This window comes from Paenibacillus sp. LT-B23, from assembly GCF_059417685.1.
This window is the reverse complement of record NZ_JBSQBM010000005.1, coordinates 115,343-230,685: the sequence shown is the minus strand read 5'-3', so window position 1 is coordinate 230,685 and position 115,343 is coordinate 115,343. Positions and strand designations below refer to the sequence as shown.

Genomic DNA, 115,343 nt, shown 5'->3' with positions numbered 1-115,343 from the left:
GTCAACCAGCCGTTTGCCGACCTTTTTCCCTTTGGGTGTCAAAATTAATCCCCGATATTTTTCATATACGAGATAATCGTCCTTATCCAGCTTCTGGATCATCTTGGTAACGGACGAAGGATGGACCTCCAGACCTTCTGCGATATCCGAGACACGGGCGTATCCCTTCTCATCAATCAGTTGGTAAATGCGCTCCAAATAATCTTCCATGCTTGGCGTTGGCACTTGTTTCCCTCTTTTCTGTTATTGAACGGGCGCTACCGCCTTCATTTCCTGCGTTGAACCTACATATGTAATGATACATGTTATCATTGCCTATTGGCAAGTCTCATCCCCCCGCTCACAGCTATTGCCACGATTTGTTCAATTTAAGCAGGGCACACTAATAGCGTCCCTGTATCGTTTACCCTACGGCATGAGTAAAGTTGGACAACTGAGCTACTACTGGAGATTTTATTCCTGAAAGGAGCGTTACCTATGTCCACGCTTGAGCGTACTCCTGTCAAAATCAAAGGAACCAAACCGTTCGTGCCTGATCTGGTATTCTTTGAACCGGACGCACTGAATTATCCCAAGGGTCAGCGTATTATGGATTGGGTAAAAGTCAAAGACATTCCGTATCGTATGACCACATCCCATAACCGGATTACCAATTTACCGGGCGAAACCGAAGTTGAAAAGTATCGAATGGCGAAAAAGACGTTGGTCGTCGGTATTCGCAAAACGCTAACTTTCGACCAGTCGAAGCCCTCTGCTGAATACGCCATTCCCATTTCGACCGGATGTATGGGACACTGCCACTATTGTTATTTGCAAACGACATTAGGGGCAAAGCCGTATATACGCGTCTATGTCAATACCGATGATATCTTATCGGCAGCTAAAGGCTATATCGAGGAACGTGCGCCTGAAATTACTCGTTTTGAAGCAGCCTGTACCTCCGACCCGGTCGGTTTGGAGCATATCACCGGATCGCTCGGAGAATTGATTCGTTTTATGGCAGATGAAGAATTTGGTCGCCTGCGTTTTGTTACCAAATATCATCATGTCGATCCGCTACTGGATATTAAGCATAATGGTCATACCCGCATCCGGTTTAGCATTAATTCCGATTATGTTATTAAACAGTTTGAGCCTGCGACTTCGCGCTTCGAGGAACGCATTGAAGCGGCAGGTAAAATCGCCCGAGCCGGTTATCCGCTAGGTTTTATTATTGCGCCAATCATCTGGTATGACGGCTGGGAAGAAGGATATGGCGAACTGCTGCGCAAATTGAGTGAAACCTTGCCTCAGGATGCCACAAATGATCTGACGTTCGAATTGATCCAGCACCGTTTTACCAAAACGTCCAAGGCTGTGATCGAGAAGCGTTATCCAAAAACCAAGCTGGAAATGGACATGGAGAAACGTAAGAAAAAATGGGGACGTTGGGGACAGAACAAATACGTTTATCCCGATGAACAGCAAAACGCACTGCGAGAATTTATCACAGAGCGCATTTTTGAACATTTTCCATTAAGTCGTATTGAATATTTCACATAACCAGCATCCAATCCGGCGCTATCCGCTGTAAATACAGCGTTACATCCGTCATATGATCTGTTACTAGTAAAACCCCGGTAATGATCAGCAGTATACCTCCTGTTTTGACGATAATTGACGTGTAACGTGAGGATAGACGAACAGAGCCAGCCAGTAAAGCCAATGCAAAAAATGGAATCGCAAAACCAAGCGCGTAGCCTGTGACCAGCTTGAACCAGGTATGATGCTCTACTGCCGCCAAGGCAATAATAGCTGTCAGCATGGGACCGATACAGGGAGACCAGCCTGCCGCAAACCCGATTCCGATCACAAAGGAACCGGCGTAACCGGCAGGCTTCCATGTCCAGCGAAACTTATGCTCCCTCATCAAAATCAAAGGCTGCACTACGCCAAGTGATACCAGCCCCATCACCAAGATCAATAGCCCCGCAACTACCCTTAGCGTATCCTTATAATTGCCAAACCATTCTCCAAGCCACCCTACACTTGCACCCAAGGAATAGAACACTACGGAAAAGCCCAGCACAAAAGCTAGGGTATGTCCCATCGTACGATAACGTACCTCAGCCTTATGCCGCCCTTCGGCCAGTTCACGTGCCGACATACCCGTCATATAAGATAAATAAGAGGGGTACAGTGGCAAACAGCAAGGTGAGAAAAAAGAAACCAGTCCCGCTATGATCGCCAGCCCGGCGTTAACATCCGTCATCATGACGTCCTCCCGTCTGTCTTAAGTAAACACGAGCATACAAGCCCTATTACTAAAACATACGTGAGGAAGCAGCCAAATATGTTGCAACCCAAAAAGCGTATGCCCCGGCATACAAGCCGAAAGACATACGCTCATGACGAGCTTTATTTATTTTACAATCGCGCCGTTAGGCATACTTTCCGGTACTGTAGCTAGCGTAAGCTGATCTCCGTGCGATGCTGCCAAAATCATTCCTTGAGAAAGTTCCCCGCGCAGCTTCACAGGCTTAAGATTGGTCACACAAATCACCTTGCGTCCAACCATGTCCTCCGGCGTATAGAACTTGGCAATGCCCGATACCACCTGACGTTGCTCATAACCAAGATCAAGCTGAATCTTCAACAGCTTATCGGCCTTCTTCACAGGCTCACAGGCGATAACCTGAGCGACGCGCAGTTCTACCTTGGCAAAGTCCTCAATACCAATCTCTTCCTTCGCCTCTGGCGCTTCTTGGCCCGCCTCCGCCGCATTCTGCGGTTGAACCTGCGCAGTAGCTTCCTCCGCCTTCTTGCCGCCCGTCATCGCTTCCACGATGAAAGCAACCTCCTGCTCTGAATCCAGACGCGGGAAGATGGGATTGCCTTTGACCAGTTGCGTTCCTTCCGGCATGCGACCAAACTGCTTGCCGCTGTCCCATGCAGTCAGTTCGCCTTCCTTGATGCCCAGTTGTTCCCAAATTTTATGCGGGGCACGGGTCAAGAACGGTTGGAGCAAAATAGACGCAATACGCAGGCTTTCTACCAGATGCACCATAACGGATGCCAGATCACGGCGCTTGTTCTCATCCTTGGCCAGGTTCCATGGTTGTGTTTCGTCAATATACTTGTTGCTGCGGCTAATAAATTGACTAATCCCCGTCAACGCCACGGAAAACTCCATGTTTTCCATCGCTTCTTCCACTTTACTGTAAGTCGCTGTTGCCATTTCTTCCAAAGCCCCGTCGAATGCTGTTACATTCGCTTCATAAGCCGGAACCTTGCCTTCAAAATATTTGTCTACCATCGCTACGGTACGATTCAACAAATTACCCAGATCATTCGCCAAATCAGAATTGACCCGATCCACAAAACTTTCCGGTGTAAAAGTTCCATCCGCACCAAAAGGCACCTCACGCAGCAAGTAGTAACGAAGTTGATCCAGACCATAGCGGTCAATCAGCGTTACAGGGTCTACGACGTTACCTTTGGACTTGGACATTTTACCGTCCTTCATAAGTAACCAGCCGTGTGCAAATACTTTTTTAGGCAACGGGAGGTCTAGCGCCATCAGCATGATTGGCCAGTAAATCGTATGGAACCGTACAATTTCCTTCCCTACGATATGCACATTGGCAGGCCAAAATTTATCGTACAGCTCGGTATTGGAGGAACCATAGCCCAGGGCTGTAATGTAGTTGGAGAGCGCATCAATCCACACGTATACGACATGCTTCGGATCACCCTTCACCTTAACGCCCCAGTCAAAGGTTGTACGAGATACAGCCAAATCCTCCAGCCCCGGCTTGATGAAGTTGTTAATCATCTCTTTTTTACGGGATTCCGGCTGGATAAATTGCGGGTTCTCCTCATAAAATTGCAGCAAACGATCAGCATACTTGCTCATACGGAAAAAGTAACACTCTTCCTTGACCAGTTCTACAGGGTGTCCGCTGTCCGGGCTTTTACCTCCAGCTACATTGCCTTCCGCATCCTTCACCACGTCAACCAGTTGAGTTTCTGTGTAGTAAGTCTCGTCAGGAATGCTGTACCAGCCTTCATATTCCCCTTTGTAAATGTCCCCTTGCTTGAGCAAGCGATCAAAAATTTCCTGTACTACGTTCTTGTGACGCTCTTCCGTTGTGCGGATAAAATCGTCATTGGAAATGTCGAGCTTCCGCCATAAATCCTGAATCCCTGCCACAATATCGTCAACAAAATGTTGCGGTGTTTTGCCAGCCGCACTCGCCTTTTGCTCAATCTTCTGACCATGCTCATCCGTTCCCGTCAAATAGCGCACCTCGTAGCCGCGCAGCCGTTTGTAGCGGGCCATTGCATCTCCGGCTACCGTAGTGTACGCATGACCGATATGTAGCTTGTCGCTTGGATAATAAATCGGTGTCGTAATGTAAAATGTTTTCTCATTGGACATGTGTATTGCCTCCTGTTTTGTTCACGGCAGCGAAATAAGACATGCTCCCTTGAATTTGGTACTCCAATTCATGCTTTTCACACTAATTGGGCACAAAAAAGACCCCCGCCCCTATGGGACGAGAGTCACCTCACGCGTTACCACCCAAATTTCCCGTATCCTCGCAGACTACAGGCTTCACCGGTCACTCTGACCGCCCATTAACGCTGGATCACGCCTTTCCCTTACGGTCGTTCGCCCTATAACCATTGAACTGGTGGCAAACACGCTCGAAAAAGGTTCCTCCAGGACCATATTCAGGCTTCGTTCCAGACCGGTTTGCAGCTAACCCCGGCTCTCTGTACTGGACGGTTGACCCTACTCATCCCTTCGCAGGAAAACATTATTATCCAAAATATAACCAAACGCGCATAGCTATGTCAAGTCAAGCCCTTCCCGGCACGATCAGCAAAACGATCTTCGTCAGATCTATTTGCCCTCTTTTTAGCAGGAGGCACCAGATCTACACCACCTGGATGAAAGGGATGACACTTCGCTATACGTTTGGCGGCCAGCCAGGAGCCCTTGAGCGCTCCATGCACCTCCACCGCCTCCAGCGCGTACTGTGAGCACGTCGGATAGAAGCGGCAGGTCGGTGGCTTTAATGGTGAAATATAGGATCGGTATAACTTAATCGGAGCTTGAACCACTCTTCGTGTGGTAATCTTCATTTCAGTAGCCTCCGTGGATGTGAGTGTGACCGCTCGCCTGTTTGTATCCCCCTTTAGAATTGGCTTCTGTGTGCCCGTTCTTTTCCTGACATTCCTTGCAATAGCCGAAAATTTCAAACTTGTGCTCGACGATTTGGAACTGATCTGTCGTATCTGTCATCTGCATCGGGCAGAAAGAGATCGGTAATGTTTTCTGACAGCTCAAGCAAATCATATGGTGGTGGTGATGATGCTCATTGCAGCTCACCTTGAACTTCATTCCATCCTCAAAAGATACCTGCTCCAGCACACCCAATTCCTGCATTACACGCAAATTACGATAAACGGTGTCGAAGCTGAGTCCGCTGTATTTTTTACCCATATATTCATAAACGTCTTTGGGGGACAGATACCCTTCATTCTCGGAAAATAACGTGGCCAGCGTCTTGCGCTGATCCGTAATACGCAGCCCCTGAGCGGACATTGTTGCGATAATCTCATCCTTTGTCAGCATGCGTTTCACCCTCCCCTGTCTGTAGTTTCAGGTTTTCTGATGCAGGCTTAGGCTTGCATCTACTTATTATACCACGATTAAAGTCAAAGTTATAAGAGATATTCGCGCTCTTGATAAAGAAAAAACGTTCTCCTGTACTGGAACTGAATCCGCAGCAGGAGAACGCCTTTATTCTGTAAGTGATCTGACTTTAAACGGTGAATGATGAGACCCTTTCGGTCTAAGCCGATAAACAAAACCGGATATTCATATTAATTTTTAATAGCTGGTAATGGCATAACTACCACGGAAACTGGCAAGTTACTACCCGCCGCCGCAGTGAAATACATCTCTACACTTTCCTCGATATGACCTGTACGATACAGCACACTCATCTCATTCGGAGCCCATACAGCGCCGTTTGTCGGGATACCCACAACCTGATTGTTCACCATAGCATAGCCGGAGTATTCACCACCACGCGGGTTAAATGTAATCAGGGAATACGGCGCTACATGGTCCAGCTTGATTTTGTATACAACACCAAAGTTACCCGCATTGGAGGCAGAAGAACCGTCCAGACCATCCGTACCAATCAGGTTCGGGTCAGTCTTATTATCTCCAAGAACGATACGCTGAGCTGTTTTACCAACCTCTTCTGTATATTCAAGCGAGATATCGGAATTAGCGTATGTTCCGCGGTTATGAATTCCATCCTTAGGCAGTTTTGCCAAGGTAGGCATTACGGTCAGTGGATCTACATTTGCATCTAGCACAATAACTGTGTATTGGATCGGTTGATCTGTATACAGGTCAGACAAGAGAGAAATAACCTGTTTTTGCTTAATTTTTTGCGCGCTCAAATCCTGTAAAATAACGCGGCTTTCGCCCGGATTCAAGACTGTGCTGGAGCGTTTGCTTCCATCCTGCATAGATTGAAAATACCGTTGGATCGAAACTTTACCCGCAGCGGTTGCAAACTCAGATGGTCCGGCAAAACCGGAATTTTCGACGTTCATATTAGCAGCAGTAATATTATTGTTTGTCGCGATTACGTACATTTTCACATCTCGGCCCGTTTCATTCACATGATGGACGAGTACACGTGTGCTGCCCGATCCCATTTCCTGATACACAATACCATCCTGGAATACACGTTCCGGGCTGTTAGCACGGATCAGAAGACGTGGTGAAGATGTACTGGTTAAAGGTATAGTAGCCATGGTAGGCACCTGACTGCCGTCCACACTGTATTTATCACCATAAGGCGTGAAGATTTTGTTAAAATCATCTTCGTTGTACAGCAATTCATTCGTAATTTTAATCGTTTCGCTTACAGTACCTGTTGCACCATGCTTATCAGTCACGGTCAGCGTAATGGTCACATCACCCGGTTCGAAAAATGCCAGTTTCTTATTCACCCAATCACGTTTGGTGATCGCATTTTCATCATCCGTACTCAGATCCGTGATCGTGATTTTTTCACCCATTTTGTATTCTTTTTTATCTGTTGTAAACAGAGCCACTGGCGGCTGATTCGGCGGTCTTACCGTAATCGTAACTGAGTATGGATCACTCCAGTTCCCTGCGGAGTCAAGAACGGAATAGGTAACTACATATGTACCTGGCTCCTGAAATACGTCCTGCTTGCCTTCCCAACGTTGATTCACAATCGGAAGACCTGTAGGAGAAGATTCCTTCGTCAAATACGTAACTTGGGTTTCGCCCGCATAGATATCTTTTTGCTGAACTGTGAAGGAAGCTTTAGGCTTTTGATTCAAATCCATAATAACCTGTTTTGTTGTATTATTTACAGTATAAGGAATATTTAAGGCCTGTGTAATAGACGTCAATGGCACCATAAATACGTTCTTTTGCTGGAATGCCGGCCCCTTCATTTGTCTAGCTTCGCCATTAACGGTGTAAACCTTGCTGTCAGTCTTGAAGCGCAGCACGTTTGTACCTTGGGTGATAACGGTTTCCTTGGTAGCAGTGTCATAACTAAACTGTAATCCGACGCGGCTGACAAGCGAACGGATAGCTACATAAGAAACGCCGTCCTTGACTGTCATCGGCTGAGTCGCCGTGTACACCTGTCCGTTTTGTTCCATTTTTGCGCTGTTCAAATACAAAATCAGTTGATTTGCACTCATGGATGTTGGAGAACCGCCAGGGTTGGTGATCGTTCCGTCTCCACCGTATACATCATTGGATACGTTCGATCCGTTGGTTGTATCCGTCGGCAAGCCAGACAAAGGATCATTGGATACGCCTGTGTTATCAGGTGTCACCGTGTCATTTTGTGTTCCAGTGCTATCTTGTCCCCCGATGCTATTCTGAACGCCGGAATCTGTGACATTGGCCTGAGCCTGCTGTCCGCTAACCGAATCGGTGGATTGAACAGTGGATACTGCTTCTGCTCCTACAGGGGCTACTGCGGCCACCTGAGCTACCGCAAGCGCGGTGAGCATGGTCCATTTCTTGAAATTCATTCTCTGTCTCCTTCTATTACCAAATTATTATCATTCCCGTAAAAAGTCATACTATTAGACGCAGCTGTTGTCCAAAAGTTGCTGGGAATTTTGCTGAACATGAAAAAAAGGGAACTTCCTCCTGTCGCTGCAAGAAATTTTATAACAAAAAACCGCCGCCCCATCTGACCTGATGGGCGGCGGTTCATAACCAGAAAGTAATTTAAAGGCCATTCAACATTATGACGAACGACCGACGACATTTGTCCCTGCGGTCTCCATGCGGCCCTCTTCAATGAGACGGTAGGCCCGTTGAACCTCTTCTTCTGTGGGGGACGGAACCCCTTCCAGCGGATACGCCTTGCCGAGCATTTCCCACTTGTATACACCCATTTGGTGGTAGGGTAAAATTTCGAACTTTTCGACTCCGTTCAACGTTCCTATAAACCGACCCAAATTCAGCAGATCCTGCTCGTCATCATGAATACCCGGTACAAAGACATGTCTAATCCACATCTTGCGCCCTTGTTCAGACAACCAGCGTGCCGTACTTAGCATACGATCGTTGGACTTGCCTGTAAGCTTAATATGCTTGTCGTTGTCAATATGCTTAATATCCAGCAACACCAAGTCCGTTACGTCCAGCAGTTCTTGGATACGGCCTGCGTCATTAAAACCGTTACTGTCCAGCGTCGTGTGCAAATTCCAGCGTTGCTTCACTTCTTTGAACAGCTCTGCTACAAAATGAGCTTGCAGTGTCGGTTCTCCACCGGATACGGTCAAACCGCCTCCCGAAGAACGGTAGTAGGCTAAATATGGCTCAATTTCAGCCAATACCTCCTTCAGTGTCATTGGATTGCCTTCATTTAAAGCCCAGGTGTCCGGGTTGTGGCAATATTGACATTTTAACAAGCATCCTTGCATAAAAAGCACGAAGCGGATGCCGGGACCATCTACGGTCCCGAAGGTTTCCAATGAGTGTATGTGACCTTTCAGCATGTTGCATCTTCCTTCCCGCATCCGCTATGCGTGCGTCGTTGTAATATATGATACGTAAAGCTTTGTTACATTGTACCGTGGAAAGTACGGTTAATAACATCCAACTGTTGTTCACGAGTCAGCTTGATAAAGTTAACGGCATAACCCGATACACGAATTGTAAGCTGTGGATAGTTTTCTGGGTGATCCATCGCATCCAGCAATTGTTCACGAGCAAACACGTTGACGTTCAGATGATGCGCATGGCTTCCAAAGTAGCCATCCATCATGGAAACGAGATTCGTTTTGCGTGTTTCTTCTTCTTTACCCAGGGCTTTAGGCACGATGGAGAAGGTATTCGAGATACCATCCAGACTGTGCTCGTAAGGCAACTTAGCTACGGAGCTAAGGGAAGCCAAAGCACCTTTTTTGTCGCGTCCGTGCATTGGGTTCGCACCTGGTGCAAACGGTTCGCCAGCTTTACGTCCATCCGGTGTTGTACCTGTTTTCTTACCGTACACCACGTTGGAAGTAATGGTCAGTACAGATTGAGTAGGAACCGCATTCCGGTAAGCTTTGTGCTTGCGGATCATGCCCATGAAGGACTCTACCAGTTCTACTGCGATGTTATCTACACGATCATCGTTATTACCGTAGCAAGGGTATTCCCCTTCGATTTCAAAGTCAATGGCGATGCCTTTTTCGTTACGGATCGGTTTAACCTTCGCATGTTTAATGGCGCTCAGGGAATCGGCAGCAACGGACAGACCAGCAATACCACAAGCCATCGTACGGACAATATCACGGTCATGCAGTGCCATTTCAATCCGTTCGTAGCTGTACTTGTCATGCATGTAGTGAATAACGTTCAAAGTGTTCATGTACAATTTTGCCAACCATTCCATCATTGGCTTGAAGCGGCTCAGCACTTCCTCGTAATCCAACACTTCACCTGTAATTGCAGGATATTCAGGACCCACTTGAGCACCTGATTTTTCATCCACACCACCGTTGATGGCATACAACAAAGCTTTAGCCAAGTTGGCACGGGCACCAAAGAATTGCATTTGTTTACCGATTTTCATTGCCGATACACAACAAGCGATACCATAGTCATCGCCATAAATCGGACGCATCAGATCATCATTTTCATACTGAATGGAGCTAGTTTCAATAGAAACTTTGGCACAATATTTTTTGAAGCCCTCAGGCAATTTTTCTGACCACAGTACAGTCAGGTTTGGCTCCGGTGCAGGTCCCAAATTGTACAGGGTGTGCAAGAAACGGAAGCTGTTTTTAGTAACCCGAGTTTCTCCAGTAATGGACATACCGCCAATGGATTCAGTTACCCATGTTGGATCTCCGCTGAACAGTTCATTATAGTCAGGTGTGCGCAGGAATTTAACAATACGCAGTTTCATAACAAAATGATCGACTAATTCTTGTGCTTGCTCTTCTGTCATTGCGCCTTCTTCCATATCCCGTTGAGTATAAATATCAAGGAAGGAAGATACACGTCCTAAGGACATTGCTGCACCATTTTGTTCTTTGATTGCTGCAAGATAGCCAAAATACACCCATTGGAAAGCTTCTTTCGCGTTGTTAGCAGGCTTTGAGATGTCGAAACCATGCTCAGCAGCCATTTGTTTCAGCTCGTTCAAAGCGCGAATTTGCTCGGAAATTTCTTCACGCAGACGAATTACGTCTTCTTCCATTGAATCCACTTCAAGGCTTTTCAGTTGAGTCTTTTTGTCTTTTATCAGGAAGTCTGCACCGTACAGTGCTACACGACGGTAGTCACCGATAATGCGTCCACGACCATATGCATCCGGCAAACCAGTGATAATACCCGCTTTACGAGCTGCTCTCATATCATCGGTATAAGCGTCGAATACACCCTGATTATGCGTTTTACGAATATGAGTGAAGATATCAACAATGCTTTGCGGTACTTCAAAGCCATAGGCTTTGCAAGCGTCGATCATCATCCGGATTCCACCAAACGGCTGCAAGGAGCGTTTGAATGGAGCGTCTGTTTGTACACCAACGACTTGTTCTTTATCCCGGTCTAGATAACCCGGCTTATGTGAAATAATAGTAGATGGCGTATTTACGTCTACATCAAGCACGCCGCCGTTTGCCAACTCTTTTTTGGTAAGATCAGATACAATATCCCACAGAGCAGTTGTGTTGGCGGTAGGGCCAACCAGAAATTCTTCGTTGCCGACATAAGGTAAGATATTGGTTTCAATAAAATCGTTGACGTTGACTTCTTTAGTCCATTTGCCTTTTTTAAAACCTCTCCAGCCAGATTGTTGCTCTTGTAATTCTCTCTCAATCACCGACATGTAAATCCCTCCAAATTGTTTGGTCTTCCGGACTTGTGATTTTTTTCACATTAAATAGTGTCTCGAGCCCGGCCTTTTCACCGATGCCTTACGCTCAGTGTCGGGACCTTTCTTACACCCTTATTGTAGAATAATGATAGAGTGTAGTATGTGACAAAAATCACAATATAGGTGACATTTATCACTTTATTTTCCCTGGCGATTACGCCCGTACCTTTATCCTTGCCGTTCACCTCCCTTCCCAAACCAACAGGCCCTCTATATAGAGAGCCTGCATTGGTATTGAACGGGAAAATGCTTAGTTACAAGCCTCTTCGTACCTATATATTATTGGTCAAAACGTCCGTAGAAGGCATTGCGGTATACATCAGCCAATTCGGTAACCAGCGGCAGCTTCGGATTCGCAGTTGTACATTGATCCTCAAAAGCGCGGTCAGCCAGATAATCTACACGCGATTCAAAATCCTTCGCATCGAAGCCGATTTGCTGGAACGATTCCTCGATACCGAGTGTTTTGTTCAGCTTGCGGATCGCTTCAATCAGGCTATTAACCCCTTCTTCAGTCGTACGTGCAGGCAGTCCCAGTATGCGTGCAATTTCTGCATAACGCTCATCCGCAACAAAGTGCGAATATTTAGGGAACGAAGCGAATTTTGTCGGTTTTTTCGCATTATAGCGAATGACGTGTGGTAACAAAATGGCATTCGTACGGCCGTGGGCTGTGTGATATTGTCCGCCCCATTTGTGCGCAAGGCTATGGTTAATGCCCAGGAACGCATTGGCAAACGCCATCCCTGCCAGTGTGGAAGCATTATGCATTTTTTCACGAGCCAGCTTGTCGCCAGTCAGAGCCGATTGCTCCAGGTATTGGAATACCAGTTGAATAGCTTTAATCGCCAGACCATCTGTGTAGTCACTAGCCATTACAGACACGTAAGCCTCAATGGCATGTGTCAGAACGTCCATACCTGTATCCGCTACAGCCGTTTTAGGCAGCGAATATACAAACTCAGGGTCAATAATTGCCACATCAGGAGTCAGCTCATAGTCAGCCAGCGGATACTTCGTGTTGCCCTGATTTTTGTCTGTAATAACTGCGAACGATGTAACTTCCGAACCTGTACCCGAGGTTGTAGGAATGGCTACAAATTGCGCTTTTTGACCCAGACGTGGGTACTTGTAAATCCGTTTGCGGATATCCATAAATTTTTGTTTCAGATTGTTGAAATCAGTATCTGGGTATTCATAGAACATCCACATGCCTTTGGCAGCATCCATTGGCGAACCGCCGCCCAGTGCGATGATGCAATCCGGTTGGAAACGTCTCATCATTTCAGTACCACGTTCTACTGTAACTGTCGATGGATCTGGCTCTACTTCCGAGAACACTTCGATAGCTACCGGTGTTTGGCGTTGGTGTAAATAATGAATGACACGATCCACATATCCGAGTTTCACCATCATAGGGTCTGTGATAATGGCTACACGTGTGATATCAGGCATTTTAGCAAGATACTGAGTCGAATTTTTTTCAAAATAAATTTTGGAAGGTACTTTGAACCATTGCATATTCACCGTACGTTTCGCCACCCTTTTCACATTAATCAAGTTGACTGCCGATACGTTCGACGAAGTCGAGTTACGTCCGTACGAACCACAACCAAGTGTCAGTGATGGAAGGTTGGTGTTGTAGAGGTCACCGATCGCACCATGTGTGGAAGGCGAATTTACAATGATACGGCCTGTTTGCAAACGGTTTGCGAACCGAGCGATAACGTCCTCATCGTTCGAATGAATAGCGGACGAGTGGCCCATGCCCCCGAATTCCACGACTTCAGCAGCGCGTTGAATACCTTGTTCCGCATTTTTCACTTTATAGCAAGCCAATACAGGACTCAATTTTTCCGCAGACAATGGGAATTTTGTTCCTACCCCTTCAATCTCAGCGACCAAAATTTTAGTTCCTGCTGGTACTGTGATACCACTCATTTCAGCAATTTTTACAGCAGACTGTCCGACGATGGCCGGGTTCACTGCACATTTCTCTACATTCATAGCTCCTTGAGTGAGCTTTGCTGCTTCTTCTTTATTTACAAAATAGCAGCCGTTAGCGATCATCAATTTTTTCACTTGTTCGAAGATTGGCTCTTCGATAATAACCGCTTGCTCGGAAGCACAGATCATACCGTTGTCAAAAGATTTGGAGAGGATGAGATCGTTCACGGCCTGCTTGATGTCTGCTGTTTTTTCAATAAAGCAAGGCACGTTACCTGGGCCTACACCCAGAGCCGGTTTACCGCAGCTATACGCCGCCTTAACCATGCCTGATCCACCAGTTGCCAGAATCAGCGCCACATCCTGATGATTCATGAGTGAATTTGTCTTATCCATTGATGGAGCTTCAATCCATTGAATACAATCGGCCGGAGCACCATGTTTGACGGCTGCTTCAAGCAAAACGCGAGCTGCTTCCGCACTACACGATTGAGCGGATGGATGGAAACCGAAGATGATCGGATTACGTGTTTTTATAGCAATCAACGCTTTGAACATTGTAGTTGAAGTCGGATTAGTCACTGGAGTAATCCCCATAATGATGCCGACGGGCTCTGCTATTTTTTGAAAACTGTCAAAGTCATTATCTTCAATGACACCAACGGTTTTTTCATTTTTGATACTATGATAGACATATTCTGTTGCAAACATGTTTTTAATGATTTTGTCCTCATACACACCGCGTCCTGTTTCTTCAACAGCCAGCTTCGCCAGATGCATGTGCTTATCCATCCCTGCGATTGCCATAGCTTGTACGATTTCGTCAATCTGCTCCTGATTCATACTCATGAAAGCCTTCTGTGCCCGGTTCGCCCGGTCAATCAGCGTTTGAATATACTGCTCAGCGCTTTGCTCTTTTTGGATAACCTCGTTTTTAACAGCCATTTCCCTCATCCTCCTGTTATCTCGTGTACTATCTCTTGTTCACGCACTGATCGTAACACAGCTTTTCAAGATATATTGTGATTTTTTTCACAATATATTTAAAATTTTATTTTATGAAGTGAATTAAATCACAAAGTTTGGAATTCTGCCACTTTTACCCCCTCTTCTTGCCCCAAAAACGCATAGCACAGGTATATAATGAATTTGAATTGATCAAGTTGCAGATAAAAAAACAAAGGAAACAAAGGGGAAATGGACGATGAGAAACCCTGCAAACGTAATGGAAGCCCGCGGCAACACCTGTTGCTTCTCGGAGGCCAGCTTCAACCGGCTGCAAGTGATGATGAAAGATCGGGTCATGCCAGAAAGCTCGCATCTATTCTGGGAAGGAGATACAGCGGATAAGCTGTTTTATATCAGGCGCGGACGCGTTAAAGTAACAAAAACAACGGATGAGGGTAAGGAACTTATACTATATATGTACCAAAGCGGCGATCTGATTGGTCAAGCTGATCCATTTTTTGGTACCAAGCACTCCTTTTCTGCCGAAGTTCTGGAGGACAGTGATATCGGTGTTGTCGATCATACGGATTTGGAGCTACTCATTTGCCAGCACTGTGATTTTGCCATTGACTTTATGAAATGGATGGGGTCCCACCACCGTATTACCCAGACCAAGTTTCGGGATTTGATGATGTACGGCAAGCCCGGTGCTCTGTGCTCCACACTGATCCGTCTGTGCAACACCTACGGAGAGCCTCACGGAGAGCATATTCTTATTCATAAAAAAATTACTCATACCGACCTGTCCAATATGATCGGTGCCACCCGTGAAAGTGTAAACCGGATGCTGAGTGATTTGCGCAAAAAAAATGCAGTCGAATATGATAATGGCATGATCGTTGTCAAGGATTTGGAAATGCTGCAAGGCGTATGTCATTGTGAACTGTGCCCGCGTGAGATTTGCCGAATTTAAATTATTTGTTTTATTTTATGTAAAAGAGAGTGTTCTGTAAACTGTATGGCTTACAGAACACTCTCTTAATTTTACACTCCCACTCCAACTAAATGGCGGGCAGCAGCGGAGCAATCCATTTGAAACTGAAGAAGCGAAGCATTCGCCTTTGCAGCGGGATTCTCACCTCTAAATGTCTTATACAACCCAAAAGAATCCCGCTGCAACAGCGATCATAAGATCAAATGGATCGCGAAGCGCCTAACATCCCGCCAACATTCTTCTCCACACTTTTAGAACTGGAAGCACAGATAACTTAAATTCCCCATCTCATAGCTTCTGTGGACAACCTTGGCTCTATTCGCCGGATCTCCACTCCCCATGGCAATAAACAACGGTACAAAATGTTCAGCCCTCGGTACCGCCTGACGAGCATACGGGGCTTCACTTTCATAGCGGTCCAAGGCCACCACATCTCCATTCTGTACCTTTTCAATAATCCAGTCATCAAAATCAAGAGCCCAGGGCTCTGTTTTCGTTTGTCCCCATTTGACGATGCGCAGATTATGGACAGTTACACCACTCCCAATGACCAAAATATCCTGTTCACCTAGCCCGCGCAACACTTCTCCAATAGCATATTGTGCTTTCGGCGATAGAAACGGATTCACGGAAATTTGAACTACCGGGATATCCGCCTCAGGATACATACGATGCAGAAGTGTCCAGGACCCATGATCCAGCCCTCGCGCCCGATCTGTTTGTACATCAATGCTCTTTTGCTCATATAATTCTTTCAACTTGGCCGCCAGCTCCACCGAACCATGAGCCGGATATTTCACTGCATACAGCTCCGGTGGGAAACCGCCAAAATCATAAATCGTATCGTAAGTGCCGTCTATCGAACTAATTGTCAATGTTTGCGTCTCCCAATGGGCGGTGAAGATAACAATGGCCTTTGGGCGAATGCTCTTTCCGAACTGCTCCAGAAAAGCAGTATATTCTGTCTGTTCAATAGCAAGCATAGGCGATCCGTGGGCTAAAAACAAAGATGGCATCATGTTAAAAATCCCCTTATCATTCATCGATTTATTTTTCCCATTTAGTAACTTTATGTAAGTGATTATACATAAGTAACAAGGTTATGTCAATACAGATTTTAACATACACTTAAAAAACGTCGCTCCTTTAAATAAAGATTGATATAGGTATAAAGTCATAGTAATATGTAACTAATAAATTTTAAATATTCACTATAAATCGATATAAAGGACTGGTTTCTATGGAGATACATACTGCTAATTGCCCAAAGTGTGGTTCCGTTTTCCGGAAAAATCTTAGAAACCTGTGCAATACCTGTATCCAAGAAGAAAATTTATTTTATGATCGCTGTTCCAACTATTTGTGGAAACATCCCGCTACTCATACTCGCCAGCTTAGTGAAGCAACCGGCACACCTATGGATTTGCTCATAGACTGGGTAAGAGCAGGCAAGTTTCCCACCACCTATAGTCAGCTTGATTATCCTTGCGAGTCCTGCCATTCCCCGATTTATGCAGGAAGACTTTGCCATTCCTGCCTCGGTACGTTCCGTACGGCAGCGCTTGATATTCAAACCCGTGTCCCCCGTCGTACTGCAACCGGATTATTTTCAATCGCAGGCCGCGCCAAAGGCTATTAAGAATTACAAAATAAAAAACAGCCTTTTTCCTAGGAAAAGGCTGTTTTACTATGAAAAACGTTTATTCGGCTTGATACTCATCTAATCCATTCCTCGGCCCAATATTGAATCTGTTCCATGACCGGCTGAAGTGCACGGCCTTTGGTTGTCAGCTCATATTCAATGCGGACAGGAGTTTCCGGGTATACATGGCGTGTAAGAATCCCTTCATTCTCCAGATCCTTCATCCGCTCAGACAGCATTTTATCGCTCATTGTGGGAATCAGATTGGAAATATCCTTAAAACGCTTGGGACCGCTCATCATAGATTGAATAATCAGTCCGTTCCAGCGCTTACCCAGACATGAAAAGGCACTTTCAAAACGCGGACACATTTTCGCAAGTTGCGGTTGACCCTCCATATTTTTCACCTTCTTTAGCATTTCGGTTTGATAAAGCTTTCCTTTTGTTAGTATATATCATTTTAGCATACTTTATCCCGAAAGAAAACACTTTCTTCTTAATTTAATACCCAATCCGATAAAGTTGCCATGACCAAAGCTGATTATACAACAAACCAGCATAAGAGGTATATGGCAAATACGTTAAATCAAAAACAGGCGGAATCTCAAGAGATTTCCGCCTGTCAGTCTGTTCAATATCAAGCTTATCGGAATCAATAAATGGCAATTATACCAATACACCACCGAGAGGTCTGACAGGTTGGCTTTTACCATAAACTGGTTGAACAATGCTTGTCGGATAAGCCCAACGAATACTGTTAGCAATAACCTTCAGAATATCGGGCTGGTAATAGGTTGGATACGTTTCATGACCCGGGCGGAAATAAAATATTTTACCACTGCCACGACGGAAGGTACAACCGGTTCTGAACACCTCTCCACCTTCAAAATTGCTGACAAAGACCAATTCATCCGGCGCCGGGATATCAAAAAACTCACCGTACATCTCTTCGTGCTCCAACAGAATTTTAGCGTCAATGCCCTCCGCAATAGGGTGGGACGGATTGACAGACCAAATAATTTCCTGTTCGCCTGCCACTCTCCATTTCAGATCACAGCTTGTGCCCATCAGGGCTTTGAACGGCTTGGAAAAATGTCCCGAATGCAGCACGATCAAGCCCATGCCTTCCTGTACCCGCTTTACAACACAGGCTGTAATTTCATCACTCACCTGATCATGTGCTTTATGCCCCCACCACAGCAGCACATCTGTGGAATTCAGGATTTCTTCTCCCAAACCATGCTGGGCATCATCACGCAACGTAGCCGTTCGAATGGCGAACCCTTCGCCTGACAGCCCATCAGCCAATGCCTTGTGTATCCCATCAGGATATACTTGTTTGGCTTCATCATTCAGCTTCTCGTTCAAAAATTCATTCCAAATGGTGACGTTAATCATCAATACTTCCCCCTATTAGGTTAGACCCACCACATCTCGCTCAGCGGTTCTTCAATAAGGACCTGGCGAAGATTGTGAACGGCTTTAGTAAAGCCTTCCTCGACGGACATCAGACCATCCTCGTGCTCAATACTCACTACATAATCGTAACCCACCAGACGGAGAGCACTAATAATATCCGCCCAGGTTTTGATATCATGCCCATAGCCGACGGTACGGAACTGCCAAGCACGATCCAGCATATTCGTATAATCCTGCATATCGGTCAAACCGTATTTATTCACATTAATCGGGTCAATCGACGTATCCTTCGCATGGAAATGATGAATGGCTCTCTCCCGGCCCAAAATTTGAACCGCCTGTACCGGATCAATACCCTGCCACCACATGTGGCTTGGATCAAGATTGGCACCAATGACTTCCCCCACAGCTTCACGCAGACGAAGCAAGGTCGCTGGCGTATGAACAGAGAAGCCACCGTGTAACTCCAGCCCGATTTTGACATGATGATCCGCTGCAAATTTTCCAGCTTCGGTCCAGTAAGGGATAATTTTATTTTCCCATTGCCATTTCAGCACTTCCTGAAAATCATTCGGCCATGGCGCAACAGGCCAGTTCGGGTACTTCGCATCCTCATGATCACCCGGACAGCCGGAAAAGGTGTTTACAACAGGAACTTCCAGCTTTTCCGCCAAACGAACCGTTTTAAGAAACGCCTCATGATCGGCCTGTGCCAAATGCTTTTGCGGATGAAGCGGATTGCCGTGACAACTGAGTGCACTAATAGTCAGTCCACGGGACTCTACTGCTTTTTTGAAGTTTTTGAGCGCTGTTTCGTTGTCCAACAGTTCATCCGGTTTGCAATGCTTATCGCCCGGATTACCACCTGTACCGATTTCTACTGCATCCAGTCCTTGGGATGCTACATAGTCCAGAGCCTCTTCCAATGAACGTCCGCCGAACAATACCATAAATACTCCAAGTTTCAAACGTAATCCCTCCCTGTATCATATGTGAAAGAAGCTGCTTATCTTATAATGATGGCCTATTCGGATGCTTACGGGCTTAATCTTAATCGAAATAGACAGCTTTTCCTGTACGAGCCGATTCATAGATAGCTTCCAAAATTTCAGTAACCACCAACGCCTGTTCGGGCTTCACAAGCGGCTCTTTATCGTCCAGAATGGCTTCGATCCACAGACGGGCTTCGCGATCCGCTTCGTTTTCCGTTTCTCCAGAGTAAAAGGCTACACCGCCTGCGTCCAGATCAATTTTCGTATCAAACAAGCGACTATTCTTCTCCCCGTTAATACGCAGACCATCCTGCATATCGGCTCCGCCCTCAGTTCCGCATAACAGCGTCTTCGCTTCGCCAAATTCTACAACGTTCAGTGCCCAACTGGATTCCAGCACAATAGTGGCTCCATTTTGCATGGTAATAAATCCGAAAGCAGAATCCTCCACCTTAAATTCCTCAGGGTTCCACGGACCAAAGGCATTTGCCGCGTTTTTACGATCTCCAAGTTTATGGAAGGTAGAGCCCAGCACGCTTTTAGGCTTGTAATTATCCATCAGCCAGAGGGTCAGGTCGAGCGCATGTGTCCCGATATCAATCAGCGGACCGCCGCCCTGCTTCTCCTCATCCAAAAACACTCCCCACGTCGGAACCGCGCGGCGACGCAGAGCAATGGCTTTGCCCAGGTAAATCTCGCCAAGCTCTCCCTGTTCGACCAATTGCTTCAGATACAGGCTGTCGTTACGATAACGGTTTTGATACGCAATGGACAGCTTTTTACCTGTACGTTTTGCGGCATCCAGCATTTCCCTAGCCTGCTCGGCGGTTTTGGCCATCGGCTTTTCGCACAGCACATGCTTACCTGCCTCGAGCGCAGCTACCGTAATCTCCGAGTGCGAGTCGTTGGGTGTACATACATGTACGACTTCAATATCTTTATTTTCAAGCAGCTTCCGATAATCGCTATAAACTTGTGAACCTTCAACACCAAATTTTTCTGCCGCTTCCTCAGCCCGTTCTTGAATAATGTCACAGAAAGCGACGATCTCTGCACGTTTTTGCTTGGCAAGACTAGGCAAATGCTTGCCGTTGGCAATCCCCCCACAACCAATAATTCCGATTTTGAGTGTTTTAGACATGAATATTTCCTCCCTGAGCTGCGTATTGTTGGAGCCACTTAAAGCTGGTTTCAATGCTTTCGATTGGAGGATTTGAGCTGAAATCCTGTTCCACAACAACCCAATCCACGCCTGCCTCAATAGCGGCGTCTGTAATGGCCTGAAGCTGCACTTCTCCTTTGCCAAGCTCTACGGTAACTGCTTTTTGCTGCTCGTCACGTGCCATATCCTTTAAGTGAATGATAGGCAGGCGTCCACGATAACGTCCGATGTATTCCACAGGATCATAGCCTCCGTAGTATACCCAACAAGTATCCATTTCGACCTGCAACAAATCAGCCGAAACCGCATCATATAACGCATCAAAAACCGGACGATCACCGACTTTTTCCGTCAGTTCAAAATCATGATTATGGTAAGCCAATACCAAGCCCTGTTCCTTCACTTTTTCACCAATTCGGTTCAGGTTTGCAAAAAGCTCATCCCACTGACGCTGCTCCTCGGTTAAATAAGGAACGATCAGGTACTTATTCCCTAATTCTTTGTGATAAGCGATCTCCTCATCCAAATGGTCCAACAGACGGGTATATTGAACATGGGTTCCGACAACTTCCAAACCTAGCTCATCCAAAAGTGCTTTTACATCCTTGGCACTGCGTCCGAAAAAGGCATGAAATTCAACTCCTTTATAGCCCAGCTCAGCTACCTTGCGCAACGTACCTTCAAAATCCTGTTCAAGGTCTTCCCTTACTGTGTACAATTGCAATCCTACTTTAGCCATTACCCTTCACCTCTTCATTTAGGATGGATGGACCGTTATGTCTGTTCCATGATACAAATCTTCATCTGGCTCAAATGTACTTTCCAACGTAATATGCTTACCTTCCAATGAGGAGCGCTGAAAAGCATGCATAGCCTCTAAAACATGATAGGCCAGTTCCACGTTAGCACGGTGGTTCTTTTCACTTCGAATGGCTCTCACCATCTCACCCGCACCTATTCCGCGTTCGTTCTTCCCACACTCAAATAAAGGTTCCACGAGTTCTTCGGTTTCCACTCCAGATCGGCGAAGCTTGACATCTCCGTTAAAAAAGTTCGGATCAGGCAGGATTAAGGTTCCTTCCGTACCATAAATTTCAATACGTGGCAGATCTGACGCCCCTTGAATGTCAAAGCTGGTAATGAGCGTTACAATGGGTCCGTTATGGAAATCCATCGTTCCGGCCAAATGCGTTGGTGTCTGTACCCGCAGCGGTGTGCCGCTTTTGGGACCAGAATGTATGTGACGATCAGGAATCTGAATGCCCACTGAACTACTGATTCGCCGGATCCGACCTAGCAAATGGATCAGCGACGTCAAATAGTAAGGTCCCATGTCAAACATCGGACCGCCTCCAGCGGCATAGAAAAATTCCGGATCAGCATGCCACCACTCGGGGCCTCTACCCATAAAAAAGGCAGTAGCGGCTACGGGCTGCCCAATCATTCCGTTTTGTATGGCATGGCGTGCAGTCTGAATACCCGCCCCAAGAAATGTATCCGGGGCACAGCCGACACGCAGGTTTTTTGCCTTGGCTAGATCCAGAACACGTTTGCCATCCTCCAAGGAAACCGCCAAAGGCTTTTCACTGTACACATGTTTGCCTGCCTCCAGTATCGCCATATCCGTCAGTGCATGGCTGCCAGGCACGGTCAGATTAAATACAAGCTCAATCTCAGGCTGGCGAAGCAATTCATCTACCTTGTATGCGTTTTCAATGTTAAATTCATTGGCCCTCGCTTTGGCCCTTTCCTCCAATAAATCAGCCACGGCCACCACTTCGATAAGCGGACTGTTTTGGAGATTTTCAAGATATACCGCGCTAATGTTACCGCAGCCGATAATCCCGGCCTTCATTCGTTCCACGTCGTCACACCCCCTGGCCTCCAACATGTTCTGTATTCTGCTATAAGCCTTACAGACACAATAGTATTCTATTTCCGTTTCGTTTAAAATGAATAATATGATTAAAACATGAACAATCTGGTCAATATTTGAAGCAGCCATATGCCCAAAGGAGTCATCATCATGTCTATCGTCGAGCCTTGTCAGGTTCTTACCGCAGGCTATTCCTTCCATCGTAAGCCCTTTTATTCGAACCAGCCTGAAGGGATCAAAAATTATTTGTTTCGTCTACAAACAGACGGACGCTGCCAGGCCCGTATTAACGGGGAAATGACACGGATTGAGGCGGGTGACCTGCTGCTGTTCAATCCTATCGAGCCTTATGAGCTGGACATTCACAGTGAGTTAAATCCCATGGGGGAACAGGTCGTGGAGAGCGGAGATTATCACATTTTTTTTGGAGGCTCCTGGGTAGATGAGTGGTGGCACCATCACAAACGACCCAACCGCATCAAGGTCCAGCTTACCGAAGCACTGCTTGGCCTATTTCGGCAGCTTGTGATGGAGCAGCGGCGTATTTCCAATCCTTATCCAGAAATATCGAGCTATTACATGCGCATTCTTTGCCTGGAGTTTGACCGTATGCTGTCCGAGCATTCGACTTCCACCCATCATAATTATCTTGCTTATCAGATTAAAAATTATATTGAAGAAAACGCTTCTTCCAATTTTAAGCTGGATGACGTGTCCTCACACATCGGCATCAGCGTATCCAGAGCTGTACATCTGTTCAAGGAAACATTTAATACGAGTATTATGCAGTACACACTGGATATCAGGCTCAACATGGCGAGGGAACGCATTATTTTCAGCCCCATGTCTTTGGAACAGGCAGCCGAATCGTCCGGTTTTGCAAACTATACGTATTTTCACCGCGTATTTCGCTCCCGCTTCGGCATGTCACCCAAGGAATTCAGAGTGATCCACCGCGAGCAATTGTAATATTGGGTAAAACTAAAACCTTGAGAGAGCCTTCCTTGCTCCATCAAGGTTTTGTTTTGTTCCGATTTTCAAAATCATACTTCTTCTGAGTTCACAAGATATTTACGGTACAATCGTCAGCATCACTATCGACATCGGTGGCAGTGTAACATCCAAACTCTGACCTTTCTGCTGGAAGGACGTGAAGTTTTCCGTTTTTACACGCTCTGGCTGGTCAAAGGTATTGTGTGCCTGCATATCGTCGCTGGCGAGCACAACGCCGCTAATTTGCTTGACGTTATCCAGTCCTCTCAGCTCCAGATTCAAGGAAGCCGTCTCACCCGGATGGACGTTGCACAAACTCACATGAATATCTCCGTCCTTCGCCTTGGAGGCGGACACACTCACCTGTGGAATGGAATGCCCATCATATTCATAATTGCCTACAGTTACATGGGCTGCCAGCGCTTGTGCATCCTGATGCACCTTAAACATTTCAAATACATGGTAGGTCGGCGTCAGGAGCATAGCTGGGCCTTCTGTCAGAACCATAGCCTGCAAAACATTGACCATTTGGGCAATATTCGTCATCTGTACACGGTCATGGTGATCTTGGAAAATGTGCAGATGCAGTCCGGCTACTAACGCATCGCGCATCGTATTTTGCTGATATAAGAAGCCCGGATTTGTACCTGGCTCGGTTAGGAACCAGGTTCCCCATTCATCCACAATCATTCCTACCCGTTTGTCAGGATCATATCGGTCCATAATGGCCGAATGACGAGTGATTAATTCATCCATGTGCAACGATTTTTTCATCGTTTCGAACCATTCTGCTTCGTCAAAACCAAGCGCTTGCCGTTTCTCTTCCCAACTACCCGGAACCGTGTAGCTGTGCAAGCTCAATCCGTCCATAAATTGCCCGGCTTCGCGCATCAACACCTCGGTCCAGCGGTAATCATCCACATTCGCCCCGCCTGCAATCCGGTAGATACGGTTATCACCATAATTACGGACATACGTCTGATAACGACGATACAGATCGGCATAATATTCCGGACGCATATTGCCCCCACAGCCCCAGTTTTCGTTACCCACGCCAAAATATTTGAGCTTCCATGGTTGCTCACGCCCATTTTCCTGCCGCCATGCGGCCATAGGGGATTCCCCGTCATATGTCATGTACTCTACCCACTCCGACATTTCCTGCACCGTACCACTGCCAACATTCCCGCAAATATAAGGATCTGCGTCTAACAACTCACACAACTGGAAAAACTCATGGGTGCCAAAATGATTATTTTCCACCACACCGCCCCAGTGCGTATTGACCATTCTTTTACGATTTTCCTTAGGTCCGATGCCATCCTTCCAATGATATTCATCCGCAAAACAGCCTCCCGGCCAACGCAGCACAGGAATGTTTAGCTTTTTGAGCGCTTCTACCACATCATTGCGAATCCCGTCCGTATTTGGAATCGGGGAATCCTGTCCAACCCACAAACCTTCATAAATACATCGTCCAAGATGCTCGGCAAATTGTCCGTAAATATTTTTATTAATAACGCCTTGCTCCCAATCCGTGTGGACAACAATAGAACCCTTCATGACAAGCCCTCCTCAAAAATAGTAAAGCGCATGGGGACCATACACTTCAATGATTACGCTTTCATAAAATATGGTGTAGACCTGATCTCTTTTTCATCTAAACGTTTACAATCATCCAGTGTAACAGCTTGATAATTAATATAAATATTAATAATTAAATAAAAACATTTTACATGTTTAATATATTTTATTGCCTTCTATTTGTCAATCGTTAAGCCACTGCTCCACCCAAACCAAAAAGTCTGCCCTCAAGGCAGACCATGGTATGACCACTTTAACTCGTGATCGGGCTTTAGATGAACAGCGAAAGCTTCAAATGAAAATTTCAAATAATGAAGTAAGTAGCCGGATTAGTCTTAATCACAGAAACAGCCGCATGTTCAGTGGAGTCTGAACCTATTTCATTTCAAAGATGTCCCATGCCAGCGAGAACCGCTGTAGCCGGGACAATTTTGATTGACTGCCAGAGCACGCACACGGACGATACTTCCGCTGATCCTGCACGTATGCCCACCCATTAACTCATCGCATTGCGAGCAGGCTAACAGTCTGGTCTCGTACACATCATCGGTCACACATTCCATTCCGGGCCTCATGTTGTTTATAATTCTGGTAATTTGCTCTTCCGAAATAGCAATGTCCCTTTCACACCCTTTACAGGTGTTTGGTGCGGTTATACCATCCATCATCGGCTTACCCTCTCTTTCAACAACATCCTGAGTACATGCGGGCTGGAGGACCTTATTTCCGTTCCGGCGGGAGCTGGGCAGCCGCTTCCGATACGACCATCGCCAAGTCCTCATTTCCGAACATAGACAGTACTCCTAATACTGTGTCCAGCGGGATATCTCCCGCTTCTTCACGCGATACGGTCAGCTTACGTACTCGGAACAGACGCTCATTGCTATCCTGCTGTGGATAAGCTGCACGATACAGTTCCTCTGGCTCCAGCCCGTGATTGATGCACCATTGCGCAAACACAAGGATCATCATATCCTCTTCCTGCTTATAATTTTCGATGATAGCCTCTTCAAGCTGTTTTCCGCGGTTGTACTCTTCCATTTGTTCATTTCTCCTTCAATCTGTTTCTAGATGTCTGGACAACCTTGACGGCTGTCGTTCGTTCTGTGTTAGTCATCCAAACGGCTAATGAGTTCGTCCGCCAACATATGACTTTCCAGCACCCTGCCAGCACGCACACTGCATTCCTCTGGACGATGAATATGCTCCAGAAAATGATTTACCACTCCGGTGAATCCCCGTCTTTCCAAAATCGTGTCCCAGCTTCCGGATGAATGTGACAATGGTGGCTTATTTTTTTGCATAAAAATAGCCTGTTCCATGTTGGTCACCTCAACGGAACGACCTGCACCATGCAGCTCCACCTTCTCAATGTCAGCCCCTGCCTGTCTGTTCATACTGTAGCTACTGGAGGCATTTCCCAAACGTACGGACCCGAAAGCAGCGTTCATATATCCTTCACTCGTCGTGTCCAGACTGCTATGCAGCAGCTCATAATCATCGCCACCCAGCCACAATAGCAGATCGAGCATATGAATCAAATCATCATAAACCGTCTGTGCCGCAGGTCTCAGATCATATCCCGTCCGATGCTTGATGGCCGCGCATTGGCTGAAACCACCTGCTTCCTCCAGCCACGCTTTAGCAGCTACATAATGCGGGGCAAAACGTCGGTTAAAGCCAACCGCCAGCAACACAGCCTGTGCCTCCGCAAATGCGGTCATTTCCAGGTTTTGACGCACATCATAGGACAGCGGTTTATCCACATACACCGCAACACCTTTTTCAATACACGCCATAACCAGATCAAAATGGGCTTCAGTCGCAGCATGTATGAATACAGCCTCCGGCTCCCATGCCAGCATTTCCTTCACATCTGTCGTTCCTCTCGGTAGCCTGTACTGCTCCATAATGGAACTAACCGGCTCCTGCGAACGGTTCATGACACCTACAATATCTACACCTTCGTGTGCAGTCAGTAGCGGCAAATACACTTTGCGGGCAATACCGCCCAGACCTGCAATAGCTACTCTTGTTTTCGTTTGCTTATTCATATCATACCCACCTCTGATGACTCATTTCTTCTGTTGTCTAGTTTACATGGAAGTCCACTGACAAGCAAAGAAAAGAGGCTGCCCCCGATCCAGTTGGACCTGACGGAACAGCCTCTATGCATGAGCGTCCAGCTTCAGCTACGATGATTTCAGTGTGCTTAGCTTAGGCGTGCAGCGCTTGTTTTCTTGTTTTTTCACTTTTTATTTTTTTAACACGCATTCCAATAGCTACGACCAGAACAACGACCAGAGCTTCAAATCCGTATTTGACGACCCCATTCGTGAACCAATGTGCAATCAGCGGCTCAGCCACTACCATTTTGGCAGCGGTATATGCCAGTACAGCAGCCCCAATTGTAATGACCATCGGGAAACGTTCGGTCAGCTTCAAGATAACGGTACTGCCCCATACCATAATCGGAACGGAAATCGCCAGTCCCAAAATAACAAGCAACATATTTCCATGAGCTGCTCCCGCAACAGCAAGTACATTGTCGAGCCCCATCATGGTGTCGGCAATAATAATGGTACGAATCGCGGCCCACATTTGATTGGTTGCAGAGATTTCATGTTTTTTCTCCTCAACCAGCAGCTTGTAAGCAATGTAGATGAGCGCAAGCCCTCCGATTAAACGCAAGCCGTAAATTTGCAGTAAGTATGTGACCAGCACCGTAGCGATAACACGAATGACGACCGCACCGACCGTTCCCCAAATGATGACCTTTTTTTGATTGGCCTTCTCAACATTACGAGCTGCCAGACCAATCACAATCGCATTGTCACCAGCCAGCACCAGATCAATGATAATGATTGATAATAGCGCGGTTAAAAACTCCATTGACAAAAAATCCATACGTTTCTCCCACCTTCTTTATTTATTTGTTATACTGTACATAGTTCTGCGCTTTATACTAAAAAAGCGCCATTTCACGGAATCCGGAAACGGCGCTTGACCCAAATTTAGCATCAAAAAAAGACCATTTACCCGGATTCCAAAAATCCTGGCAAAGGTCTCGCTTACAACATTACGTTGCCAATAAAGCCGGGGATTTTAAAATCCCGTAATGACGACTTTACTCGTTGAGCTACTCCCCTTTGGGAACTATTCTATTAGTGGCAGTATAGCACACATTATTGGGAATGTGAACCCTATTTTTTCTGTATAAGCGACAAGCCGAACAGGGATATTGAAAGAGGTATGTAAATGAAAAAATGGCTACTCGCTGCGGCTTATGTTTCGCTGCTCTGCATCGCGTTTATCTACAAAGATGATTGGCTCGCATGGGCGAACAAGCAAACCTCTTTTCCGGCTCTGCTGCTGCTCGCGTTTCTGTTCGCGTTAATTCCATTTGTACCTTACAAGCTGATTATCGCTTCCATTGCTTATGCAGCAGGTGCCTGGCAAGGCGCTCTGATCTGCTGGCTTGGCACTACATTCGCTGCGCTGGTCGTTTACGGCGCGGTCCGTATTCTCTTCCGTGACAAAGGACGGGCTTATCTGGAGCGAATTCAAGCGTTGGAGCGCTTGAACCGAGTCATGGAGCGAGAACCTTTTGCTGCTGTGCTGTTGGCCCGCCTGATTCCGATCATCCCGCAGGCAGCGGTGAATGTATATGCCGGGGTCGCAGGCTTTCCGTTCTGGAGCTTTATGCTGGGTACGGCCATTGGCAAGCTTCCTGCAATTGCGGTATACGCTTATGCAGGCGGTACTATTGCAGAACATCCTGTGACTGGATTGCTCATTTTGCTGCTGTATACAGCACTGGTGGGCGGAGGCTTTGTGCTCTACCGCAGGAGGCTTCAACGTGCCCATGAATCATAGCTCTGTGAGCCTGCCGCCAGGACTGTAAGGATGTAGATTGGCCTTGGCTTTTTAGTCCAGAGTGATTTGCAAAGCTGGTTTGTTTCTGTCGTTCCATTGGTTTTTGCGGACATGTCGTATATAATTTAATTGTAAGCTATTTAAATAACAACTAATTGAAACTTTCTCAGAATGGAGTGACAAATATGAGCACCAACAATCCAAACACCGTGGAGAAGGCAACTTTTGCAGGCGGCTGCTTCTGGTGCATGGTTTCCCCCTTCGAGGAACTGCCCGGCATTTTAAAGGTAAGATCCGGTTACACAGGGGGACATACGGAAAACCCGACCTATGAAGAGGTATGCTCCGAAACAACGGGACATGTAGAAGCTGTACAGATTACATTTGATCCGCAAGTCTTCCCATATGAAAAATTGTTAGAGCTGTTCTGGCAACAGATTGATCCGACGGATGAAGGTGGACAATTCCACGATAGAGGTTCGTCCTACCAAACAGCTATTTTCTATCATAACGAAGAACAAAGAATCAAGGCAGAAGCTTCCAAAAAAGCGCTGGGTGAAAGCGGCCGTTTTGACAAGCCCATCGCTACACCGATTCTGCCTGCAGCAACCTTTTATGAAGCAGAAGAATATCATCAGGATTATCATAAGAAGAACCCCGCGCATTACAAGCGCTACCGCAAAGGCTCTGGACGTGAAGATTTTATTGAGCAAAATTGGTCAGGTAAAATCGATAAATCTGGTTTGAAAGAGCGACTGACCCCTATTCAATATGAAGTAACACAAAAGAACGCGACCGAGCGCCCTTTCCAAAATGAGTTCTGGGACCATGAGGGTGAAGGCATTTATGTGGACATCGTATCGGGAGAGCCTTTGTTCAGCTCGCTTGATAAATATGATGCAGGGTGTGGTTGGCCCAGCTTCACTCGTCCGTTACGCAGCTATAATGTCAAAGAAAAAACAGACCTCAGCCACTTTATGATTCGTACCGAGGTCCGCAGTCGCGAAGCCGACTCCCATTTGGGACACGTATTTGATGATGGCCCGGGTCCAGATGGCCTGCGCTATTGTATTAATTCCGCCGCTCTCCGTTTTGTACCTCAGGAAGACTTGGAACGTGAAGGCTATGGAGCCTATAAGTCACTATTTGAAAAGTAAATAGACTTCAAAAATATTTTAGGCTGGCCTGGAAATCATCTTTCGCAGATGACCCCGGGTCAGCCTTTTGAATTAAATCAGTATATGTACCTCCCGTCAGCCCATAATCCACCCAAGCCAGAATGCGAGCGGCACCAACAGCAACTGTGCAAGCAACGTGCCTCCCAAACGCGAGATGATCATCCAGCCGTACATGCTATTTATACGGTTCAAAGGCAGCTCCCCACGCAGCGTTTTTTCAGACAATACTGCCAATCTGGGATCAATTAGCAGGGTCAGCAGCACCGTTGCCATACCATTGATTAGACCTGATGACATCGACATTGCCGTCCCTTGAGCGGGCCAGAGGAAACATGCGTATAAAGCAGACACCACTCCCGTCGTATATATCGCGGTCACAGTCATATTCAGGGTAATCAGGCGCTTGGGGATCGCTCCCCTGAACAGCGAGGTGAGCATGGACCCGGTTGGACGCTTCATGTAGTAGCCTGCATGCTTCCAGCGGTTGTGCACCATTAAATGACGCACCAGTGCAGGAATAGAGCCGGTATGCTCCAGATGCACAATCCATCTGGCCGACATGCGTACCACGGTCGGATACAAAATAATAGCGATCATGGTCCCGACGGTTGCTGCCAGTAGAACCCCGTGCATGTACAGCTCCAGCCTAACATTAGCCCCACCCGCTCGTATGGCAGCCTTTGCCTGATCGACCATACCTCCCAGTAAAGGTCCCTGAGCCATATTAGAGGTGCGCGAAACCAACAGCAGCATACCCGCTACGGTTAAAGCCAATCCAATTCGGTGTGCTCGCAAACCGCCAAGACGGAGGGCATAGGTCAAGCTGTCTGTAGTATGTATAATGATGGTTAGCATAAAGACGAAACTCCAGGCAAGCAATTGCTCCACTCCTTTTCAGGTATTCTGCACACCACTATACGCTTTTTCTCCAAATACATTTTACAATATATTCATTTCTTTGATTTCCGTTTGTTTAAGCGGACAGCGGGTAATACATACTACATCATCTGCTATAAGGAGTGTTGGGTAGGCCTTGGACCAAACATGATTACCCCCCATCTATGAAAAATCTGGAGCCGCGTGTGCGAGAAAAAGCCGTTGATATTGCTAACGCACTACTTCGTGACGGTTACGAAGAAGGACGTTCCATTGCGATTGCAACCTCTCAAGCCGAGGAATGGGACGATAATCATCCAACTGAACGAGACGGGAAACAGAAAAAACATGAGCAACAACATTCAAGTAGAAATGGGAAAAACAAGCATTCTGCTTCTTCGGAGCCTCAGGAGCCTATTCATGTCGTGCCACATGAGTATGGCTGGGCTATTAAGAAAGAAGGGCATGATAAACCTGCTTCCACTTTCCGGCACAAAAATGAAGCGGTAAACGAGGCTCAAAAATTAGTAAACCGCCAGCAGATTTCGGCGATTATTCATGACCAAAACGGACGCATTCATTCTACTTTAAAGCCTTCCTGCTGAAGCCTGGATACAGCGAAAGGGTGTCACGCAGGAAGATTTCTCTTCTGACGTAACACCCTTTCCTTATTGACGAAGGCTGTGGACGACCGGCACTGTTTTGGCAACTACCTTTTGGGCTGGAATAGCCGCAGGCAGTACCTTTTTCACAGGTCGGTGTAGTTGGAACGTTGTCGTCCATGTAATTATTTTTCCGGCGAGCCACACAGCCAGTATGGTAAACATTGTTTCCTTCACAGGCAGATACAACAGCGATAACCCCAATACGATGATGTCACTAACGATAAACACGTTACCGATTTTCCATCCACGCCACTCGCTGATCAGCAGGGATAAAATATCATCGCCCCCGGTTGCTCCACCAAATCGCAGTACGATCCCGGCTCCCAAGCCTGTAAGCACTCCGCAAAGCAGAGCCGCTACCAACAAGTTGCCGTGCAGATCTATAACCAGCGTCGAATACTTTTCAAATCCTGCATAAAACAGGGAAAATGCGACCGCCCCGATTAATGCCAGCAGCATGAATCTTCTGCCCTTCAGTACCCAAGCCAATAATATGACGGGAATATCAAGCAGCAGCATACTCCAAGCCGGAGACACGCCAAATGCGTAATGTCCCAGCAGAGCTAGGCCTGCAAATCCGCCTTCTGACAAATGATTTTGAGCATTGATGTGATAATACGTAAAAGCTAAAATGCATGTTCCGAGCAGCATGACAGCAATCTGCCTTAATGCTCCATTGTTCACGATAGATTCGTAAGTTTTCCTCATACAGGCTCCCTCGGTTTCTCGTAAGTTTGATGTGGATGAACCCACTCTTACGGAAGCTACCGGGTAAGATGTGCCTGGAGGACTTGGTCCTTCGCATGTACAATCCCCTCTTCCGCAGAGTTGGCTTTCGCAACTTGACGTTACTCCGCGGAAAAGCTAAGTATAAGACAGATCAAATCGTTTCCAAATCGTCCTTTGGGGAAGTATCCTTCGGGGACACATGGTATCCTGATCCTTTCTTTTGTGGAATAAAACTCCGACATTTCTGTGGTACATGTAATTCTATTATTTATTATACCACACCTTACCACCTGCTAAACAGCTTGCTTTTTATGCCGCACCATATTTTTATTTTATGCGTGAGCATGCTTTATTGTATGTGCGAATAACCACATTATACCGAAGGTTTGGCGGATGCACATAGAATGTGTTTATAGCTTGGTTTATGCAGATTTTCAGTGGTTACCCAGCCAATTTGGCTGTTCTGCGCTGGTTGGCCATAAACACCCCTCCGAGTATGAGGACCAGCCCGGTCAGAACATTCCAGCCGATGTGTTCATTCAGAAGCAAAAAGCCCCATACGATAGCGCTCACCGGTACAAAATAAGTCACCGAGGAGGCAAATTCCGGACTTCCCCGCAAAATCATATAATTGAACAAAATATAAGCTACTCCCGATCCCAAGACCCCCAGCCCTATAAGAGAACCCAATACACCAGGGATGACGACGACCGACAGATCAGGTCGATCTACCATTGCCGTCATGATGCCGCCCGCTGCCGTTGCACCCAATAATGTCGCAAAGGTTGCCTGATACATCGACAGATTGGATAAAAACCGTTTGGACAGTTGCGTTCCAAAGCCATAGCAGAGAGTCGCAAGCAGCATACATCCAAAGCCGACGGGGTCGACAGAAATAATGGATACAGGATTAATACCCAGTAAAATAACGATTCCTACAAAAGCGAGTCCCATTCCAAACCACTGCATTCGATGAAAGATAGCTCCGAACAAGACAAGTCCGACCAACATGGTCCAGATTGGCGTGGTGGCATTCAATACGGAAGCTATGCTGCTAGCAATCCTGGTCTCGCTAAAACTAATCAAGGCCCATGGCAAAACCATGTTTACCAGAGCTACGAGAATAACCGATTTCCATGGAATACTTCTGAATTCAAATGGCTTGCGCATGAGCAGCATCAACAAAACAATAAAAATGAGGCCAAAGCTGGAACGAAGAAATACAATAGTCCAAGGCCCTACGTGATGAAGCAATAATACCTTGATAAACAAAAACGATCCGCCCCAAATGAGGCTTAGCAGCAAAAGCGCCGCATATAACGAGCGTGACAATATGTATACCTTCTTTCCAATAATTGATGATTGCTTTGGCAAAGGAATAATTTCTATGATGAAGTATAAAAAGAACATTTGTTCTGTATGCTGATTATAATTGTATTCCTGTTATGAGTAAAGGAGATTTCTTATGAAAAAGATACTGGACAACAAGAATAAGGCCCCATTGCCTTCCGAAGAAGACGCAGGGCTGATCAAAGCTTGTGTACTTCTGACCCTCGTGCTGGATGTGCTGGAGCGGGACATTCGCATTCTGAATGCCTCTGCCTTAAAAATGCCCGATCTGTACGTTCGCAGCCTGACCGGGGTGCAACAGCGTGTAGCTGTTCAATTGGCGGAGACAAAGGCGCGAATGAAAAGGCAGGGAGTTAAAATATACAACGAAACCCGGAATCACGAAGGCGTGGAGGTCCTGTATGTATGCCGTGGCTACCAAAAGCGGTTTTTCATGCTTTCCTCCTTTGCACGCAGCGAGGTTCGACGGGAACTGGGACATTATTTGGGAATTGATGTGACCCAAAGCCACTCGACTGTGTAGTCTCGTTTAAAATCCTTGTACGATGCGTTTTCCGCGTACCGTTGCTTGTGCGAGCACCTCTTTCTCGTCTCTTGTTAGCAACTGTCTTCCGCGCATGAGCACACGCCCATTCACAATTGTCGTATTGACATCCGCGCCGCTTGCGCTGTAAGCAAGCAGTGACTCTATCTGGTGTATTGGCTGTAAATGCGGCTTTTGCATATCTATCAGAATGATATCCGCCTTTCCCCACCTCAAGTGTGCCGGTTTTGTGCTCAAAGTTTAAAGCTTGGCTACATTGACTATAGCCATTTGCAGGGCCTGCGCAGCAGTAAGAGCAACTGGATTGCCAGTGCTTAGCTTTTGCAGCCATGCCACTGCCTTGATGCAGTCGCCCTGTAATATGCCAGGAAGCCGCAAAATACCCATGTCTATCGAACCAATCCAGCATGCGGGAGCGTTCTGCACAATATACTGGCAGCTCGGATTCCTCCTTTCCTGGCGTGGACACCTTTCCCCCCACTTCCAGTAGCTCCGCTACATCCACCATCAGATCCACGATGCAAATACGTCCATGAGGTTTAAGCGTGCGTTGCATTTCCGACAGAGCGAGTATTTTCTGTTTACCTGTTAGATGATGCAGGGCATAACTGCTGACCACAAAGTCAAAGGTCCCGTCAGGAGTAATCATCCCTTTTTCCTCATAGAATCGTATCGTGCGTGCAGATATATGTAATTGAGTCTCTCGTTTTCAGCCTATTCTATTATAAAACATTCACGTTACGTGAGGTGAAGATGATGCGGGATATGGATAGGGCGCCAGATCATGGATAAATCCAATCCATTTGGCACACATTATGCATATCTCATCCAAAAGAAGGTGTTTTCTTGACTGGACATAACGCAGCTCCCTTTGAATTGAACAAGAATATTTCCTTTATCGAGCAAGCTCTTTTTTATACGGATGATTTAAAAAAACAGGCTATTTCTGTTGACGGGAAAGATGGCATTCTTCTCTATATAGACTCACTCGTGGATCAGGAGATCATTCAGACTCACATTCTGGCCACATTGTATAAGAAAACCGATTCTGGCTCTCATCAAATGTTTACCACCCTGAACAGCCAAAAGGACACCGACCTCCGAAATGCCGCTGATTCGCTTATTGAGGGATACTCCATTTTAATGGTGGATGGCGCAGAAGAATTTTATATCCTTTCCTCCGAAAAAACATACGCCCGTAGTACGGATGAGCCGGAGAACGAGGGAATTATCCGCGGGCCGCACAATGGATTTATTGAGCAGCTGTCCGTCAATCTGAATCTTATTCGCAAACAAATCATCAGCACATCGCTGATTGTGCGCTACTTTTATGTCGGATCTAAAACCCGGACCAAAGTCGCTATCATGTATATGCAAAACTTGGCCAATCCTGAGCTAGTGGAGGAAGTGGAAAAAAGAATAAGGGCCATCTCCTCCGATATGGTACTGCCTCCTGGTTTTATTCAGGAATTCACGGAGGACAATCCCTTTTCCCTGTTCCCTCAGCAGCTCAGCACAGAACGTCCGGATCGGGTAGCCGCTAATTTAATGGAAGGACGAGTAACTATTTTGGCCGAAGGCAGCCCTACTGCTTTAATCGCTCCCGTCTCCTTTTTTGCATTTTACCAAAGCCCGGATGATTATAACGGTCGCTGGATTATTAGTTCCTTTCTGAGGATGATCCGAATGATGAGCTTTTTGATCGCTTTTACGCTGCCCGCCATTTATATTGCAACGATTGCCTTTCACTCAGCCATTCTACCGCTGGAGCTAGCACATACGATCAAAAAATCGTTGGAGAATGTTCCATTTCCCGCCATTGTGGAGGCGATGTTGCTTGAAGTGATCTTTGAGGTGCTACGGGAAGCCGGGATTCGTCTGCCCAGCCGAGTGGGCCAAACAATAGGCATCGTTGGCGGTCTGGTTATCGGGGATGCTATCGTTCGGGCAGGTCTCGTGTCATACACCATGATTATTGTCGTTTCGTTAACAGCTATCTCTTCTTTTTTGGTACCTTCCCATGAAATGAGCTCAGCTGTCCGCATTCTCCGTTTTCCAATGATGATTGCTGCAGCCTTGTTCGGATATATTGGCATTGCCTTCGGGATGCTTATTCTCCTTATTCACCTTTGTAAGCTGGAAACATTTGGTTCACCTTATTTTGCTCCTCTGGCACCTTTCCGGCTTGGCGATATGAAGGATGTTTTTATTCGCTTTCCCATTTGGACACTCCAACAGCGGCCGCATGATTCCCGACCCCAAAAAATGAAGCAACAGAACTACTCTAGGAGCTGGAAACGTCGTGAATAAAGAAAGTACTATTACACAGGGTCAATTGTTTTTTTTGATTATCAAGTTTGAGATTGGCGTGGATATTCTATCACTTCCTTATCAGATGCATCTGTCATCCAAGGGAGGGGGCTGGATATCCGTCATTATTGGAGGCATTTTGATCCAGCTTATCATTTTAATGTGCTGGCTCCTGTTAAGACGTTTTCCCTCCTCCTCCATTTACCAAATCCTCACTCGGATTACTGGCTCCTGGATGGGTAAAATTTTGACGGTGGCTTACATTATGTACTACTTGCTTATGGGAACATCCGTTCTTGTTGGCGCCTATGACGTCATTAATCGCTGGATGCTGCAAAAAACCCCGCGTTGGGCTATATTGGCTCTGATTCTGTTCAGCAGTATCTATCTGGTTCGCGAAAATTTGAGGACAATTGCCCGAGTGTTTGTTTTAATCTCCTTCCTGATCGTACCGATGATGTTTTTAATCAGTTATGGAATAAAACAGGCCAATCTGCTCTATCTGCTGCCTTTGACTGAGGCTGGATGGCCTCATATTATTATAGGTTCCAAAGAAACACTTCTAGCCATGTTCGGCTTTGAATTCATCCTCGTGGTCTTTCCCATGGTCGAGGGTAAAAGTAAGGGGAAGCTCAAGTCGCTCCTGCTAGCTAACGGAGTCGTGATTCTGTTGTATGGTTTTACCATATTAACCTGTACAAGTGTATTTAGCCCCCAGCAGCTTGATTTGATGCCAGAGCCTGTCATTTACCTGCTCAGATCTATTCCGCTGGGAACGATGGACCGGGTTGATTTTATTTTCCTGCCCATCTGGTTAATTTCAATCTTTGGCTCCATAAGCGGTTATTATTATGCAGCGTCCTATGGACTAGGCTATTTGTTCAAGCAGAAAAATCACAAACAAGCCGTTCCTTTCGTAGTATTCTTCTCATGCATTATTGCCTGCATCCCTCAAAAAAGAGAGGATTTTGACCTCGTCGGTACAATTGCCAACAATTCGGCTTATTTTTTCCTGATTGCACTACCTCTGCTGTTGCTGATTCTATCGTATATATTCAACAAAAAGGAGGAGCCCGGAACATGAAAAAAAAGAGGAGAGCACTTGGTATGCTGGCTCTACTCATTTTTATGACTGGCTGCTGGGATCAGGACAGCTTGAAGGATGCCCGGCTGGCAAATGCTTCGGCCTACGATCTTACTCCAGAAGGCATGTTGCTGCAAACACTCGAAATTGTAGATGACTCTGGAAATAACCAGGGGAAAAGTACCAATGAAATTCATTCAGGTACCGGAAATTCCGTCCGGCAAAGTACAGACAAAATCCGGGCCAAGGTAACAGGAGATATCCGTTACTTTAAATACGGGGTTACTTTGTATGGCACAAGCTTGGCCCAAAAAGATTTGTACCCATATCTGGATGTCCTGTATCGGGAGCCAGACCATCCCACCTCACATGTGAAGGTAGCTATAGTAGAAGGATTAGCCGGAGAATTAATGAACAAGAAAAATGTAGGCAGCCTCTTAGTCGGCGAATTTATAACAAAAAAAATCCGAAGCCTGGAGGAAATGTGCGTATTTCCTGAAGTGACGCTAGAAACACTGCTTCCCCCTATGCTTGATCCAGGACAGGACTTTGCTCTCCCCTATCTCTCCAAAGATGGAGAAGACATCGTAGCACGAGGGATTGCCTTGTTTCACGGACAAAGATTTACAGGAACCCTTAACGACGAGCAAGGGGTGCTTTATGTCCTGATGACCGGGAAATGGAAGGACACAGCGCGCTTTGTAAAAAGGGTTCACTCGGGACCTGCCAGTGATTTGCAAAACTTTATTACCTATCAGGCTCATATTCGGAACATCAAACGCCAGCTCATAGTGAAAGTTGGACGCGATGGTCAAATTAATGTGTATCTCAACCTGAAGCTCCCTGTCGATGTTGTTGAATACGCGCGGGATCATCTTCAGGATAAGGATAATGTCATGCGCCTGAACCGTCAGCTTTCGGAAATCATGACCCATGATGCGGAGGAAATTATCCGTACGCTTCAAAAAAGCGGTTGTGATGCCTTTGGCATCGGCAGACAATTGATTGCCCATCACCCGACCTTGTGGAAAAGTCTGGAGTGGAATAAAGAGTACTCTAATGTTCATTTTCACCCACAGATCACCGTCAATATTGTCGGGAACGGCATTTTGAATTAGGCCGCTCCCTTTGGTTCAGTTTTTCCGCTGATCGGGTGTTTCGGTATGAATAGTTTCGCTTGGTTTATTTTCTGGAGCTGCCTTCTGGGTTTCTGGCTCAGAAGGCAGCTCCTGCTTATTTTCAACAGATGGTTGCGAACCATCTGCTGGTGGCACATCATTAATCTCACCATTCGTATCTATTTCTGTCTCCGGATCAGAAGGTACTGTTTCTTCTGGTAGAATCTCCTTCTGATCCGTTGCAGGTTCTTGTTTCTCTGGAGCTGCTTTATCCTTCGCATCCGGTTTGGACGGCACGACAGGTGTGGATGAACGTGGTCGTTGTTCCCTCCCGACTTCCGTTGGCACGTATTTTTGGTTAAACCAGTCTGTCACGAGTTGACCGGATTGCCGGGAATAACTTCCCGGCAGCTTACCTGTAAGGCTGGAGACCGTAACTTTTACAACACCTTCCGGCTGTGTAAAATGCTTATTTTTGAAAAGCTGGGGCTGATCCTTGACCGCCTCGTTCATGATAAGCGCCCACACCGATTGTGCTCTGGAGTGCCCTTCTTGAGATAGGGTGTTAACCTGTTGACGGTAACCTGCCCATACGCCGAGTGTAACATCCGGGGTATAGCCCATGAACCACACATCGCCAAAGTTTTGTGTCGTACCGGTCTTGCCGGCAATGTCAATGGTACCGTAGCTTTTAAAAGCATTTTGTATACGTTTGCCTGTACCCCTCGGGTCCGATATAACCGTTTTGAGCATATCTGTCATTAAAAACGCGGTTTGCTGGGAATACACACGCTTCGCCTGCGGTTTAAATTCATAAACAATCTTGCCATCGGCATCCGTAATTTTACTGATCAAATGGGGTTCATTGCATACGCCCATATTAGGAATCGTACCGTATGCCGCTGTCAGTTCCTTGACCGATACCCCCTTGCTGAGCCCACCCAGGACGCCTGTCTGAGCATGTTCATCCTGCGGCTGAATCGTTGTAATCCCAAGGGAACGTACAAAGTTCCAGGCGTTTGGTATTTTAACTTCATACAAAAACAGTCTCAGCGCAGGAATGTTGATCGACCGATTGAGTGCTTCACGGGCTGTCATCAACCCTTCGTACCGTCTGTTATAATTTTTAGGGATATGATAGCCTTTACGTCCGTCTTTTAATATAATTTGCGAATCATCAATAAGCCCAGCAGGCTGAGTATAGCCTTTTTCCAAAGCAGGCAAATAAGCTGCAATAGGCTTCATAGCTGAACCCGGCTGACGCGTCATCTGGGTTGCATAGTTCATTTGCTCAGTATTAAAGTCCCTGCCCTCGATCATACCGAGTATAGCCCCCGTTTTATGATCAATCATGATGGCAGCAATCTGCTCCAGTCCTTTCTGCTTACTGTATGGAGAAAAGTTTTGCGGATTGGCAGCAATCTGCCGCATATCGTTATAAACTTTCTTATTTATTGTGGTATAAATCCGATAACCGGACCGCTGCAGCTCTTCTCGTGTATTTTGAAGGAGTTCCGCATGCTCGGGCTTGGAAATCTCGGCTGTCGTAAGATCCGGATTTTGCTGGAGCGCCAACAACCGGGCGGCCTCCCGCTCCGTCTCCAGCATCAAATAAGGGAATGTATTGTAGCTTTTCTCCCGATGTGGTGCAAGAGTAGCTTTAATATCAAATTGAAGTGCCTCGTTATATTCTGTTAATGTGATTTTACCTGTTGCCAGCATCCTTCCCAGCACGACACGCTGGCGCTCCAAAGCTTTGTTGAAGCCTTCTTCATCAAATTTCCCTTTACCGTCAAAAGCCGAATAAACAGATGGCAATTGTGGAAGACCAGCCAAATAAGCCGCCTGAGCAATATGAAGCTTATGTAGATCACTTACATTAAAAATCCCTAACGAAGCCGACTTGATCCCGTACAAATTGTAACCTGCGGAGCCATTGCCAAACGGCATTTTGTTTAGGTATGCCGTTAATATTTTGTCCTTGCCCATAAAACGTTCCATACGCAGTGCCAGCAGCATTTCCTTTACCTTACGGCTGTCCGTCTTATCCAGACTGAGGAAAACTCGCCGGGCTACCTGCTGTGTCAGTGTACTTCCGCCTGTTTGGCGATTTTCGTTCAGAAGCTTTTGTTTGACGGCGCGAGCCGTCCCTTTTAGATCAACCCCCTGATGCTCATAAAATTGGCTGTCTTCCGTTGAAATGAGGGCATCTACAATGGATTGGGGAACATCCTTCAGATCCACGAGCTGCCGATCCTCCTCCATTCGCATTCGTCCAACCGGGGTTACCTGGTCATTAAAAAATACAAAGCTGGTCAGAGCGTTCTCATTTACCTTTTCATATATCAACTGACGTGATCGTACAGGTTCATCATGAACCAGCGCTGCCACATAACCGGATATAAGACCTCCGGCAAATAAGACCCCAAGTACGCCCGCAAGCGAGAACCACTTGATATTAATCAGCAAAACTCTGCCAAAAATACGCCACCTGCTGCGTTTTTGAGATGATGGTCGACGTTTTGGGTTCATAAAAATGGTTTTCTCCCCTCAATATGCATTCATTTCCACATGTTTTCGTTCAAGATAATATGATACGCCATGTTAGGTTTTACGTAAACAATAACGTTCCAGAAAATACATTTGGATTAGGAACACTTGTTCTGTATATAATACTACTATATCAATTTACATTCAAGAATATTTTGGAAAGACGATCACCATACATCTGGAAAGGAGATTGCAACATTGAACGAACGCGGAAAAAAAACTATATTTTTAGCAGATTGCCAAAGCTTTTATACCAGCATTGAGAAGGCCGACAATCCCGAATATCAACATAAGCCGCTAGTCGTTGCTGGTGACCCTTCGCTGCGTTCAGGCATTATCCTGGCTGCGTGTCCGCTGGCTAAAAAATACGGTATATCTACAGCAGAGCGTCTGGGAGAAGCGATAAGAAAATGTCCTGACCTTACCATTGTACGCCCGCGCATGCAGCATTATATCGACGTCTCATTAAAAATAACAGAAATTTATAACGAGTATACGGATTTGGTTGAGGTTTTCAGTATTGATGAGCAGTTTCTGGACGTAACCGGAAGCCTCTCCCTGTTCGGAGATCCGGTGAGCATCGCAAGTGAAATTCAACAAAAAGTAATGTCACAAACAGGGGTATGGATTCGTATCGGTATCAGTTCCAATAAAATGCTCGCTAAAATGGCGACAGATATATGGGCCAAGAAGAACGAAAGCGGCATTTTTGTCCTTCCTCCATCCGACATTGCAGCGTTGCTATGGTCTCAGCCGGTTTGCAGTATGTTCGGTATTGGCTCGCGCATGGAACGGCATTTGGAGAGGCTTGGATTGCATACCATTGGAGACATCGCACGTACTCCCTTACCCCGGCTTCAGGACAAATTCCGGTCTCATTTCGGCAAGCAGTCAGATATTCAGGCAGAAGTTTTATGGCGAACTGCTAACGGTCTGGATCACAGTCCGGTCAAACCGGAAACATTGGATACGCCCCCAAAATCCATCGGTCATATGATGACCCTGCCCCGGGATTATGTCCAGCCTGCGGAGGTGGAGACTATCCTGCTTGAGTTGACAGAAGAGGTATGCCGGGACTCCCGCCGCAAAGGATATATTGGCTCAGTTGTGACCGTCCATTGCATATGCAGCCCTTACGAGGCACCGACTGGTTTTTCCCGCCAGATGAAGCTTCCTGATCCTACAAACCGCACCGAAAAGATATATGAAACCGTGAAAAAAATATTTTATACCTTTTGGAACCATATGCCTGTGAAGCGTGCGGGTGTCACTTTAAGCGGCTTGATGGATGATCAGCTGTACCAGCTGGACTTTTTTGAAGATCAGGAGCGATCCCGAGCTTTGGAAAAAGTAACAGACACTTTAAAGGATCGATATGGTCAGGCGATCATCATGCGTGCATCGTCGTTAACAAACGCGGGGCAGGCTCTGGAGCGATCCGTCAAAATTGGCGGTCATTACAAATAAAATCTCTCTATTAACACTCAGTCTATTACCCGGGGAATTAAATACGAGCGAAGGCTACGGAATATACTATACTGAACAGAAAACAATCGGGAAATAGAGGAACAAGCAAAAAAGGACCGCCTGACATCAGGCAATCCTTTTCCAGCTTGGATGAGCATCGAGCATTCAGAGAGAGTTTAGAGACATCCAACGTATGTCCGGTTAACGAAACATCCCCCACAGCTTGATCAGATGAAACGTGTTCGACGGGTCGATTTTTTGCGCCAGCACGAAGGCCGTCAATTGTTCCTCCTGTGCAGCCGTCAGCCGCTCGTTCAAAATAGCGGAAGTGGACTTCACAAGTTGACGTACCTTGGCTTTGTTTTGCAGGTCCGCCTTGGTCACGCCTTCGATCTGCTGCTTAACCCGCTCCTTAAGCGCACGATTTTTCATTTTCAACTTAATCCGCTCCACCAGTTGCGGACTGATTCCATATTGCTGATAGCTCAATGTTACCGCACCTCCCATATCATTCGGTCATTCCCAAATATATGACGGCCAGCCTGTCCATTGTGCCTATCTGTTTAAAACTATAAAAACAACCTTATGATTCAAGGTGTATTAGTCGATAAGATCACCCTGGAAAATCTGCTCTTTTTGCAAATAGCCACGCAATGCTTCATACTGCGGAGATGTCCAAAAAGACGAGTCCGCGATCAGAGCAGTCGCATCCTCACGGGCCTTTTCCAGCACCTCAAAATCCGCTACCATATCTGCTAACCGAAACTCGGGCAGCCCACTTTGCTTGGTACCGAAAAAGTCACCCGGCCCCCTCAAATCCAAGTCACGTCTAGCCACCTCAAAACCATCGTCCGTATCGGTCATAACCTTCATCCGCTCCTGGCCCACCTCAGACTTGGGATCAGCGACCAGCACACAGTACGAGGCATGTGCGCCCCGCCCGACACGTCCGCGCAGCTGATGCAACTGGGACAAGCCAAAGCGGTCCGCATCCATAATGATCATTAGCGTCGCATTCGGCACGTCTACGCCCACCTCTACAACTGTCGTTGAAATGAGTAACTGGATTTCATTTGCATAGAAAGAACGCATAACCTCTTCCTTTTCTGCGGGAGTCATTCGCCCATGCAGCAGACCGACGCGGTAACGTGGAAAAGCCTGTTGCATTTGAATATGCAGATCGATGGCATTCTGTACATCCAGCTTCTCAGACTCCTCAATCAACGGGCAGATCAGATAAGCCTGCCGTCCCTGATCCACCTCACGGGAAATAAATCCGAGCACACGATCCATCAGATCATGCTTTACCCAATACGTAGAAATCGGAATACGCCCCTTTGGCCGCTCTGACAACGTAGAGACATCCATATCGCCAAAAGCGGTGATCGCCAGCGTACGCGGAATCGGCGTTGCCGTCATCGTAAGAACGTCGGGATTATAGCCCTTGCGACGCAATATACTACGCTGATTGACACCAAATCTGTGCTGCTCATCCGTTACAACAAGCCCAAGCTGGCGAAAATACACATCTTCCTGAATAAGGGCATGCGTGCCCACCACAATATCCAGCAGACCCATCTGGAGCGACGCCAGTAGCTCCTTACGCTTCTTCCCGGTCGTACTGCCCGTCAACAACCCCACACTAATCCCAAACGGTTCAAATAACTTGTGAAGCGACCGCATATGCTGTTCAGCCAAAATTTCCGTTGGCACCATCAGCGCCCCCTGAAAACCGGAACGCACCGTAGCAAACAAACCGATGGCGGCAACAACGGTTTTACCTGACCCAACATCCCCTTGAAGCAGACGGTTCATACAATAAGGCGAACGCAGATCATGCAGTATTTCAAGCTCCACTTTCTTCTGAGCATCCGTCAGCTCAAACGGCAAGGCCCTCACAAATTCGCGAACCGTGGCATTATCCACCGTATGTACAACCCCATCTGCCCGGCCGCGGTTCAACGCACGGAATGCCTGCATTTTCAACTGAAATAAAAACAGCTCTTCATACACCATCCGACGGCGGGCCTCTTGTCCCTCTCGATTGTCCTGAGGCTGGTGTATACCTGCAATAGCCTGCTTACGCGGCATTATACTGTATTTACGTACAAACGACTCCGGCAAAATTTCGGGAATCATTTCACCAAACTGCTGGAGTGTCTGGTTCATCGTCTTGCGCATCCAGGTCTGCGTAATCTTGCCGCCTACGGAATACACAGGCTGAAGCGTCCCAGAACGAGCGACTCCTTTATCGGGAAACTCGGAATCCGAAACGGTCATCTGCATCCGCTTCAGATCCCATTTGCCAGTCACGACAATTTCACGGCCTGACGTTAGCTGCTCCTTCAAAAAATGACGATTGAACCATGTCGCTGTAAACATCCAATCCTCAGCCATCAATTTACAAGTCAATCTGGATTTGCGCCCATAACGCTGAAGCACCGGAATGCCCATAATTTTAGCCTGCACCGTAATTTTATCTCCGTCCTTCACTTCGCTCAGCGAACGCAAACGGTAATCCTCATACCGGAACGGATAGTATTCCAGCATGTCCTGCACATTAGAAATGCCAAAAGCGTGAAGCTCTCCTTCTTTGAGAGCACTCACGCCGTGTATTTGTTTCAAAGGTATTTGATCCAGTTGTAACATATTACCTCTCATCTCCGGCCGGCCATGCAAAAATGGCAATTGTTCCAGGTCCCACATGGGTTCCGATCACGGCGCCAACTTCCGTATATATTCGATCTCCCAGCTCAAAGTGTTCTGCCAACTGTGCCTCGAAAGCTTCTGCTGCCGAACGATCTGCCGTATGGCCTACAGCAATATTAATTTTTTGGCCCTTTAAATCCCGCTCCAGCAATTCAATGATTCGTGCTGTCGCTTTTTTATGTCCTCTTGCCTTGTCTGCCGAATAAATGATACCTTCCTTGTCCATCGAGAGAATCGGCTTAATATTGAGCAGGGTGCCAATCATGGCTGCTGCTTTGCCGATACGCCCCCCTTTTTGCAAGTATTCCAGCGTATCCACCAGAAAATACAAGCAAAGACGTTCCTGACGATGCTCTAAAGCTTGAACGATATCAGTCGGGGAGTGCCCGGAAGCCGCCAGCTCTGCCGCATAGACCACAAGCATACCATATCCGTACGAGGCCAATTTGGAATCTAGCACGGTTATTCTGTCTTCATGCTTCTCCAGCATGGATTTACCCAGCAGAGCGGACTGATACGTTCCACTCACGCCGGAAGACAAATGGATGGAAACGATCTGGCTCTCGGGATGTTGCTCCAACAGCGTCGTAAATGTCTCCAAAAAGCGGGCTGGTGAAGGCTGTGACGTCGTAGGTAGCCCATCAGCCCGTACCAGTTCGCTATAAAATTGCGCGGCAGACATCTCAATGCCGTCAAGGTAAGTCGTGTTTCCGAACATCACCGTCAGCGGCACAATGACTATCCCGAGACGGTCTACCAGTTCCTGTGGAATATCAGCCGTGCTATCGGTCACAATGATGGTGTTGCTCATCGGTCAGACCTCCTTTTGTGGTGAGCTTCTATGGACGCTCTACAGCCCATCAAGTTTCCACCGAAAACAGGTAAGGATAAATCGGCTGACCGCCTTCATGAACTTCCACTTCAGCATCCGAATAATTTTCTTCAAGCCATGCAACGAGCTGCTCTGTATCTTCTTGCTTCGCATCCGAACCTGTGAGAATCGTAACAATCTCATCGCCATTCACCAACATTTTGATCAGCAAAAGACGAGCCGTTGCAATTAATTGTTCTTCAGTCGCTACAATTTTGGAATCCTGAATACCGATATAATGGCCGGCCGTAATGTGCAGGTCATCAAGTGTCGTATCCCGTACTGCATAGGTTACCTGCCCTGATTTCACACGGCTGACCGCGTCCCGCATGCTGTCCTGATTGGCCTCAAAGGCTTCTTCCTCCTGAAAAGCGAATGCCGCAGCAATACCCTGAGGAATCGTTTTGCTCGGAATAACCGACACCAGACGCTCCATCTCCAGCAGTTCACGGGCCTGCTCTGCCGCCAGAATAATATTGGAATTATTCGGCAGGATAAAAATGTGCTGCGCCGCAATCGACCGAGCCGCATTAACAAAGTCTTCCGTACTCGGATTCATCGTCTGACCACCGGAAAGGACAACATCCACACCTAAGCTTCTGAAAATATCAGCAATCCCTTCGCCTGAAGCCACTGCTATGAAACCATAGGGTGCCAGCTCATGAGCCGGTGGCTCAGATGGCTCCTCCTCACGTGCAGGCTCTGCCGGTATTTCAGCAAACCACTCAGGCTCAGGAGCGCCATCCATACCCGCAGACAACAAATCACGATGCTGCTCGCGCATATTCAGAATACGGATCTGTGTAATTTCCCCGTAACGTAGCGCCAGATTCAACACTTCGCCCGGAGCCTTGGAATGAACATGAACCTTAATAACATCATCGTCAGAAATAACAATGATAGAGTCTCCATCCACAGATAACGCTTTCCGGAAGGCTTCCTCATCAAAGTCCGTACCTTGGGCTTCTCCCAATTGTCGATTAATAAAAAATTCCATATCATATAAAAATTCAATATTTTCCGTTTCAAGCTTCGCCTGCGCCGAAATCGGTGCATCCGGTGAAGGAGCAATCGCTTGCGCCATCGGTCTCTCGGATACATGAGGAGCATAAGCAGTGCGTACATTCTCCCCTTTTACAATTGGAGCTGTCACCAAACCGCTTCCAAGATACTGCATGAACCCTTCATAAATATACACAAGTCCTTGTCCACCCGAGTCCACAACCCCTACTTGCTTCAGTACCGGAAGCATGTCCTGCGTCATGGCAAGCGTTTCCTTCGCTTTGGCAAGCACTTCTTCCATCAGTTCAGTAATGTCATTTGTCCGGCGTGAGAAAAACATAGCATGCTTGGCCGCTTCCTTCGCCACGGTAAGAATTGTACCCTCCACCGGCTTAACCACCGCCTTGTAGGCCGCATCCACCCCGCTCTGCAATGCCGATGCGAACTGAAGGGTATTCAATTCCTCGTATGGGGCAGCGTAACGGCTGAAGCCACGGAACAACTGAGACAGGATAACCCCTGAATTGCCGCGGGCTCCCATCAGCAAACCTTTGGATAATATGCCGGACATGACACCGATGGAGGAAGAATCCCCCCTCTTTAATTCTGTTACGCCCGCGCTCATCGTCAAATTCATGTTAGTTCCTGTGTCACCGTCCGGCACCGGAAATACATTAAGTGAATTGACGTGTTCCGCATGCTGCTGTAATTGTTCCGCCCCGGCTAAAACCATTGCGGTAAAATCTGTTCCATTCAAAGAACGATTACTCAAGAGAATTCCCCTTCCTAGCTTAATACACTTGTTTTGCCATCAACCTTCCGCATCGTCATGTTCATCTGTGCGGACAGGTTCAATTGAATTATACTAAAGCCAGACGACGAATACGAATGTCACACTTTCGTAAGCTTATCGTACCCACGGCCTGGTCGGCCTTCCACAGGTCTATATATGAAAAACCAGTCAACCACCCGACATTGAAACATCGGCTGGAATGATAAATATGGTTCCGCCTCTGATCTGTCCGGCATGACTGGAATAAGAATTCACATTCCAACTATTACAAGAATATTCACAGCAATAGCTATCCCATATTGTACTATAATGCGTAAGATAAATAAATAAAGTTTTTGAATCGGTTGACGGAGCTTTTTTGACTATGATATTATATATAAGTATTGTTTTGTTCAGGTTAGTGACTTACAAAGTCCGACTGACCCAGTCGGCCTGAAGAGCGACCCGTTCCGTACGGAACTTGGTTATTTTCAGAATAGGAGGTGGAATCATGTCTCGTAAATGTTCTGTAACAGGCAAAAAGCCTGGCACCGGTAACCACGTATCTCACGCTAACAACCGTAATCGCCGTACTTGGGGCGTCAACGTACAGAAAGTTCGTATTCTCGTTAACGGTAAACCGAAACGCGTTTATGTCAGCACTCGTGCATTGAAAGCCGGTAAAGTAACTCGCGTGTAGTCGTAAAAAAATAACGTTATAAACAAAAGGCACCTCGTTTTAAACGGGTGCTTTTTTGGTTATTCAAAATGTTACGTCCATTGGGCCCATGATGTCAAAATGTCAGGCATCTTCCCGCGCGTTCCTGCCGTTTGCTGTCGAGCTACCTGTCTGTCGTTGTGCCCGGGAAGCATGCCCTGTGTACCTTACTCTTCATTTTGCATCCTGTGTGTACGTTACGTGCAATTCAGCTTTTCTGGAATGTATTCAGAATGGCTTTGACGAACCCACCCAGAAATCTTGGTAGCTTGATTGTATAAAACTTCATGCTTCACCCTCCCCATCATCCTCGTGCATCCGTTCTCTGTAGTTTATGCAACCTGTCAAGGGTTGTTGCCATACAAAAAAAGGCTACATGAGAATCCCGCTCATGTAACCATATTTATGCACATCTATCCCATGCTATACCATTAGACAAGTCCACGAACATACAGATATGCTGAGAGTATGAAAATAAATAGGATATAATAAAGCACGCTGCTTATTACAAAGCCGATACGTAAACCGCGCCGTTCATTTTTACGAAAATAAAACAGCACAATCAGAACGGCAACGAGGGAAAGAAGGGCATTCCAAGGAGATTTCACCAGCGAGAAGCAACTTAGGATCACACCTGTCACCATACTCCCTACCGTCATCCACAGCGCTTCGGTCAGCTTCACTTGGACGAATGATGAGCTGCACTGTCCCGAATAGCCGCAATAGCCGCTCCGCGGTCCGCTCTGCCGAATACCGCACTACCAGCCACCAGAACATCAGCCCCTGCTTCAAATACGGCTGGTGCCGTCTCCTCCGCAATGCCTCCGTCTACCTCAATATGTACATCCGGACGGCCGATTTCATTCAACCATGTGCGAATCTGTCTGATTTTATCCAACGTCTCCGGAATAAAAGACTGCCCCCCAAATCCAGGGTTAACTGTCATAACCAGAATCATGTCTACATTGGGCAGCACTTCCTTGATCGCATATGGAGAAGTGCCCGGATTGAGGGCCACACCCGCAAGAGCACCTTGCTGCTTGATCAAATGGATGACCCCGTGCAGATGAACACAAGCCTCGGCATGAACGGTGACGATATTGGCTCCTGCCTTCACAAAATCGCCAATGTAACGTTCAGGATGCTCAATCATCAGATGAACATCCAGAGGAAGACTCGTATGCGGACGAATAGCCTGAACGATAGGAGGTCCTAAGGTAATGTTTGATACAAAATGACCATCCATGACATCCACATGAATCCAGTCTGCTCCTCCTGCTTCAGCTTCCGCAACTTCACTGCCCAAACGGGCAAAATCAGCGGATAAGATCGACGGTGCTATTTTTAACATATGCTCAGTACCTCCGCTTTTTTTCTTTTAATTCCTGATAGAACTGCAAATAGTTATCATATCGGCCCTGCGAAATATGTCCTTCTGCCAAGGCCTCTCTCACTTTACAGCCAGGTTCGTGAATATGGGTACAGCCCCGGAACTTGCATCCTTCTGCATACGACTGGAATTCACGGAAACATGGAGATAACTCATCCACACCCAGCTCCAGGAAATCCAGTTGGCTGAAACCCGGTGTATCTGCTACAAAACCGCCATTGTCGAGTGGAATTAATTCCACATGACGAGTCGTATGTCGTCCCCGCCCCAGCTTATTGCTAATGGCACTCGTCTCCAGCGTTAAGCCTGGTTCCAGCGCATTAAGCATAGAAGACTTCCCAACACCTGACTGCCCGGAAAACACGCTGATTTGACCAGCCAACAGCTTCTTAAGCTCAGCCGTACCTTCCCCGTTACGGGCACTGGTCACCAGCACCTCATAACCAATCTTCCGGTATATTTTCTGAACAGCCAAAACCGTCTCATCCTCCGAAGGACTGCCCTCATACAAATCGCGCTTTGTCAGACAGATAATCGTATCCAGCCCGGCGTGCTCAATATGCACCAAAAATTTGTCCAGCAACGGCAGATTTAAATCCGGCTCACGTAGGGAAAACAACAGTACAGCAAGCGTAGTGTTAGCCACTGGCGGGCGAATGAGCTCCGTCGTGCGCTTCCGAATCTCATTAACCATACCTTCCCCGTTTTCAGTCAGTTCATAAACGACCCGGTCGCCGACAAGCGGCGTAATCTCTTTTTTCTTAAAAATTCCGCGTGCTCTGCATTGCACCGTAGCTTCGCCGGATACCGGCCGCCCATTCTGATCCAGACTGGAGACATAATAATATCCGCTGAGCGCCTTGACGATCAGACCTTCAGGCATGTGTAAGCCGTCCTCCTTTAAGTGTTTAGGAATAGTGAAAACGAATAACGGGTATTGTACTGACCTCCGGCATGATTATTGATGCTTTACAGCCTCAATGACTTCACCCTTTTTTTTGTGGAGGCCCTTTCCCTTACCTGAATGGTTTGTAAGCTCACCACTCGTTACGCTTGTAGAACCCGTTTGGGGGGCAAAAGCGGACGGTTCACCATTGCTATTGGTGCCATCCTGATTGCTTGAGTCGCCCCCGGTATTACCATCATTTGAAATATCCCCGCTATTCCCTTGTTCGCCACTTCCATTGCCATTATGTGAAGAAGTACCATCTGGCGTATCTGTCGGCGTAGTTCCAGCTGGCGGAGCGATTTGAGGCATCGTCACCGTGCCATTCTTTGCATCAATATAAGAAACGGGATACGTATCAACAAACTGTCCATCTCTGTATACTGAAACTACACTATCCTTGTTCGGAGCCAGCAACAGATTAATAGTGAATACTTGTGTCGTGTTGATTGTACGGCTTCCCCATTCCTGGTTTTCTCCGCGTGCATCCGTATAAGTAATACGAATCTTGCTGTTTTTACCCTCTTCCTTCGGCGCAACCGGCACATTAAATGGCAAGGTAATCGCTTCTGGCGGATAACCGGTGCTTACATAAAACGTAATTTCCGTATTTGGAGGCAAATCACTACCGGGCTCTGACGGCCATTGCTTGGTTACTTTGCCTTTTTCCTGCTCATAGCTGAATTCCTCTTTGACCGAGCCAACCTTCAATCCAGCACCTTTGACTTCATTTTCAGCCTCTTTCTGCGTCTTGCCCACCAGATTTGGCATTTTCACTGTAGCAGCGCCCTTGCTGACCGTCAGCACCACCTGTACCGTATCTTTATCAAAGGACTCATTCGCCGCTGGTGTCTGACTAAGGACGGTTCCCACGGCCTGATCACTGAACTGCTCATTCCGCTGAATCTGTGTCTCCTTAATCTGCTGGGAGGTCAACAGCTTAACAGCAGCATCATAGCTCTGTCCTTTGACATCCGGCATCGGAGTCAGCGGCTTGGCAATCCCGACTTTCAGTTCAATTTCCGTTCCCTTCTTAACCACAGATTTCTCTGGATAGCTCTGATAGAAAACAACTCCGGGTGCAACCCCGTCCTTATATTCATGCTTAATTGGGTCCTTAATGACCAACCCGGACTGACTGATCAGCAGTTTGGCCTGATCCTCAGTCTTGGTCACCACATTCGGCACTACAACGTCAGGGACGACGAGCAAATTTTGCACATAGTACACTACGCCACCCATGCAAAGAAGCAACACGAGCACCAACGTTATCCACAAGATCGGCTTCTTTTTACTTTTTTTAGCCGTTTGCTTGCTCTGAAGCTTTTCAGAATCGCCAGATTGGGCAGGCTCGTCGTCTCCACTGGAGGACATGCCCATTTGCTGAGGCTTAATAGCCGGAATAACCCGCGTTTGATCCTCGTCATCCAAATGTGTAAATTCCAGTTTGGATTCATTACGGCGTCCCGGCAACAGGCATGTCTCCAAGTCTTTTAGCATTTCATCCGCAGATTGATAACGTTCCTCCGGATTTTTGCGCATGGATTTTAAAATGACGTTTTCCACGCTTTGCGGAATCAGTGGATTAATTTTGCGCGGTTCCTCAAATTCCTCTTGCAGATGCTTGAGTGCTACACTGATCGGACTTTCTCCCAGAAAAGGAAGTTGCGCCGTCAGCATTTGGTATAAGACAATCCCTAGAGAATATAAGTCCGATTTCTCGCCGGTGACGACTCCCTTCGCATGCTCGGGTGAAAAGTAATGGACAGAGCCCACCACAGAGCCTGTCTGGGTAATCGTCGTTGACGTGACAGCTCTGGCAATCCCAAAATCGGTTACCTTGACCCGTCCATTGCGCCCGATCAATATATTATGCGGTTTAATGTCCCGGTGAATAATCTGATTTTGGTGAGCGTGCTCCAATGCGTCACAAATTTGAGAAGCGATCCGTACCGCTTCATCCACTTGCAGCGGGGCACGTTCCTTAATAATTTCGTTCAGATTTTTTCCTTCCACGCACTCCATTACAATATAATGGATTTCATCCTCTTGGCCGACATCATAAATACTGACCACATTCGGATGGGAAAGCGAGGCCGCAGACTGTGCCTCACGCCGAAACCGGCGAATAAATTCATCATCATGGACAAATTGCTGACGCAGCACCTTGACCGCCACATTACGATTCAGCAAAATGTCTTGAGCCTTGTACACCAGCGCCATACCGCCGCCGCCGATGCGCTCAATAATTTCGTATCTTCCCCCAAGCAGGTGCCCGATCATGCGTCACACCCCTTTTCACTCAATGAAACTGTGTCATCGGGCAATTCAAACAAAGCTACTGTGATGTTGTCGTCGCCTCCGGCAAGTAGAGCCAGATGCAGCAGACGATCCGCTCGTTCCTCCAGAGGATTCTCGGCGGCACCTACTACTTTACTAATTTGCTCCTCCGTCACCAGATTACTCAGCCCGTCGCTGCACAGTAACAGCACATCGCCTTTTTCCAGAGAAACGGAGTCAATATCCACTTGCACCTCGGAATCAGTGCCCAGCGCCCGTGTTAACACATTGCGACGGGGATGGTTCTCCCGCTCTTCCTTGCTGATCTGACCGTTTTTGAATAACTCATTGACCAGTGTGTGATCTTCCGTAATCTGACGTACCACTCCATTAGAAATCACATAGGCACGGCTGTCCCCGATATGTCCGATAATCCCGGAGGCATCGTTTAGCAAAACGGCTACAACCGTTGTCCCCATATTATGATACTTGTCATCGTGGGCAGCCGTTTGGAAGATGACTTCATTAGCATGCAAAATAGCGTCGCTAAGCGCCGCTGTCAAAGAGTGCGCGGATAACCCGCTTTCCAGCGTCGCCAAATCAGCGGCAAGTGTTTCTACCGCGAGGCGGCTGGCCGTATCACCGGCCAAATGCCCGCCCATGCCATCGGCAACAATTCCCAGAATATATCCCTGCTCCAAGTGCCTAATCCAGGCAGAATCCTCATTCACCGAACGTACACGTCCGACGTGGCTGACATGAACTGTTTTGATCAAATGGTCTCACCCCAACTCCATATGCTTTGCACGCAACTGGCCGCACGCAGCGGCGATATCATGACCCTGTTCACGCCGGATCGTCACATTGACGCCTTTCTCGGCAAGAATGCGCTGGAAATTGAAAATATCGCTGCGCGATGTGCGCACATACTTGCGCTCAGGCACATGGTTAACCGGAATCAGGTTGACGTGGCACAGCATGTCCTTCAGCACGTCCGCCAGTTCTTCGGCATGTTCCGCCTGATCATTCACTCCGCCAATCAAGGCATATTCAAACGAAATTCTCCGGCCTGTTTTAGCAAGATAGTAACGAAGCGATTCCATAACATCCTGAAAAGGATAACGCCGGTTTACAGGCATCAGCTTCGAACGAAGCGCATCATTAGGCGCATGAATGGATATTGCCAGATTAATCTGGGTATCCTCGTCCGCGAATTTGTAAATATTCGGCACGATACCACTGGTCGATACCGTGATGTGACGCTGACCAATATTCAGGCCCTTTTCATGAATCATCGTACGTAAAAATGTCATGGTCGCTTCATAATTTTCAAAAGGCTCACCCGAGCCCATAATCACGATGCTGCTCACACGCTCATTCGTCTTATCCAAAATTTTCTGTGCCTGAACGACCTGCGCGGTAATTTCACCGGCGGTCAGGTTACGTTTGAGTCCCCCAAGCGTCGAAGCGCAGAATGTACAGCCGATTCGGCAGCCCACTTGAGTCGTTACACAAATACTGTTTCCGTAATTGTGTCTCATAATAACTGTCTCGATAGCATGATCATCATGCAGACCAAACAGAAATTTTACCGTACCGTCCTTCGATTCCAGCTTTGTAATTTCATGAAGCGTCACAAAGCTGAACTGGTCCTCAAGCTTCTCTCTCAGCGACTTGGACAAATTCGTCATCTCACTGAAATCATTGACCCGCTTCACATACAGCCAATCAAAAATTTGTCCTCCGCGAAAAGCAGGCTCGCCATTGCGCTTGACCCAGTCCTGCAACTCCTCCAGAGTTAAATCATATATAAAAGGTTTCATCAATGTTTGCACCCGTTCCTTCTTCATTAAGTTCTGTTTAATTCTCACAGACAGTGTTTTTCATTCTTCCTATTTTAGCACAAATCCCTGAGAGGGTAAAAATTTTTCGTCCCAATGCAAAAACCGCCGGATGATATCCGGCGGAATGTGGAAATGTTGGTGGTTGGCAGCCTGCGGGATTCTTACGAACTACTTCACCCGACGCAGACGCGCGATATAAAATCCGTCGCTGTGAAAATGCTGCGGCAACAGCTGTACCGAGCCTGGCTGAGCATGGTCCATGCCGTCAGCTACGTCCGGGAAGGAATGTCCTTCTGCCAGCTCATACTCGGGATGCTCACTTAAAAAGCGAGTGATTTGTCCCTCATTTTCATCCGGTTCAATTGTGCATGTACTGTACACCAGAATACCGCCCGGCTTCAAAAGCTCAGCTACGCTGTCCAGTAGCTCATGCTGGAGCTGCGTGATGTCACGAACATCCTGGAGAGTTTTACTCCAGCGCAAGTCAGGCTTGCGGCGGATCACTCCAAAACCGGAGCATGGCGCGTCCAGTAAGACGCGGTCAAATGATGCCGGAGCATAACGACTTTTCAACTCAAGTGCGTCCCCGGTGACCGTTTCCACGGCATCCAGCCCTAGCCGATCTGCCTGTTCCTGGATTAGCCGATGTTTGTGAGCATGCAGATCGTTGGCGATAATCCGGCCCTGATCCTTCATTAACTCAGCCATATGAGCTGTTTTGCCGCCCGGAGCAGCGCAGCAATCCAGTACCAGCATATCCGGCTCAGGCGCAACCGCCTCGGCGACGAGCATGGAGCTTTCGTCCTGCACGGACAGCAAACCGTCTGTATACCAGGAAGTGAGCGCCATATTTCCGCCGCTGCGAACGACAATTCCGTAAGGGCTAACCGCCGATGGAACAGCATCCACCCCTTTCGCAATCATATCGTTCAAGAGTTGATCACGACTGGTCATTGTCGTGTTCACCCGCACGCTGACCGCAGGTGGCTCATTATTAGCGCGGCAGATGGCTTCCGCAATACCCACACCGTATTGATTGATCCAGCGCTTAACCAGCCACTGTGGATGGGAATGCTCCAATGCAATCCGTTCCTCGGCTGACAGCCCGTCAGGAATGCGAAGCTTGTCCGGCTCACGCAGCATGCTGCGCAGCACGCCGTTGACCATACCCGAAATCCCTTGGTGTCCACGCCGCTTGGCAATGGTAACTGCTTCACTAACGACTGCATGATCCGGGATACGATCCAGATATACGATCTGGTACACACTCATTCGCAGCAACGAACGTACCCAAGCCTGAAGCTTGGCCGTTCCTTTCTGAACAAACTTGTTCAAAAAATAATCCAGCGTATTCCGGCGTGCAACTGTACCGTATACAAGTTCCGTCGCCAAGCCAGCGTCACTCGCGGACAAACCTGCCTGTTGAAGTCGGCGGTTCAGCTCAAGGTTACTGTATGCACCCTCCTGCTCAACCCCTGTCAGTACGTCCAGTGCAACTTCCCTAGCCGTCTGGTTACGAGTTTTGCCTGCTCTAGCACCATCCTCCCTGCCTTGGCCTCCCTGACGGGAGTGACCGCCGCTCACCCGAGCACCGTGCCCGGCTTCATCTGGCCGCCACGCGCAAAGTTCCCGGCTTCCATAACCTTCTTGCCTGCCGGCTGCACCTGTGTCAGCCATATGGTACCATTGCCCGTCTGTACTTCAATGCCACGGGCAGTCAATTGCAGAACTGTCCCGGGTACCGGAGCATTTGCACCATCTGCATCACTATGGATGGAAGGATGCTCGGCCGCCCATATTTTAAAAACATTTTCTTCCCACAGCGTAAACGCACCGGAAAACGGGACCAGCCCGCGAATCCGGTTGTATATTTGCTGCGCACTATCATTCCAAGGAATACGCTCATCGTCGCGGTTCAGGTTCGGGGCATAGGTTGCCTCATCATCGTTTTGCGGTGTACGACCCGATTTCCCTGCCAGCAGCTTGGGCAGCTCATCCTGTAAAAGCTTCGATCCAGCTATGCTCAGCTTCTCAAAAATCGTACCGGATGTATCCTCCGGTTCAATAGCAACCTCAACCCGCGATATCATATCGCCGGTATCCAGTCCTTCCGCCATGTACATCAGTGTCACGCCCGTAACGGTTTCGCCATTAATAATGGCACGCTGAATTGGCGCCCCTCCCCGATAACGGGGAAGCAGCGAACCATGCACATTCAGGCAGCCGAAACGGGGCAAGTCCAATACGGATTTAGGCAAAATCTGCCCATAGGCCGCTGTCACGATCAGATCAGGATGCAGCTCCGCTACCTGAGCCACTGCTTCCGGCTGGCGCAGGCGGGTCGGTTGAAGCACGGGCAACCCGCGCTTCTCTGCTGCTTCCTTGACTGGCGTAGGCGTCAATATTTTTTTTCGTCCCTGCGGCTTATCCGGCTGCGTAATGACACCGACTACGTTGTAGCCATTGTCCAGCAGCATGTTCAACGAAGGCACAGCAAAATCCGGCGTGCCCATAAAGACGATACGAATGTCTTGACTCATCGAACCTCACTCTCCTGTCTGACGGTTCGGTCCTGGCTGTTCCGGAGCAACCTCATATACTTTTTCCGCAATATCCGTGAACAAAACTCCGTTCAAATGGTCAATTTCATGTTGAAAAGCACGAGAAAGCAATCCGGTCGCTGTCACTGTAATGGCCTTACCATCGCGGTCCAGCCCTTTGACAGTTACCTTCTCGGCACGACGCACATCACCATTTAAGCCAGGAATGCTCAAACAGCCCTCCGCACCAAATTGCTCGCCTTCTTCGGACACAATTTCAGGATTAATCATTTTAATTAAACCGTGCTCATCTCCAGCATCTACAACGATTAGTCGCTTCAAAATACCTACCTGCGGAGCAGCAAGACCCACTCCCTCCGCTTCATACATGGTATCTGCCATATCGTCGAGCAGCTTTTGCACGTTAGGTGTGATTTTAGTAACTTCCTTTGCTACTTTGTGCAACACATCATCCGGTTCCAACACTATAATTCTAATTGACATGACTATAGAACACCTTCCTCTTTATCCTTCATTTAAGCTTCGTCGTATTCACAACAAGCGCGACTGCTACATTATCCTATGTACGGACGGCTTGTCCGCATTAACTGTGCCGAAAACTTTTGCGATACGCTACATAAGCATTTGCGGATCGACATCCAGACTGATCAGCAGCTTTTGGGCCTGTGCAGATTCCGCCATTTCATCAGCCACCTGCTGAGCCAGACCAATCGCATCTATATTTCCACGCCATTTTATCATACATTGAAATCGGTATCTATTCTTGATTCTCGAAATCGGTGAAGCTACAGGCCCCAGAATGTCAAGCACATCGGATGTAAGCCGATCCATATTGCCCAACCAGCCCCTTTGTCTTGCCCTCCCCTGTAGAGTGGCTGAATAGTTCTCAGCCAATCGAACCAGTACCGGGAGCTGTTCATGAGAAAAAGTCACCAAAATGAGACGGCAATACGGTGGATAATGCAGATTACGGCGGTGTTTTAACTCTTCCCTGACAAAAGATCCGTAGTCGTGCCGACTCGCGTGAATAACCGAATAATGCTCCGGCGTATAGGTTTGCACAAACACTTCCCCAGGCAATTGATGCCTTCCGGCGCGTCCAGCTACTTGTGTTAACAACTGAAATGTCTTTTCCGCAGCCCGAAAATCCGGTAAATTAAGCGCCGAATCCGCAGTAATGACACCTACCAGCGTCACATCGGGAAAATCCAGTCCTTTGGCAACCATTTGGGTGCCGAGCAGTACATCCGCTTTTTTATCACGAAATTGCTTGAGCAGCTTTTCATGGGCATTTTTCTCTGTCGTTGTATCGACGTCCATCCGCACGACACGTATACCGGGAAACAGCTTTGCCAGTTCCTCTTCCACTCGCTGGGTACCTGTGCCGAAGTAGCGAATATGCTCACTACCGCATTCCGGGCAGACCTGAGGCACGGGCTCGGAATAGCCGCAGTAATGGCAACGTAAATTATTCGAACGCTGATGATATGTGAGCGAAATATCGCAATGCGGGCAACCCGCCACATAGCCGCAGCTACGGCACATGACGAACGTGGAATGTCCGCGCCGATTCAGCAGCAATACTGTCTGTTCCTTGCGCTCCAGCCGCTCTGCGATTCCGTTATGCAATGCGCGGCTGAACATGGAACGGTTGCCAGCGCGCAGTTCCTCGCGCATATCCATGATATGCACCTCGGGTAATGAGTTCCCTAGTGCGCGAGTCGGCATCTCAAGCAGCAGCGGCGCAAACTCGTCATTGCTTTGCGAGCGGGCTGCATAATAGCTTTCCAGCGACGGCGTAGCCGAGCCGAGAATAACCACAGCTCCATGCTGATGGGCTCTGCGTACGGCCACGTCACGCGCGTGGTATTTGGGTGTCTCTTCCTGCTTATAGGAGGTTTCATGTTCCTCATCCATAATAATAAGACCCAGTTCACGAAAAGGCGCAAATACAGCCGAGCGAGCGCCAATCGCCACCTTCACACGACCCTCGCGTATTTTGCGCCACTCGTCGTAACGCTCGCCCCCGGACAGTCTGCTGTGCATCACCGCCACCTGATCGCCAAAGCGACCTTTAAAGCGCTCTACCATTTGTGGTGTTAACGATATTTCCGGAACCAGTACAATCGCCTGACGATTCTGCTCGATACAGCGCTGAATCGTCTGTAAATAAATTTCCGTCTTACCACTGCCCGTAACTCCATGGAGCAAATAAGCTCCTTGCTCACGCGTATCCAACTGCCGAATGATCCGTTCATACACATATTGCTGCTCTTCGGTGAGCGGCAATGGCTGCGTAGGTTTGAAGTTTCTACCCCGATAAGGATCGCGGAACACCTCTACGTCCTCAAGCACCACATAGCCCTTATCCTCCAGCGCCTTGACCGTTGCGGCTGATACACTAAGCGAGGTCATGACTTCCTTCAGCGGCAGAGGCAGAAACTCGCTACGTTCCAGCAAAAAAGCAAGTACCTCCCGCTGACGCTGCGCTTTGGCCGAAAACTGTTCCAGCACCGCTGATGCCTCTTCTATGCTCATAGCCAAGTCCACGGCTTTCATGGTCTTCTTGCCAAGCTTGTCTTTAATAACCTGACTCTCCTGAAGCACCCCCCTGCGCAACAGCGATTTAATAACCTCCGCTTCTTCGGGGAAACGGCGGCTTAGCTGCTGAAGCGGGACTTGCTCCTTCTCCTGAATAAAGCTGACAATCTGGCGTTCAGCCGGATCGCTCATGCCATCATCGGTAAGGAGAGCCCATTCGGGTTCTCCCCTCATATCCGGCCGCATAGTTCGATGTGTATCCGCTTCTGAACCGTAATTCAAAACGTCAGCAGCAGGTGAATGATCTGTGAACTCATGCTGCTCAGCGATAGAAATATAACGTTCGGCCTTACCTTTTAACGCTGTAGGAATCATCACTTGAAGCGCCATAATCTGATTGCAGGCATAGCGTTCGCTCATCCATTTCCCCAGTTCTACCAGATCCGGAGACAAGGGCGGCACCAAATCCAGCAGCTCCTGTATTGCCCTCATCCGATATTTCGGCGGCTCCTCAGCAGGTACTACCGAGATGACAAAAGCCTGCACCGTCCGTTTGCCGAACGGCACTGCAACCCGGCTACCCGGCTCAATCCATGGCCGCATCGACTCCGGGATCAGATAATCGAAAGTACGATCCGTATCCTTGGCGGGCACATCGACAATGACTTTGGCAACTAAATTGCCCATTTCCATTAATGCAGCACCCCGCCCATACGTTCAGCCGCTATCGTAAGCAGCTTACGCGCTACTTCTTCCTTCGACTGCACAGGAATACGTTCTACCATCCCGCCGCGGTCATAAATTTGTACAGCATTCGTATCGACGCCAAAGCCTGCTCCATCAGCAGTTACATCGTTAGCTGCGAGAAGGTCACAATTTTTCCGCTCCAGCTTATCCATGGCATACGTCTCCAGGTTCCCGGTTTCCGCAGCAAAGCCGATTAAAAATTGACGCTTCTTGCTCCGTCCGAGTGATTCCAGAATATCGACATTCTTCACTAACTCCAGCGTAAATGTACTATCCTTCTTTTTGATCTTGGTCTGTGCCGCCACACGCGGTCGATAGTCTGCAACCGCAGCAGCCATCACGACCAAATCGCTATCTTCCCACTGTCTGAGCACAGCGCTATACATGTCGTCAGCGGACTGAACTCTTTCAATCGAAATGCCCACAGGAGGCTCCGCGCTTGTATTTGCAGCAATCAAATGCACATCGGCACCCAACTCCTGAGCTACTTTTGCGATGGCAAAGCCCATTTTACCGGAAGAATCATTCGTTATATAACGTACCGGATCAATCCTCTCGATCGTGCCCCCAGCAGTTACAATCACTTTTTTGCCTGACAGCAGCCGTTCATCGCCATTCAGCAGCGAGCGTTGCGATTGTCCACCCGAATCCACAGCTTCTCCGCCAAACCAACGTGGCTCCGGTTTGTTGGTGACGCCCTTACTTTCCTGCTCTTGCTGTTCAAAATATCGTTCTACCGTTTGTACGATGGTTTCAGGCTCTTCCAGTCGCCCTTTGCCAACATAACCACAAGCCAGCAATCCTTCACCCGGTTCAATCATCATGACACCGCGGGATACGAGCGTCTCCATGTTTTGCATTACTGCGGGATGAGTGTACATATGCACGTTCATAGCAGGTGCTACCATAATAGGTGCTGTCGTAGCCAGTAGCGTTGTGGACAGCATATCATCGGCAAGCCCATGCGCCATTTTACCGATGATATTCGCGGTTGCAGGAGCAACCAACACCAGATCCGCTTTGTCCGCCAAATGAATATGGGATACGACGGACGGTTCTCTTTCATCAAACGTGTCACTGTATACCGGATTACGAGAGAGCGACTGAAGCGTAAGCTCGGTAATAAACTCCTTCGCGGATGCCGTCATAATAACATGAACCTCGGCTCCCTTTTGCGTTAGCTTACTACACAGCGCAGCCCCTTTATAAGCTGCAATTCCGCCGGTAATACCAAGAATAATAACTTTCCCCTTCAACATCGTTAACTCCCCCTGACCGAAAAAAATAACAACCTTGCGGTTGTCAAAGGAATTGGCATTGCGCCCGGTTATAATAATTGTCTATAATTCTTATTCGTCTTCGCCGCTTTCAAGACGCAGATGATCCGCGTAAATCTCTTCCAACGCCACTCCAACTTGCTTGTGGGATTTAGGATTCTTGAGAGTCGTCTTTTCACCCTCGCGCAACTGTCTGGCACGGCGTGAAGCCGCTACAACCAACGAATACTTACTATCTGCCTTTTTCATCATTTCATCAATGGAAGGATACAGCACGAATAGACACCTCTTCATGTAGTTTTGGGACTATACAAGCTGAACTCCAGTGTACATTTCCGAGTTCAGCTTGTATAGTAATTTTCTCTTTAAATACGCTTGGCATATGTAAAGTCCTCGTTTATGGATGGACCTTACAATGTTCGGCGATAATAATGGATTCTATTCGTTTACAAGCGAAATCAATCTCATCATTGACAACCGCATAATCATAGTGACGCAACAGATTCATTTCATCCACAGCTACCGACATGCGGTGATCAATGGTTGCCTGAGTTTCTGTACCCCGTCCCCGAATCCGGTCCTTCAATTCATCCAGCGAAGGCGGAAGCAGGAAAATAAAAATGCCATCAGGAAATTTCTCCTTCACTTTGAGCGCTCCCTGAACCTCAATCTCCAGAAAAATATCTTTTCCCTGCGCAAGCGTCTGATCTACAAAATCACGCGGAGTGCCGTAATAGTTACCGACGTACTCTGCATGCTCCAGCAGCTCATCCCGTTCAATCATGCCCAAAAACTGTTCACGCGACTTAAAAAAGTAGTTAACTCCATCCTGTTCACCCATGCGGGGCGAGCGGGTTGTCGCGGAAACGGAGTATGTCAATTCCGGCAGTTTTTCACGCAGTGCGTTGCCTACCGTTCCTTTGCCGACACCCGAAGGTCCGGATAATACAAATAATAATCCCTTAGCCATAGTACACTCCATTTTTATTCGTCATTGTCATCATCTTTAGTGGATAGTCGATGAGCGACCGTTTCCGGCTGCACCGCAGACAAGATCACATGATCACTGTCCGTTATAATAACAGCCCGTGTCCGGCGGCCATAGGTAGCGTCAATCAACATATGACGGTCCCTAGCTTCTTGTATAATCCGCTTGATCGGAGCAGACTCCGGACTGACGATGGAGATAATTCGGTTGGCCGACACGATATTGCCGAAGCCAATATTTATCAATTTGATTGCCATATTCAGGTCTTTCCCCCTATACATGTGACTATTGCAGCCGTGCCGCTACCAGGTAGCTACTCGATGTTTGCAGCCTGCTCACGAATTTTTTCCAGCTCCGCCTTCATCTCGACGACTAAATTAACTAGCGCAAGATGGTTGGCCTTTGAGCCGATCGTGTTGACTTCCCTGTTCATTTCCTGGATTAAAAAATCTAATTTGCGGCCGGCTGGCTCGTCCGACAGCAGCAATCCCCTGCATTGCCCAAAGTGACTTTGAAGCCGGGTAAGCTCCTCATCAATACTGCTGCGATCCGCGAATAAAGCAATCTCCATTCCGAATTTATGCTCATCAAGCGTAAATGAACCGTCCTGAAGCTCAGTAAGCCTGTGTTTTAGCCTATTACGGTAGTCGCTCACAACATGAGGAGCCAGCACCGTCATTTCATGATGCAGGGATTCCAGACGCGAAATGCGGGATTCCACATCCTTCGCCAAATGCCCGCCTTCTCTCCTTCTCATGTCCAGCAGTCCTTGCAATGCTTCATTCAAAGCTTGCTGAAGCTGCTCTTCCCAGCCCTCTTCCTCTCCATCGCAAGCCTCACCGGGCTCACCCAGAACGTCAGGCAACGCAAGAATGTCGCTTATACCCAACGTTCCCTTCACACCGTATCGATCCGCCAGCTGCTCCGCTGCATGCAAGTAAGCCTGCACTACAGTGTCATTCAACCGGGCGACGGGTATCTGTTCTTCATCACGTTCCCTGTGAATGAAGACGTCGACACGGCCGCGCTTGATCTGCTGTTGAACCGTTCTTCTCAAGCCATCTTCATAACGAGTCCATTCGCGTGGAATCCTCATCATCACTTCGCAATAGCGGTGATTCACCGATTTCAGCTCCAAGCGCACTTTATAGCCTTCATAATGAAGGATGGCTTGACCGTATCCGGTCATACTCAATGACATCGGCATCACATCCATTATACTATTGTAATTGATTATTATAGTCGAAACAAGGGGGCCTGCACGCGGCCGGATTTTTGCCATACATAAGAAGTCAGCTCCGCCGTCATTTCATAGAACATAAATGGAGTCATTAAATAGATACCGTTAAAATGCTCCATCGCCGTATCAAGCAGCTCCTTGGCAATGGTTACGCCCATTGCGCGGCCTTCTGCACCCTCCAGACCAGACATACGCGCACGAACCTCGTCGGACAACTGAATGCCGGGTACCTCGTTGTGCAAGTACTCCGCATTGCGCCCGCTGGCCAGCGGCATAATACCGATAAAAATCGGCACCTCCAAATGACGAGTCTGTTCCGCCATGGCTATAATCAGTTCGCGGTCGTAAACAGGCTGGGTCATAATGTAATCCGCACCGGAAGCAATTTTCTTCTCCAGCCGCTGCACAGCTTTACCCAAATGCTTGACATTGGGATTAAAGGCGGCACCCACCACAAAATTAGCTTTTTGCTTGAGTGGCTTTCCAGAAAAAGCGATACCGTCATTCAACTGCTTGATCATACGTATAATTTCAAAAGAAGTCATATCATACACCGAGCTGGCACCCGGCAAATCACCAAACCGCGCCGGATCTCCCGTAACGGCCAATACATGATCAATGCCTAGCGCATCAAAGCCCATCATATGGGACTGGGTACCAATCAGGTTACGGTCACGGCAGGCAATATGAATTAACGGGCGCAAGCCCGTTTCAAGGCTCACCAGATGTCCAAGCGCCATGTTACTCATGCGAGTAACTGCAAGTGAATTGTCTGCCAGCGTAAGCGCATCGGCCCCTGACGCTTTCAACGCCTGTGCCCCTTGCATGAACCGCGTAATGTCCAGATCGCGTGGAGGATCGAGCTCTACAATGACCGTATGCCGCTCTTTGACCAATTCCACAATGTTAGGTTCACTGGTGTTTCTACCGTTGCCTCTTTCCCCTTCACGTGCAATCTGTTCCGGCTCAGCCACAATGACTGGCGCATCCGAGAGTAAGTCTCTTGGAGCCAGCGGAGGAGGCTGCAAACCGTTCAAAGCTTTAGAAATCGCTGCGATATGCTCTGGTGTGGTTCCACAGCAGCCACCGATGATTCTCGTACCCAGCTCTACGAAGGAAGCCGCACATTCCCCAAAATATTCAGGGGATGCACCATACACATAGTGACCATCCACATAATCCGCCAGACCCGCATTAGGATATACCGACAGCGGTACTGATAGTGGACCATCCAGTTGCTCCATCACGCTCATAATCCCCTGCGGACCGGAATGGCAGTTAAATCCGAGGATATCCGCCCCCTCATTACGCAACACCGTAAAAGCATCTGCCACCGAAAAACCGTCCTGTGTACGACCAACCTGATCGACCGCGAACTGACAAATCACCGGAATATTACTATATTTACGTACACCACGAAGCGCAATGCGCACTTCATCCAGCGAATAGAAAGTTTCGCACAAAATGCCATCTACCCCTTCGGAGAGAAGTGCATCAATCTGCTGATCATAGTTACGTGCCAGTTCTACCTTGGATATGTTAAGCCTTTTACCACCGCATATGGAGCCTACCGCACCCACCACATAATGCTCCGGGCCAGCCGCTGCTCTGGCAATTCTCACCCCGGCACGGTTAATTTCTTCCACCTTGGATTCCAGCCCGAAGCGGGCCAGCTTATAATCGTTTGCAGAAAACGTATTGGTCTCCAGCAACCGTGCTCCCGCTTGTACATATTGACGATGCACGTCTGATATGACGTCAGGCGATGTGATATTCAGCTCTTCGTAAGATGTATTTACCGGAAATCCAAGCTGATATAAAAAGGTTCCCATTGCGCCGTCTCCGACAATAATTTCACGATCCAGCACAGTACGCAAATCCGGTTTCATGTCCTCTTCTCCACCCCGCTCTTTATTTTCATACTAATGTAACATAAAGAGACTGCAAACATAAGCCAAAAACAAAAAAAGCCGCCCCACTCCCCATTATTATACGATCAGGAGCGAAGCAACTTACTCACCATTTCTATTTTCTACTACATTTATTTCAATTTCCCATCCGAAGAATGAAGAGAAAAAGCGTAAAAAGTTCCTTTTTTATTCACTTTACCCACAATAGAGGGTGCTCCCTTTTGCTTTTTGGAAAATGTATATGCATTTCCTTGGATTCCCACATTATAATCGGATAAATTGATGTTAAATAACAGTTGAACCTTGGGCTTGGCCAGCTTCAAAGCTTCAGAGGCCGTATATCTCGGGCTGGCAAACGATTTTTTTAAATCCGCGTCATCGTTCCAATCCACCCCTGAGGTGGACACAGCCAGCACTTTGCCGGTCACTGCACCAATTTTGACCTCACTCGCCTCGTTTGCATCCTCAAACGACCAATAAGAAAGCCCCTTTGCCTCGTCCTTGTAACGCAAAGCATGCTGCACCGTGATACGCTGTCCGCTAACGCGCTTGAAGCTGTTCGCTGCACGGTTTAGCAACACAGGGTCCACCTGCTTCAGCGGGTAGTCGGCATTAATGGTGATGCTGTTGCCGCGATCCACATCAACGTACAGCGAGGAAACCTTTTCCCCTGCACCCCAGAATACCCAATAATTCGAAGGCTTGTTAGACTGGTAAGGGGATTTGACCCGCCAGAATGCCTCAAATTGCATAGGACGCTTGCTGTCAAACGCTTTGGCGCTGTTCAGCACTTTAGTTTTGAGTGGCGCATCCATCGCCTTTGCCAAGCTACTTATTTTATATCGAACGGTTGTAGAATCCACTCTGTTTTTTTCCTTATTATATTCCGTCTGAAACGTAGCTGTTCCATCCTCCAGCCCGCCCTCGACAATCCAGGTTTTACCCATATCCGTCACATCGTCAAATTGAAATTCCGTCTTCGTACCGATGAGTTCTTGTACTGCCTTTTCCAAACGGTTCACGACAGTAGGGGTTAACGAGCCGACCTGCTTATCAGTCGTTTTTTCCATAGTAGCAGGAACGGTCGCGGCCTGAGCCGGAAGCGCGGCGACTACAAATATAAGGGCTGCGAACGCTGAAATCCAACGAAATTTCCGCACCATGAACGGCCTCCTTATCGTTTTCTCATTTTCTATATTATACATGGTTCAGACGTCAAAAAAAGACAGAATGTTGCTTCTCTCCCCGTATTTCCTTCATTTCACACGAAAAAAGGCAAAAAAAGAAGACCTGCTTAGGTCTTCATCACACTTACCTATATCATTCTATATCGCAGGCTGTATTCGCTTATTTCAGGACAAACGTCCATCGTACACAACCTCAGCCGGACCTGTCATATATACATGATTGTCATTCTCGTTCCATTCGATATCCAGATCGCCGCCCTTCAGGCTGACAATCGCGCGGCGGTCGCTGTATCCGTTCAATACAGAGGCCACAAGCGTAGCACAGGCTCCGGTTCCACATGCCAACGTAGGCCCGGCTCCCCGCTCCCATACTCTCATGTCAATTTGGTCCCGGCTTCGTACCGTAGCAAACTCGACATTTGTTTTTTTAGGGAACAGCTGGTGGCATTCCAGCTTAGGCCCCCAGGCTTCCAGATCAAAGCCAGGTGCATCCTCAACATAAATCACACAATGCGGATTGCCCATGGATACAGCTGTAAAACGAAAGCCGCTGCCTCCAGCTTCGATGGACCGGTTGATGACACTAGCCAGATCCAGCGTGGTTGGAATTTTCAAGCCATCCAGAATCGGTTCTCCCATATCGACCTTCACTTGACGTACAAGTCCGTCCACTACGGTCAATTCGACCTGCTGCACACCTGCACCCAGCGTTTCAATCGTGATCTGCTCACGGCTGATATGCTTGCGGTCATACACATATTTGGCTGCACAACGGATGGCATTTCCACATTGCTCAGCCTCCGAGCCGTCCGAATTGATAATGCGCATGCAGAAATCCGCTTTTTCAGATGGCAGTATATATACCAGACCATCAGCGCCGACACCAAAATGTCGGTCACACAGCCGAACAGCCAATTCCGAAGCGTCAGGCGGCAATTCCTGATGCCCAAACCAAACGATAAAATCATTACCCAATCCGTGCATTTTTGTGAATTCCATAGCTTCCCCCCGCCGTTGCTGCTAATCTCATGCTCCTTTATGAAGCTTTTGGTTCCATGATAGCATACAGGGCAAAAAGGGAAAAGTGATACATATAGGTCTGTTCCCGGATTGAGCCGGGAGCTTACGCCGAAAACTTCGTGCGTCCCGAAGCGAAGCGGGTATGTCCCCCATGACGATGATTGCGTCTGCCGCCCCATACGCTTCCCGCCCCCATCAGGAAGGTCGGAATGCCGGCAGCGACAATGGAAAGCGCCCATTCGCGGAAGCCAAGCGGCACCGTTTTGAAAATAGGTTGCAGCACAGGTACATACATCACCACCAGCATCAATATTACTGAGGACAGCACGGCAAGTACGAGATAACTATTTTGAAATGGATTGCGGTGGAAAATAGAACGGGAACTGCGGCAATCAAACACATGAATGAGCTGTGCCAGCACCAATGTGGCGAAGGCAACCGACTGTGCCTTGACCAGTTGTGCTGCGTTATCAGGAGCGATACGCAACGTCAGCCAGAACGCAGCAAGCGTACATAAGCCGATCAACAGGCCGCGACTAATGATTTTCCAGCCGAGACGACGGGCAAAAATATTTTCCTTTGCACCGCGTGGCTTGTGCTCCATGAGATCCTTTTCCGGCTGATCCACACCCAGAGCCATCGCCGGAAGTCCGTCGGTCACCAGGTTCACCCATAAAATCTGAATCGGAAGTAGCGGCAATGGCAGACCGGCCATCATCGCGAAAAACATCGTTAAAATTTCACCGACATTGGAGGCAAGCAGATAACGGATAAATTTACGAATATTTTCATAAATGTTCCGTCCTTCTTCAATCGCCGCTACAATCGTCGAGAAATTATCATCGCTGAGCACGAGCGCAGCCGCTTCCTTGGTCACATCCGTTCCCGTAATGCCCATCGCGATACCAATGTCCGATGCCTTGATCGCTGGCGCGTCATTCACGCCGTCTCCAGTCATGGCTACGACATGCCCGCGTCTTTGCAGCGATTTGACAATCCGCAGCTTATGCTCCGGGGACACCCGCGCATAGACGGAGACCATATCTACTGCTTTATCCAGCGCCGCATCATCCATCACAGACAACTGCTGTCCGGTCAGCACATGCGAGCCGCGCTGAAAAATGCCTAGCTGCTGCGCAATAGCCTCGGCTGTGGTACCGTGATCGCCCGTAATCATCACGGTACGGATGCCAGCACGACGGCACTTGCCAATGGCTTCCCTTGCCTCGCGGCGCGGCGGATCAATCATGCCCGTAAGGCCGATGAAGATGAGCTGGGTCTCAGCCTCTTCCACCGAGACGACGCGCTCATGCGAGCGGATATCCCGGTAAGCGACACTGAGTACACGCAGCGCCTCCGAGGCCATTCCTTCGTTGGCTGCCAGCACCTTTTGGCGCAGCGTACCCGTCAGTGGAACGACATTTCCTTCCCATAAAATGTAGGAGCATTGACCTAACAACACATCCGGCGCGCCTTTGGCAAAGACGATATGCCCTCCCTGATGCCGTACAAGTACAGACATCCGTTTCCGCTCCGAGTCAAAAGGAAATTCGCGTTCTCGTGTATACAGCTCATACAGCCCTTGACGCGTAACCCCGCCCTTGGCGGCTAAAGTGACAAGCGCCCCCTCCGTCGGGTCGCCTTTCAGCTCCCAAACAGCGGTCGGCGTCGCCTCCTTGGCTTTCTTTTTCGAACGCAGCTCATCCATGTCGGCTTGAACAATTTCTGCGTTGTTGCACAGCACGCTGGCTTGCAGCAGTCTGCGAAGTGATTGTCCGTTTTTGAGATCCGCAGGAGTATCCCTGTCCATAATATGTCCGTGCGGGTCATAGCCCTCTCCCGTCACTCCCCAGAAGCGACCGTCCACCCATAGCTTGGTAACCGTCATTTTGTTCTGGGTCAGCGTACCAGTTTTGTCGGAGCATATGACAGACGCACATCCGAGCGTTTCAACGGAAGGCAGCTTACGCACAATCGCCTTGCGTTTGATCATACGCTGCACACCCAAGGCGAGCGCAATCGTCACAATGGCAGGCAAGCCTTCCGGTATAGCCGCTACAGCCAAGCTCACCCCAGCCAGAAACATACTCATCGCTGGCTGTCCATGCAGGATGCCTGCTACGACGACGAGCACGGTTAACCCTAACGCAACGATGATCAGAATTTTGCCCAGTTGCTCCAGTCGGTGCTGTAACGGGGTTTCCTGAGACTCCGTATTTTGGATCAAGTCTGCGATTTTGCCCATTTCCGTGTTCATACCTGTACGAATAACAACTCCCTGAGCTGTACCTCTGGTCATCATGGTGCCCATAAAGCCGATGTTCTTTTGATCTCCCAGCGGTACCTCGGCGGCATGAATAGGGCGGCTATGCTTGCTCACTGGGACCGATTCGCCAGTCAGGGCGGATTCCTCCACGTCGCATCCGTTTGTGCTCAGCCATCTTATATCTGCGGGAATACGGTCGCCGCTTTCCAATAGCACGATATCACCCGGTACCAGCTCTCTGGCCTGAACCTGAATCCGTTTGCCTCCCCGCAGCACTTTAGCGGTTGGAGCAGACAACTGCTTCAAAGCCCGAAGCGAACGTTCCGCTCTAAACTCCTGCACAAAACCAAGAATTCCATTCAGCACAACAATAGCAATAATGGTGATCGCATCGAGATATTCGCCGAGCAGGCCGGATATCAGTGTGGCTCCCATCAGTACGAGCATCATAAAATCCTTGAACTGATTCAGCAGCAGCAGGATCGGCGAGACACGCTTCCCCTCGCTCAGCTCATTCCATCCCGACCTTTCTCTTCTTTCCGCAAGCTGTTCCTCCGAAAGACCCTGCTTCGGGTCGACTTCCAGGCTTGTTGAAAGCTGTTCATTGCTTAATTGGTGCCAGTGTGCTTGTTCCATTCTCCCCAATTCCCTCCCGGTCAGATAGTCCGTTTCCGTCGGTAGTGCGTAGGATGGCTGCCCGTTATTGCGTTTTTGTGCCACGAATGCTGATAAGCTGGACAGACTTTCTAGATTCAATCTATTCGGACAGGACCTGAAATATCACAATGCCGCTTAAGTTTTGTCCCAAAGTTATGTATCATAGAAGGAAGGCAAAAATATTTGCTTCAAAGGAGAACAGACATTATGGCATTGGACGGAATCGTAACCCGCGCTATCGTACACGAGCTGCAAAGCATTCGAGGCGGGCGCATCAATAAAATACATCAGCCGAACGATCACGATATCTTACTAAATCTGCGGGCTCAAGGCGGAAGCGTTAAGCTGTTGCTGTCGGCCAACCCGACATTCCCGCGTGTACATTTTACAGAGCAAAGCTTTCTCAACCCGACGGAGGCCCCTATGTTCTGTATGCTGCTTCGCAAGCACTACGAAGGTGGTATTATCGAGAAAATTACCCAGGTGGGCATGGAACGTATTATTCACATGGATGTGCGTCAGCGTGATGAGCTGGGGGATATTTCACTCAAGCGGATTATCATTGAGCTGATGGGCAGACACAGCAATATTATTTTGCTTGACCCAGAAACAGGCGTTATGCTGGATGGTATCCATCATGTCACACCGTCCATCAGCAGCTATCGGGTCATCATGCCCGGCTTTCAATACACGGAGCCTCCTGAACAAAATAAGCTGAATCCACTGGAAACGGAAGAAATAGCTTTTGCATCCTCATATCAGACAGCTATCGAAGGCGAAGAAGCTCCCAAACGCTGGATCGTGAACACCTTTACTGGACTGAGTCCCCTCGTTGCCGAGGAGATGCTGACCCGAGTTTCCAATGAATCACCTGCTGGCGAGTATCGTCCGCTCTGGAACACATTCAGCCACATCATGGATGACGTGCGGAATCATCGTTTTCAGCCGGTATCTGGTCTGAACGCACAGGAAAAAGTGATATTTTCAGCCATTCCGCTCACGTTGATTGAAGGAGAGCACAAGGAATACACTACGATCAGTGAGTGTATGGAGGACTTTTTCGGTGAAAAAGCAGAACGGGATACGGTCAAGCAAAAGGTAAGCGACCTGCTGCGTTTCCTGCAAAACGAACGGAGCAAAAACGTAAAAAAACTCGACCATCTACATCAGGATTTAGCTGAGGCAGAGGATGCAGATCAATTTCGCATTTATGGAGAGCTGCTGTTCGCTTCGCTGCATGAAGTGAAGAAGGGCGACAAGGAAGTGACGCTCACCAACTTTTATGATGAAGAACAGCGTCCGATGACCATCCCGATGGACCCGTTGCTGGGCCCATCGGATAATGCTCAACGTTACTTCAAAAAGTACAATAAATATAAAAACAGCCTGGCTGTCATTGATGAACAACTGGAGAAAACACACGAAGAAATTCGGTATATGGACAATCTCCTACAGCAACTGGCTCATGCCTCCATGAACGATATCGAGGAAATACGTGAAGAACTGGTTCAGCAAGGCTATCTCCGAGACCGGGTCAAAAAAGGGAAGAAAAAGAAGAAAACTGATCGACCAACCTTACACGTATATACGTCATCCGAAGGCATCGAGCTGCTGGTCGGCAAAAACAACTTGCAGAACGAATATGTGACGAACCGACTGGCCGGGCCTAATGACACGTGGCTGCATACAAAGGATATTCCGGGGTCACACGTCGTTATTCGCGCCGAGCAATTCGGAGATGCAACGCTGGAGGAAGCTGCTCAGCTCGCTGCCTATTTCAGCCAGGCCAAACAGTCCAGCAGCGTACCCGTAGACGCCACCTTGATCCGGTATGTGCGCAAGCCTAGCGGAGCCAAGCCCGGCTTTGTCATCTATGATCATCAGCGTACGCTCTTTATCACACCCGATGAGGATCTGGTCAAAAAGCTGCCGAACCGCATCAAAAATGGCTAAGCCTCACCAGCATAATCTTATAAACAAGCATTCATTCAAGAACGCCCACCGCGAAACACAAGCATAGCGGACAAGGCTCTTGAATCGACCGAAAGCCCCTTATCTTGTGCAAACCACACTTCATGTGTGCAGGCACAAAACAAGGGGCTATTTGTGTTAGCCAATATGTGTACTTACTTTTGTCCAGCAGCAGCCTTTCTCAATTCCTCCACAACCTGACTCTCCACACTGCGGCTGCCCAGATCACCGTGAAAAATGACGCCTTGGCGCGCACCATGAAAATCCGAGCCACCAGTCGGGATCAGCCCGTAGTGTGCCGCCATTGCGGCGTATCGACTCTCAGCCGCATCATTATGGTCTGAATGTCGCACCTCCAGGCCCGCAGGCTTGGCCTCCTCTACAATAGAGCGAACCAGTTCATCATTGCCATACAATCCAGGGTGAGCCACCACAGGTACTCCTCCTGCTTCCCGAATCCAGCTTATGGCCTCCGCAGGCTCCACTCGGGGCACAGACACATAACCGGGCGCTCCCTCTGCCAAATAACGGTCAAACGCATCCCTCATATCCTTCGCATAGCCTTTTTGTACCAGCGTATCCGCCATATGTGGACGTCCAATGCTTTCATCCGGCGCCAGCGGTCTGCCCATCGTAGCTACCACCTCATCAAGTGTGATTTCCACACCCAGGCTACGCAGCCGACTCAAAATCAGATCATTGCGGGCATCCCTCGCCTGACGTAGCTTTTCCAACCGTTCCAAAAAAACTTCATTACGGTAATCCATAAAATAACCGAGTATATGAATATCCTTACCGCCTGCCCGTGTGCTAATTTCCACACCTGGCACCACTGCAATGCCCAATCGCTGTCCTTCCTCAAGAGCTTCCTCCAGCCCAGCTACCGTATCATGATCCGTAATTGCAACCCCTGCCAGTCCTTTTTCCTTGGCCCAACGCACATTGTCCGCTGGTGGCTGCATTCCATCAGATGCCTGAGTGTGAGTGTGCAAATCGTATCGTCCCAAATTCGTATGCTCCTCCATTACGCATTCTCCCCCTCTTTTATCTCTGCAAGCTCGTTCACCGTATCCCCGGACACATCCGCTCCCTGATCATGACGACGCAAGAATGACAGAAAAGTTACCACCGGAATCGGCAGCAGTGCTGATTTCAGATGGATGGCATAAAACTCGCGTTTGAAGGTGATATCGGAAATATTTACAATTTTAAGCAATCCGAGTGCAACCTCATGCTTCACCGAAGAAGGCGATAGCATCGTAATGCCTAATCCAGCCTCGACTGCCGATTTGACCGCTCCAGTGCTGCCCATCTCCATAACGATGGTAAGCCGGGACGCATCAACACCGCGGCTTTTCAGCTCGTCCTCTATCACTTGCCTTGTACCTGATCCCTTTTCTCTTGCTACAAAAGGATGCTTAAACACATCCTCCAGAACTACCTTTTTGGCCTTCGCCAGTGCATGTCCCGAAGGAACAATCAGCTTCAGTTCATCCTGCATCACAGGCTCCACCACGATATCCGGGTGCTGAATCGGCGCCTCAATTAGCCCCAAATTCAACTGATGCTTTAAAATATCATCCATAATTTGAGTCGTATTCATTACATTCATCGCCATGCGTATATGAGGGTACTCCTGACCAAACGGCCCCAGCATTCTCGGCACAATATACTCGCCAATCGTAAGACTTGCCCCAATATGTAATCTTCCCTCCAGCATGTGAGTAAAAGCAGACATCGCCTCATCAGCTTCGCGGATAAGCTGCATGCTTTTTTTCGCAAAAGGTAGCAGTGTCCCTCCTGCCTCCGACAGCTCGATTTTTTTGGTGGACCGATGCAGCAGCTTCGTACCAAAATAATCTTCCAAAGACTGAATTTGCATCGTCACGGCAGGTTGCGTCATATGCAGCGCTTGCGCCGCTGCTGAGAAGCTCCCCCGCTCCGCTACCGTATAAAAAATATGTAGCTGATGAAAGTTCATACTGACAGTCCTCTCCCCTCTGATGTTCTTATTTTAACATAAGAAAAACGTCTGTCGAAGAATTTCCAAGAAAACATACTGAATTAGGGGCTTTTTATTATAGATGCTATACAATAAAAAAAGTATGCAGTTGATTCCTGCATACTTCTGCTAGATAAAATACTTGACGATATGACTTCCGCCAAATCAACGTCTATTTCCGCTTGCGAGTGCTTTTCATCAGTGTCATACGCCGCGAATGGCGCAACCAGGAATAGTATGACTTCAAATCCCGCAGTTCAATGGTCTCTGACATCCGACCCAAAAAGGTAATGACAATCATTTTGTGGAGCGGGTTACCCGCAATATCCATTTCACCAGGCAACTCACCAAACTCGGCCACGACCACCAGGTCACCATCAATTAAATATACATCCTCTTCGTTGTGGTAATAGGACTCCATCCTGTTTTGCTTCAGGCATTCCCAAAGCCAGGCGGCGATATGATTCGTTTCGGACTGTTTCTGTTCTATACGGTCTAAGTAGCGTGTTTTCGCATGATTTGTAATCACAATATCGGCGACCTTCTTGTCGCCCATCTCTACGTAGAACGGCTCGTATGTACTCCATCGCTGCATTGCCTTGTCACGCACGGGATCACTCTCCCCACCAGATAGGTCTTTATATCTACCAATATATTCATATGTTACCTCAACAGACCCGGGACTACAAGTTACAAAATTGAAGTTTATCACTAATTTTTAAAGATAATTTTAGGTCTATCAGCATTAAGACTATTATGCAAAAGTCCTGACTTTATAAAAAAAAGCCAGCCCAAGGGCCGACTTTTTTAAGAAAACTTGAAATTCACACCATTTAAAGATTATATTTCATACTCTTTTAATTTTTCCTTATCGTCGTTATACTCCGTCCTGATCTCATTTCGGAAGGAGCGTTCGACCTTGCGCACATAGGAAAGCCTGCGAATATTTTTAACGGTATCCTCTGCCCGATCTGCATTCATGTAAATGACAACATAATGCATACGCCTCGAAATATAGTGGACATTTCCGTATTTCTCCAAATTGCGGGCAGCCTTGATATCGCTCACCCAAATGATGTACCCTGTCCGCTCGGCAAACATTCGCTTCATCTCCCCTCCATTCGATATCATCCTCTATGGCCTATCCGCAGGAGCACTTGCCTCCGCTACCACAGCCACCCTTTTTCACATTCGGATCATTGCTCGGCACCTTAATAGTGTCGGACACAGAATAAGCAATCGTTTCGGACATAGCATGGAGCATATCATCCAACGCCCTTTCTGCCCGTTTGAACTCTTGAACCTCCTGAAATTGTTCAAGCTCCAGTTCGACGGCCTGCACTGCATCCTTCGCTTCATGAAAGTTTGGGTGAAAATGCCCAAAACGTTCCGTTTCCGCGAACAGCTCCTTTTTGGCATCCAGCTTGCGTACACACGCCAGAATCGACGGATTCAATTCCACACGCTGTTTCCAATATAAATAATCCGATACCTCAAAGGACCGGTTGACCATATCGCCCAATTCATAGGCGTTAATAAGCACTTCTGCCATATTGACCGTATTCAATTCGGCTACGCTCATGAATGTTCATCTCACTTTATATAAAGTTCTACTGGTAAAGTAGACTCATTTATCATACCACATCCTTCTTTTGAGAAGAAGGAGTTTCATGCACATCCTGGCTCTTCTATGTAAAAGGAACCAGCAGGCGCATATCCGACCATTCCCCCGGCTGTAAAGTCGTGCGGGGCAACGTTTCACCGTCCATTCCGGTAGCATACCAGCCAGTCACACTCCACGGTTCACCGGCAACCACCGCTTCCGGTATCCATTTGACTTCTTTTTCACGGATTCGCAGTCCTACCGCCGCTTGCCAGCGAATTGCCTGTTCCATAAGCTGCCGGGCAGTGGATGCATGGTAGCTTCTCCATTCCTTCGTCCATGACGCAGGTACTGCCGATTTGTCTGGAAAATAATCGGCTGGGTCTGGCAGCGTATACTCCCGTTCATAAAAATGTAACGTTCGGCCCGTGTAAACCAAGCCAGCCCTTCCCTCTTGTGAAAACATCGGCCATTCCTGATTCGAGTCCGCCACCATTGCGGCAGCCGTTTCTCCATTCGTCGTTCCTGTATCTTCTGCCCTGAATGTACTGTCGGAGCTATCCGGACAAATCCCCTCCGTTCCCGCAACCAGCGGATAACGGTGAACCAGCTCGTCTATCCCCTCCGGCTCCCGTCGTGGACTTAGCCCAATCGTAGCAAGCGTCTTGCGGATTTTGGCAGCCAAACGTGCCGGAATGATAAAGTCCTTTTCGCCGATCTGTTCAAGCAAACCAGCTAGCCCGGGATGACGTGCAACAGTGTCTGCGTCTTCTCGGGTACCGCAGCGCAGAAGTGTTACCGTCGCAAACGCTGTCCGTCCCACATCCCCTGCCCACTGCTCCACCGCCACGCGTACATGATCAGGCACACCTGTCCGGCTATACTTGTCCAGAAGTGCAGGAATGGCTTCGGCCTCCATCCCCAGCTCGATGGCCTCTGTAACACTTTCCCGGGTGATCCGATATACCACCATACGGTCCCCCGTCACACGTTCACAGAAGCATTCCAGCTTCCAGCGCACATCATAAGCTACATCCGGCGGTACCAATATTTCAAAATCCGGCTGTACATAAAAGGTACCTTGCTCCTGAATCGCACCCTTCTCATCGTTGGAACGAAGCATATCCAGCGCTGGCACGTTCCAGCGAAAACACAGTTCTCCCGACGCGGTCAGACCCCAATCACCCATTCCAAAGGCGGTCAGCGCTGTCACCCAGCCCCTAATCATATCCATGTATTGTCCGTTAAGGTTGAAATTAGATACCGTGTTGTCCTCAATCCTCACGGGGCTTGCATGTATAACAGAAAATTCCAGATAATCACCACTTTTCCGGTCCTCTCCATTCAGACTCTCTTGCGAAATCAGTCCCGTCTGAGTCATCCATTGGAGTAACGGCCCGATATGAATCCAGCCTTCTGGTTCCGCATGAGTGGAGGCCACACACAGCATATAACGAAAATGCTGCATAGACGCTTCGGCCTTGCCATACCTTTCCATGAGCGTAACAAGAATATGCTTGCGCATTTGCCAAGCGGACAAGCGAACCCACGCTACCAGCCCGGCTTCCTGAACATGAAAAGAAGCAGCTTCCTTCACCACCAGACCCAAGCTGAGCAGCAAGTCCATCATCACCACCGTTTGCACCGGATATAGCTCGACGTGCGCATATTGTAGCCCAAGTCCAGTCAAATCTTCCGGATGAAAGGGAGTCAGCTCATTTAGCTTTTGCAGCGTCCGTTTATGAATGGTCCCTTTCGCTGTCAAAGGAACTCCTTGCACTGCAATACGTGATAACGCATGCAACAGCTCCGCTTCCAGTCCGGTCATCGCTTCATGCACCGTCACCAGTTGATCCGAATCCATCGCTTTCATCGTACATTGACTTTGCTCCAACAGCATCTCGTACAGATCCGGCAACCGATGAACCGGAATATATAACATTCGTTCGCCCCACGATTTGGTAACCGCCTCCAGCCAGCCCCGATCGCGCAGTCCGTGCAGTGCCAGCTTCGTTTCGGCTCCGCTCAGCGCTCCCCTGGTAAGCCGTAATGGCTCTTCTTCCTTCATGGGCTGTCCCGCGTGCCGGATAAAACATCGACGTAGCACTAACAACTCATCCGATGCAAGCTCCTTCCAGCCGCCTTCCGTGTTCGTTACGCCCATTTTTTGATCACGCCTCCCTTTTCTTTCCGCCAGTTTCAGCCTCATCATCCAGGTTCCCGATAACCTCCCCCGAGCTAAATCTGCAAATCGCATATTCATAGCCCTGCTCAATCAAAAACAGTTGACGGCGGGCTGCAAAATCCGTCTCCTTGCTGTTCTCCGTCACCAGCGCATAAAAATAAGCCTTATTTTCACCAGTCTTGGGTCGCAAAATGCGGCCAAGCCGCTGTGCCTCCTCCTGACGGGAACCGAAGCTGCCTGATACCTCAATAGCCACGGCCGCATCCGGCAAATCCACAGCAAAGTTCGCCACCTTGGACACCAGCAGGGTCCGAATCGTACCATTGCGGAATGCATCGAACCACCGCACTCGTTCTGTCTGGCTCATTGACCCGGTTATCAACGGCACGTTCAGCTTCTGGGCCAATGTGCGCAATTGATCCAAATATTGCCCGATAATAAGCGTAGGCTTGTCCTTGTGCTGCTGCATCAGGCTACGCACGGCTTCCAGCTTGGCCGGATTTTCGGCGGCGATCCGGTATTGCTGCCTGCCTTCAGCACGCATACTACGCTCCAGAAGCGCAGCCGACATGGGAAGCCGCAGCTCCACACAATCAACCTGAGCGATCCAGCCCTGTCGCTCCAGCTCTTTCCATGGCATGTCATACCGCTTCGGTCCGATCAAGGAGAACACATCCCGCTCACATCCGTCCTCCCGAACCAGCGTCGCGGTTAAGCCCAAACGGCGGGTAGCCTGAATATCCGCCGTTGCTCGAAATACCGGCGCGGGCAGCAAATGCACCTCATCATATACTATCAGCCCCCATTTGCGCTCGCTCAGCAGCTTCATATGCTCAAATTCCCCATCTTTGGTACGGCGGTGCGTCAAAATCTGATAGGTCGCCGCCGTAATCGGACGCACTTCCTTTTTCTGTCCACTGTATTCTCCAATGGAATCAACAGGAATATCCGTCTTTAGCTTCAATTCCTCAATCCATTGCCGAACAGATGTGGTATTGGAGGTTAAAATAAGCACCTCGCACTGAAGCCGCTCCATAACCGCCATACCGATCACGGTTTTTCCCGCTCCACATGGAAGCACCAGTACACCGCTGCCGCCCAGACCGTCTGCCCCCTCAAACGCTTCAGCCGCCTCCACTTGATAATCACGAAGCTTCAGCTCCGTTTGTCCCTGACCCAGAGAAAAACGAAGCTGATTCCCCTCAAGATAGCCTGCTGTATCAATGACCGGAAAACCAAGACGGGTCAGTTCCTGTTTGAGCAATCCCCGATTTTCTGGCGGAACCGACACGGTCACTTCACTGTCACGAAGCAAACCAAGCTGCTCAAGATCCTGTTTGAGCAGCAGTTCATCCAGTAAAGCCGGACTGTCCGCCGTTAGTATCAAGCGGTCAACCGCTGCACCCCTGTGAGTTGTATCCGTCTCCATGCCTATAGTTACATCTTTCTCTATACTGTTCAGATCAGCAGTATCCGTGCTGTAGCGCCCCTCTTTTTCTGCTCTCGCCCGTGACAGCGTCAACGTCCCGTAACGGGAAACGAGCTGTTCAATATCCTTTAACAAATCACGGGGAATATCCCAACGGGACATGGAATGTAGACTATTTTTAACATCCGCGGCACTCCACCCAAGGGCAGCCGCATTCCACAGAGACAATGGAGTGATGTGATATGTATGAAAAGCGGACGGGCTTTTAACCAGCTCCGCATAGACCTGCAACTGTGAACGTGCATGCTCCGAAGCGGGCAGTCCGATTTCCAGCAAAACGGTAAAATCGCGTTGTACAATACAAGGGTGATCCGGATTCATAATTACCTCCCGTCAATCTATAACGCATCATCTTAAAATCTATATAACAAACAGTTTATCCGTTTATTCGCAGATCAATCGGAATAGCAAGAAGTCCAACCCGTATCGTATACGGGTTGAACTCCTTGTCATCCAGGTCTATCCTTGCTTTTTTACCTAGTGAACCTGCTCGGAAATATGGCTAAGCGCCTCTCCAGCGTTGTCTGCAAAAATATTACGTACGGCCAGATCTCCAATCGAAACAATCCCGATCAAACGATCCCCTTCCGTTACGGGCAGACGACGAATTTGCTGCTCCGCCATCAGCTCGGCTGCTTGATCCACCGACATGTCGGCTTGAGCTGTACGGATACCTGTCGTCATCACTGCGTCGACCGAACTAGAGCCGGAATGCTTGCCCGCATAACCGCGAACGACAAGGTCACGGTCTGTTACCACACCAATAAGCTTGTCACTGCCTTCGCTCTCCACAACCGGGATAAAACCGGTGTCGTTATCCTTCATTTTGAGCGCAATTTCATAAATATTGTCTTGCGGGGTAACCGTTATACATTTTTCAGTCATAACTTCCTGAACCTTTTTCATGGGTACTCCCTCCTTTTCAAGAGTAGGGTACCCCATTTCATTCTGCTCATACGCCGAATCAGCTCATCCAGATTCAGCTCACGTTAGCTGTTAGCGGCTGGAATTTTCTGTTTTTCGCTCCGCAGCATATCCGGTAGACATCGCAATAAACAAACGAACCGCCTTAATCATCGCGTCCTCGTCAAAATCAAACTTAGGATGGTGATGCGGATAAATGGCTCCTTTAGCAGGATTACCCGCTCCCACGAACATAAAGCAGCCCGGTACACGTTCCAAATAATAAGCAAAATCTTCGGCAGGCATCAGCTTCGACGCTTCCTGAACTTTTCCCTCTCCAAAAACAGGTACTGCTTCCTTAAAGAAACGCAAAGCTTCCTGCGCATCATTTACAACAGGCGGGTATCCCATAATATAACGGGTATTGGCTGTTGTTCCGTAAGTTGCCGCTGTAAGCTCCGTAACCGCATGCAGCCGATCCTTCATCACCGTCCGGGTTTCCTCGTCAAACGTACGGATCGTTCCACTCAGGCGGCATGTTTCCGCAATCACATTTTGCGCAGCTCCCGCTTGAATTGTTCCCACCGTCAGCACAGCAGGCCGCAAAGGGTCCACTGAACGGCTCACGATGCTTTGCAGCTGCATAACAAGAGCTGAGCCCGCTACCACACTATCATGGGTGGACTGAGGCATACCGCCATGACCACCCTTGCCCGTAATTTCAATATAAAAATCGTCCGCCGCCGCCATCAACGGCCCTGCGCAACTCGCAGCCGTTCCGACCGGAAACGGTGTCCATAGATGGATGCCATAGATAACGTCCACACCTTCCAGCACACCATCCTTCAGCACATTGACCGCGCCGCCAGGCAACAATTCCTCCGCAGGCTGGAACAACAACCGTATTTCTCCTTCCAGCTCATCCCGATGCAGACTGAAATAGTAAGCCGTTCCGAGCAAAACGGACGTATGCCCGTCATGTCCACATGCATGCATGGCTCCGTCTACGCTGGAACGATATTCGCACTCTTTTTCATCCTGAATGGGAAGAGCATCCATATCGGCGCGCAGCATCACAACAGGCCCAGGCTTGGAACCACGAATGGTACCGACAACACCATGCCCTCCTACATGACGGTGAACCTCAATCCCCCAGCTCTCCAGCTTGTCCGCTACAAAGGCTGCGGTTTTGCTTTCCTGAAAAGAGATTTCGGGATTTTTATGTAAATATCTGCGCCACTCCACCATATCGTCCTGTAGCTGGTCAAACCAGCTCTTATCTGTCGCATGTTGTGTCATATTGCTCCACCTCTCTTTTACAACACCGGGCAACTTCCCGATAAATCTTGCAGATTCATAACGTATGTGCCACTGCTCTCAAACCTTTATTTTGTATTCTATTGTAGCAGATATGGAATTATTGCGATATCCGTTGCTGTATGGAGGTTGCAGAAGCCCTCCAAACATACTATGATTAAATGGATAAACGATAAAATAATAATGATAAACGTCTGCGAGGCATACACTTGCAGCGAATACCGGGGGAAGCTGATATGAGAAATACGAAGCCGGAGACTCGAAGAAGAGGCACACCGGATTTCCAATTGCTGATCCTCACCTTGTTGCTGGTTGGATTCGGTGTAATCATGGTATTTAGCGCCAGCTCCAGCGTAGCTCTGCTGAATAAAGATTACAATTTTGACTCTTTATATTTTGTGAAGCGTCAAGCTGCGTTTGCTATACTTGGACTTTTCATCATGTTCGTAGCTATGAATATTAAGATGGAAAAATATAAAAAGCTCTTCGTGCCCTTGTTTTTTATCACCATTTTACTGCTAGTCATCGTTCTTTTTACAGGCTCTCTCAACGGCGCAAAAAGTTGGATTAGACTTGGTGGCGGCCTTAACTTCCAGCCAACCGAGCTTGCGAAAATATCCATTATCCTGTACTTATCCGCGCTGATTGTCAAAAAAGGGGATCGCTTTAGAGATTTACGAACCGGCTACATACCCGTGACGGTCATTGTAGGCTTTGTTGCAGGACTCATTATGCTTCAACCGGATTTTGGCTCCTGCTTCATTCTGGTAGCCACCAGTGGCCTGATTATTTATGCTGGGGGAGCCAGTGTCAAGCATATTATGGCTTCGATTGGTCTGCTCTTACTGGGCGCTGCCCTCGTTTTTGGTGTAGGCTCGTTGTTTGGAGGAAATTCTGGAACAACAGACGGACAAGCCACAGCCAAGCAAGATTATAAAATCGGACGTTTTCAAGCCTTTCTAGATCCTACGGAAGATAAACTGGGGACTGGATATAATCTGGTGCAATCCTTACAAGCTATAGGGGAAGGCGGAATAAGTGGGTCGGGATTCGGCAAAGGTATTATCAAGCTTCACTATTTGCCTAACTCTTTTAATGACTTTATTTTTTCCGTAATTGGTGAAGAATTCGGATTCATTGGAACAGCGATATTCCTGATGTTGTATCTGTATTTTATTTGGCGAGGGATGATCATCGCCTTGCGTTGTCATGATCCGTTTGGGACGTTGGTAGGTACAGGTATTATGGGACTGATCGCTATCCAGGCGTTCATTAATATCGGCGGCGTAACCCAGACTATTCCAATCACCGGGGTCACGCTTCCTTTTATCAGTTTTGGTGGATCGTCCCTTCTTGTTACGATGTTCTCCATGGGAATTATGCTTAGCATCTCCCGCGAAAACACCAAGCAGGCAGTACAGGAACGTACCACAGGAGTAGCAGTTAGGACCGAAGTCCCTAATCGTTTTCAAACCCGGAGAGCCAACCGTTCCCGTTAAAAAAAAGAACTTCCCAGATCACCGATAATGGTGGTTTTGGAAGTTCTTTTGTATATGTATATACATGTGTTCAATCTGGCGGAATAGGCTGCAGCTTATCTACAAACAAAAACTGGCGTTTCTAAAAATCGCCAGTTTTTGTGTTCTCATTCATATCTTCGCGGGGAAATCCCCTGCATGTATAAACTGGCGAAAAACGTCGATGTACCCACCACGTCTTTTTTACACCGCGTCGTCCTTGAAAGCGACACCCTCTACTTTTACGTTCACTTCCACAACCCGCAGACCTGTCATGCTTTCGACAGCTTCCCGCACATTTTGCTGAAGAATTCGGGACACCTCATGAATCGGTGTTTCGTAGAGCACAATAATGCGAAGATCAATGGCAGCTTCCAACTGTCCAACCTCCACTGATACGCCTTTTTGCACATTTTTACCACTCAGCCTTTTGGCCCAGCCTTCGGATAAGCCGCCTGACATTGCAGCAATACCGGGCGTCTCCAGTGCGGCCATCCCCGCAATTTTACCTACGACATCGTTGGAAATCTTGATGTTTCCTGCTTCCAGTTGTTGAATTTGCTCTGCCATGACCTATGTCCCCCTTCATCCATCCTTTATTTGTATTGTAAAGCCTCAACCACTGCAATTGCAAACCTTGCGTATGAAAAATAACTTCCGTTTACAACCTATATCATTTTGGGTATATTATTTTAGAAAATCCATACAAGTGACAGCATTCACCAAACTTGTACATATCCTTCGATATCGAGGTGCACTTCATTGAAAAAATGGTTATCTCCCAGCTTGCTTATCGCAACCTTTGTCCTTAGCGCAGTTGCTCATTACACACATTGGAACGCGATCGCCCAATTCGTCATTTGCGCAATCTCTGTCGTGTTCGTAGCCGGGTTTCTCGGCAGAGCCACCGAAAGCGTAGCACATTATGCAGGCCAACGTCTGGGCGGATTTTTGAATGCCACCTTTGGCAACGCAGCCGAACTGATCATCGCCATCTTTCTCGTCAAAGAAGGTCTTTACGATATGGTGAAGGCGAGTCTGACCGGCTCAATCATCGGCAATCTGCTGCTGGTGCTTGGAGCAAGCCTGTTCGCTGGCGGATTGAAATACAAAGTGCAAAACTTTAATGTATCGCTGGCTGGTTTAAGCGGTTCGTTGATGATTGTGGCGGTCATTGCCCTGTTCGTTCCGGCTGTATTTCTAAATACACATGTCATTACGGATAGTGAATCGGATACGCTCAGTCTGATTGTCGCGGGCACACTGATTGTGGCTTATATTGCGTGGCTTATTTTTTCGATGATTACGCACAAAGACTACTTATCTGACGTGACTGAACAAACGGATCAAGAATTGCCGCATGAGCATGCTCCAGTGTGGTCCAGAAACAAATCCATTAGCTACCTGGTAATCGCTACCGTCATGGTCGCCTTTGTCAGCGAATGGCTTGTCGGAACACTGGAGGTATTCACGATCCAGTTCGGACTCAGCGAATTGTTCGTGGGTGCATTCCTCGTTGCCATTATCGGTAATGCGGCTGAACACAGCGCAGCCATTTTGCTGGCGATGAAAAACAAAATCGGCGCATCTGTCGAAATCGCAGTCGGCAGCAGCCTGCAAATTGCGCTATTCGTTGCACCTGTGCTGATTTTTGTCAGCTACTTCATGGGAAATACAATGAATATCGTTTTTACTACGATTGAGCTGGTCGCCATTGCCGTCGCTGTATTTATCGCCAAATCCATTACTCAGGACGGCTCAACCAACTGGTATGAGGGATTGATGCTGCTGGTTGTGTATGTTCTGTTAGGTGTATCTTTCTTCCTCGTGTAAACACCTTTCAAGGCTTTAAAATGTGCATTAGAATAGTAGTGACCACTTCATGCTTCGTTTGAGCTTCTGATCACTGTTGCCCTTGGGTTTTTTAAGATGATATAACTCCTTAAACGGTTAAAATTCAAGGGCAAAGGTGAACGCTTACGCTTCTCCAGATTCAAATGAACCGCTACGCTGCTGCTATCTCCTGAAAGAACATTATAAAAGATAGGTCGACTCGTTCCCATTTCATATGTAAAGGCATCAAAAAAAGCATGCTCTCGAACTCCGCATGCTCTCATCAATGAAACCGTCTTTCTAATTGGCCTTATTGTTCATAGCCTCATATAGAATAGCCAGATTGCGTTCCAGCTCACTGACCAGCTGTTTACCTACCATTTCCGGAAGAAGGCCGGCGCGAACCGCGAAATCCACTTCCTTGGAAAATCCGTACATCTGAGTATCCAGCACTTCCTCATAGAGAGGGCAATAACGGGTTGCCAGATTCTCCATCTGTACTTCAATAAGCTTCTTTATTTTATCTGCGTCATCTTGAAGCAGATTAATAGCCTTAATATTCAATTGTTCCTGCAAATCAGATGAAGTCATGGATTCTTCCCCCCTATCTCTCAATGTCGCACAAGACGTTCTAACCTTAATATTAGACCAAATTGCAGGCTAATACAAGAACCTGACAAAAAAAGCATCCCTACAGTTACAGGTAGGGATGCTTTTGATCCAAGAATGTAGTCAGGAGGCTACCGATATGTGTAGCCCGTGCTTCTGGAACACTTCAGTGATCGCTTTCTTGGCTTCCTCCGCGTCAGGTCCATGAACGTGCAGCTCATAGCTGTGGCTGCTGACTAATGTCGTAAACAAGCCAAGTATACTTTTCACATCAATATACTTATTTTCGGAATGAAGGACGATGGAAGAAGTAAACTTGCTCGCTGTCTGTGCAATTTCAACAACCGCCGCGTTATTATTAGACATAGAGATCCCTCGCTTTACTGGATTATCATGTATCATTACTCATCCATTATAATACATTGAAATCGCTTTCTCAGCAAGGATAGATATCGTTATTTCAAGTTCTCGGGATTTAACGGCTCCAGCTCAGGAAGTACAAAAATGCCATCCTTGCGGATCAGAACATCGTCAAAATAAATTTCACCACCACCGTATTCCGGACGCTGAATCAAGACCAAATCCCAATGGATCGAAGAACGGTTACCGTTATCTGCTGTTTCATAAGCTTGACCCGGCGTGAAATGCAAGCTGCCTGCGATTTTTTCGTCAAACAGGATATCCTTCATCGGATGCAATATATACGGATTGAACCCAATTGCAAACTCGCCAATATAGCGTGCTCCCTCATCGGAATCCAAAATATCGTTTAACCGCTTCGTATCATTACTCGTTGCTTCTACAATTTTACCATTCTCAAAGCGGAATTTTACATTTTCAAAGGTGATACCGTTGTACAGCGTTTGTGCATTATAGCTAATAGTTCCATTAACGGAATCTCGAACAGGGGCGCTATATACTTCGCCATCTGGAATATTGCATTGACCGGAGCATTTGATGGCGCCGATTTGCTTAATAGAGAAATTCAGATCTGTGCCCGGTCCGCTAATCCGCACCTTATCTGTCCGGTTCATCAGGTCAGCCAGCGCATCCTGCGCCTTATCCATTTTCGCGTAATCCAGATTACACACATTGAAATAAAAATCTTCGAACGCCTCTGTGCTCGTATTCGCCAATTGCGCCATGCTGTCATTCGGATAACGCAGCACTACCCATTTCGTATGCTTCACTCGCTGCTCGCTATGTACCGCATGCTGATAAATCGAATTATACAATTTCATCTTGTCTTCCGGCACGTCTGACAGATCATTGACATTTTCACCAGCGCGAATCCCGATGTAGCAATGCATTTGTTTCATCCGGTTAAGGTCTATTTCAGCCCAGGTTTGCACCATTTCCTTTGTCGCATGACGAAGCATGGCGCTCTGTACCTTACGATCAGTAAGCTGAACGAAAACGTTGCCGCCTTTTTTGCCTACCTCATGAATAATGGCGTTAAGCAGGTCACGCTCTGTACCGATCATTTCAACCAGCACGTTCTCACCCGGCTGTACCTCAACAGAGTAACCTACCAGATTTTCTGCCAGTTTAAGTATTCTGGGATCTTTCATTTGTTGTCTCTCCTTCTCTGTTACATTCTTTTTGAACAACGGTTAATTCGAAGTCCATTGTATCATGTCCGTTGCGTTACTTGTAGCCCTCAAAAGCAACTCTGGTAATCAGAGCTTCCTCATGCCCCTCTCCATTTGCCTTCTGCCGCGTAATTTTGCATTCCGACGACAACTTCAGGGGCAAGCCTGTTTGGCGGTCTATCGTCAGATGATACACAGCATGCACATCAGAATGTTCTAATTGGCTACTCATATCCTCGCGACTCTGCGCCCATATTCGATTCAGTTTTTGCTGCACCTCTTGATTCTTCCCGTTCTGCTTCATGTTTGCTTGCAAGAGGTGAGGATTTATGGCATCCATTTCTTTCATTAAACGGTCTTTCAACCATCGCTTGGCTGAGGACGATTCTGGCTCAATCCTCACTACCCAGGTTCCCCGCGCGGCCCCGGCCTCTATACGAATGGTTTTATTCAATGCATTCAGTTCCTCCATCTCCTGAATCGGATTAAAACGATTTAACGTCCCTACTCCATTCATAGCTATACGACTGGGTGTAACGGCAATCCATTTTCCATCCAGACGAAGAAAACGCTCCTGTATTACCCCATCCCCGGATGCGCCTTGTTTGAGTGCAGCATAGCTTGATTGCTTGTTAAAAGCCCCCGCAGAACTCCAATGCATGGTCAGTTCATCGTGGTTGCTCACCTTACCATGATATGCGAACTGTTTATCCACCAGCATACCATTCCTGGTTATGACACCAGCCTGACCTTTGAACGTTAACGTTTCTTTGCCCGCTATCCCTGCAACGGCTCTTTTAAAAATCTGATCCGGTGCATTTTGCTGTTCTGCAAGTGTACATCCACTTAACGAGCACATCGTGAGCAACATACAAACCAGCATATTCCATTCTCTTCTCCAATGCATCCAATCATCCGCCTATCATATCCTGATATAACCTTACCATTGGGTAAGGGCTGTACTTCAGGAAAACTACGTTATTTTTATAACTACGATTAGGGTTTCCTGACTACAAAAGGTTATGCACAGCAAAAAAAGAGAACATTCCATAAGGAACATTCTCTAGGCGTCGCCCACATGATCAATAACAATCCGGTTGCGACCTTCATTTTTCGCCTCATACAATGCCATATCCGCCCTGTAAAATAAAGATTCAATGCTGATCTGCTCATCCAGCCAGTTCCATTCAGCAATCCCGCAGGAAACGGTCACCTGAGGCTGGGTTTCATGTTGTACGCGATAGCGGATTTTTTCCGCATACTCCAGCGCCTGCTGTACTCCAAGCTGCGGCAAATAAATTGCCAATTCCTCGCCGCCCCATCTGGCACATACATCCTCGCTACGGGTCGCCGAACGAACAATATCACTGACATTTTTCAATATTTGATCACCTGTCTGATGCCCGTATGTATCATTCACCTGTTTGAACTGATCAATGTCCACCAAAATGAGAGATCCGCAAAAATCTTTCTCCTGATGTCTCTGAATCACCTTGTCCACATAATGACGTACATACAGACCTGTTAGCATGTCCATATTGGCCAAACGCCGTACCTCAGCATGCAGCATGGCATTTGTTACCGCCAAACCGATATGGGGGGCCAGCATTTGCAACATTTTGTAATTATCGTACGAAAAAAAGTGAGGGAGCTTGCTGGACAATAAAATAGCCCCTCTCGGTGTACCGCTGGTTTTCATAGGTACCGCCATCAAAGAAAGGGAATCGGTCATATCCATAAAATCGGAGGATATCTTCCCTTCCTTTCTGTAATCTGACACGATGACAGGCTCTCCTGTTCTGCGTATCAGCCCTGCAAACCCATCCTCGCCAGAGTAACTGTGCAGCCTTAAACTTTCTACGTTGCTTGACGTGACCTTAAAGCAATTTCCTTCCTGATCGAGTTGCACAATACAGCAAAAGTCAGCCAAGAACATTTTCAATAATTCCTGCACAGCAAACTCGAATATTTCGTTCAGCTTAAGGCTTTGATTCAAGCGCTGAACCAGTTCATTAATGAGACGCAACTCATGGATGAGCACATTGGATTGCTCCAGCAGCTTTGCATTTTCAAATGCGGTGCCTGCTGTGTCCGCCATCATGGCGATCAGCTCCACATCCACTTTCTTCATGCTTTCGGCACCTGATGGAAGAATCATATGAAACACACCATATACCCCTTGCTTGCCACGTAAAGGAATGCCGATTTCAGTCATTTCTCCTTCTTTGCCTACAGGCTCATTTACAGCCATTTGGCCTTTCATAAATGCACGCACACATACATCCTCGTCCCGCTCGTGCAACAACAAAGGTTTGACTTGCGGATTACGACTGTGCCGATCCTGGCTCATATATAACGTGATATCCACATGCGGAAACAAGTAAGCTATGCTGCCAAATACCTCGTCCAGCACGCCTTCAACATCAATTTTGTCATGCATTCGCTTTACAATCTGAAATAAAATAGAGCGTCGCCTGCCATCGCGGTCGCTCCGGTTCTGCATCCCGAGGATATCTTCCATAAATATATACTCAAATCTCGTATAAAAGCAGGATCTAAAATGCAAAGTTGCAGCCAATAATGCATCCTGCTCAGGAACAGAATGTTGAGCAGACAGTGTAAAACGAAGAGCAGCAAAAGCCTCACCCTTATGATTACGGCAAAATACAGGAACCATGTACACAAATGTAAGGCTTCCGTCCCGAAGTTTGCGTTGACTTATTTCCATTTCTCTGGACAAGCGGCAACGTTCGACCAGCTCCAAATCCTCGTCATCATCCTCTTCCCTACCTGCAACCCGAACACCTGTAAAATTAAAAACGGCGGATTGTTCTTCATTAACCCACGATATACCATTGCTCTGCTGCAACCAGTTCCGATATCCTTGGACAAGAAGCTGATTAATATAGGGGAAATCAAATGGTGTCATATCCATGTTTTGGAGCCAGGCAAAAGACGTATATTCTTTATCATCAAACAGCGGAGCACCGCTAGCCTGGGCTGTTTTACCGTCAAGCGTTTGCTGATCCGTTGTTGAAAAGTCCGACATATTAAGGCGCTCCTTTACAGCAAAATTAGCTGTACCAAGACAGCGGCTACGCACCACTATAGCTTATAATATGATCTATTTTACTCTTAACTCCAGAAATTTGCATCCATTTTTCAGAAATTCGTCCCACTTTTTTAGTTCTAAAGCCCTATCGACAAATTTTGACGTTTTCATTCTTTTTCTCTTCTTGACATTGACCCACTATTACATATAGTATATATTAATGAAAAAGTCTGTACGGCAGAACTATCTACTGTGCGGATCTTAAATTTTGGGCGTAACAGTTTGTGTCACCCTCATCTTATTTGTTGCTAACAGGACAGCGGCTGAACTTTTCTGTTAGTAGTGCGCATCACCTTGGTTGGTAGCGCCGAACAAATTGGAGCGCAAAGAGAGCCCCAACTCAAATTTTAATTATGAAGGAGTTAACTCTATAATGGCACGTTACACTGGTCCTAAATTTAAATTGAGCCGTCGTCTGGGAATTTCCCTGAGCGGCACAGGTAAAGAATTGAAACGCCCTTTCCCTCCGGGACAACATGGTGCAAACCAACGGAGAAAAATCAGCAACTACGGTATGCAGCTTCAAGAAAAACAAAAGCTGCGTCACATGTACGGCTTGGGTGAAAAACAATTCCGCACTCTGTTCAACAAAGCTCAACACATGCACGGTATCGCTGGTGAGAACTTCATGTTCTTGCTGGAAAGCCGCCTGGACAACCTCGTGTTCCGTCTTGGCTTTGCTAACTCCCGTGCAGGCGCACGTCAATTGGTAGCACACGGTCACGTTACTGTGAACGGTAAAAAAGTTGACATTGCTTCTTACCAAGTAAGCTTGGGCGACGTGATCGGTCTTCGTGAAAGAAGTCGTTCCCTGTCTTCCATCAAAGAAGCTTTGGAAAACCGCAACCACTTGGCAGCTTACCTGGAGTACAATGACGCAGCTCTGGAAGGCAAATACATCCGTTTGCCTGAGCGTGGCGAATTGTCCCAAGATATCGACGAAAAACAAATCGTCGAATTCTATAACCGCTAATCCTTGTGATAGCATCGAAAAGCACCCGAACCTCGTTCGGGTGCTTTTTCATGTTACTGTAGCGTGCAGCTTGCAACATTTTATTCGATCGGTATATAAACTCAATCGCACACTGTATTCTTTTAAAGTAGTCCATACGATCCTTCCCCGTACTTGTTATGGTTTGACGATTCATCCACCAAGCGAATTTAGCAAGACTTCGTAATCCATTATGTACAATCCTGCACATGCTTGTTTGATCATTTGTGCTAAGTTTACCACGACCTTTTTACTTCAGTAGAAATAAAAACAACGCAGAGACACTATGCATGTCTCTGCGTTGTTAAAATAAAGGTGATTAACGGCGGGCAACAACGAAGCGGCCTGATTTAAATCTGGAGAAATCCAGCGATGTAGACTAAATCGAACGCAGGACTACCTCTCTCCCGCCATATATCTCACATTTTTATCAGCCTAGCTTGATTTTGGCGAACTTCCGTTTACCCATTTGCACAATATCGCCTTCCTGCGGCGTGTATGCTTCGTTTATATCGGTCCATTTCTCTTCATTAATTTTGACCGAGCCCTGCTGAATGCTGCGTTTGGCTTCACCATTAGAAGCCGCAAAGCCCAAATGAGTCAGCAATTGGATGACACGGATGCCGCCATCTTCCAAATGATCGGCCGTCAAAGTGAACTCTTCAATATCGTCAGGCAGCGCTCTTTGCTGGAATACAGTCACAAAATGCTGCTTCGCTGCTTCCTCCGCTTCCTTACCGTGATACATACGTACCAACGTTCCGGCCAGCTTCATTTTGGCGTCACGCGGATGCACTGAACCGTTCTTAATGCCTTCCGCCAGCTCAGCCAGTTCCTCATTGTTCAAATCTGTTGCCAGCTCAAAATATTTAAGCATCAGTTCATCAGGAACCGACATGGATTTTCCATAGATTTCGTTCGGCTCTTCATCGACACCAATGTAATTGCCCAGACTTTTGCTCATCTTCTGCACGCCATCCAGCCCTTCAAGCAGTGGCAACATAATGGTTGCCTGTGGCTCCACTCCGTATTCCTTTTGCAGAGTTCTGCCCATCAGCAAATTGAACTTTTGATCTGTACCGCCCAACTCAATGTCGCATCGGAGTTCCACGGAATCCATCCCCTGCATCAACGGGTAGAAAAATTCATGGATGCTGATCGGCAAGCCGTTTTGGTATCTTTTCGTAAAGTCATCCCGTTCCAGCATACGTGCGACAGTTACTTTAGCGGCCAGCGTTACCACATCGGCAAAAGACATGGGAGCCAACCAATGGGAATTGTAGTATACCTTTGTTTTTTCGGGGTCCAGAATTTTGAATATCTGCTCCTTATACGTCTGAGCATTTCGCTGGACATCTTCCTCAGTCAGTTGCTTACGAGTTTCCGATTTGCCTGTCGGATCACCAATCTTGCCCGTAAAATCACCGATGATAAGTTGTACCTGATGACCAAGCTCCTGAAACTGGTGTAGCTTATGCATAACGACCGTATGCCCGATGTGAATATCCGGCGCCGATGGGTCAAGTCCTAATTTAATTTGAAGCGGCTCACCGCTAACGACCGATTTAATAAGCTTACGCTTCAGCTCGTCCTCCGGTACAATTTCTGCCACACCACGTTGAATCACATTTAATTGACGTTCCACCTCTACCTGCTGTTCAGGCTTCAACTCTTCCCACTTCATCCTGTATACCTCCTATTTTTATCCAAAATATTACATATTAAACAAACCAAAAAGCCCCTTTCATCCCAAGGGACGAGAAGGAGCTGCTCGCGTTACCACCCTAATTAAAGAAACGTATGCCAAAGACAAGCGTTTCTTTCACTTCATTCCTATAACGGGCCTACACCCGGTACTGGATTACTATAGTCAGCTTCGCAAATCTGCAAAAACTACACCATTCATCCAGACAGCTCCAGACAGTAATTCAAAGGAGGGTCGTTACCGATTCGCACCACCCATCGGCTCTCTGCACAACGTGATTCCACCTTCTACTGAAGTCTTTCTCTGCTTTTCACGATATTTACTTTGATTTATTTATAACACACCACTTTTATAGAGTCAACGACACCAAAAGACAGGCTTTTTAGCATATGGGTTCATTTTGTAATTTTATGCTATAATAATGGCTGTTATAAAGGAGGAAGACTTAATGGTTGAAGAAAAAAACAATGTGTCAGAGCCAAAGCCTTCCCGCTTACGGACATACATGCGAAGGCTCGGCCGTGTCATAAAGTGGGTCGTCATCATCGGTTTTATGGGAGCGCTGTTTGCAGGAGGAGCCGCAGCCGGCTATGTAGCCTCTATTGTGAAAAGCGAGCCTGTGCGCTCCAGATCCATGATTGAACAGGAAGTAGACAAAAATGCAATTACAGGCTTCGCTTATTTCAATGATGGCTCCCCTATCGGACAGCTCCGGACAGAAGAAGATCGACGTCCTGTCACGTTTAAGGAGATTCCGCAACTCGTCATTAACGCAGTCATTGCTATTGAAGATAACCATTTTTACGAGCATAAAGGTGTGGATCTATCGGGAACGCTGCGGGCTATAAAACAAAAAGCCCTGCATGAATCCGTACAAACCGGGGGAAGCACCCTGACCCAGCAGCTTGCCCGTCGTGTCTTTCTGAATCTGGATCGCACGGATGACCGCAAGGTCAAGGAAATTTTGCTCTCACTGCGCCTTGAGCGATTCCTGAGCAAACAGCAAATTATTACGGCCTATCTCAATAAAGTACCTTTTGGTAACGGATCGAGCGGTTATAACGTCTTTGGGATCAAAGCAGCGGCCAAAGGTATTTTTAATGAGAATGATCTGAATAAGCTGAATGTGGCTCAAGCCGCCTATCTGGCAGGTCTGCCACAGCTTCCTTCCTCTTATTCCGCTTACAACGGTAAGGGTGAATTTAACGAGTCCGGCTTTAAAAGGGCGATCAACCGCCAGCACCTGGTACTTAGCAGGATGCTAGAGGAGAACAAAATCAATCAGGCACAGTATGATGAGGCGATGGCTTTTGATATCAAAAAGTCGCTTGCTCCACGCACCGTTAAAGCCTATAACACGTATCCGTATCTTATGATGGAAACGGAACGACAAGCAGCGCAGGCACTCATGTCGGTCACAAATCCGGGTCAAGCGGCCAATGCCAGCGCAGATGCCAAAACCAAGGATGATAACGATTTGCTCAAAGAAGCTGAACAGCAGCTTCGAACAGGTGGTTATATGGTATACACCACTATTGATAAAAGCATCTACAAGTCGATGCGCCAAATTGCAGAGAACAAGAATAATTTCTCTTCCACAAGTAAAACCAAGGGAGACGAGCAAGCGGCTGCGATTCTTATCCAGCATAAAACAGGCGCGATTCTCGGTATGATGGAAGGCCGGGATTTCCAAAAGGAACAGATGAATTATGCGACCCAGATGGTACGCCAGCCGGGATCGGCTATGAAGCCGATTGCCGCCTATCTCCCTGCATTGGACAGCGGTCTCGTGCAGCCTGGCAGCATCGTGGATGATGCACCTATTATTTTGAAGGATGGCAGCAATGGGTATCACATCCCGAAAAACGCCAATAACCGCTATCAGGGGCTGGTTACGGCCCGTTATGCGTTGAATCAGTCACTAAATACGATAGCACTCAAGTTGTTTAACGAAAAAGTAGGTATCAGCAAAGCTTGGGATTTTGCCAAGAAGCTAGGCATTACCACCTTGGAACCAAGCGATAACAATGCCCAGACAGGTGTACTCGGCGGCTTGGCCCACGGAGTCACAGTCGAGGAACTGACAAATGCTTATGGTTCGATTCCAAATGGCGGTGTATTTAATGACGCCTACATGATTGAAAAGATTGTGGACTCGCAAGGCAATATTGTTTATAAGCATCAGCCTAATCCTGTACAAGCCTTTACACCACAAACCGCCTATCTGATGACGGATATGCTGCGTACAGCCGTGTCGGAAGGTACAGGCAGACTGGTGAAGCGTAATTTCGATCAAGCTGGCAAGATTCCGATTGCCGGTAAAACAGGCACTACACAATCCTATACCGATGTATGGTTCGAGGGCTTTACGCCTGACGTCACACTGGGTGTATGGGTTGGTTACAAGCAACCTGTCAATAAGCTCGAAACAAAAGCACAAAAAGAGCGGGCACGTCGCCTTTGGGCGCAAATCATGAATGAAGTGACCGCAAAGGATCCGAATCTGTTCCAAACTGACAGCTTCAAGCGACCAGACGGTATTGTAACAAGAACAGCGTCCGCATACGGTTCGGATATTTACAACAGTAAGTATCCACCCAAAAACAGCGAAAATGGTGTCACTCGTGCCAAATATATTACCTATCAAGGTGTCAATTACATTCCACGGGACGGTACACCGGATGACATGTTGAACGAGCGGACCGTTAGTAAACGGGAAAAGCCGATTTCAGAGCTGATTAAAGAGCTCCAGCAAGCCTTTACGGTGATGAGACGACATAATTCGTTGTCCTACTATCTGCCTCAGGATGCAGATAAGGCGGCTCCTACCCAGATTGATCCGCGTAAAGACGATGGAGCCGATCCTAGTGCTCCGTCTAACGTTAGCGTAAGCTATAGTGACGGCAAAGCTATGATCAGCTTTAGCCCAAGCGGAAACAGCGATGTCGTAGGATACCGCCTATATCGTTCTACGGATGGGGGCAGTTTCCAACGGCTTGGCAAGGTCGTCATGGCTGACGGCTCTAAAGTGTTCTCTGACAGCCCGGGTGGCAGCAGCTCCAGCTACTACGTAACCGCCGTTGATGTAGGTGGACATGAGTCAGGGCCAAGCTCCCAAGCAAGTGCAGCACCTGTAGTGCCACCTGTTGATCCTGGGAATCCAGTTGTACCGGGTGAAGGAGATGGAACGGGTGCGCAGCCTACGGAGATTCCTACCGCTCCTGGGCAGCCTCAAGCGAAAGCAGCAGGCTCTGCCGTAGCGCTCCAATGGAGTGCAGGAAAGCCTGCGGATGCGATTACGGGCTATAAAGTGTATTACAGTGAAAGCGGTGCGGAGCCTTTTACAAACATCGGCTCCACCGCATCCACCAGCTTTCAATATAAAGCGGGCAGCAAACCGAAGGGTTGGTTCCGCATCACTTCCATGAATGCCTTGGGGGAATCAGCTCCTTCCGGAGCCGTTCGTCCATAACAGCTCACAACAGCAACAAAAAGGGAGTCCCTCAGCCATCACGGCTTTGGAGACTCCCTTTTTTGTATCTTACTTAAAAAGCATTTCAATCCTCTATGGTAGACAAATCTCCTGTAGGAAGATTAAGCTCCCAGGCTTTGAGTACACGTCTCATAATTTTACCGGAACGGGTTTTGGGCAGCTTTTCCTTAAACTCAATTTCGCGTGGTGCAGCATGGGCAGACAGCCCTTCTTTGACAAAGCGATAAATATCCTGCTGCAAAGCTTCAGAGGGGGTGTAGCCTTCACGGAGTGCGATAAAAGCTTTAATGATCTCTCCCCGCACTGTATCCGGCTTTCCGATCACTCCAGCCTCCGCTACAGCGGGATGCTCCAGAAGCTTGCTCTCGACCTCAAATGGACCGATCCGCTCCCCTGAGGAATTAATGACATCATCAATACGCCCCTGAAACCAGAAGTATCCGTCCTCATCCATATAGGCAGAATCACCGGACACATACCAACCGGAAAAACGGAAATACTCCTGAAATTTGTTCGGGTTGTTCCATATACGGTTCATCATAGAGGGCCACGGTGTACGTATCGCCAAGTGCCCCATTCGATTAGGCGGCAACACTTGCCCCCTGTCGTCCAGAATAGCGGCCTGAATGCCAGGCAATGGCTTTCCCATCGAGCCGGGCTTAATCGGCAGCTCAGGGTAATTACAGATCATTTGGCCACCCGTTTCCGTCATCCACCAGGTATCATGAATACGCTGCTTATATACCTGCCAGCCCCAGCGCACCACCTCGGGATTCAGCGGCTCTCCGACGGATAACACATGCCGCAGGCTTCCGAGATCATATTTGGCAACGATATCCTCCCCTGCGCTCATGAGCATCCGAAACGCCGTAGGAGCGCTATACCATACGGTCACCTCGTGGCGCTCAATCGTCCGGTACCAATCCTCGGGACTAAAACGACCGCCACGAATCACATTTGTTGCTCCATTCAGCCACGGGGCGAAAATGCCGTAGGACGTTCCTGTAACCCAACCTGGATCGGCTGTACACCAATACACATCATCTTCACGCAGATCCAGCACCATTTTACCGGTATAATAGTGCTGAATCATCGCGTTTTGCACATGATACACGCCTTTAGGCTTGCCCGTTGAGCCTGACGTGTAATGAATAATCAATCCATCCTCACGACTCAGCCATTCCGGTTCAAGTTCTTCGGAGGAAGTAAGCATTTCCGTTTCAAAATCAATAATCCCTTGCTCCCGTTCATCCACATCGCCAACCACAAAAATATGCCGCAGCTCCGGAAGTTCCTCACGCTTTACACGCGAGAGAAGTGCAGGCGTTGTCACCAGCGCCACCGCTCCGCTATCTTCCAGCCGATCCTTGACCGACGTTTCCATAAACGCCTCAAACAATGGCCCGACAACTGCTCCTACCTTCAAAATACCAAGCAGACTAATGACCAGCTCAGGTGAACGCGGCATGAATATAAATACCCGCTCTCCTTTGCCAATGCCGTATTTTCGTAGCACATTGCCAAACCTGTTGGAACTGGCACGCAACTGAGAAAAGGTGTAGGCTTCATGGCGGTTCGCGTCACAATACAACAGCGCCGTTTTGTCACCTCTCCCTTCCTCTACATGCCGATCAATCGCTTCGTGCGCCATGTTCACCTTGCCTGATTCATACCACGTAAAATGACGCTCTGCATCTTCCCACTGAAAGCGGTTGTAAGCTTGTTCATACGGGCCCATGTTGGATGTGGGAACTACAGCCTGGAGTTCTTTAATCTTCATGCGTTCAGCCTCCTCACGATATAATGAGAATAATACAGAACATGATAACGCTTACAAATTCAATACAAGCATGTCAATTCCTTTGTTTAACATCTGATAAAAGCGACTAATTGTGAACAATTTATGTCTAAAACAGTATATCATAGGTGAGGATGTGACGACCATACTTTTCATTTATTTGTTTTTTTGCTATAAGTAGGGGATATGGGGAGCTAGGTCACGGTAAACAAGGAGGCGCATGTATGCAGCATTTAAAACTGCACCATTTGAACACGCTGAGTCATAACGGGCAAAGGATCTACGTAGAAGGCCCCGTATCTGCTGATCAACTGCATTCATTTCAAATGCATCCACAACTGGACGCCTTTCGCAAGCCAAAGGAGCAATTCGACGCGCTGGTGGATATTTCGGGACTGCCGGAAGGCAGGATTATCATCGCTCATGACGGGGAAACCATTCTCGGATACGTGACTTTTCACTATCCGGATGAGATGGAACGCTGGTCGGAAGCCAAAATGAAGGACCTGCTGGAGCTTGGAGCGATTGAGGTAGCCGACGAATATCGCGGACTGGGTCTGGGAAGCCAAATGATCCGGGTCGCCTTTGAGGACGGACAACTGGAATCCTATATCATTTTTACGACTGAGTACTATTGGCATTGGGATTTAAAAGGCAGCGGTCTCTCCGTATGGGAATACCGCCGCATGATGGAACGTCTGATGAAAACGGTAGATATGGTCTGGTATGCTACGGATGATCCCGAAATATGCTCCCACCCGGCGAATTGCCTAATGGTCCGAATGGGAGAGGATGTCCCCCTCACATCACGGGAACAATTTGACCGTATCCGGTTTGTGAGAAGGTTCATGTATTAAAATGTTACACCACTAGCCATTTAACCCAAATGCTTCAGCATATACTCCACAATTCGATGCGAACGATGGGAAGATGCTACTGTAAATTCGCCAAAATTAACGTGGGCAGATCCGTCTGCCTTATCAGACATAGAACGGAGGACAACGTAAGGCACAGCGTTCATATGGGCTGTCTGCGCCACTGCTGCGCCCTCCATCTCGGTGCAAGCACCGTCCATCTCCTGATGCAATGCAGCTACCAGCTCACGGCTGGCAACAAACTGGTCACCGGAAAGCACCTTGCCGACAATATAACGATCGCCGAAGGATTGACAGGCTTGCTCAGCCAGACGAACAAGATCAGGATCAGCCGCAAACTCCGAGGTATCCTGATAAGGAATGACCCCTCTGGCATAACCCAAAGGCGTTACATCCATATCATGCTGCATACATGTGGAGGAAATCACCATATCCCCAATATTTAAATCCGGATGCACTGCCCCTGCCACTCCTGTAAATATGATTTGTTCCGCTCCAAAGCTGTCGATAAGGATTTGTGTCGTTACCGCAGCATTGACCTTACCTACACCGGACTTGCATACGACAACCTGTTGACCGTGAATGACTCCCTTAGTATAGGTGATTCCAGCCTTGAGCGACTTACTAGCTTCATTCATTGCAGCAAGCAGCAGTTCAATTTCTTCATCCATGGCACCAATTAATCCATAAATTCGACTCATCTCAAATCCCTCTATTCTTTGTTTAATAATGTGCATTATGGACTATGTATTCACGAAAAAAGCTCCATTAAAGGAGCTTTCATCGAAGGTCTATCCTGTTAACAAATCTGTCTAGTCTAGATAATTAACCGACAACCGCAAAATCGTTTCATGCGGCAAAATAACGCGAGGATTTTCCACGTTTTCCTTCTTCATCAGCTTGGTCAGCAAACGCATCGCTACTGCACCCAAATCGTACATCGGTTGCGCCACTGTCGTAAGCTGCGGACGAACCATGGAAGCCATACGGATATTGTCCACACTGATGACAGAAAAATCGTCCGGTACTTTCAAGCCTTCATCCTGAATGCTATGAATCGCACCAATCGCCATTTCATCTGTAGCCGCAAAAATCGCGCTTGGCTTTTTCTTGAGGCCCAGGAAATACTTCATTGCCTCCACACCGGACTCATAACGATAGTTCCCGATTCGCACGAGATCTTCCTGATACTCCATTCCTGCTGCTTCCAGCGCTCTCTTGTAGCCTTGGAAACGTGCATACCCGTTCGCAGGGTCCTGAAGCGTACCACTGATCATCGCGATTTGACGGTGTCCGTGGCGAATCAATGTGTTCACTGCATCAAAAGCAGCAGCTTCATGGTCAATATCAACCGAAGGATAGCTGCCTTTCTCATCACTCGTTGCGCACAGAACAATAGGAACCGCAGCCGTATGAAACGCCTGAATATGCTCGTCCGTTACTGTGCCGCCCATGAACAGAAGTCCATCAACCTGCTTTTCAAGCAGCGTATTGATGACACGAATCTCTTTTTCTTTCCGCTTATCGGCATTACACAAAATAATGTTATAGTGATACATATTCGCAATATCCTCAATACCACGCGCAATTTCTGCAAAAATTGAGTTCGATATATCCGGAATAACCACGCCAACGGTCGTTGTCTTCTTGCTGGCCAGACCTCTAGCCACCGCATTCGGGCGATATCCCAATTGTTCAATCGCTTCATACACCTTTTTGCGGGTCTGAGGTTTTACGTTAGGATTATTGTTAACTACGCGGGATACCGTGGCCATTGAGACACCGGCTTCGCGAGCTACATCATAGATCGTTACCGTCACATTCCTTCTCTCCATTGCCAATAAATTTTCAACCGAATCCTAGATCAACTAATTAGAACCATGATACGACAAAATACTACTTTATGCAACGACTGCGCTCATTCTGCCTATGTGAGATGATCGTGGAGCGCATGGGCTGTAATATTCGAATGGGATGTATGCCAGACAGCCTCTCCGTCCTTTATTAAGATGGCCTGCGGCGATTCATGCTTCACCTGGAGCCTGTCCGCAGCCTCATTGGACACCGGCCGGTCTTCTACTACATAAATGATACCGTATTCAATATTTTCGTCGGGAGTGCCTTGCAAGTAGGATTCCATCTCCTGATGTGCGCGGGAACTAATCGGACAGCGTGTGCTATGTTTAAAGAGAAGCAGCGGCTTGTCTGATGACGCTTCCAGTGCCGAATTTAATTGTTGAACAGTAGTCATTTTCGTCATCGTCACCATTGGATATACATTCCTTTCTGTGTCTTGTCGTATGGCCTATTCACATCGTAACAAAAAGAACATGTAAAATCCAATGGTGACCATGAAAATTTTCATTTTTTTTAGTTTTTTGTATTCATAAACACCGATTCACTGGTAAAACCGGATAATTGCACCAATCTTTTCTGTACATCGTTCATCCAATCCTCATCTCCCAGACTTCTCGCATAACGATAAAGGTCCAGCAGCAGGTTGATTCGAAGCTCCATTCGCTCCTCCAAAGAGGATTGCCAGTCTACATTGGGATTGTCCGCTTCCTCCAGCACCAGCTTGCGTATAATTTCAGCCAGCTCGTTGTTACGGGCAAAGGAAATACGCCGAGCATTAGGCTTGCTCCCCAAATTTTGTAACAGCTCCTTGATGTCCTTCGTCACATGCTGCAAAACCTCACTCGAGAAGCACGAAGGGCATGAAAATACGGGAACATGTAAAATTTCAACCTTGTCCGCATATATCACCTTTCTCAACTCCAGCCCCATCGGTTTACCGCATTGGCATTGCTTATGCATTTAACCACCTCATTACATAGGATCAAGCTATATGAGGATTTCATCAGAATCCAGATATATCTATCTACTAGTCTATAAAAGATTTGTTAACTCTATAAAATTTTTCACACCCTTTTTTATTTCGACTTTGGGACCTCAAATCCTTCCACAGTTTGCAGCTATGAACAAATTACCAAAGGTTTAGCGGGTTACAGAATGGTAATACTTGCTTTGAAAGAGCTTGTCGATTACTGAGAACGTGCAGAGGAATGGACTTCCGGTGATCTTTTTCTTAAGATGTAGAGGCACAGATTATAAAACAGCGGTGTCATCAAGTGACGCACGAAAGGATGGTTAGATGTCGAGACTTGCTGGAAAAAAGGTTATCGCTCTGGTAGATGAGGAATTCGAGGATCTGGAGCTATGGTACCCTGTGTACCGTGTTCGTGAAGAAGGCGCAGAAGTGCATTTGGCCGGTGCTGAAAAGGGTAAAAAATATATCGGAAAATATGGCGTACCTGCTGAAGCGGAATATGCCTTTGAGGAACTGAACAGCCGTGATTATGACGGGATTCTTGTCCCTGGAGGCTGGGCGCCGGATAAACTGCGCCGCTATCCCAAGGTGATTCAACTTGTACAGGAGTTTCACGCCGCCCAAAAGCCTATCGGGCAAATCTGCCATGCAGGCTGGGTGCTGATTTCTGCCAAAATTTTGGACGGTGTCACTGTAACATCCACACCGGGTATCCGTGATGATATGGAAAACGCAGGCGCCATATGGAAGGACGAGGCTGTCGTGACGGACGGACATATCGTATCTGCCCGCCGCCCACCTGACCTTCCGCCATATGGAAAAGCGTTTTGCGATCTGTTGGCAAACAATGCTCAGAAATAAGTCAGTTCCAATAAAATGAGCAAAAGCACCTTCAAAACCATGGCTAATGTGGTTTTGAAGGTGCTTTTTTTTATTTCCAAACAAAATGCACAGCTAGTGCATAATTACTGGCGTCCTGGCCCGGCCGGAATATAGCCGACATTAACTGCGGTCAGCTTGTCTTCGATCGCCGCGCCGGTAGACATGCTGAAGCACGCCTGGGCAACCAGCGTTGCCTCTGCTGCGGAAGTGTTCAGTACACGATGCTTGACTCGCAGCAAGGACTGGGGAGACATGCTAAGCTGATGTATTCCCAGTTCCAGCCATAGGGGAATGGAACGTTCATCTCCTGCCATTTCACCGCACACACTCACATCAATCCCTGCCTGATGAGCAGCCTGCGCCGTCATACGCAGCATCCGCAGCACCGCCGGATGGTATGGATGGTACATATGCGCAATCTGCTCGTTCATGCGGTCTACGGCCAGTACATACTGTACCAGATCATTCGTGCCTATACTGAAAAAATCCGTTTCAGCCGCCAGCAGATCGGCAATCATTGCTGCCGCTGGCACCTCGATCATAATCCCTTGCTGGATATGTGGGTTATAGGCAAGGCCTCTCGCATCCAAATCCGCCATAGCTTCCTTCAAGATCGCATCCGCCTGACGGATCTCCTCCACCGATGAAATCATAGGATACATAACCTTGATATTCCCTGCCGCACTAGCACGTAAAATAGCTGTCAATTGAGTCTTGAATAATTCCTTCCAATCGAGACTGATACGTATAGCGCGATAGCCTAAAAACGGATTTTCCTCCTCCGGCAGTTGAAGATAGTCCAGCGGCTTATCCCCGCCGATATCCAATGTACGGATAACAACGGAGTGGTTTCCTGCCTTTTCTGCTACCAGCCGATACACTTCATACTGCTCATCTTCATCCGGTGCAGAGTTTCGATCCATATATAAAAATTCCGTGCGGAACAGTCCCACACCCTGCGCTCCATGCTTCAATGCCGCCTCCAGTTCCTTGACAGAACTGATATTGGCTGCCAGCCTCAGTTCAGTCCCATCCTTGGTCACGGCTTCCACGGAAGCGAGCACCTGAAGCTGTTCTTTTCTGCGGCGCTGCTCATCACGTAATGCCGTATAATGATCAATAATGGATTTTTCCGGGTTTACATAAACCTTACCCAAGTCTCCGTCGACAACCATCATATCCCCCGTCTGGACAGGTAAATTGAGGTTGCTCTCCAGTCCCGAAACGAGCGGAATGCCCATCGCACGGGCCATGATCGCGGAATGCGATGTTTTGCCCCCGTTCATAGTCACAATTCCTAATACATAGCTTGGATTCAAATGGGCTGATTGAGACGGAGAAAGCTCCTTGGCTACCAGAATGTAAGGCTGTGTGTCCTTCGGAAGAGTTACTTCCGGCGCACCCAGCAAATGCTTGAGCAGTCGGTTCCCCACATCCTTGATGTCGATTGCCCGCTCCTTCATATACTCATCATCCAGCAGATCAAACATCGTCACAAAATGATCAATTGCTTCCTTAACAGCCACTTCGGCTGCTTTGTATTGTCGCTCGATGATTCCACGAACCTCGTTCATGAATTCAGGGTCCTCCAATATAGCCAGATGCGCATCAAAAATGCTGGATTCCTCCGGTCCCACCATTTCCCGAAACTCATCCTTAATAAACTGGATTTCACTTTTGGATGTGCGTATCCCTTCATACAAACGCTCGAATTCCTTTGCGAGATCCACCGCATCCATTTTCTGCTCAGGTAAATCCCACTCCCAGCTCGGCAGGACAAAAGCCTTCCCGATTGCCACACCTGCTGCGGCGCCGATGCCTTCTATCATGTCTCTACCCCTCCAACATTCCTGTCATGCAGCACAACGGACATTACCGAGGCCTGACCTTTTTTCACTGTTTTAAACGGAGCAAAGCTCCATGACTTCACGCGATCCGGGTTCGTAATGACCATGGGGGTCACTAACGATGGAGCTTGTTCCCGCAGTGCCTGCAAATCAAATTTGATCAGCAATTGTCCCGGTTCCACCGTATCGCCTGCTTCTACCATAGCAGTAAAGTTCCCTTTTAGCTGTGAAGTATCAATCCCTATATGAAGCAGAACCTCAAGTCCCTCTCGTGTAGAGATGCCCAAAGCGTGCATGGTCGGATACAGATGCATAACCGTACCATACACCGGAGACACAAGTTCACCTCGTTCAGGAACAAAAGCAACTCCGTCCCCGACCAGCTTCGTTGCAAAAATTTTGTCCGGTACCTCGTGAATCGGCAGCATTTTTCCATGCACAGGGGCGTTGAACAACACTTGAGGCAGATCACGCTCCATAAGCTTCGCGATTTCCTCACGAATCAGCTCCGAATACGTCCCGAACACAACCTGCAAGTTGCCCCCTCCCAGGTTGATGAGTCCAGCCGAGCCCAAAGCTTTTATCGCTCCGGTATCAATCAGCCGATCATTGTGGACGGTGAGACGCAACCGTGTAATGCATGCTTCCACCCGAACAATATTTTCCTTCCCTCCAAGCGCCTCCAAAATGAGCGGTGCGCTGTAAGGAATATTGCCTGCCCAATCCTCCAGAACCGAACCTTCCTCGCGGCCTGGAGTGGGAATACGGAACCTACGAATCGCCCAGCGGAATAGCACATAATACACCAGCCCATACGCCACGCCTAACGGAATCAACAACCAGGCGTTATGTGACAGATGGAAATTGAGTACGTAATCTATAAAACCCGCTGAATATGAAAAACCGTGATGAATATCCAGCTCAAAAGTAAGCCACATGGCCAGACCTGACATGACTGCATGAACGAGGAACAAATAAGGAGCAGCAAACAAAAATGCAAACTCAATTTGTTCTGATACACCAGTAAAAAAGCAGACGAGTGCAGCAGTCAAAAACGTCTTTTGCACCTTCGGTTTCAAATCTTCACGCGCTTCCTGAATAATCGCCAGCGCAATGGCTGGAATCGCAAACATCATAATCGGAAACAACCCTGACATAAAATAGCCCGCCGTCGGATCGCCAGCAAAAAATCGGGGTAAATCCCCCTGCACTATGTCGCCTGACGGTGTTTTATATGTACCTAGTTGAAACCAGAATATATTATTAAGCAGATGATGAAGGCCAAAAGCCGCCAGCACCCGATACAAAATACCGTAAATAAACAATCCGAAGCCGCCCAGACTCAATTCCAGACCTGCTATAAATTGTAATCCTCTCTGAATGAGTGGTGCCACTATCAGCATCAGTCCTGCGAACACGGCGGAGAACAAGCCAATCAGCAGCAAAACAAATCGAGTCCCTCCAAAAAATTGGAGTACCTCAGGCAGTTTAATGCTTTTGAAGCGGTTATACGCCACCCCTGAAATGACACCCAAAATGATGCCAATGAGCGTCGCGGGATGAATGAGTCCGTTTCCAAATCTCAATGTGACCTGATCATATATAGCCATACCAGCCAATGCTGCCAGTCCTGCCTGACCTGCCTGATTCGACATGCCGAGTGCTACACCAACCGCAAACAAGTACGGCAAAAAATAAAAAATCCCACGCCCTGCTGCATTAGCCATTTCAGACACCATTGGAAATCCCCACGTGGACCAGGGAAGGCTGCCGAGACTTAGTAATATAGCCGCAGCCGGCAACACCATCGTCGGGAGCATGACAGCCCGACCAAGCTGTTGTAAGGATCCGAGCCAATTCATGGCATTCCTCTCCTTTCTATCCCCTGATGGTAAGTCGAATAAATACTTTTGTCAAAGCGATTCTCTTGCTTGATAAAAAATATTTATATACGCTTTTCAGGTCTGAATAGCTCTATCTTATTTAAGTTATATTTTGCGTGTTTATCAGCTTGGACCATGTTATTCTGAAACAAAGGGGGATATAGCATGAGTGAAACACTTTTAAAAGAAATATGGATCAACGCTTTAACAGCATAGACACTCGCCTCGACAATATGGAGCAGCGGTTCGACATCATGGATTCACGTCTGGATGGTATGGACTCTCGACTTGAGGGTATAGATCAGCGTCTCAATACTGTCGATTAAGCTCATTCACCAAGATAATATCACAAAAATGGCATACATACATTATATGGATTCCTGTAAGCATAATATAGCCCAATTTCCATACACCAAAAACCTTCTCCCCATATTTCATAGGGGCGAAGGTTTTTTCTTCATGTCCAGATTATCCTTTACGTACTGCTTGGGTTATGGAATCCTCTACCTTGATGCAACGATCCATAATAACCGTCATTCCATGCTCCTGCGCAATGTCAGCGGCTTCCTGGCTGATAATGCCCTGTTGAAGCCACAAAACCTTCGCACCTATAGCAGCCGCCTCACGAGCAACCTCCGCGCAGTACTCACTGCGACGGAATACATTGACCAACTCGACAGACTCGGGTACTTCTTCGAGACTTGCATAGCAAGTTTCTCCTAAAATCGTTTGCCCCGCTGCCGCAGGATTAACCGGAATAATACGGTATCCCCGTTTTTGCATCGCATAAGACACCATATACGAGGTCCGGTCTGATTTATCAGACAAACCTACAACCGCAATGTTGCCTACTTGCTCCAAAATGCTTTTGATCTCTTCCCTTGACGGATTTTCAAAAGCCATCCTTTCCCCTCCTGTCCACTTCTAAAACTTACTTTTATTTTACCCACTCTACAGAGGCGCCAAGCGTCGTCAGATGGTCAAAATATTGCGGATATGATTTGGCAACATGATGCGCATCCTTGATCACCAGCGGTTTCTGTGCCCGCAGACCGACAACTGTCAAAGCCATAATAACACGGTGGTCAAAATGCGCGTTAATTTCAACACCGCCTTCAACCCCCTCCGGTCTGCCATGTACGATAATTTCAGCCTGACGTTCCTCCACCCGAGCTCCGGCCTTGGTCAGTTCGTTCAAATAATCGGTAATGCGATCACATTCCTTGTACCGCAAATTTTCCACATTATAAAAACGGGACGTGCCGTCAGCAAATACAGCCGCAGCCACCATCGCCAGCACAGCATCGGTTGCAGCATCGCCGTCAAACTCAATGGCCTTCAAACGGCCATTCCCCTTCACGACGACGGTGTCGTTCTCGTGCGTCAGCGGTACTTCCATCATACGAAGCACATCTACAATAGCACGTTCTCCCTGCTTGCTCTGCTCCTTTAGCCGATGGATGGTGACATCCGAGTTCGTGACCGCAGCCGCCGCCAGCACCGCGGCGCTGCCCGGGTAATCTCCCTGCACGGTATATGTGCGCGGCTGATAAGATTGTCGTCCCGGCACACGGAAAGACATGTAATCATCACTTGCATGAATGATAATCCCTGCCTCTTGGAGCACCTCCAGCGTCTGACCAATAACCACCTTGGATTTCAAATCATGCAGCACCTCAATTTCGCTATCTTCCTCCAATAACGGCGTGAGGAATAGCAAGGCGCTCAAATATTGCGAGCTAACCGAACCGGATACCTGAATTTTGCCGCCTTTGGGCTGACCGCCCTGAATGCGGATCGGAAGCTTGCCTTCACGATGATCTACCTGTACACCCAGTTGACCCAATGCGTCGATCAGATCATCATGTGGTCGTTTTCCCAGCGAATCGGGATATGTATTGACGAAAGTAACATCCGGGCACAGCGATGCGATCCCCATCAAAAAACGAAGCACTGCTCCGGCGTTACCTACATTGAGTTCCTTCACAGCACGAGGATGGCTGCCAAAGCCCGTAATGACTATTTTTTCATCATCCTCTTCCAGCACTGCCCCCAGATCAGCGATACAACGACGCATAGCATCACTGTCCTCACTGTGTGCCGGAAAATAAATGGTACTTTGTCCATCGGCAAGCGCTGCTGTCAGCAAATAGCGTGTAGTGTAGTTTTTGGAGGACAAGGCCCCAATCTCCCCTTTTAACGAAGAGGTAGGTCTAACGATAACATCCATAATGTACATGCTCCTTTTCGAATTTTAACCAACCCGTTTTACGTTAATTATACAAGCTGTGATGTTTATTTCTCCATCAGAAAAACACTGAATATCAAGCAAAGCCTGCCCGAGTTTCATCCCGGCGATTCATTAATCTATACACGCCTTTAGAATTAGCCCGATTGACAGCTTGCAGATAGCTTGGCTATCATACATAGAGTGTGTAAGTGGTTTGGTACAAGCCATGAACACACGAGTCACCTATTTTATATTCAGAAAAGAGGTCCGGCCATGACGCAAATCGCCCTGATTGAACCTTCTGAGCTTCGTGCACGCCTGCAAGCAGGCGAACAATTGCAACTGATCGACGTTCGCGAGGCAGAAGAAGTAGCGGAAGGCATGATTGTCGGTGCCAAGCATATTCCGCTCGGACAGATTCCAAGTCGTCTTGAGGAAATTGAACGTACCGGTGAAATTATCTTTATTTGCCGGAGCGGTTATCGCAGCGAACGAGCCTGCGAATATTTACAACAGCTAGGTTATGAAGGCTGCACTAACATGACCGGCGGTATGCTGCAATGGTCACAAGAGCAGTAAAATGTTGCCCACCAAATGAGACGGGATCTTCCCGTCTTTTTTTGTCGTGACTCAAAGCTTAGACGCGGTGATGTGTTAAAATAACTATTCCTATCATACCACAGTGCCGAAAGCTTAGACAATCCACTAAAGAAAAACAGAAGCTTCCTCCGCCACAGAGGGCAAAAGAAGCTTCCGTTGTATTACATTGCTGTTATCCTAGCATATTCGCCAGTTCATTAGAACCATTGGTGATGGAATACGCCTTCTTTGTCCACACGTTTGAACGTATGCGCACCGAAGTAGTCACGTTGTGCTTGCAGCAAGTTTGCTGGCAGACGCTCAGTACGGTAGCTGTCATAGTATGCAAGCGCACTGGAGAAGCCTGGCACTGGAATACCTTGAGATACAGCTACGGAAATCACCTGACGCCATGCGTTTTGGTAAGTTTCTACTACATTTTTGAAGTAGGAATCCAGCAACAGGTTTTTCAGAGCAGGATCGCGGTCATACGCATCCTTGATGTTTTGCAGGAATTGCGAACGGATAATGCAACCGCCGCGGAAGATCATAGCGATTTTTCCGTATTTCAAATCCCAATCGTATTCATCGGAAGCTGCACGCATTTGTGCAAAGCCTTGAGCATAAGACACAATTTTACTTGCGAACAATGCTTTACGTATGCTTTCGATAAATTCTTTTTTGTCCCCGCTGAAGGATTCAGCATTAGGACCGCTCAGCACTTTGCTTGCCGCAATACGCTCGTCTTTCATAGCAGACAGGAAGCGGGAGAATACAGATTCGGTGATCATGGACAATGGAACGCCCAGATCCAGCGCGCTTTGGCTTGTCCATTTACCAGTACCTTTTTGACCTGCCGCATCCAGAATAACGTCTACCATTGGTTTGCCTGTTTCGGAATCATATTGGGAGAAGATGTCAGCCGTGATTTCGATCAGGTAGCTGTCCAGCTCGCCTTTATTCCATTCTGTGAAGATTTCATGAAGCTCTTCCGCATTCACATTCAGGACCGATTTCAACAGGTGATACGCCTCACCAATCAATTGCATGTCGCCGTACTCGATACCGTTATGCACCATTTTTACATAGTGACCAGCACCGTCGGGACCGATATATGTACAGCAAGGGTCGCCATCTACTTTGGCAGAGATTGCCGTCAGAATCGGCTCTACCAGCTTGTAGGCACTTTCTTGTCCACCCGGCATAATTGCAGGACCGTTCAAGGCACCTTCTTCGCCACCGGATACGCCTGTACCAATAAAGCGAAGTCCTTTTTCCTCCAGCTCCTTACTGCGGCGCTGTGTATCAGGGAAGTAGGCATTGCCTCCGTCTATAATAATGTCGCCCTTGTCCAGATGAGGCAAAAGCTGCTCAATCGTGGCATCCGTTGCTTTACCAGCTTGAACCATGATCAGGATTTTACGGGGCGATTCCAGTGAGTTCACAAATTCTTCAATGGAGAAAGTACCCGTCAGTTTCTTACCTTCTGCTTCTTTGATAAGATCATGCGTTTTTTCGGGAGAGCGGTTAAATACCGAGACGGTGAAGCCTCTGCTCTCAATATTAAGGGCCAAATTCTTACCCATTACCGCCAGGCCGATCACACCAATCTGCTGTTTTGCCATCTGGTTCCTCATCCTTTGCAACATATTTTTTATTCTATATCGCCGCTTTACCGCATTACACTTTATGTGAATCGGAACACGTGCAATTCTATTTTAACGTTTTTGGTGTCAGAAGTGAACCCCTGTCTATTCGCAGATCAAAACACCCCATTTTCATGAGGTGTTCAGTTATACCCAAATCTGCACAGCATCTACGGATTTAAGCAAAAACGTTTGACTGGTCCTTAACACCACGCATTTTTTAACCCGTAATGATTCGTTTTAAATTCCGCTATTCTCTCATCATTATGCTTCCATCATCAGCAGTTGGCGGGATAGCGCTTGCAGGCGTTCATGACAGTTCCCGGCTCTAGCCGTATCTCCCTCTGTCATTGCCGTGAAAAGCTTCTCCAATTCATCATCCACTTCCATTCTGAGCAGCAGCAGTCGGGTTTCTCCCTCATTGGAAATGTACATATCCTCCATCTCCTGCGCTGACAGCACTGGTCCCTTCTGATAAATGACGCGTTGCTTAAAGCCGGTAACCTCCACCAGACGAATGACCTCACCGAACAAAATATTTTCCACCAAAATATGATGGTCCTTGACTCTTTTGACAATGGCATGGCCTCGGGTGCTTCCAATCAGCTTTTCCAACCACTCAGCCAGCTTGGCATCGCGGATCACATAATCTCCGGCCAACTTGTAGTGCCCTGTACGCAATTGTTGAAAACGAAGCTTCACCAGCTTGCGCCCGGTTCTTACCGACAGCACCAGGTATGACTCATCCTCGCTCCAGTACAGCGAATACCCTTCCGATATCAAATCCTTGATCAGATTATGGATATGCCGACGGCTAAACCGGAGCTCCAGATTGCAATATTCTACCTCGCAGCCCTTGTTCACGGCATTCCCTCCTTTTTCAAGTCCGATTCAAGAAGTCCGGCTACAGCAAGCCTGCGGCTTTCCCGCTTGATCTTCCCTTGCTCTATTTTATACTTCATTTTATGTAAGGGTACTTGGTTATTTGACCTATTTTTATGAGTAACAACGCACAATCCTACTTTTGCCTTATGCGCTTGTCCCAAACCCGGCCTAAAGTCGGCCAAGCCTGCTGACGTTATGCTATAATCGGACATATTACGCCACACGAAATGGCTTAACCCAGTTACAGGAGGAAGAGGTATGACGTTCAATGGATTTACAGCAAAGGACTTTGATGTTTTTGAAATACCGGGGCTGGAGCCTCGCATGGAGGTACTGATTGAACAGGTTCGACCCAAACTGGAAGCGATTGGTGCGGAGTTGGCTCCTTTCCTGACGGACTTGTGTGGCGAGCCTATGCACGTTCACGTTGCAAAGCATGCACGGCGCAAAGTAAATCCGCCCAAGGATTCCTGGGTAGCTTGGGCGGCAAACAAGCGTGGGTACAAGGCGTTGCCGCATTTTGAGGTAGGGATGTTTTCTTCTCATCTGTTCATCATTTTCGCAATTATTTATGAAAGCCCGAACAAAACCACGTTTGCCCAGGCACTCAAAGCCAATCTGAGCGATGTTCGCACTAGCCTACCTGATCATTTTTACTGGTCCATGGATCATATGGCCCCGGAAGGTACGGAGCAAAAACAAATGGACGAGAAGAATTTTCAAACGATCATTGACAAGCTGCAGCAGGTAAAAAAAGCCGAGGTCATGTGTGGTATCCGTATTGACCGGGACGACCTGCTCGTCGGTGACGGGGCTGCGCTGCTACAGACGGTGCGTTCCACTTTTGAGCGTTTGCTGCCGCTGTACCGAATGGCTTTTCCGAAAGAGTAACCGGCCTTGGCTAATCAGGCTTCAGCCGTCTTTCTGCGCGGATTACGTGCCAAAGCCAGATGACAGCCGAACATGAGCAGCATTACAACTCCGCTGATGATAAATGGAGCTGTGTGTCCTGCACGGTCCCACAGCACTCCTGAAACGAGCGGACCGATGACCATACCTGAACCTTGGAGTGTCAGAAAAAAGCCCCATATCGTCGCTCGCTCGCTTTCTGGGATCAATTTGGCGAGGAACGTGTTCCATGCAGGCAAAATGAGCGCATAGCCCAAGCCGATGAGGGCTACGGATACAAACACAAGCGGAATGGATCGGACGGCGGAAAAGAAAAACAGCGTAATGCCGGCAAGTAAAAAACCGGCGTGCAGAAAGTATTCTGTTCCGAGCCGATCCACCAGCTTTCCGCAAGGAATAAGCGCCAGCACTGTTACCCCGCCGCCAGCAATTAGAAGTACACTGTACAAATTCGGCGAAATCCCGAGGTCCGTACGGGCGTACAGCGTCAGTACCGGGCTGATTAGACCGATAACAAACGATTGCAAAAACAGAGCCGGGTAAATCAACGGGTTTACATTTAGTTTTGTTTTGAGTGTAATGATCGTCTCCTTAATTCCTCCCAGCAGCTTCGGCTTTTGATTTGCAAGACCGTCGGAGGACACCAAAGCGCTCCGTTGCAGCGCTCCTTTGTCGGCAGACTCTTTCCGTCCGGGCAGCATTAGGGAGACCAACAACAGCACAATACTGCATCCTGTCAAAATCATAAACACCATTCCGTAAGAATGACCATAATGTGCCATAGCGAAATTCATAACAAGCGGCCCCATTCCTGTTCCGCCCATGGACGCAATTTCCAATGTGCCCATCGCCGCACCATTGCTGTTGTTAGGCCCGGACATTTCAGTCGTTCCAGTCATGACACAAGGCCAGAGCGGAGAAGTGCCCAGACCGAGCAACAGACAGGCAACTACGAGCCACACTGGCTCTGTCAGCATGCT

101 protein-coding genes, 1 pseudogene and 1 other annotated feature (2 of these 103 running past the window's edge) are annotated in these 115,343 nt (G+C 47.8%); of the genes and pseudogenes, 22 read left to right on the top strand and 80 right to left on the bottom strand.

Going from position 1 to position 115,343, the window contains the following annotated elements; translation table 11 throughout:
- Window positions 1-225, bottom strand: the 5' portion of a protein-coding gene (gene mntR, locus ACWXW9_RS09150) for a transcriptional regulator MntR (RefSeq protein ID WP_007430946.1). Its footprint begins 201 nt before the window's first position; the window shows 225 of its 426 coding nt (coding positions 1-225); it begins with the start codon at window positions 223-225; its stop codon lies off the left edge, out of view.
- Between the two features lie 252 nt (window positions 226-477).
- On the opposite strand from mntR, the gene splB reads away from it, so the two are divergent.
- Window positions 478-1,542 carry a spore photoproduct lyase gene (gene splB, locus ACWXW9_RS09145; RefSeq protein ID WP_494929140.1) on the top strand — a complete coding sequence of 355 codons (1,065 nt, stop codon included), beginning with the start codon at window positions 478-480 and terminating at the stop codon, window positions 1,540-1,542.
- On the opposite strand, the gene ACWXW9_RS09140 is transcribed toward splB, so the two are convergent.
- From ACWXW9_RS09140 to adhE, 8 genes are all read right to left on the bottom strand, one after another.
- Window positions 1,535-2,251 carry a cytochrome c biogenesis CcdA family protein gene (locus ACWXW9_RS09140; RefSeq protein ID WP_494929171.1) on the bottom strand — a complete coding sequence of 239 codons (717 nt, stop codon included), beginning with the start codon at window positions 2,249-2,251 and terminating at the stop codon, window positions 1,535-1,537. The genes splB and ACWXW9_RS09140 overlap by 8 nt on opposite strands.
- Window positions 2,252-2,401: 150 nt before the next feature.
- Entirely contained in the window at window positions 2,402-4,420 is a 2,019-nt protein-coding gene (gene metG, locus ACWXW9_RS09135; RefSeq protein ID WP_494929139.1) for a methionine--tRNA ligase, read from the bottom strand.
- A 419-nt stretch (window positions 4,421-4,839) separates the two neighbouring features.
- The gene (gene yidD / locus ACWXW9_RS09130) at window positions 4,840-5,130 is read right to left on the bottom strand and encodes a membrane protein insertion efficiency factor YidD (protein WP_025683349.1); all 291 of its coding nucleotides are present in this window, start codon (window positions 5,128-5,130) and stop codon (window positions 4,840-4,842) included.
- Between the two features lies 1 nt (window position 5,131).
- On the bottom strand, window positions 5,132-5,623 hold the full coding sequence (locus ACWXW9_RS09125) for a Fur family transcriptional regulator (RefSeq protein WP_494929138.1): 492 nt from the start codon (window positions 5,621-5,623) through the stop codon (window positions 5,132-5,134).
- A 251-nt stretch (window positions 5,624-5,874) separates the two neighbouring features.
- A complete protein-coding gene (locus tag ACWXW9_RS09120) occupies window positions 5,875-8,094 on the bottom strand; it encodes a copper amine oxidase N-terminal domain-containing protein (protein ID WP_494929137.1) in 2,220 nt (739 codons plus the stop codon).
- Window positions 8,095-8,313: 219 nt separating this feature from the next.
- A complete protein-coding gene (gene pflA, locus ACWXW9_RS09115) occupies window positions 8,314-9,072 on the bottom strand; it encodes a pyruvate formate-lyase-activating protein (protein ID WP_149093517.1) in 759 nt (252 codons plus the stop codon).
- 65 nt (window positions 9,073-9,137) lie between these two features.
- Window positions 9,138-11,399, bottom strand: a complete 2,262-nt coding sequence (gene pflB / locus ACWXW9_RS09110; RefSeq protein WP_494929136.1) for a formate C-acetyltransferase — start codon at window positions 11,397-11,399, stop codon at window positions 9,138-9,140.
- A 327-nt stretch (window positions 11,400-11,726) separates the two neighbouring features.
- Window positions 11,727-14,339, bottom strand: coding sequence for a bifunctional acetaldehyde-CoA/alcohol dehydrogenase (gene adhE / locus ACWXW9_RS09105; RefSeq protein WP_494929135.1), 2,613 nt, complete (start codon window positions 14,337-14,339; stop codon window positions 11,727-11,729).
- Window positions 14,340-14,598: 259 nt separating this feature from the next.
- Between adhE and ACWXW9_RS09100 the strand changes: the two genes are divergently transcribed.
- Entirely contained in the window at window positions 14,599-15,315 is a 717-nt protein-coding gene (locus ACWXW9_RS09100) for a Crp/Fnr family transcriptional regulator (protein WP_494929134.1), read from the top strand.
- A 272-nt stretch (window positions 15,316-15,587) separates the two neighbouring features.
- On the opposite strand, the gene ACWXW9_RS09095 is transcribed toward ACWXW9_RS09100, so the two are convergent.
- Window positions 15,588-16,355 carry a DODA-type extradiol aromatic ring-opening family dioxygenase gene (locus ACWXW9_RS09095; protein ID WP_494929133.1) on the bottom strand — a complete coding sequence of 256 codons (768 nt, stop codon included), beginning with the start codon at window positions 16,353-16,355 and terminating at the stop codon, window positions 15,588-15,590.
- A gap of 341 nt (window positions 16,356-16,696) precedes the next feature.
- On the opposite strand from ACWXW9_RS09095, the gene ACWXW9_RS09090 reads away from it, so the two are divergent.
- A complete protein-coding gene (locus ACWXW9_RS09090) occupies window positions 16,697-16,975 on the top strand; it encodes a hypothetical protein (protein ID WP_494929132.1) in 279 nt (92 codons plus the stop codon).
- A gap of 77 nt (window positions 16,976-17,052) precedes the next feature.
- Here the strand turns inward: ACWXW9_RS09090 and ACWXW9_RS09085 are convergent, their stop codons facing one another.
- The 6 genes from ACWXW9_RS09085 to ACWXW9_RS09060 all read right to left on the bottom strand — a co-directional run bounded on the left by ACWXW9_RS09085 (window position 17,053) and on the right by ACWXW9_RS09060 (window position 22,415).
- Window positions 17,053-17,376 (bottom strand): winged helix-turn-helix transcriptional regulator, encoded by a 324-nt coding sequence (locus ACWXW9_RS09085; RefSeq protein WP_134913689.1) that lies wholly within the window; start codon window positions 17,374-17,376, stop codon window positions 17,053-17,055.
- Between the two features lie 268 nt (window positions 17,377-17,644).
- Complete coding sequence (locus ACWXW9_RS09080; protein ID WP_494929131.1) at window positions 17,645-18,376, bottom strand: ThuA domain-containing protein; 732 nt, start codon at window positions 18,374-18,376, stop codon at window positions 17,645-17,647.
- A 20-nt stretch (window positions 18,377-18,396) separates the two neighbouring features.
- Entirely contained in the window at window positions 18,397-19,365 is a 969-nt protein-coding gene (locus tag ACWXW9_RS09075; protein ID WP_494929130.1) for a sugar phosphate isomerase/epimerase family protein, read from the bottom strand.
- An 82-nt stretch (window positions 19,366-19,447) separates the two neighbouring features.
- Window positions 19,448-20,530: a Gfo/Idh/MocA family protein gene (locus tag ACWXW9_RS09070; protein WP_494929129.1), complete on the bottom strand. Its 1,083-nt coding sequence runs from the start codon at window positions 20,528-20,530 to the stop codon at window positions 19,448-19,450.
- A complete protein-coding gene (locus ACWXW9_RS09065) occupies window positions 20,523-21,290 on the bottom strand; it encodes a sugar phosphate isomerase/epimerase family protein (protein ID WP_494929128.1) in 768 nt (255 codons plus the stop codon). The genes ACWXW9_RS09070 and ACWXW9_RS09065 overlap by 8 nt, the downstream gene beginning before the upstream one ends.
- 18 nt (window positions 21,291-21,308) lie before the next feature.
- The gene (locus ACWXW9_RS09060) at window positions 21,309-22,415 is read right to left on the bottom strand and encodes a Gfo/Idh/MocA family protein (RefSeq protein WP_494929127.1); all 1,107 of its coding nucleotides are present in this window, start codon (window positions 22,413-22,415) and stop codon (window positions 21,309-21,311) included.
- A gap of 162 nt (window positions 22,416-22,577) precedes the next feature.
- On the opposite strand from ACWXW9_RS09060, the gene ACWXW9_RS09055 reads away from it, so the two are divergent.
- Window positions 22,578-23,396, top strand: a complete 819-nt coding sequence (locus ACWXW9_RS09055) for an AraC family transcriptional regulator (RefSeq protein WP_494929126.1) — start codon at window positions 22,578-22,580, stop codon at window positions 23,394-23,396.
- Window positions 23,397-23,498: 102 nt separating this feature from the next.
- On the opposite strand, the gene ACWXW9_RS09050 is transcribed toward ACWXW9_RS09055, so the two are convergent.
- The 5 genes from ACWXW9_RS09050 to ACWXW9_RS09030 all read right to left on the bottom strand — a co-directional run bounded on the left by ACWXW9_RS09050 (window position 23,499) and on the right by ACWXW9_RS09030 (window position 27,911).
- The gene (locus ACWXW9_RS09050) at window positions 23,499-24,983 is read right to left on the bottom strand and encodes an alpha-N-arabinofuranosidase (RefSeq protein ID WP_494929125.1); all 1,485 of its coding nucleotides are present in this window, start codon (window positions 24,981-24,983) and stop codon (window positions 23,499-23,501) included.
- Window positions 24,984-25,384: 401 nt separating this feature from the next.
- On the bottom strand, window positions 25,385-25,672 hold the full coding sequence (locus tag ACWXW9_RS09045; RefSeq protein ID WP_494929124.1) for a DUF6171 family protein: 288 nt from the start codon (window positions 25,670-25,672) through the stop codon (window positions 25,385-25,387).
- A 52-nt stretch (window positions 25,673-25,724) separates the two neighbouring features.
- Window positions 25,725-26,045 carry a protein YxiS gene (gene yxiS / locus ACWXW9_RS09040; protein WP_494929123.1) on the bottom strand — a complete coding sequence of 107 codons (321 nt, stop codon included), beginning with the start codon at window positions 26,043-26,045 and terminating at the stop codon, window positions 25,725-25,727.
- Between the two features lie 68 nt (window positions 26,046-26,113).
- On the bottom strand, window positions 26,114-27,058 hold the full coding sequence (locus ACWXW9_RS09035) for a Gfo/Idh/MocA family protein (protein ID WP_494929122.1): 945 nt from the start codon (window positions 27,056-27,058) through the stop codon (window positions 26,114-26,116).
- A gap of 163 nt (window positions 27,059-27,221) precedes the next feature.
- Window positions 27,222-27,911, bottom strand: a complete 690-nt coding sequence (locus tag ACWXW9_RS09030) for a TerC family protein (protein WP_494929121.1) — start codon at window positions 27,909-27,911, stop codon at window positions 27,222-27,224.
- A gap of 351 nt (window positions 27,912-28,262) precedes the next feature.
- Here ACWXW9_RS09030 and ACWXW9_RS09025 point away from each other — a divergent pair, with 351 nt between their 5' ends.
- A complete protein-coding gene (locus ACWXW9_RS09025; protein WP_494929120.1) occupies window positions 28,263-28,880 on the top strand; it encodes a TVP38/TMEM64 family protein in 618 nt (205 codons plus the stop codon).
- A 185-nt stretch (window positions 28,881-29,065) separates the two neighbouring features.
- Window positions 29,066-30,037: a peptide-methionine (S)-S-oxide reductase MsrA gene (msrA, locus tag ACWXW9_RS09020; RefSeq protein WP_494929119.1), complete on the top strand. Its 972-nt coding sequence runs from the start codon at window positions 29,066-29,068 to the stop codon at window positions 30,035-30,037.
- 96 nt (window positions 30,038-30,133) lie between these two features.
- Here the strand turns inward: msrA and ACWXW9_RS09015 are convergent, their stop codons facing one another.
- Window positions 30,134-30,937 carry a lipid II flippase Amj family protein gene (locus tag ACWXW9_RS09015; protein WP_494929118.1) on the bottom strand — a complete coding sequence of 268 codons (804 nt, stop codon included), beginning with the start codon at window positions 30,935-30,937 and terminating at the stop codon, window positions 30,134-30,136.
- Between the two features lie 182 nt (window positions 30,938-31,119).
- Between ACWXW9_RS09015 and ACWXW9_RS09010 the strand changes: the two genes are divergently transcribed.
- Complete coding sequence (locus ACWXW9_RS09010; RefSeq protein ID WP_494929117.1) at window positions 31,120-31,539, top strand: DUF2188 domain-containing protein; 420 nt, start codon at window positions 31,120-31,122, stop codon at window positions 31,537-31,539.
- Window positions 31,540-31,602: 63 nt separating this feature from the next.
- Here ACWXW9_RS09010 and ACWXW9_RS09005 read toward each other — a convergent pair whose 3' ends face one another.
- Both ACWXW9_RS09005 and ACWXW9_RS09000 read right to left on the bottom strand, forming a co-directional pair.
- Window positions 31,603-32,307, bottom strand: coding sequence for a YitT family protein (locus tag ACWXW9_RS09005; RefSeq protein ID WP_014282274.1), 705 nt, complete (start codon window positions 32,305-32,307; stop codon window positions 31,603-31,605).
- Window positions 32,308-32,769: 462 nt separating this feature from the next.
- Entirely contained in the window at window positions 32,770-33,660 is an 891-nt protein-coding gene (locus tag ACWXW9_RS09000; protein ID WP_494929116.1) for a DMT family transporter, read from the bottom strand.
- Between the two features lie 133 nt (window positions 33,661-33,793).
- On the opposite strand from ACWXW9_RS09000, the gene ACWXW9_RS08995 reads away from it, so the two are divergent.
- Window positions 33,794-34,201, top strand: coding sequence for a YhjD family protein (locus tag ACWXW9_RS08995; RefSeq protein ID WP_494929115.1), 408 nt, complete (start codon window positions 33,794-33,796; stop codon window positions 34,199-34,201).
- A 6-nt stretch (window positions 34,202-34,207) separates the two neighbouring features.
- Here the strand turns inward: ACWXW9_RS08995 and ACWXW9_RS08990 are convergent, their stop codons facing one another.
- The 3 genes and pseudogenes from ACWXW9_RS08990 to ACWXW9_RS08980 form a co-directional block, all read right to left on the bottom strand.
- Window positions 34,208-34,459 (bottom strand): hypothetical protein, encoded by a 252-nt coding sequence (locus ACWXW9_RS08990; RefSeq protein WP_494929174.1) that lies wholly within the window; start codon window positions 34,457-34,459, stop codon window positions 34,208-34,210.
- A gap of 3 nt (window positions 34,460-34,462) precedes the next feature.
- A complete protein-coding gene (locus ACWXW9_RS08985) occupies window positions 34,463-34,609 on the bottom strand; it encodes a hypothetical protein (protein WP_494929173.1) in 147 nt (48 codons plus the stop codon).
- Between the two features lie 187 nt (window positions 34,610-34,796).
- A pseudogene (locus ACWXW9_RS08980) lies at window positions 34,797-34,871 on the bottom strand (hypothetical protein); the annotation flags it as partial.
- A 170-nt stretch (window positions 34,872-35,041) separates the two neighbouring features.
- Between ACWXW9_RS08980 and ACWXW9_RS08975 the strand changes: the two are divergent.
- From ACWXW9_RS08975 to ACWXW9_RS08965, 3 genes are read left to right on the top strand one after another with little or no spacing between them, the layout of a single operon-like run.
- The gene (locus ACWXW9_RS08975) at window positions 35,042-36,532 is read left to right on the top strand and encodes a spore germination protein (RefSeq protein ID WP_494929170.1); all 1,491 of its coding nucleotides are present in this window, start codon (window positions 35,042-35,044) and stop codon (window positions 36,530-36,532) included.
- Window positions 36,525-37,616 carry a GerAB/ArcD/ProY family transporter gene (locus ACWXW9_RS08970; protein WP_494929114.1) on the top strand — a complete coding sequence of 364 codons (1,092 nt, stop codon included), beginning with the start codon at window positions 36,525-36,527 and terminating at the stop codon, window positions 37,614-37,616. Before ACWXW9_RS08975 ends, ACWXW9_RS08970 begins: the two co-directional genes overlap by 8 nt.
- The gene (locus tag ACWXW9_RS08965) at window positions 37,613-38,734 is read left to right on the top strand and encodes a Ger(x)C family spore germination protein (protein WP_494929113.1); all 1,122 of its coding nucleotides are present in this window, start codon (window positions 37,613-37,615) and stop codon (window positions 38,732-38,734) included. The genes ACWXW9_RS08970 and ACWXW9_RS08965 overlap by 4 nt, the downstream gene beginning before the upstream one ends.
- Before the next feature lie 15 nt (window positions 38,735-38,749).
- Here ACWXW9_RS08965 and ACWXW9_RS08960 read toward each other — a convergent pair whose 3' ends face one another.
- On the bottom strand, window positions 38,750-41,266 hold the full coding sequence (locus ACWXW9_RS08960) for a transglycosylase domain-containing protein (RefSeq protein ID WP_494929112.1): 2,517 nt from the start codon (window positions 41,264-41,266) through the stop codon (window positions 38,750-38,752).
- Between the two features lie 216 nt (window positions 41,267-41,482).
- Here ACWXW9_RS08960 and ACWXW9_RS08955 point away from each other — a divergent pair, with 216 nt between their 5' ends.
- Complete coding sequence (locus ACWXW9_RS08955) at window positions 41,483-42,751, top strand: DNA polymerase IV (protein WP_494929111.1); 1,269 nt, start codon at window positions 41,483-41,485, stop codon at window positions 42,749-42,751.
- Between the two features lie 201 nt (window positions 42,752-42,952).
- On the opposite strand, the gene ACWXW9_RS08950 is transcribed toward ACWXW9_RS08955, so the two are convergent.
- The 4 genes from ACWXW9_RS08950 to ACWXW9_RS08935 all read right to left on the bottom strand — a co-directional run bounded on the left by ACWXW9_RS08950 (window position 42,953) and on the right by ACWXW9_RS08935 (window position 48,105).
- Window positions 42,953-43,240 (bottom strand): stage VI sporulation protein F, encoded by a 288-nt coding sequence (locus ACWXW9_RS08950; protein ID WP_014282284.1) that lies wholly within the window; start codon window positions 43,238-43,240, stop codon window positions 42,953-42,955.
- A gap of 111 nt (window positions 43,241-43,351) precedes the next feature.
- Window positions 43,352-45,400 carry an ATP-dependent DNA helicase RecG gene (recG, locus tag ACWXW9_RS08945; RefSeq protein ID WP_494929110.1) on the bottom strand — a complete coding sequence of 683 codons (2,049 nt, stop codon included), beginning with the start codon at window positions 45,398-45,400 and terminating at the stop codon, window positions 43,352-43,354.
- Window position 45,401: 1 nt separating this feature from the next.
- A complete protein-coding gene (locus tag ACWXW9_RS08940; RefSeq protein WP_494929109.1) occupies window positions 45,402-46,271 on the bottom strand; it encodes a DegV family protein in 870 nt (289 codons plus the stop codon).
- A 49-nt stretch (window positions 46,272-46,320) separates the two neighbouring features.
- On the bottom strand, window positions 46,321-48,105 hold the full coding sequence (locus ACWXW9_RS08935; RefSeq protein ID WP_494929108.1) for a DAK2 domain-containing protein: 1,785 nt from the start codon (window positions 48,103-48,105) through the stop codon (window positions 46,321-46,323).
- 511 nt (window positions 48,106-48,616) lie between these two features.
- Between ACWXW9_RS08935 and rpmB the strand changes: the two genes are divergently transcribed.
- Entirely contained in the window at window positions 48,617-48,805 is a 189-nt protein-coding gene (rpmB, locus tag ACWXW9_RS08930) for a 50S ribosomal protein L28 (RefSeq protein ID WP_014282288.1), read from the top strand.
- A 226-nt stretch (window positions 48,806-49,031) separates the two neighbouring features.
- On the opposite strand, the gene spoVM is transcribed toward rpmB, so the two are convergent.
- From spoVM to ACWXW9_RS08830, 20 genes are all read right to left on the bottom strand, one after another.
- On the bottom strand, window positions 49,032-49,112 hold the full coding sequence (spoVM, locus tag ACWXW9_RS08925; protein WP_014282289.1) for a stage V sporulation protein SpoVM: 81 nt from the start codon (window positions 49,110-49,112) through the stop codon (window positions 49,032-49,034).
- Window positions 49,113-49,254: 142 nt separating this feature from the next.
- Window positions 49,255-49,506, bottom strand: a complete 252-nt coding sequence (locus tag ACWXW9_RS08920) for a hypothetical protein (protein ID WP_494929107.1) — start codon at window positions 49,504-49,506, stop codon at window positions 49,255-49,257.
- Window positions 49,503-50,174: a ribulose-phosphate 3-epimerase gene (gene rpe, locus ACWXW9_RS08915; RefSeq protein ID WP_134913646.1), complete on the bottom strand. Its 672-nt coding sequence runs from the start codon at window positions 50,172-50,174 to the stop codon at window positions 49,503-49,505. Before rpe ends, ACWXW9_RS08920 begins: the two co-directional genes overlap by 4 nt.
- A 4-nt stretch (window positions 50,175-50,178) precedes the next feature.
- On the bottom strand, window positions 50,179-51,096 hold the full coding sequence (rsgA, locus tag ACWXW9_RS08910; protein WP_494929106.1) for a ribosome small subunit-dependent GTPase A: 918 nt from the start codon (window positions 51,094-51,096) through the stop codon (window positions 50,179-50,181).
- Window positions 51,097-51,171: 75 nt separating this feature from the next.
- Window positions 51,172-53,442 carry a Stk1 family PASTA domain-containing Ser/Thr kinase gene (pknB, locus tag ACWXW9_RS08905; RefSeq protein WP_494929105.1) on the bottom strand — a complete coding sequence of 757 codons (2,271 nt, stop codon included), beginning with the start codon at window positions 53,440-53,442 and terminating at the stop codon, window positions 51,172-51,174.
- Window positions 53,439-54,215: a Stp1/IreP family PP2C-type Ser/Thr phosphatase gene (locus ACWXW9_RS08900; RefSeq protein ID WP_494929104.1), complete on the bottom strand. Its 777-nt coding sequence runs from the start codon at window positions 54,213-54,215 to the stop codon at window positions 53,439-53,441. Before ACWXW9_RS08900 ends, pknB begins: the two co-directional genes overlap by 4 nt.
- A gap of 6 nt (window positions 54,216-54,221) precedes the next feature.
- Window positions 54,222-55,262, bottom strand: a complete 1,041-nt coding sequence (gene rlmN, locus ACWXW9_RS08895; protein ID WP_494929169.1) for a dual-specificity RNA methyltransferase RlmN — start codon at window positions 55,260-55,262, stop codon at window positions 54,222-54,224.
- A gap of 189 nt (window positions 55,263-55,451) precedes the next feature.
- Window positions 55,452-56,867, bottom strand: coding sequence for a 16S rRNA (cytosine(967)-C(5))-methyltransferase RsmB (gene rsmB, locus ACWXW9_RS08890; RefSeq protein WP_494929168.1), 1,416 nt, complete (start codon window positions 56,865-56,867; stop codon window positions 55,452-55,454).
- On the bottom strand, window positions 56,864-57,823 hold the full coding sequence (gene fmt / locus ACWXW9_RS08885) for a methionyl-tRNA formyltransferase (RefSeq protein WP_494929103.1): 960 nt from the start codon (window positions 57,821-57,823) through the stop codon (window positions 56,864-56,866). Before fmt ends, rsmB begins: the two co-directional genes overlap by 4 nt.
- 6 nt (window positions 57,824-57,829) lie before the next feature.
- Window positions 57,830-58,327 carry a peptide deformylase gene (def, locus tag ACWXW9_RS08880; RefSeq protein WP_014282297.1) on the bottom strand — a complete coding sequence of 166 codons (498 nt, stop codon included), beginning with the start codon at window positions 58,325-58,327 and terminating at the stop codon, window positions 57,830-57,832.
- 129 nt (window positions 58,328-58,456) lie between these two features.
- Complete coding sequence (priA, locus tag ACWXW9_RS08875) at window positions 58,457-61,078, bottom strand: primosomal protein N' (RefSeq protein ID WP_494929102.1); 2,622 nt, start codon at window positions 61,076-61,078, stop codon at window positions 58,457-58,459.
- Complete coding sequence (gene coaBC, locus ACWXW9_RS08870; protein ID WP_494929101.1) at window positions 61,078-62,391, bottom strand: bifunctional phosphopantothenoylcysteine decarboxylase/phosphopantothenate--cysteine ligase CoaBC; 1,314 nt, start codon at window positions 62,389-62,391, stop codon at window positions 61,078-61,080. Before coaBC ends, priA begins: the two co-directional genes overlap by 1 nt.
- A 90-nt stretch (window positions 62,392-62,481) precedes the next feature.
- Window positions 62,482-62,685 carry a DNA-directed RNA polymerase subunit omega gene (rpoZ, locus tag ACWXW9_RS08865; protein ID WP_013310893.1) on the bottom strand — a complete coding sequence of 68 codons (204 nt, stop codon included), beginning with the start codon at window positions 62,683-62,685 and terminating at the stop codon, window positions 62,482-62,484.
- Between the two features lie 121 nt (window positions 62,686-62,806).
- Window positions 62,807-63,379, bottom strand: a complete 573-nt coding sequence (gene gmk, locus ACWXW9_RS08860) for a guanylate kinase (protein ID WP_044649102.1) — start codon at window positions 63,377-63,379, stop codon at window positions 62,807-62,809.
- A gap of 14 nt (window positions 63,380-63,393) precedes the next feature.
- Complete coding sequence (remA, locus tag ACWXW9_RS08855; RefSeq protein ID WP_005548256.1) at window positions 63,394-63,654, bottom strand: extracellular matrix/biofilm regulator RemA; 261 nt, start codon at window positions 63,652-63,654, stop codon at window positions 63,394-63,396.
- Window positions 63,655-63,710: 56 nt separating this feature from the next.
- Window positions 63,711-64,598, bottom strand: a complete 888-nt coding sequence (locus tag ACWXW9_RS08850) for a YicC/YloC family endoribonuclease (protein WP_494929100.1) — start codon at window positions 64,596-64,598, stop codon at window positions 63,711-63,713.
- A 35-nt stretch (window positions 64,599-64,633) separates the two neighbouring features.
- Window positions 64,634-66,526 (bottom strand): bifunctional homocysteine S-methyltransferase/methylenetetrahydrofolate reductase, encoded by a 1,893-nt coding sequence (locus ACWXW9_RS08845; RefSeq protein ID WP_494929099.1) that lies wholly within the window; start codon window positions 66,524-66,526, stop codon window positions 64,634-64,636.
- A 152-nt stretch (window positions 66,527-66,678) separates the two neighbouring features.
- Window positions 66,679-67,707, bottom strand: a complete 1,029-nt coding sequence (locus tag ACWXW9_RS08840; RefSeq protein WP_494929167.1) for a hypothetical protein — start codon at window positions 67,705-67,707, stop codon at window positions 66,679-66,681.
- 192 nt (window positions 67,708-67,899) lie between these two features.
- Window positions 67,900-68,733 (bottom strand): diaminopimelate epimerase, encoded by an 834-nt coding sequence (gene dapF, locus ACWXW9_RS08835; RefSeq protein ID WP_494929098.1) that lies wholly within the window; start codon window positions 68,731-68,733, stop codon window positions 67,900-67,902.
- A 124-nt stretch (window positions 68,734-68,857) separates the two neighbouring features.
- Entirely contained in the window at window positions 68,858-71,656 is a 2,799-nt protein-coding gene (locus ACWXW9_RS08830; protein WP_494929097.1) for a calcium-translocating P-type ATPase, SERCA-type, read from the bottom strand.
- A 228-nt stretch (window positions 71,657-71,884) separates the two neighbouring features.
- Between ACWXW9_RS08830 and ACWXW9_RS08825 the strand changes: the two genes are divergently transcribed.
- Window positions 71,885-73,630, top strand: coding sequence for an Rqc2 family fibronectin-binding protein (locus tag ACWXW9_RS08825; RefSeq protein WP_494929096.1), 1,746 nt, complete (start codon window positions 71,885-71,887; stop codon window positions 73,628-73,630).
- A gap of 173 nt (window positions 73,631-73,803) precedes the next feature.
- Here the strand turns inward: ACWXW9_RS08825 and ACWXW9_RS08820 are convergent, their stop codons facing one another.
- The 9 genes from ACWXW9_RS08820 to ACWXW9_RS08780 all read right to left on the bottom strand — a co-directional run bounded on the left by ACWXW9_RS08820 (window position 73,804) and on the right by ACWXW9_RS08780 (window position 83,129).
- Complete coding sequence (locus ACWXW9_RS08820) at window positions 73,804-74,673, bottom strand: PHP domain-containing protein (protein ID WP_494929095.1); 870 nt, start codon at window positions 74,671-74,673, stop codon at window positions 73,804-73,806.
- Window positions 74,673-75,629: a selenium metabolism-associated LysR family transcriptional regulator gene (locus ACWXW9_RS08815; protein ID WP_494929094.1), complete on the bottom strand. Its 957-nt coding sequence runs from the start codon at window positions 75,627-75,629 to the stop codon at window positions 74,673-74,675. Before ACWXW9_RS08815 ends, ACWXW9_RS08820 begins: the two co-directional genes overlap by 1 nt.
- 193 nt (window positions 75,630-75,822) lie before the next feature.
- A complete protein-coding gene (locus ACWXW9_RS08810; RefSeq protein ID WP_025684234.1) occupies window positions 75,823-76,260 on the bottom strand; it encodes a hypothetical protein in 438 nt (145 codons plus the stop codon).
- Between the two features lie 230 nt (window positions 76,261-76,490).
- Window positions 76,491-76,751 carry a YlbG family protein gene (locus tag ACWXW9_RS08805; RefSeq protein WP_014282311.1) on the bottom strand — a complete coding sequence of 87 codons (261 nt, stop codon included), beginning with the start codon at window positions 76,749-76,751 and terminating at the stop codon, window positions 76,491-76,493.
- 40 nt (window positions 76,752-76,791) lie between these two features.
- On the bottom strand, window positions 76,792-77,232 hold the full coding sequence (locus tag ACWXW9_RS08800; RefSeq protein WP_044648891.1) for a YlbF/YmcA family competence regulator: 441 nt from the start codon (window positions 77,230-77,232) through the stop codon (window positions 76,792-76,794).
- Between the two features lie 106 nt (window positions 77,233-77,338).
- Window positions 77,339-79,417, bottom strand: coding sequence for a helicase-associated domain-containing protein (locus ACWXW9_RS08795; RefSeq protein ID WP_494929166.1), 2,079 nt, complete (start codon window positions 79,415-79,417; stop codon window positions 77,339-77,341).
- Between the two features lie 7 nt (window positions 79,418-79,424).
- The gene (locus ACWXW9_RS08790; RefSeq protein ID WP_494929093.1) at window positions 79,425-81,248 is read right to left on the bottom strand and encodes a DNA repair helicase XPB; all 1,824 of its coding nucleotides are present in this window, start codon (window positions 81,246-81,248) and stop codon (window positions 79,425-79,427) included.
- A 156-nt stretch (window positions 81,249-81,404) separates the two neighbouring features.
- Window positions 81,405-81,833: a CBS domain-containing protein gene (locus tag ACWXW9_RS08785; RefSeq protein WP_494929092.1), complete on the bottom strand. Its 429-nt coding sequence runs from the start codon at window positions 81,831-81,833 to the stop codon at window positions 81,405-81,407.
- A gap of 90 nt (window positions 81,834-81,923) precedes the next feature.
- Window positions 81,924-83,129, bottom strand: a complete 1,206-nt coding sequence (locus ACWXW9_RS08780; RefSeq protein WP_494929091.1) for a M20 metallopeptidase family protein — start codon at window positions 83,127-83,129, stop codon at window positions 81,924-81,926.
- A gap of 254 nt (window positions 83,130-83,383) precedes the next feature.
- Between ACWXW9_RS08780 and ftsW the strand changes: the two genes are divergently transcribed.
- The gene (ftsW, locus tag ACWXW9_RS08775; protein WP_494929090.1) at window positions 83,384-84,646 is read left to right on the top strand and encodes a putative lipid II flippase FtsW; all 1,263 of its coding nucleotides are present in this window, start codon (window positions 83,384-83,386) and stop codon (window positions 84,644-84,646) included.
- 222 nt (window positions 84,647-84,868) lie between these two features.
- Here ftsW and ACWXW9_RS08770 read toward each other — a convergent pair whose 3' ends face one another.
- Window positions 84,869-85,234 (bottom strand): Asp23/Gls24 family envelope stress response protein, encoded by a 366-nt coding sequence (locus ACWXW9_RS08770; RefSeq protein WP_013310912.1) that lies wholly within the window; start codon window positions 85,232-85,234, stop codon window positions 84,869-84,871.
- 192 nt (window positions 85,235-85,426) lie between these two features.
- Here ACWXW9_RS08770 and cax point away from each other — a divergent pair, with 192 nt between their 5' ends.
- Entirely contained in the window at window positions 85,427-86,497 is a 1,071-nt protein-coding gene (cax, locus tag ACWXW9_RS08765; protein ID WP_494929089.1) for a calcium/proton exchanger, read from the top strand.
- A gap of 300 nt (window positions 86,498-86,797) precedes the next feature.
- Here the strand turns inward: cax and ACWXW9_RS08760 are convergent, their stop codons facing one another.
- The 5 genes from ACWXW9_RS08760 to ACWXW9_RS08740 all read right to left on the bottom strand — a co-directional run bounded on the left by ACWXW9_RS08760 (window position 86,798) and on the right by ACWXW9_RS08740 (window position 91,747).
- Entirely contained in the window at window positions 86,798-87,088 is a 291-nt protein-coding gene (locus ACWXW9_RS08760) for an Fpa/YlaN family protein (protein WP_134913606.1), read from the bottom strand.
- A 141-nt stretch (window positions 87,089-87,229) separates the two neighbouring features.
- A complete protein-coding gene (locus tag ACWXW9_RS08755; RefSeq protein ID WP_134913604.1) occupies window positions 87,230-87,472 on the bottom strand; it encodes an HPr family phosphocarrier protein in 243 nt (80 codons plus the stop codon).
- Between the two features lie 89 nt (window positions 87,473-87,561).
- Window positions 87,562-88,677 carry an aminopeptidase gene (locus ACWXW9_RS08750; RefSeq protein ID WP_044649318.1) on the bottom strand — a complete coding sequence of 372 codons (1,116 nt, stop codon included), beginning with the start codon at window positions 88,675-88,677 and terminating at the stop codon, window positions 87,562-87,564.
- Between the two features lie 76 nt (window positions 88,678-88,753).
- Window positions 88,754-89,605 (bottom strand): hypothetical protein, encoded by an 852-nt coding sequence (locus ACWXW9_RS08745; protein ID WP_494929088.1) that lies wholly within the window; start codon window positions 89,603-89,605, stop codon window positions 88,754-88,756.
- A gap of 156 nt (window positions 89,606-89,761) precedes the next feature.
- On the bottom strand, window positions 89,762-91,747 hold the full coding sequence (locus tag ACWXW9_RS08740; RefSeq protein WP_494929087.1) for a sensor domain-containing diguanylate cyclase: 1,986 nt from the start codon (window positions 91,745-91,747) through the stop codon (window positions 89,762-89,764).
- A 436-nt stretch (window positions 91,748-92,183) separates the two neighbouring features.
- Here ACWXW9_RS08740 and rpsD point away from each other — a divergent pair, with 436 nt between their 5' ends.
- A complete protein-coding gene (gene rpsD, locus ACWXW9_RS08735) occupies window positions 92,184-92,783 on the top strand; it encodes a 30S ribosomal protein S4 (RefSeq protein WP_025684247.1) in 600 nt (199 codons plus the stop codon).
- Between the two features lie 448 nt (window positions 92,784-93,231).
- Here the strand turns inward: rpsD and tyrS are convergent, their stop codons facing one another.
- On the bottom strand, window positions 93,232-94,485 hold the full coding sequence (gene tyrS / locus ACWXW9_RS08730) for a tyrosine--tRNA ligase (RefSeq protein WP_494929086.1): 1,254 nt from the start codon (window positions 94,483-94,485) through the stop codon (window positions 93,232-93,234).
- Between the two features lie 65 nt (window positions 94,486-94,550).
- Window positions 94,551-94,819, bottom strand: a binding site (T-box leader).
- Window positions 94,820-94,954: 135 nt separating this feature from the next.
- Between tyrS and ACWXW9_RS08725 the strand changes: the two genes are divergently transcribed.
- The gene (locus tag ACWXW9_RS08725) at window positions 94,955-97,978 is read left to right on the top strand and encodes a transglycosylase domain-containing protein (RefSeq protein WP_494929085.1); all 3,024 of its coding nucleotides are present in this window, start codon (window positions 94,955-94,957) and stop codon (window positions 97,976-97,978) included.
- A gap of 85 nt (window positions 97,979-98,063) precedes the next feature.
- Here the strand turns inward: ACWXW9_RS08725 and acsA are convergent, their stop codons facing one another.
- The gene (gene acsA, locus ACWXW9_RS08720) at window positions 98,064-99,779 is read right to left on the bottom strand and encodes an acetate--CoA ligase (protein WP_494929084.1); all 1,716 of its coding nucleotides are present in this window, start codon (window positions 99,777-99,779) and stop codon (window positions 98,064-98,066) included.
- A gap of 242 nt (window positions 99,780-100,021) precedes the next feature.
- Here acsA and ACWXW9_RS08715 point away from each other — a divergent pair, with 242 nt between their 5' ends.
- Window positions 100,022-100,654 (top strand): GNAT family N-acetyltransferase, encoded by a 633-nt coding sequence (locus ACWXW9_RS08715; protein ID WP_494929083.1) that lies wholly within the window; start codon window positions 100,022-100,024, stop codon window positions 100,652-100,654.
- Between the two features lie 20 nt (window positions 100,655-100,674).
- Here the strand turns inward: ACWXW9_RS08715 and ACWXW9_RS08710 are convergent, their stop codons facing one another.
- The 4 genes from ACWXW9_RS08710 to ACWXW9_RS08695 all read right to left on the bottom strand — a co-directional run bounded on the left by ACWXW9_RS08710 (window position 100,675) and on the right by ACWXW9_RS08695 (window position 103,489).
- Complete coding sequence (locus ACWXW9_RS08710; RefSeq protein ID WP_494929082.1) at window positions 100,675-101,373, bottom strand: 5'-methylthioadenosine/adenosylhomocysteine nucleosidase; 699 nt, start codon at window positions 101,371-101,373, stop codon at window positions 100,675-100,677.
- 111 nt (window positions 101,374-101,484) lie between these two features.
- Complete coding sequence (gene ccpA / locus ACWXW9_RS08705; protein WP_044648625.1) at window positions 101,485-102,492, bottom strand: catabolite control protein A; 1,008 nt, start codon at window positions 102,490-102,492, stop codon at window positions 101,485-101,487.
- Between the two features lie 107 nt (window positions 102,493-102,599).
- Window positions 102,600-102,941 carry a bacillithiol system redox-active protein YtxJ gene (ytxJ, locus tag ACWXW9_RS08700; RefSeq protein ID WP_134913588.1) on the bottom strand — a complete coding sequence of 114 codons (342 nt, stop codon included), beginning with the start codon at window positions 102,939-102,941 and terminating at the stop codon, window positions 102,600-102,602.
- A gap of 101 nt (window positions 102,942-103,042) precedes the next feature.
- A complete protein-coding gene (locus tag ACWXW9_RS08695) occupies window positions 103,043-103,489 on the bottom strand; it encodes a hypothetical protein (RefSeq protein ID WP_149093469.1) in 447 nt (148 codons plus the stop codon).
- Window positions 103,490-103,826: 337 nt separating this feature from the next.
- On the opposite strand from ACWXW9_RS08695, the gene ACWXW9_RS08690 reads away from it, so the two are divergent.
- Entirely contained in the window at window positions 103,827-104,363 is a 537-nt protein-coding gene (locus tag ACWXW9_RS08690) for a type 1 glutamine amidotransferase domain-containing protein (protein WP_025684257.1), read from the top strand.
- 104 nt (window positions 104,364-104,467) lie between these two features.
- On the opposite strand, the gene ptsP is transcribed toward ACWXW9_RS08690, so the two are convergent.
- From ptsP to aroA, 4 genes are all read right to left on the bottom strand, one after another.
- Entirely contained in the window at window positions 104,468-106,213 is a 1,746-nt protein-coding gene (ptsP, locus tag ACWXW9_RS08685; RefSeq protein WP_494929081.1) for a phosphoenolpyruvate--protein phosphotransferase, read from the bottom strand.
- Complete coding sequence (locus ACWXW9_RS08680; protein ID WP_025684259.1) at window positions 106,210-108,093, bottom strand: glucose PTS transporter subunit IIA; 1,884 nt, start codon at window positions 108,091-108,093, stop codon at window positions 106,210-106,212. Before ACWXW9_RS08680 ends, ptsP begins: the two co-directional genes overlap by 4 nt.
- Window positions 108,094-108,582: 489 nt before the next feature.
- Window positions 108,583-109,017: a CoA-binding protein gene (locus ACWXW9_RS08675; protein ID WP_494929080.1), complete on the bottom strand. Its 435-nt coding sequence runs from the start codon at window positions 109,015-109,017 to the stop codon at window positions 108,583-108,585.
- A 34-nt stretch (window positions 109,018-109,051) separates the two neighbouring features.
- The gene (aroA, locus tag ACWXW9_RS08670; RefSeq protein WP_494929079.1) at window positions 109,052-110,344 is read right to left on the bottom strand and encodes a 3-phosphoshikimate 1-carboxyvinyltransferase; all 1,293 of its coding nucleotides are present in this window, start codon (window positions 110,342-110,344) and stop codon (window positions 109,052-109,054) included.
- Between the two features lie 273 nt (window positions 110,345-110,617).
- On the opposite strand from aroA, the gene ACWXW9_RS08665 reads away from it, so the two are divergent.
- Window positions 110,618-110,923, top strand: coding sequence for a rhodanese-like domain-containing protein (locus ACWXW9_RS08665; RefSeq protein WP_494929078.1), 306 nt, complete (start codon window positions 110,618-110,620; stop codon window positions 110,921-110,923).
- 218 nt (window positions 110,924-111,141) lie between these two features.
- On the opposite strand, the gene gnd is transcribed toward ACWXW9_RS08665, so the two are convergent.
- Window positions 111,142-112,548, bottom strand: a complete 1,407-nt coding sequence (gene gnd, locus ACWXW9_RS08660; protein WP_494929077.1) for an NADP-dependent phosphogluconate dehydrogenase — start codon at window positions 112,546-112,548, stop codon at window positions 111,142-111,144.
- A 285-nt stretch (window positions 112,549-112,833) separates the two neighbouring features.
- Window positions 112,834-113,433 (bottom strand): YkzI domain-containing protein, encoded by a 600-nt coding sequence (locus ACWXW9_RS08655; RefSeq protein ID WP_494929076.1) that lies wholly within the window; start codon window positions 113,431-113,433, stop codon window positions 112,834-112,836.
- 279 nt (window positions 113,434-113,712) lie between these two features.
- Here ACWXW9_RS08655 and ACWXW9_RS08650 point away from each other — a divergent pair, with 279 nt between their 5' ends.
- Window positions 113,713-114,345 carry a YktB family protein gene (locus ACWXW9_RS08650; protein WP_494929075.1) on the top strand — a complete coding sequence of 211 codons (633 nt, stop codon included), beginning with the start codon at window positions 113,713-113,715 and terminating at the stop codon, window positions 114,343-114,345.
- Between the two features lie 14 nt (window positions 114,346-114,359).
- Here ACWXW9_RS08650 and ACWXW9_RS08645 read toward each other — a convergent pair whose 3' ends face one another.
- A protein-coding gene (locus ACWXW9_RS08645) for an MFS transporter (protein WP_494929165.1) crosses the window boundary here: on the bottom strand, window positions 114,360-115,343 show its 3' portion. 300 nt of this gene lie beyond the right edge of the window; the window shows 984 of its 1,284 coding nt (coding positions 301-1,284); its start codon lies off the right edge, out of view; it ends in the stop codon at window positions 114,360-114,362.

Bases quoted from the DNA above. Each gene is read 5' to 3' on its own strand.
- splB (WP_494929140.1), top strand. From the start codon at position 478: ATGTCCACGCTTGAGCGTACTCCTGTCAAAATCAAAGGAACCAAACCG.
- ACWXW9_RS09140 (WP_494929171.1), bottom strand. From the start codon at position 2,251: ATGACGGATGTTAACGCCGGGCTGGCGATCATAGCGGGACTGGTTTCT.
- metG (WP_494929139.1), bottom strand. From the start codon at position 4,420: ATGTCCAATGAGAAAACATTTTACATTACGACACCGATTTATTATCCA.
- yidD (WP_025683349.1), bottom strand. From the start codon at position 5,130: ATGAAGATTACCACACGAAGAGTGGTTCAAGCTCCGATTAAGTTATAC.
- ACWXW9_RS09125 (WP_494929138.1), bottom strand. From the start codon at position 5,623: ATGCTGACAAAGGATGAGATTATCGCAACAATGTCCGCTCAGGGGCTG.
- ACWXW9_RS09120 (WP_494929137.1), bottom strand. From the start codon at position 8,094: ATGAATTTCAAGAAATGGACCATGCTCACCGCGCTTGCGGTAGCTCAG.
- pflA (WP_149093517.1), bottom strand. From the start codon at position 9,072: ATGCTGAAAGGTCACATACACTCATTGGAAACCTTCGGGACCGTAGAT.
- pflB (WP_494929136.1), bottom strand. From the start codon at position 11,399: ATGTCGGTGATTGAGAGAGAATTACAAGAGCAACAATCTGGCTGGAGA.
- adhE (WP_494929135.1), bottom strand. From the start codon at position 14,339: ATGGCTGTTAAAAACGAGGTTATCCAAAAAGAGCAAAGCGCTGAGCAG.
- ACWXW9_RS09100 (WP_494929134.1), top strand. From the start codon at position 14,599: ATGAGAAACCCTGCAAACGTAATGGAAGCCCGCGGCAACACCTGTTGC.
- ACWXW9_RS09095 (WP_494929133.1), bottom strand. From the start codon at position 16,355: ATGATGCCATCTTTGTTTTTAGCCCACGGATCGCCTATGCTTGCTATT.
- ACWXW9_RS09085 (WP_134913689.1), bottom strand. From the start codon at position 17,376: ATGGAGGGTCAACCGCAACTTGCGAAAATGTGTCCGCGTTTTGAAAGT.
- ACWXW9_RS09080 (WP_494929131.1), bottom strand. From the start codon at position 18,376: ATGATTAACGTCACCATTTGGAATGAATTTTTGAACGAGAAGCTGAAT.
- ACWXW9_RS09070 (WP_494929129.1), bottom strand. From the start codon at position 20,530: ATGTCTAAAACACTCAAAATCGGAATTATTGGTTGTGGGGGGATTGCC.
- ACWXW9_RS09065 (WP_494929128.1), bottom strand. From the start codon at position 21,290: ATGGCTAAAGTAGGATTGCAATTGTACACAGTAAGGGAAGACCTTGAA.
- ACWXW9_RS09055 (WP_494929126.1), top strand. From the start codon at position 22,578: ATGTCTATCGTCGAGCCTTGTCAGGTTCTTACCGCAGGCTATTCCTTC.
- ACWXW9_RS09050 (WP_494929125.1), bottom strand. From the start codon at position 24,983: ATGAAGGGTTCTATTGTTGTCCACACGGATTGGGAGCAAGGCGTTATT.
- ACWXW9_RS09045 (WP_494929124.1), bottom strand. From the start codon at position 25,672: ATGATGGATGGTATAACCGCACCAAACACCTGTAAAGGGTGTGAAAGG.
- yxiS (WP_494929123.1), bottom strand. From the start codon at position 26,045: ATGGAAGAGTACAACCGCGGAAAACAGCTTGAAGAGGCTATCATCGAA.
- ACWXW9_RS09035 (WP_494929122.1), bottom strand. From the start codon at position 27,058: ATGAATAAGCAAACGAAAACAAGAGTAGCTATTGCAGGTCTGGGCGGT.
- ACWXW9_RS09030 (WP_494929121.1), bottom strand. From the start codon at position 27,911: ATGGATTTTTTGTCAATGGAGTTTTTAACCGCGCTATTATCAATCATT.
- ACWXW9_RS09025 (WP_494929120.1), top strand. From the start codon at position 28,263: ATGAAAAAATGGCTACTCGCTGCGGCTTATGTTTCGCTGCTCTGCATC.
- msrA (WP_494929119.1), top strand. From the start codon at position 29,066: ATGAGCACCAACAATCCAAACACCGTGGAGAAGGCAACTTTTGCAGGC.
- ACWXW9_RS09010 (WP_494929117.1), top strand. From the start codon at position 31,120: ATGAAAAATCTGGAGCCGCGTGTGCGAGAAAAAGCCGTTGATATTGCT.
- ACWXW9_RS09005 (WP_014282274.1), bottom strand. From the start codon at position 32,307: ATGAGGAAAACTTACGAATCTATCGTGAACAATGGAGCATTAAGGCAG.
- ACWXW9_RS08995 (WP_494929115.1), top strand. From the start codon at position 33,794: ATGAAAAAGATACTGGACAACAAGAATAAGGCCCCATTGCCTTCCGAA.
- ACWXW9_RS08985 (WP_494929173.1), bottom strand. From the start codon at position 34,609: ATGGGTATTTTGCGGCTTCCTGGCATATTACAGGGCGACTGCATCAAG.
- ACWXW9_RS08965 (WP_494929113.1), top strand. From the start codon at position 37,613: ATGAAAAAAAAGAGGAGAGCACTTGGTATGCTGGCTCTACTCATTTTT.
- ACWXW9_RS08960 (WP_494929112.1), bottom strand. From the start codon at position 41,266: ATGAACCCAAAACGTCGACCATCATCTCAAAAACGCAGCAGGTGGCGT.
- recG (WP_494929110.1), bottom strand. From the start codon at position 45,400: ATGTTACAACTGGATCAAATACCTTTGAAACAAATACACGGCGTGAGT.
- ACWXW9_RS08940 (WP_494929109.1), bottom strand. From the start codon at position 46,271: ATGAGCAACACCATCATTGTGACCGATAGCACGGCTGATATTCCACAG.
- rpmB (WP_014282288.1), top strand. From the start codon at position 48,617: ATGTCTCGTAAATGTTCTGTAACAGGCAAAAAGCCTGGCACCGGTAAC.
- spoVM (WP_014282289.1), bottom strand. From the start codon at position 49,112: ATGAAGTTTTATACAATCAAGCTACCAAGATTTCTGGGTGGGTTCGTC.
- rpe (WP_134913646.1), bottom strand. From the start codon at position 50,174: ATGTTAAAAATAGCACCGTCGATCTTATCCGCTGATTTTGCCCGTTTG.
- rsgA (WP_494929106.1), bottom strand. From the start codon at position 51,096: ATGCCTGAAGGTCTGATCGTCAAGGCGCTCAGCGGATATTATTATGTC.
- pknB (WP_494929105.1), bottom strand. From the start codon at position 53,442: ATGATCGGGCACCTGCTTGGGGGAAGATACGAAATTATTGAGCGCATC.
- rlmN (WP_494929169.1), bottom strand. From the start codon at position 55,262: ATGAAACCTTTTATATATGATTTAACTCTGGAGGAGTTGCAGGACTGG.
- fmt (WP_494929103.1), bottom strand. From the start codon at position 57,823: ATGAGTCAAGACATTCGTATCGTCTTTATGGGCACGCCGGATTTTGCT.
- def (WP_014282297.1), bottom strand. From the start codon at position 58,327: ATGTCAATTAGAATTATAGTGTTGGAACCGGATGATGTGTTGCACAAA.
- priA (WP_494929102.1), bottom strand. From the start codon at position 61,078: ATGGAAATGGGCAATTTAGTTGCCAAAGTCATTGTCGATGTGCCCGCC.
- coaBC (WP_494929101.1), bottom strand. From the start codon at position 62,391: ATGTTGAAGGGGAAAGTTATTATTCTTGGTATTACCGGCGGAATTGCA.
- gmk (WP_044649102.1), bottom strand. From the start codon at position 63,379: ATGGCTAAGGGATTATTATTTGTATTATCCGGACCTTCGGGTGTCGGC.
- remA (WP_005548256.1), bottom strand. From the start codon at position 63,654: ATGGCAATCAAATTGATAAATATTGGCTTCGGCAATATCGTGTCGGCC.
- ACWXW9_RS08850 (WP_494929100.1), bottom strand. From the start codon at position 64,598: ATGTCATTGAGTATGACCGGATACGGTCAAGCCATCCTTCATTATGAA.
- ACWXW9_RS08845 (WP_494929099.1), bottom strand. From the start codon at position 66,526: ATGAAACCGGATTTGCGTACTGTGCTGGATCGTGAAATTATTGTCGGA.
- dapF (WP_494929098.1), bottom strand. From the start codon at position 68,733: ATGGAATTCACAAAAATGCACGGATTGGGTAATGATTTTATCGTTTGG.
- ACWXW9_RS08830 (WP_494929097.1), bottom strand. From the start codon at position 71,656: ATGGAACAAGCACACTGGCACCAATTAAGCAATGAACAGCTTTCAACA.
- ACWXW9_RS08825 (WP_494929096.1), top strand. From the start codon at position 71,885: ATGGCATTGGACGGAATCGTAACCCGCGCTATCGTACACGAGCTGCAA.
- ACWXW9_RS08820 (WP_494929095.1), bottom strand. From the start codon at position 74,673: ATGGAGGAGCATACGAATTTGGGACGATACGATTTGCACACTCACACT.
- ACWXW9_RS08815 (WP_494929094.1), bottom strand. From the start codon at position 75,629: ATGAACTTTCATCAGCTACATATTTTTTATACGGTAGCGGAGCGGGGG.
- ACWXW9_RS08805 (WP_014282311.1), bottom strand. From the start codon at position 76,751: ATGTTTGCCGAGCGGACAGGGTACATCATTTGGGTGAGCGATATCAAG.
- ACWXW9_RS08800 (WP_044648891.1), bottom strand. From the start codon at position 77,232: ATGAGCGTAGCCGAATTGAATACGGTCAATATGGCAGAAGTGCTTATT.
- ACWXW9_RS08795 (WP_494929166.1), bottom strand. From the start codon at position 79,417: ATGGGCGTAACGAACACGGAAGGCGGCTGGAAGGAGCTTGCATCGGAT.
- ACWXW9_RS08790 (WP_494929093.1), bottom strand. From the start codon at position 81,248: ATGAATCCGGATCACCCTTGTATTGTACAACGCGATTTTACCGTTTTG.
- ACWXW9_RS08785 (WP_494929092.1), bottom strand. From the start codon at position 81,833: ATGAAAAAGGTTCAGGAAGTTATGACTGAAAAATGTATAACGGTTACC.
- ACWXW9_RS08780 (WP_494929091.1), bottom strand. From the start codon at position 83,129: ATGACACAACATGCGACAGATAAGAGCTGGTTTGACCAGCTACAGGAC.
- ftsW (WP_494929090.1), top strand. From the start codon at position 83,384: ATGAGAAATACGAAGCCGGAGACTCGAAGAAGAGGCACACCGGATTTC.
- ACWXW9_RS08770 (WP_013310912.1), bottom strand. From the start codon at position 85,234: ATGGCAGAGCAAATTCAACAACTGGAAGCAGGAAACATCAAGATTTCC.
- ACWXW9_RS08760 (WP_134913606.1), bottom strand. From the start codon at position 87,088: ATGACTTCATCTGATTTGCAGGAACAATTGAATATTAAGGCTATTAAT.
- ACWXW9_RS08755 (WP_134913604.1), bottom strand. From the start codon at position 87,472: ATGTCTAATAATAACGCGGCGGTTGTTGAAATTGCACAGACAGCGAGC.
- ACWXW9_RS08750 (WP_044649318.1), bottom strand. From the start codon at position 88,677: ATGAAAGATCCCAGAATACTTAAACTGGCAGAAAATCTGGTAGGTTAC.
- ACWXW9_RS08745 (WP_494929088.1), bottom strand. From the start codon at position 89,605: ATGCATTGGAGAAGAGAATGGAATATGCTGGTTTGTATGTTGCTCACG.
- ACWXW9_RS08740 (WP_494929087.1), bottom strand. From the start codon at position 91,747: ATGTCGGACTTTTCAACAACGGATCAGCAAACGCTTGACGGTAAAACA.
- rpsD (WP_025684247.1), top strand. From the start codon at position 92,184: ATGGCACGTTACACTGGTCCTAAATTTAAATTGAGCCGTCGTCTGGGA.
- tyrS (WP_494929086.1), bottom strand. From the start codon at position 94,485: ATGAAGTGGGAAGAGTTGAAGCCTGAACAGCAGGTAGAGGTGGAACGT.
- ACWXW9_RS08725 (WP_494929085.1), top strand. From the start codon at position 94,955: ATGGTTGAAGAAAAAAACAATGTGTCAGAGCCAAAGCCTTCCCGCTTA.
- acsA (WP_494929084.1), bottom strand. From the start codon at position 99,779: ATGAAGATTAAAGAACTCCAGGCTGTAGTTCCCACATCCAACATGGGC.
- ACWXW9_RS08715 (WP_494929083.1), top strand. From the start codon at position 100,022: ATGCAGCATTTAAAACTGCACCATTTGAACACGCTGAGTCATAACGGG.
- ACWXW9_RS08710 (WP_494929082.1), bottom strand. From the start codon at position 101,373: ATGAGTCGAATTTATGGATTAATTGGTGCCATGGATGAAGAAATTGAA.
- ytxJ (WP_134913588.1), bottom strand. From the start codon at position 102,941: ATGGTGACGATGACGAAAATGACTACTGTTCAACAATTAAATTCGGCA.
- ACWXW9_RS08695 (WP_149093469.1), bottom strand. From the start codon at position 103,489: ATGCATAAGCAATGCCAATGCGGTAAACCGATGGGGCTGGAGTTGAGA.
- ACWXW9_RS08690 (WP_025684257.1), top strand. From the start codon at position 103,827: ATGTCGAGACTTGCTGGAAAAAAGGTTATCGCTCTGGTAGATGAGGAA.
- ptsP (WP_494929081.1), bottom strand. From the start codon at position 106,213: ATGATAGAAGGCATCGGCGCCGCAGCAGGTGTGGCAATCGGGAAGGCT.
- ACWXW9_RS08680 (WP_025684259.1), bottom strand. From the start codon at position 108,093: ATGAATTGGCTCGGATCCTTACAACAGCTTGGTCGGGCTGTCATGCTC.
- ACWXW9_RS08675 (WP_494929080.1), bottom strand. From the start codon at position 109,017: ATGGCTTTTGAAAATCCGTCAAGGGAAGAGATCAAAAGCATTTTGGAG.
- aroA (WP_494929079.1), bottom strand. From the start codon at position 110,344: ATGGATGTTATCGTTAGACCTACCTCTTCGTTAAAAGGGGAGATTGGG.
- ACWXW9_RS08665 (WP_494929078.1), top strand. From the start codon at position 110,618: ATGACGCAAATCGCCCTGATTGAACCTTCTGAGCTTCGTGCACGCCTG.
- gnd (WP_494929077.1), bottom strand. From the start codon at position 112,548: ATGGCAAAACAGCAGATTGGTGTGATCGGCCTGGCGGTAATGGGTAAG.
- ACWXW9_RS08650 (WP_494929075.1), top strand. From the start codon at position 113,713: ATGACGTTCAATGGATTTACAGCAAAGGACTTTGATGTTTTTGAAATA.